This window comes from Rhizobium etli 8C-3, assembly GCF_001908375.1.
Classification (GTDB): Bacteria; Pseudomonadota; Alphaproteobacteria; order Rhizobiales; family Rhizobiaceae; genus Rhizobium; species Rhizobium etli_B.
In genome coordinates this window covers 1,657,260-1,770,958 of the sequence record NZ_CP017244.1, presented here as the reverse complement: position 1 = coordinate 1,770,958, position 113,699 = coordinate 1,657,260, and the positions used below count along the sequence as shown (strand labels likewise).

The 113,699-nt window shown below is 60.6% G+C and carries 105 protein-coding genes and 3 pseudogenes (1 of these 108 only partly in view); 57 read left to right on the top strand and 51 right to left on the bottom strand.

Annotated features, from left to right (window positions below; genetic code table 11):
- On the top strand, nt 1–223 hold the end of the coding sequence (locus AM571_RS33325) for a DUF1989 domain-containing protein (RefSeq protein WP_074065728.1). The gene continues 2,147 nt to the left of window position 1, outside the view; 223 of the gene's 2,370 nt are visible here — the last part of the coding sequence; its start codon lies beyond the left edge, outside the window; the stop codon is at nt 221–223.
- Nucleotides 224–353: 130 nt separating this feature from the next.
- Here the strand turns inward: AM571_RS33325 and AM571_RS38595 are convergent.
- From AM571_RS38595 to AM571_RS33270, 10 genes and pseudogenes are all read right to left on the bottom strand, one after another.
- Nucleotides 354–474: pseudogene (locus AM571_RS38595) on the bottom strand (chemotaxis protein); the annotation flags it as partial.
- 66 nt (nt 475–540) lie between these two features.
- The gene (locus tag AM571_RS33315; RefSeq protein ID WP_074065183.1) at nt 541–1,878 is read right to left on the bottom strand and encodes an NAD(P)-binding domain-containing protein; all 1,338 of its coding nucleotides are present in this window, start codon (nt 1,876–1,878) and stop codon (nt 541–543) included.
- A gap of 52 nt (nt 1,879–1,930) precedes the next feature.
- Nucleotides 1,931–2,971 carry a heme-dependent oxidative N-demethylase family protein gene (locus tag AM571_RS33310; protein ID WP_074065182.1) on the bottom strand — a complete coding sequence of 347 codons (1,041 nt, stop codon included), beginning with the start codon at nt 2,969–2,971 and terminating at the stop codon, nt 1,931–1,933.
- Nucleotides 2,972–3,001: 30 nt separating this feature from the next.
- A complete protein-coding gene (locus AM571_RS33305; protein ID WP_074065181.1) occupies nt 3,002–3,967 on the bottom strand; it encodes a PDR/VanB family oxidoreductase in 966 nt (321 codons plus the stop codon).
- On the bottom strand, nt 3,964–4,569 hold the full coding sequence (locus tag AM571_RS33300; RefSeq protein ID WP_074065180.1) for a dimethylamine monooxygenase subunit DmmA family protein: 606 nt from the start codon (nt 4,567–4,569) through the stop codon (nt 3,964–3,966). Before AM571_RS33300 ends, AM571_RS33305 begins: the two co-directional genes overlap by 4 nt.
- 10 nt (nt 4,570–4,579) lie before the next feature.
- Nucleotides 4,580–5,713, bottom strand: coding sequence for an aminomethyltransferase family protein (locus AM571_RS33295; protein ID WP_074065179.1), 1,134 nt, complete (start codon nt 5,711–5,713; stop codon nt 4,580–4,582).
- Nucleotides 5,714–6,122: 409 nt separating this feature from the next.
- Nucleotides 6,123–6,809: a helix-turn-helix domain-containing protein gene (locus tag AM571_RS33290; RefSeq protein ID WP_074065178.1), complete on the bottom strand. Its 687-nt coding sequence runs from the start codon at nt 6,807–6,809 to the stop codon at nt 6,123–6,125.
- 1,083 nt (nt 6,810–7,892) lie between these two features.
- Nucleotides 7,893–10,067 (bottom strand): xanthine dehydrogenase family protein molybdopterin-binding subunit, encoded by a 2,175-nt coding sequence (locus tag AM571_RS33280; RefSeq protein ID WP_074065176.1) that lies wholly within the window; start codon nt 10,065–10,067, stop codon nt 7,893–7,895.
- 10 nt (nt 10,068–10,077) lie between these two features.
- Nucleotides 10,078–10,548, bottom strand: coding sequence for a (2Fe-2S)-binding protein (locus AM571_RS33275; RefSeq protein WP_074065175.1), 471 nt, complete (start codon nt 10,546–10,548; stop codon nt 10,078–10,080).
- Nucleotides 10,549–10,920: 372 nt separating this feature from the next.
- On the bottom strand, nt 10,921–11,286 hold the full coding sequence (locus AM571_RS33270; RefSeq protein ID WP_074065727.1) for a c-type cytochrome: 366 nt from the start codon (nt 11,284–11,286) through the stop codon (nt 10,921–10,923).
- A 386-nt stretch (nt 11,287–11,672) separates the two neighbouring features.
- On the opposite strand from AM571_RS33270, the gene AM571_RS33265 reads away from it, so the two are divergent.
- Nucleotides 11,673–12,395, top strand: a complete 723-nt coding sequence (locus AM571_RS33265) for a response regulator (protein WP_074065174.1) — start codon at nt 11,673–11,675, stop codon at nt 12,393–12,395.
- Nucleotides 12,392–13,840, top strand: a complete 1,449-nt coding sequence (locus tag AM571_RS33260; protein ID WP_081377266.1) for an ATP-binding protein — start codon at nt 12,392–12,394, stop codon at nt 13,838–13,840. The genes AM571_RS33265 and AM571_RS33260 overlap by 4 nt, the downstream gene beginning before the upstream one ends.
- 275 nt (nt 13,841–14,115) lie before the next feature.
- Here the strand turns inward: AM571_RS33260 and AM571_RS33255 are convergent, their stop codons facing one another.
- From AM571_RS33255 to AM571_RS33235, 5 genes are all read right to left on the bottom strand, one after another.
- The gene (locus tag AM571_RS33255; protein WP_074065173.1) at nt 14,116–15,030 is read right to left on the bottom strand and encodes an SMP-30/gluconolactonase/LRE family protein; all 915 of its coding nucleotides are present in this window, start codon (nt 15,028–15,030) and stop codon (nt 14,116–14,118) included.
- 14 nt (nt 15,031–15,044) lie between these two features.
- Nucleotides 15,045–15,995, bottom strand: coding sequence for an ABC transporter permease (locus AM571_RS33250; RefSeq protein ID WP_074065172.1), 951 nt, complete (start codon nt 15,993–15,995; stop codon nt 15,045–15,047).
- Nucleotides 15,992–16,939, bottom strand: a complete 948-nt coding sequence (locus AM571_RS33245) for an ABC transporter permease (protein WP_074065171.1) — start codon at nt 16,937–16,939, stop codon at nt 15,992–15,994. The genes AM571_RS33250 and AM571_RS33245 overlap by 4 nt, the downstream gene beginning before the upstream one ends.
- The gene (locus AM571_RS33240; RefSeq protein ID WP_074065725.1) at nt 16,936–18,387 is read right to left on the bottom strand and encodes a sugar ABC transporter ATP-binding protein; all 1,452 of its coding nucleotides are present in this window, start codon (nt 18,385–18,387) and stop codon (nt 16,936–16,938) included. The genes AM571_RS33245 and AM571_RS33240 overlap by 4 nt, the downstream gene beginning before the upstream one ends.
- 64 nt (nt 18,388–18,451) lie before the next feature.
- Nucleotides 18,452–19,468, bottom strand: a complete 1,017-nt coding sequence (locus tag AM571_RS33235; protein WP_074065170.1) for an ABC transporter substrate-binding protein — start codon at nt 19,466–19,468, stop codon at nt 18,452–18,454.
- A 279-nt stretch (nt 19,469–19,747) separates the two neighbouring features.
- Here AM571_RS33235 and AM571_RS33230 point away from each other — a divergent pair, with 279 nt between their 5' ends.
- Nucleotides 19,748–20,986 carry a GAF domain-containing sensor histidine kinase gene (locus AM571_RS33230; RefSeq protein WP_074065169.1) on the top strand — a complete coding sequence of 413 codons (1,239 nt, stop codon included), beginning with the start codon at nt 19,748–19,750 and terminating at the stop codon, nt 20,984–20,986.
- Between the two features lie 13 nt (nt 20,987–20,999).
- Nucleotides 21,000–21,764: a response regulator transcription factor gene (locus AM571_RS33225; protein ID WP_074065168.1), complete on the top strand. Its 765-nt coding sequence runs from the start codon at nt 21,000–21,002 to the stop codon at nt 21,762–21,764.
- 174 nt (nt 21,765–21,938) lie between these two features.
- Here the strand turns inward: AM571_RS33225 and AM571_RS33220 are convergent, their stop codons facing one another.
- Both AM571_RS33220 and AM571_RS33215 read right to left on the bottom strand, forming a co-directional pair.
- Entirely contained in the window at nt 21,939–22,481 is a 543-nt protein-coding gene (locus tag AM571_RS33220) for an OmpA family protein (protein ID WP_074065167.1), read from the bottom strand.
- Nucleotides 22,482–22,495: 14 nt separating this feature from the next.
- Entirely contained in the window at nt 22,496–23,170 is a 675-nt protein-coding gene (locus tag AM571_RS33215) for a L,D-transpeptidase (RefSeq protein WP_074065166.1), read from the bottom strand.
- A 404-nt stretch (nt 23,171–23,574) separates the two neighbouring features.
- On the opposite strand from AM571_RS33215, the gene AM571_RS38100 reads away from it, so the two are divergent.
- From AM571_RS38100 to AM571_RS33165, 10 genes are all read left to right on the top strand, one after another.
- Complete coding sequence (locus AM571_RS38100) at nt 23,575–23,706, top strand: hypothetical protein (protein ID WP_257788705.1); 132 nt, start codon at nt 23,575–23,577, stop codon at nt 23,704–23,706.
- A gap of 52 nt (nt 23,707–23,758) precedes the next feature.
- The gene (locus AM571_RS33210; RefSeq protein WP_074065165.1) at nt 23,759–24,061 is read left to right on the top strand and encodes a hypothetical protein; all 303 of its coding nucleotides are present in this window, start codon (nt 23,759–23,761) and stop codon (nt 24,059–24,061) included.
- 32 nt (nt 24,062–24,093) lie between these two features.
- Nucleotides 24,094–24,714 (top strand): exopolysaccharide biosynthesis protein, encoded by a 621-nt coding sequence (locus tag AM571_RS33205; RefSeq protein WP_074065724.1) that lies wholly within the window; start codon nt 24,094–24,096, stop codon nt 24,712–24,714.
- 379 nt (nt 24,715–25,093) lie between these two features.
- Nucleotides 25,094–25,750 carry an ABC transporter ATP-binding protein gene (locus tag AM571_RS33200; RefSeq protein WP_074065164.1) on the top strand — a complete coding sequence of 219 codons (657 nt, stop codon included), beginning with the start codon at nt 25,094–25,096 and terminating at the stop codon, nt 25,748–25,750.
- A complete protein-coding gene (locus AM571_RS33195) occupies nt 25,750–28,152 on the top strand; it encodes an ABC transporter permease (RefSeq protein ID WP_074065163.1) in 2,403 nt (800 codons plus the stop codon). The genes AM571_RS33200 and AM571_RS33195 overlap by 1 nt, the downstream gene beginning before the upstream one ends.
- Nucleotides 28,142–29,215, top strand: coding sequence for a lipocalin-like domain-containing protein (locus AM571_RS33190; RefSeq protein ID WP_074065162.1), 1,074 nt, complete (start codon nt 28,142–28,144; stop codon nt 29,213–29,215). Before AM571_RS33195 ends, AM571_RS33190 begins: the two co-directional genes overlap by 11 nt.
- A gap of 351 nt (nt 29,216–29,566) precedes the next feature.
- Nucleotides 29,567–30,013 carry a hypothetical protein gene (locus tag AM571_RS33185; RefSeq protein ID WP_074065161.1) on the top strand — a complete coding sequence of 149 codons (447 nt, stop codon included), beginning with the start codon at nt 29,567–29,569 and terminating at the stop codon, nt 30,011–30,013.
- Between the two features lie 399 nt (nt 30,014–30,412).
- On the top strand, nt 30,413–31,816 hold the full coding sequence (locus AM571_RS33175) for a PLP-dependent aminotransferase family protein (RefSeq protein WP_074065159.1): 1,404 nt from the start codon (nt 30,413–30,415) through the stop codon (nt 31,814–31,816).
- A 148-nt stretch (nt 31,817–31,964) separates the two neighbouring features.
- The gene (locus AM571_RS33170; protein ID WP_074065158.1) at nt 31,965–32,360 is read left to right on the top strand and encodes a DUF983 domain-containing protein; all 396 of its coding nucleotides are present in this window, start codon (nt 31,965–31,967) and stop codon (nt 32,358–32,360) included.
- A gap of 295 nt (nt 32,361–32,655) precedes the next feature.
- Nucleotides 32,656–33,096, top strand: coding sequence for a SyrB-like regulator (locus tag AM571_RS33165; RefSeq protein ID WP_074065157.1), 441 nt, complete (start codon nt 32,656–32,658; stop codon nt 33,094–33,096).
- Nucleotides 33,097–33,939: 843 nt separating this feature from the next.
- Here the strand turns inward: AM571_RS33165 and AM571_RS33155 are convergent.
- From AM571_RS33155 to AM571_RS33140, 4 genes and pseudogenes are all read right to left on the bottom strand, one after another.
- Nucleotides 33,940–34,623: a DUF6064 family protein gene (locus tag AM571_RS33155; protein WP_074065155.1), complete on the bottom strand. Its 684-nt coding sequence runs from the start codon at nt 34,621–34,623 to the stop codon at nt 33,940–33,942.
- The gene (locus AM571_RS33150; protein WP_074065154.1) at nt 34,623–35,546 is read right to left on the bottom strand and encodes an aldo/keto reductase; all 924 of its coding nucleotides are present in this window, start codon (nt 35,544–35,546) and stop codon (nt 34,623–34,625) included. Before AM571_RS33150 ends, AM571_RS33155 begins: the two co-directional genes overlap by 1 nt.
- A gap of 215 nt (nt 35,547–35,761) precedes the next feature.
- Nucleotides 35,762–35,918, bottom strand: a pseudogene (locus tag AM571_RS38590) (phage integrase N-terminal SAM-like domain-containing protein); the annotation flags it as partial.
- Nucleotides 35,919–35,988: 70 nt separating this feature from the next.
- Nucleotides 35,989–36,168, bottom strand: a complete 180-nt coding sequence (locus AM571_RS33140) for a hypothetical protein (protein ID WP_074065153.1) — start codon at nt 36,166–36,168, stop codon at nt 35,989–35,991.
- A 106-nt stretch (nt 36,169–36,274) separates the two neighbouring features.
- Between AM571_RS33140 and AM571_RS33135 the strand changes: the two genes are divergently transcribed.
- Together AM571_RS33135 and AM571_RS33130 are read left to right on the top strand one after the other, a co-directional pair.
- Nucleotides 36,275–37,018, top strand: coding sequence for an SDR family NAD(P)-dependent oxidoreductase (locus tag AM571_RS33135; protein ID WP_074065152.1), 744 nt, complete (start codon nt 36,275–36,277; stop codon nt 37,016–37,018).
- Nucleotides 37,015–37,932, top strand: coding sequence for an RNA polymerase sigma factor (locus tag AM571_RS33130; RefSeq protein ID WP_074065151.1), 918 nt, complete (start codon nt 37,015–37,017; stop codon nt 37,930–37,932). The genes AM571_RS33135 and AM571_RS33130 overlap by 4 nt, the downstream gene beginning before the upstream one ends.
- Nucleotides 37,933–38,105: 173 nt before the next feature.
- Here AM571_RS33130 and AM571_RS33125 read toward each other — a convergent pair whose 3' ends face one another.
- Nucleotides 38,106–38,948, bottom strand: a complete 843-nt coding sequence (locus AM571_RS33125; RefSeq protein ID WP_074065150.1) for a ferredoxin--NADP reductase — start codon at nt 38,946–38,948, stop codon at nt 38,106–38,108.
- Nucleotides 38,949–39,153: 205 nt separating this feature from the next.
- Between AM571_RS33125 and AM571_RS33120 the strand changes: the two genes are divergently transcribed.
- Nucleotides 39,154–40,371: an amidohydrolase family protein gene (locus AM571_RS33120; RefSeq protein ID WP_074065149.1), complete on the top strand. Its 1,218-nt coding sequence runs from the start codon at nt 39,154–39,156 to the stop codon at nt 40,369–40,371.
- A 300-nt stretch (nt 40,372–40,671) separates the two neighbouring features.
- On the opposite strand, the gene AM571_RS33115 is transcribed toward AM571_RS33120, so the two are convergent.
- The 6 genes from AM571_RS33115 to AM571_RS33090 are packed head-to-tail and all read right to left on the bottom strand — an operon-like array spanning nt 40,672 to nt 47,931.
- On the bottom strand, nt 40,672–41,256 hold the full coding sequence (locus AM571_RS33115) for an amino acid synthesis family protein (RefSeq protein ID WP_074065148.1): 585 nt from the start codon (nt 41,254–41,256) through the stop codon (nt 40,672–40,674).
- Nucleotides 41,253–41,837 (bottom strand): amino acid synthesis family protein, encoded by a 585-nt coding sequence (locus tag AM571_RS33110; protein WP_074065147.1) that lies wholly within the window; start codon nt 41,835–41,837, stop codon nt 41,253–41,255. Before AM571_RS33110 ends, AM571_RS33115 begins: the two co-directional genes overlap by 4 nt.
- Nucleotides 41,782–42,741, bottom strand: a complete 960-nt coding sequence (locus AM571_RS33105; protein WP_074065146.1) for a UPF0280 family protein — start codon at nt 42,739–42,741, stop codon at nt 41,782–41,784. The genes AM571_RS33110 and AM571_RS33105 overlap by 56 nt, the downstream gene beginning before the upstream one ends.
- 46 nt (nt 42,742–42,787) lie before the next feature.
- Nucleotides 42,788–44,281, bottom strand: a complete 1,494-nt coding sequence (locus tag AM571_RS33100) for a 6-hydroxynicotinate reductase (RefSeq protein ID WP_074065145.1) — start codon at nt 44,279–44,281, stop codon at nt 42,788–42,790.
- A gap of 12 nt (nt 44,282–44,293) precedes the next feature.
- Nucleotides 44,294–47,083, bottom strand: a complete 2,790-nt coding sequence (locus tag AM571_RS33095; protein ID WP_074065144.1) for a molybdopterin-dependent oxidoreductase — start codon at nt 47,081–47,083, stop codon at nt 44,294–44,296.
- Nucleotides 47,080–47,931: an FAD binding domain-containing protein gene (locus tag AM571_RS33090; RefSeq protein WP_074065143.1), complete on the bottom strand. Its 852-nt coding sequence runs from the start codon at nt 47,929–47,931 to the stop codon at nt 47,080–47,082. Before AM571_RS33090 ends, AM571_RS33095 begins: the two co-directional genes overlap by 4 nt.
- 298 nt (nt 47,932–48,229) lie before the next feature.
- Between AM571_RS33090 and AM571_RS33085 the strand changes: the two genes are divergently transcribed.
- Nucleotides 48,230–48,709 (top strand): MarR family winged helix-turn-helix transcriptional regulator, encoded by a 480-nt coding sequence (locus tag AM571_RS33085; protein WP_081377262.1) that lies wholly within the window; start codon nt 48,230–48,232, stop codon nt 48,707–48,709.
- Between the two features lie 2 nt (nt 48,710–48,711).
- On the opposite strand, the gene AM571_RS33080 is transcribed toward AM571_RS33085, so the two are convergent.
- From AM571_RS33080 to AM571_RS33060, 5 genes are all read right to left on the bottom strand, one after another.
- Nucleotides 48,712–49,410, bottom strand: coding sequence for an ABC transporter ATP-binding protein (locus tag AM571_RS33080; protein ID WP_074065142.1), 699 nt, complete (start codon nt 49,408–49,410; stop codon nt 48,712–48,714).
- 3 nt (nt 49,411–49,413) lie between these two features.
- Nucleotides 49,414–50,157 (bottom strand): ABC transporter ATP-binding protein, encoded by a 744-nt coding sequence (locus tag AM571_RS33075; RefSeq protein ID WP_074065141.1) that lies wholly within the window; start codon nt 50,155–50,157, stop codon nt 49,414–49,416.
- Nucleotides 50,145–51,107 carry a branched-chain amino acid ABC transporter permease gene (locus AM571_RS33070; protein ID WP_074065140.1) on the bottom strand — a complete coding sequence of 321 codons (963 nt, stop codon included), beginning with the start codon at nt 51,105–51,107 and terminating at the stop codon, nt 50,145–50,147. The genes AM571_RS33075 and AM571_RS33070 overlap by 13 nt, the downstream gene beginning before the upstream one ends.
- On the bottom strand, nt 51,104–51,985 hold the full coding sequence (locus tag AM571_RS33065) for a branched-chain amino acid ABC transporter permease (protein ID WP_074065139.1): 882 nt from the start codon (nt 51,983–51,985) through the stop codon (nt 51,104–51,106). The genes AM571_RS33070 and AM571_RS33065 overlap by 4 nt, the downstream gene beginning before the upstream one ends.
- A 177-nt stretch (nt 51,986–52,162) precedes the next feature.
- A complete protein-coding gene (locus tag AM571_RS33060; RefSeq protein WP_074065138.1) occupies nt 52,163–53,476 on the bottom strand; it encodes an ABC transporter substrate-binding protein in 1,314 nt (437 codons plus the stop codon).
- Between the two features lie 358 nt (nt 53,477–53,834).
- Between AM571_RS33060 and AM571_RS33055 the strand changes: the two genes are divergently transcribed.
- Both AM571_RS33055 and AM571_RS33050 read left to right on the top strand, forming a co-directional pair.
- Nucleotides 53,835–54,110 carry a hypothetical protein gene (locus tag AM571_RS33055; protein WP_132551812.1) on the top strand — a complete coding sequence of 92 codons (276 nt, stop codon included), beginning with the start codon at nt 53,835–53,837 and terminating at the stop codon, nt 54,108–54,110.
- A 257-nt stretch (nt 54,111–54,367) separates the two neighbouring features.
- Nucleotides 54,368–55,759, top strand: a complete 1,392-nt coding sequence (locus AM571_RS33050) for a hypothetical protein (RefSeq protein WP_081377315.1) — start codon at nt 54,368–54,370, stop codon at nt 55,757–55,759.
- A gap of 689 nt (nt 55,760–56,448) precedes the next feature.
- Here the strand turns inward: AM571_RS33050 and AM571_RS33045 are convergent.
- The 3 genes and pseudogenes from AM571_RS33045 to AM571_RS33035 all read right to left on the bottom strand — a co-directional run.
- Nucleotides 56,449–56,798: pseudogene (locus AM571_RS33045) on the bottom strand (winged helix-turn-helix transcriptional regulator); the annotation flags it as partial.
- A gap of 94 nt (nt 56,799–56,892) precedes the next feature.
- A complete protein-coding gene (locus AM571_RS33040) occupies nt 56,893–58,359 on the bottom strand; it encodes an MDR family MFS transporter (protein ID WP_074065136.1) in 1,467 nt (488 codons plus the stop codon).
- A gap of 288 nt (nt 58,360–58,647) precedes the next feature.
- Nucleotides 58,648–59,151, bottom strand: coding sequence for a cupin domain-containing protein (locus AM571_RS33035; RefSeq protein ID WP_074065721.1), 504 nt, complete (start codon nt 59,149–59,151; stop codon nt 58,648–58,650).
- A gap of 911 nt (nt 59,152–60,062) precedes the next feature.
- Between AM571_RS33035 and AM571_RS33030 the strand changes: the two genes are divergently transcribed.
- The 3 genes from AM571_RS33030 (at nt 60,063) to AM571_RS33020 (ending at nt 61,037) form a co-directional block, all read left to right on the top strand.
- Nucleotides 60,063–60,272 (top strand): cold-shock protein, encoded by a 210-nt coding sequence (locus tag AM571_RS33030; RefSeq protein ID WP_011650239.1) that lies wholly within the window; start codon nt 60,063–60,065, stop codon nt 60,270–60,272.
- 131 nt (nt 60,273–60,403) lie between these two features.
- Nucleotides 60,404–60,628: a hypothetical protein gene (locus AM571_RS33025; protein WP_074065135.1), complete on the top strand. Its 225-nt coding sequence runs from the start codon at nt 60,404–60,406 to the stop codon at nt 60,626–60,628.
- A 133-nt stretch (nt 60,629–60,761) separates the two neighbouring features.
- The gene (locus tag AM571_RS33020) at nt 60,762–61,037 is read left to right on the top strand and encodes a hypothetical protein (protein ID WP_074065134.1); all 276 of its coding nucleotides are present in this window, start codon (nt 60,762–60,764) and stop codon (nt 61,035–61,037) included.
- A 252-nt stretch (nt 61,038–61,289) separates the two neighbouring features.
- Here AM571_RS33020 and AM571_RS33015 read toward each other — a convergent pair whose 3' ends face one another.
- The 7 genes from AM571_RS33015 to AM571_RS32985 form a co-directional block, all read right to left on the bottom strand.
- Nucleotides 61,290–61,745: an RpiB/LacA/LacB family sugar-phosphate isomerase gene (locus AM571_RS33015; protein ID WP_074065133.1), complete on the bottom strand. Its 456-nt coding sequence runs from the start codon at nt 61,743–61,745 to the stop codon at nt 61,290–61,292.
- 10 nt (nt 61,746–61,755) lie between these two features.
- Nucleotides 61,756–62,526: a triose-phosphate isomerase gene (locus tag AM571_RS33010; protein WP_074065132.1), complete on the bottom strand. Its 771-nt coding sequence runs from the start codon at nt 62,524–62,526 to the stop codon at nt 61,756–61,758.
- Nucleotides 62,523–63,299, bottom strand: coding sequence for a DeoR/GlpR family DNA-binding transcription regulator (locus AM571_RS33005; protein WP_074065131.1), 777 nt, complete (start codon nt 63,297–63,299; stop codon nt 62,523–62,525). Before AM571_RS33005 ends, AM571_RS33010 begins: the two co-directional genes overlap by 4 nt.
- Before the next feature lie 100 nt (nt 63,300–63,399).
- Nucleotides 63,400–64,335, bottom strand: coding sequence for a sugar-binding transcriptional regulator (locus AM571_RS33000; RefSeq protein WP_074065130.1), 936 nt, complete (start codon nt 64,333–64,335; stop codon nt 63,400–63,402).
- Nucleotides 64,336–64,404: 69 nt separating this feature from the next.
- Entirely contained in the window at nt 64,405–65,337 is a 933-nt protein-coding gene (locus tag AM571_RS32995; protein WP_074065720.1) for a sugar phosphate isomerase/epimerase family protein, read from the bottom strand.
- Between the two features lie 10 nt (nt 65,338–65,347).
- On the bottom strand, nt 65,348–66,859 hold the full coding sequence (locus AM571_RS32990) for a glycerol-3-phosphate dehydrogenase (RefSeq protein ID WP_074065719.1): 1,512 nt from the start codon (nt 66,857–66,859) through the stop codon (nt 65,348–65,350).
- Nucleotides 66,860–66,897: 38 nt separating this feature from the next.
- On the bottom strand, nt 66,898–68,472 hold the full coding sequence (locus tag AM571_RS32985) for an FGGY-family carbohydrate kinase (protein WP_074065129.1): 1,575 nt from the start codon (nt 68,470–68,472) through the stop codon (nt 66,898–66,900).
- A 773-nt stretch (nt 68,473–69,245) separates the two neighbouring features.
- Here AM571_RS32985 and AM571_RS32980 point away from each other — a divergent pair.
- The 7 genes from AM571_RS32980 (at nt 69,246) to AM571_RS32950 (ending at nt 77,960) form a co-directional block, all read left to right on the top strand.
- Complete coding sequence (locus AM571_RS32980) at nt 69,246–69,902, top strand: DUF2291 family protein (RefSeq protein ID WP_074065128.1); 657 nt, start codon at nt 69,246–69,248, stop codon at nt 69,900–69,902.
- Nucleotides 69,899–71,443 carry a sugar ABC transporter ATP-binding protein gene (locus AM571_RS32975; RefSeq protein ID WP_074065127.1) on the top strand — a complete coding sequence of 515 codons (1,545 nt, stop codon included), beginning with the start codon at nt 69,899–69,901 and terminating at the stop codon, nt 71,441–71,443. Before AM571_RS32980 ends, AM571_RS32975 begins: the two co-directional genes overlap by 4 nt.
- A 23-nt stretch (nt 71,444–71,466) precedes the next feature.
- Nucleotides 71,467–72,519 (top strand): ABC transporter permease, encoded by a 1,053-nt coding sequence (locus AM571_RS32970; RefSeq protein ID WP_074065126.1) that lies wholly within the window; start codon nt 71,467–71,469, stop codon nt 72,517–72,519.
- A gap of 110 nt (nt 72,520–72,629) precedes the next feature.
- Nucleotides 72,630–73,577 carry a D-ribose ABC transporter substrate-binding protein gene (locus tag AM571_RS32965; RefSeq protein WP_074065125.1) on the top strand — a complete coding sequence of 316 codons (948 nt, stop codon included), beginning with the start codon at nt 72,630–72,632 and terminating at the stop codon, nt 73,575–73,577.
- Nucleotides 73,578–73,761: 184 nt separating this feature from the next.
- Nucleotides 73,762–74,604 (top strand): DeoR/GlpR family DNA-binding transcription regulator, encoded by an 843-nt coding sequence (locus AM571_RS32960; RefSeq protein ID WP_074065124.1) that lies wholly within the window; start codon nt 73,762–73,764, stop codon nt 74,602–74,604.
- A gap of 37 nt (nt 74,605–74,641) precedes the next feature.
- Nucleotides 74,642–76,192, top strand: a complete 1,551-nt coding sequence (locus tag AM571_RS32955) for an FGGY-family carbohydrate kinase (RefSeq protein ID WP_074065123.1) — start codon at nt 74,642–74,644, stop codon at nt 76,190–76,192.
- Between the two features lie 22 nt (nt 76,193–76,214).
- Entirely contained in the window at nt 76,215–77,960 is a 1,746-nt protein-coding gene (locus AM571_RS32950; protein ID WP_074065122.1) for a glycerol-3-phosphate dehydrogenase/oxidase, read from the top strand.
- Between the two features lie 7 nt (nt 77,961–77,967).
- On the opposite strand, the gene fba is transcribed toward AM571_RS32950, so the two are convergent.
- Nucleotides 77,968–79,032: a class II fructose-bisphosphate aldolase gene (fba, locus tag AM571_RS32945; protein ID WP_074065121.1), complete on the bottom strand. Its 1,065-nt coding sequence runs from the start codon at nt 79,030–79,032 to the stop codon at nt 77,968–77,970.
- A 421-nt stretch (nt 79,033–79,453) separates the two neighbouring features.
- Between fba and AM571_RS32935 the strand changes: the two genes are divergently transcribed.
- Together AM571_RS32935 and AM571_RS32930 are read left to right on the top strand one after the other, a co-directional pair.
- Nucleotides 79,454–80,230, top strand: coding sequence for a transporter substrate-binding domain-containing protein (locus AM571_RS32935; protein WP_074065119.1), 777 nt, complete (start codon nt 79,454–79,456; stop codon nt 80,228–80,230).
- Nucleotides 80,231–80,510: 280 nt separating this feature from the next.
- Nucleotides 80,511–80,921 (top strand): low affinity iron permease family protein, encoded by a 411-nt coding sequence (locus AM571_RS32930; protein WP_074065118.1) that lies wholly within the window; start codon nt 80,511–80,513, stop codon nt 80,919–80,921.
- A gap of 53 nt (nt 80,922–80,974) precedes the next feature.
- Here AM571_RS32930 and AM571_RS32925 read toward each other — a convergent pair whose 3' ends face one another.
- A complete protein-coding gene (locus AM571_RS32925) occupies nt 80,975–81,460 on the bottom strand; it encodes an Lrp/AsnC family transcriptional regulator (protein ID WP_074065117.1) in 486 nt (161 codons plus the stop codon).
- Between the two features lie 170 nt (nt 81,461–81,630).
- Between AM571_RS32925 and AM571_RS32920 the strand changes: the two genes are divergently transcribed.
- The 10 genes from AM571_RS32920 to AM571_RS32870 all read left to right on the top strand — a co-directional run bounded on the left by AM571_RS32920 (nt 81,631) and on the right by AM571_RS32870 (nt 91,942).
- Nucleotides 81,631–82,413: an ABC transporter ATP-binding protein gene (locus tag AM571_RS32920; RefSeq protein WP_074065116.1), complete on the top strand. Its 783-nt coding sequence runs from the start codon at nt 81,631–81,633 to the stop codon at nt 82,411–82,413.
- Between the two features lie 45 nt (nt 82,414–82,458).
- A complete protein-coding gene (locus AM571_RS32915; RefSeq protein ID WP_074065115.1) occupies nt 82,459–83,232 on the top strand; it encodes a transporter substrate-binding domain-containing protein in 774 nt (257 codons plus the stop codon).
- A 23-nt stretch (nt 83,233–83,255) separates the two neighbouring features.
- Nucleotides 83,256–83,981: an ABC transporter permease gene (locus tag AM571_RS32910; RefSeq protein WP_074065114.1), complete on the top strand. Its 726-nt coding sequence runs from the start codon at nt 83,256–83,258 to the stop codon at nt 83,979–83,981.
- Nucleotides 83,982–83,993: 12 nt separating this feature from the next.
- Nucleotides 83,994–84,683: an ABC transporter permease gene (locus AM571_RS32905; protein WP_074065113.1), complete on the top strand. Its 690-nt coding sequence runs from the start codon at nt 83,994–83,996 to the stop codon at nt 84,681–84,683.
- Between the two features lie 198 nt (nt 84,684–84,881).
- The gene (locus AM571_RS32900; protein ID WP_074065718.1) at nt 84,882–85,799 is read left to right on the top strand and encodes a homocysteine S-methyltransferase family protein; all 918 of its coding nucleotides are present in this window, start codon (nt 84,882–84,884) and stop codon (nt 85,797–85,799) included.
- Between the two features lie 786 nt (nt 85,800–86,585).
- Nucleotides 86,586–86,711, top strand: a complete 126-nt coding sequence (locus tag AM571_RS38095) for a hypothetical protein (protein ID WP_257788704.1) — start codon at nt 86,586–86,588, stop codon at nt 86,709–86,711.
- 111 nt (nt 86,712–86,822) lie between these two features.
- Nucleotides 86,823–88,202 carry a group II intron reverse transcriptase/maturase gene (gene ltrA, locus AM571_RS32885; RefSeq protein WP_081377260.1) on the top strand — a complete coding sequence of 460 codons (1,380 nt, stop codon included), beginning with the start codon at nt 86,823–86,825 and terminating at the stop codon, nt 88,200–88,202.
- Between the two features lie 769 nt (nt 88,203–88,971).
- Nucleotides 88,972–90,147 (top strand): alpha-hydroxy acid oxidase, encoded by a 1,176-nt coding sequence (locus AM571_RS32880; RefSeq protein ID WP_074065111.1) that lies wholly within the window; start codon nt 88,972–88,974, stop codon nt 90,145–90,147.
- Between the two features lie 148 nt (nt 90,148–90,295).
- The gene (locus AM571_RS32875; protein ID WP_074065110.1) at nt 90,296–90,826 is read left to right on the top strand and encodes a dihydrofolate reductase family protein; all 531 of its coding nucleotides are present in this window, start codon (nt 90,296–90,298) and stop codon (nt 90,824–90,826) included.
- Between the two features lie 108 nt (nt 90,827–90,934).
- Nucleotides 90,935–91,942, top strand: a complete 1,008-nt coding sequence (locus AM571_RS32870) for a L,D-transpeptidase family protein (RefSeq protein WP_196776371.1) — start codon at nt 90,935–90,937, stop codon at nt 91,940–91,942.
- A gap of 47 nt (nt 91,943–91,989) precedes the next feature.
- Here the strand turns inward: AM571_RS32870 and AM571_RS32865 are convergent, their stop codons facing one another.
- Both AM571_RS32865 and AM571_RS32860 read right to left on the bottom strand, forming a co-directional pair.
- Nucleotides 91,990–92,301 (bottom strand): hypothetical protein, encoded by a 312-nt coding sequence (locus AM571_RS32865; protein WP_132551794.1) that lies wholly within the window; start codon nt 92,299–92,301, stop codon nt 91,990–91,992.
- A gap of 4 nt (nt 92,302–92,305) precedes the next feature.
- Nucleotides 92,306–92,548 carry a hypothetical protein gene (locus AM571_RS32860; protein WP_074065107.1) on the bottom strand — a complete coding sequence of 81 codons (243 nt, stop codon included), beginning with the start codon at nt 92,546–92,548 and terminating at the stop codon, nt 92,306–92,308.
- 313 nt (nt 92,549–92,861) lie between these two features.
- Here AM571_RS32860 and AM571_RS32855 point away from each other — a divergent pair, with 313 nt between their 5' ends.
- The 10 genes from AM571_RS32855 (at nt 92,862) to AM571_RS32810 (ending at nt 104,826) form a co-directional block, all read left to right on the top strand.
- Nucleotides 92,862–93,008 (top strand): DUF1127 domain-containing protein, encoded by a 147-nt coding sequence (locus AM571_RS32855; RefSeq protein WP_074065106.1) that lies wholly within the window; start codon nt 92,862–92,864, stop codon nt 93,006–93,008.
- A 429-nt stretch (nt 93,009–93,437) separates the two neighbouring features.
- Complete coding sequence (locus AM571_RS32850; RefSeq protein ID WP_074065105.1) at nt 93,438–94,466, top strand: substrate-binding domain-containing protein; 1,029 nt, start codon at nt 93,438–93,440, stop codon at nt 94,464–94,466.
- Nucleotides 94,467–94,528: 62 nt separating this feature from the next.
- Nucleotides 94,529–96,055: a sugar ABC transporter ATP-binding protein gene (locus tag AM571_RS32845; protein ID WP_074065104.1), complete on the top strand. Its 1,527-nt coding sequence runs from the start codon at nt 94,529–94,531 to the stop codon at nt 96,053–96,055.
- Nucleotides 96,056–96,077: 22 nt separating this feature from the next.
- On the top strand, nt 96,078–97,067 hold the full coding sequence (locus tag AM571_RS32840) for an ABC transporter permease (RefSeq protein WP_074065716.1): 990 nt from the start codon (nt 96,078–96,080) through the stop codon (nt 97,065–97,067).
- Between the two features lies 1 nt (nt 97,068).
- Nucleotides 97,069–98,076, top strand: a complete 1,008-nt coding sequence (locus AM571_RS32835; RefSeq protein WP_074065103.1) for a sugar-binding transcriptional regulator — start codon at nt 97,069–97,071, stop codon at nt 98,074–98,076.
- Nucleotides 98,073–99,068, top strand: a complete 996-nt coding sequence (locus tag AM571_RS32830) for an aldo/keto reductase (protein ID WP_074065102.1) — start codon at nt 98,073–98,075, stop codon at nt 99,066–99,068. Before AM571_RS32835 ends, AM571_RS32830 begins: the two co-directional genes overlap by 4 nt.
- A gap of 12 nt (nt 99,069–99,080) precedes the next feature.
- Nucleotides 99,081–100,829: a glycerol-3-phosphate dehydrogenase/oxidase gene (locus tag AM571_RS32825; protein WP_074065715.1), complete on the top strand. Its 1,749-nt coding sequence runs from the start codon at nt 99,081–99,083 to the stop codon at nt 100,827–100,829.
- Nucleotides 100,802–101,644 carry a class I fructose-bisphosphate aldolase gene (locus AM571_RS32820; RefSeq protein ID WP_074065101.1) on the top strand — a complete coding sequence of 281 codons (843 nt, stop codon included), beginning with the start codon at nt 100,802–100,804 and terminating at the stop codon, nt 101,642–101,644. The genes AM571_RS32825 and AM571_RS32820 overlap by 28 nt, the downstream gene beginning before the upstream one ends.
- Nucleotides 101,645–101,674: 30 nt before the next feature.
- Nucleotides 101,675–103,204 (top strand): FGGY-family carbohydrate kinase, encoded by a 1,530-nt coding sequence (locus AM571_RS32815; RefSeq protein WP_074065100.1) that lies wholly within the window; start codon nt 101,675–101,677, stop codon nt 103,202–103,204.
- Nucleotides 103,205–103,206: 2 nt separating this feature from the next.
- Nucleotides 103,207–104,826 (top strand): GMC family oxidoreductase, encoded by a 1,620-nt coding sequence (locus tag AM571_RS32810; RefSeq protein ID WP_132659856.1) that lies wholly within the window; start codon nt 103,207–103,209, stop codon nt 104,824–104,826.
- Between the two features lie 128 nt (nt 104,827–104,954).
- Here AM571_RS32810 and AM571_RS32805 read toward each other — a convergent pair whose 3' ends face one another.
- A complete protein-coding gene (locus tag AM571_RS32805) occupies nt 104,955–105,428 on the bottom strand; it encodes an Hsp20 family protein (RefSeq protein WP_074065098.1) in 474 nt (157 codons plus the stop codon).
- 998 nt (nt 105,429–106,426) lie between these two features.
- Between AM571_RS32805 and AM571_RS32795 the strand changes: the two genes are divergently transcribed.
- From AM571_RS32795 to ligD (AM571_RS32780), 4 genes are all read left to right on the top strand, one after another.
- Nucleotides 106,427–106,621 carry a hypothetical protein gene (locus AM571_RS32795; RefSeq protein WP_074065096.1) on the top strand — a complete coding sequence of 65 codons (195 nt, stop codon included), beginning with the start codon at nt 106,427–106,429 and terminating at the stop codon, nt 106,619–106,621.
- Between the two features lie 21 nt (nt 106,622–106,642).
- Nucleotides 106,643–107,218 carry an alpha-ketoglutarate-dependent dioxygenase AlkB gene (locus AM571_RS32790; RefSeq protein WP_074065095.1) on the top strand — a complete coding sequence of 192 codons (576 nt, stop codon included), beginning with the start codon at nt 106,643–106,645 and terminating at the stop codon, nt 107,216–107,218.
- Between the two features lie 120 nt (nt 107,219–107,338).
- Nucleotides 107,339–107,650, top strand: coding sequence for a DUF982 domain-containing protein (locus tag AM571_RS32785; RefSeq protein WP_074065094.1), 312 nt, complete (start codon nt 107,339–107,341; stop codon nt 107,648–107,650).
- 122 nt (nt 107,651–107,772) lie between these two features.
- Nucleotides 107,773–110,412: a DNA ligase D gene (gene ligD, locus AM571_RS32780; RefSeq protein ID WP_074065093.1), complete on the top strand. Its 2,640-nt coding sequence runs from the start codon at nt 107,773–107,775 to the stop codon at nt 110,410–110,412.
- A gap of 204 nt (nt 110,413–110,616) precedes the next feature.
- Here ligD (AM571_RS32780) and ligD (AM571_RS32775) read toward each other — a convergent pair whose 3' ends face one another.
- From ligD (AM571_RS32775) to AM571_RS32765, 3 genes are read right to left on the bottom strand one after another with little or no spacing between them, the layout of a single operon-like run.
- On the bottom strand, nt 110,617–111,663 hold the full coding sequence (gene ligD / locus AM571_RS32775) for a non-homologous end-joining DNA ligase (RefSeq protein WP_074065092.1): 1,047 nt from the start codon (nt 111,661–111,663) through the stop codon (nt 110,617–110,619).
- Between the two features lie 4 nt (nt 111,664–111,667).
- On the bottom strand, nt 111,668–112,486 hold the full coding sequence (locus AM571_RS32770; RefSeq protein WP_074065091.1) for a Ku protein: 819 nt from the start codon (nt 112,484–112,486) through the stop codon (nt 111,668–111,670).
- 15 nt (nt 112,487–112,501) lie between these two features.
- Nucleotides 112,502–113,401 (bottom strand): Ku protein, encoded by a 900-nt coding sequence (locus AM571_RS32765; RefSeq protein WP_074065090.1) that lies wholly within the window; start codon nt 113,399–113,401, stop codon nt 112,502–112,504.
- Nucleotides 113,402–113,699 lie beyond the last annotated feature (298 nt).

Sequence of the window (113,699 nt, the reverse complement as noted above, 5' to 3'; positions counted from 1 at the left end):
AGATTGCGTTCACATTGGCCGCGCGCAAGTGGGTGTGATCACCAGCGCTACCCGCTCGCCAATCCTCGGCAAGACCATCGCTCTCGCCCGTATCGACATCACGCACGCCTCTGTTGGAATGGCGGTGGAGATCGGCAAGCTGGACGGCCACCAGAAACGCTTGCCTGCGGTCATCGTGCCGCTGTCGCATTACGATCCTCAAAAGACGCGGCCGCGTGCTTAAGTTCAGCCCGACTTGAGCTGGCCGTTGGAGTGGCGCGGGTAGCCCCAGGGCGTTGGCAAGCAGCCTGACCCTGCCTTACCGGTCGTGCCGCCTCGATGCCAGCATCGTCGGCGAGCAGTTTCAAGTCCCGATTTCGGATCCGGTACTCCATCGTCCAGGCGGCGGGCCCATCGAGCGCCGGGCCCACGACCTGGTCCATGATCGGCACGTCCTCCTCACCCATGGTGGAGGGCGAAGGTCCGTGTCCGGTTAAAAAAGCCGCCAAAGGGCCGCGGTGAACCACCTCCAAGCGGTCGAAGGGCGGACTTGGAATGCTGTCAGTTGCGCAGGTACTCTTCCATCGAATCGTCGAGAGCTTCGACCCAGGGCGTATGGTGCCTCGGCGACATGTTGCCGGTCATGATTGATCGATAGGCGTGATCACGAAAGCCCATGATATTTTCCGCCTTGTGGTGTTCCCATTCCATGAAGGTTCTGTTCGTGCCTTCGATGTCGAAGCTCGGGTAGTCGGTTTCTGCGAGCAGTTCTTTCACGTAGTCTCCCTGATACCAGATCATCTGCTCGGCATCTTCAAGCGCCTCCTCGCGGGCACGCCACATGTCGAAATTCGCCTTCAGTTCGCTTTCCGGTGGCAGTTTTATGCGGCCCATCATGAGGTCGCGAGCCCACCAGGCTTGTACGTCGAACATGTTGAAGGTGTAGAACTGGTCCTGCATGCCGATGTAGAAGAGCTGTGGGTTCTTGTCGAAGACAACGCCCTTGTAGAGACCGTCTGCCCAGAGCCGGTTGGCAGTCCTCAGTCGTAATTCGTCCGGCAGAAACGGAAAGTGATGCTGGTAGCCGGTGCAGAGGATCAGCGCATCGACTTGCTTCATCGAGCCGTCGAGAAAATGCGCAGTCCTGTTTTCGAGCCGGGTCAAGAGCGGCCGCTCCTCGAAATTCTCCGGCCACTTGAAGCCCATCGGCTTCGACCGGTAGCTCGTCGTCACCGATCTGGCGCCGTATTTCCAGCATTGCGAACCAATATCCTCGGCCGAATAGCTGCGGCCCACGATAAGGATGTCCTTGTCCTTGAATTCCAGCGCGTCACGGAAGTCGTGCGCATGTAAAACACGGCCGTTAAAGGTCCTGACACCCTCAAAATAGGGAACATTCGGGGTCGAGAAATGACCGGTCGCAACCACGACATAATCGAACTCCTCGTCATACATGCGGTCCTCGACGCGGTTGTGGGCCGTCACCGTGAATTTCCTCGTCTCCTCGTCGAAGCGCACCATGCGCACGGGCGTGCTGAAGCGCACCCAATGGCGGACATTCGCCTTTTCCACGCGGCCTTTGATGTAGTCCCAAAGCACTGCGCGTGGAGGATACGAGGCGATTGGCTTGCCGAAATGCTCCTCGAAGGAATAATCGGCGAATTCCAGGCATTCCTTCGGACCATTCGACCAGAGGTAACGATACATGCTGCCGTGGACCGGCTCGCCATATTCGTCAAGACCGGTGCGCCAGGTGTAATTCCAAAGCCCGCCCCAATCTGCCTGCTTTTCAAAGCAGACGATCTCCGGGATTTCAGCGCCCTTTTGCGCGGCCGATTGGAAGGCGCGCAACTGTGCCAGTCCGGAGGGACCGGCGCCGATAACGGCAACTCTTGTCATGAAAGCATTCCCCTCTTAATAATATGGCATTGCTTCAGCGCATCGCTGCGCGTTAATCCGGGAAAATGCCGGGGCTGGTGGGCGCCCCGTCATCATATTTCGAAAGCCAATTGATCGTGTCCTCGCGGTAGCGAGTGAGCCCTTTGTAATCGATGAGTTCCGGCGGCAGGGTTCTCAGCACGCGTGGCATGCGTCGCGCCCATTTCGGCACGGTGACCAGCTCGCCCATGTTCATGAGGTAGCAGCGGATGACAAAGAGGATGGCGTTCGAACGCGGCAGGCGCCACAGGCTCTGCAGCTCGACGCGCAGATGTACCTTCTCGGCAACATTCTCTGGCGTCACGGTCGTGCGATCCGGCCCCCATTTGTGGTAGTTTTCCGGGCTGGTATCAAGCCGTGGATTGATCGTCATCGTCCAGTTGAACCGGCGCGTCGGCTTGCCCTGCTGCAGGTTCAGGAGGAATTTTAATGCGCGGTCGAAGACGCCGGCCTGGTGGGCGAGAGGCACGGGCCCGTGCCACTCCATGAAATTCATGCCGATGTCGAAATCGAGCGACCAGTCGGCTTGGGTCGTCACCATCCCAGCATCCATCCAAAGATTTCCGTCGCGCTGGTCAACGATGCAGAAGTCACCCTGCGCCTGCCGCGTGATATATTCGAAGGGCTCGCAAGGCAGCGTCGAGACATCGCCGAAGGTGAAGGTGTCGTCGATGCCGAGCGGCCGGTTGACCCAGCGCCACTCGTCGCCATTCCTCGTGAGGGTGAAGTGTTCGGGATAGCCAGTTGCCTGCTCTTCCATCAGAAGCTCGAGTGTATCCCACTGCGCGTTCATCATATGGGGGAGAGCCTGATAGCGGAGCGGATCCTCCTTCAGCACCAGCATCCGGTCATGCATCTCAGCGACATAGTGCTCATCGACGTCGATCAGGTTTTCGAAGACGGTACCCGGTCTGCCGCGCACGTGCGGCTCCATGTTGACCGAATACATGTACTCGTCGCGATCGAAGGGAAACGGGAAACGGCTGATGTTCTCGGGGCTGTTCCGATAGCTGAAATCGTCGCGGAAACTTTCCTGCTTAAAGGCGATTGCCATGTCGTTCTCCTTGTTCCGCCTTTAGAGCCGCTAGAGGTCGAGATGCAGCGTCTTGCCCTCGAAGCGGGAGACGCAGATCATCACCTTGCGGCCAGCCGCTTTTTCCTCATCGTTCAGATACACGTCGTGATGCAGCAGTTTGCCATCGCAGTTGACGACCTCCGTCTCGCACTGACCGCAGGCACCACCTCGACATAGGAAGGACGCATCGACGCCTGCCGCTTCGATGGCCTCCAGCATGCTTTCGTGATGGCCAACCCTCACGGTTTTGCCGGAGCGCACCAGCTCGACGGTGAAGGGCTTGCCCGGCAACGAGGAAAGGAAGCGTTCCGAATGCAAGTTCTGCTCCGGCCAGCCGGCTTCCATCCCGGCCCTTAAGACGCCGTCGATCATCCCCGATGGGCCGCAGACATAAAGATGCGTGCCGAGCAGCTGACTGTCGAGCAGACGGTCGAGCGGCATCGTCATGCCTTCAGCGTCGCAGTAGATCTTGATCCGTTGAGAGCCGTAGCGCTCGGCCAGTTCCTTCCAATAGGCACTGCGATCGCGCGTGCGCATGGCATAATGCAGCTCGAAATTGGCGCCTTCGCGGGTGAACTGTTCCATCATGGCCATAAAGGGGGTTATGCCGATACCGCCGGCGATCAGCAGATGCTTGCGGGCCCGCCAATCCGGCTGGAAAAGGTTGACCGGATAGCTGACGTTCATCTCGTCACCTTCCTTGACCCTCTCATGCATGAAGGTGGAGCCGCCGCGCGAGCCTTCGACATGCAGCACACTGATCTCATAGGCCGCGCAATCATGCGGCGGCGACATCAGCGAATAGGCATTGCGGCGTATATGGCCAAAATCATTCATCGAGACAATGACATGGGCCCCGCCTGAGAAATATGGCAAAGGCTTGCCGTCGAGCCGCTCGAAACGGAAGCGCTTGATGCGCTCTGCAACCGGCGTCACCTTCGTCACGCGGACGGGAATTTCACGACCACCGCTCAAAGGAACAACTCCTCAGGATCGGGCGCGCTGCCAGGGTCTTCCGCATCGATGTTGACGCCCTGGAAGGCACCGAGCCGTCGCGAATAGTGATCACGCACGAGGAGCGTCAGTCCGCAATGGCTGCAGGTGAAGGGGCTCGCAGTCACCTCCTCATTGATCCCTTTGCAATGCACGCACTGGACACGCCGCGCCAGCGAGCCGCGATGTTCGGTGATGATCGAGGCGGAATCCATGCCGTGATCGAGCCCCACCATCATTGCCTGTCCGATGAAACCCTCCGTCCCGGCGACATAGAGGCGAACGCCCATGTGAGCGGTTGCCAGCAATGCCTTCAGCCGCGACAAAAGGGTTGCAATCGTTGGCGCCGTCCAGAAGACATCTGTGCCCAGGCCGAGCAGCGTCGTGTCATGGCCTTTGCCCTTCGACCCGCGCGCGACATAGAGGATTTCGCTGCGTGAAAGGATCGTTAAGTCGAGGGCGGCTTTCTGGTCGATGAGCGCGAGCGCACCCTCACCCTCGAGCGCGAAGATATGCCGCTTGGCATGCGGCTCGATTGTCAAACCTTTGTAGAGCGGACGGCTCTTGATGCCTGCAACAAGCATGGCGTGCTCCCTAACCTAAAGCGGTCCGCTTCTTCTTTTGCGGATCGTCAAAGGGAAGCACATGCGCGCTGGCCGTGCTCTGTACGCTCTTGCCACGCACTTCGAGCTTCGTGTCATGAACAGCCTTGTCGACATCAAGCCTGGCGATTGCCATGGATTTCTTCGTTAGCGACGAATAGCTCGGGCATGTGATGACGCCGACCTTTTTGCCATCGGCCCAGACCTCATCGCCAAGATCGGCCGGGCCATCGGCATCGATCAGCATACCGAAGATCTTGAAGCGCTCCTTGCCTTTGAGGCGCGCATGCTCCTCGGCACCCCGAAAGCCGGTCTTGCCGGGACTGACGGTGAAATCGAGGCCAAGTTCCCAGAGGCTGTCGCCGGGCGGTTGATCGGCAAAGGGATACATCTGGGAATTGTCATAGGGATAAAAGAGCAGATAGCTTTCGACCCGCAGCATGTCGAGCACGCTGAAGCAGCAGGGAATAATGCCCATATCTTTGCCCTCTTCGACGACCCGATCCCAGACCATGACGGCATCCTGGCCGCGCACGAAGATCTCGTAGCCACGCTCACCGGTATAGCCGGTGCGCGAGATCATCACCGGAGCGCCGAAGAGCGTCGTCTGAACGTGATGGAAATATTTGAGGTCGCGGATACCGGGCACATAATTGGCGAGATAGTCGATCGCCAAAGGTCCCTGAAGCGAGAGATCATGCAGATCGTCGTCGAAGAGCACCGCGCAATTGCGGCCGGCCGCCTGCTTGACGACCTCCTCGTGGCCGGACCCGGAACCATGCACCAGCATCCAGGAATTCGGACCCGTGCGGTAGACAATGCAATCGTCGGTGAAATGACCGCGACCATTTAGCATCGTGGCATAGACCGAGCGACCGGGATAGATCTTCGTCATGTCGCGGGTGGTGACGTAGTCAAGCACAGCGATCGCATGGGGGCCGACCAGATGCACCTTCTTCAAGCCGGAGACGTCCATGATACCGGCCTTGGTGCGGACGGCGACGTGCTCTTCCGACATGTCCTTGTCATAGGTCCAGGCGGTTCCCATTCCGCTCCAGTCCTCAAGCTTCGATCCGAGAGCGCGATGCCGATCCGCCAAGGCGGAGAAACGCCAAGATAAAGCCATTCTCGTTCCCTTATGTTTCTTCTACGGAATATTTGTTTCCTGACTATATTCGTCTTTCGCGTCGTGGCAAGCCTGCCTGAGCAGGGATTCCCTGAAATATTCAGCGGCGGTTGCCCTTGGCGGGGTCGGCGGAGAAGACGATGCTGGCAATCGGTGGCCGGTTTCGACGCTGCTGGAAGCGGGGTGCTGTGGCATCGTTGAAAGAATTCCCCGACAGCGAGTTCACCGACGAGGCGGGGCCTTCGCTCTGTCTGGCGCGTTGAAATGGGTGATGGCGGCGGCACAGCACCGCGACCGGCTTTACTCGTCGCTGCAAGGGCTTGCCGGGAAGAGGGGGACTTCGCTCACATCCGAAAAAGGACCAGCGGGTCTTTCAGGGTCGACTTTCTGGTTTTTTTTTTAAAGCAACCTATCCCGTTTTGCCACGCTGGGGATAACAGATGATCGAGAGGTAGCGGCTCGGCAGCTCGACCAGCACTTCCGGCCCGTGCGGCGCATCGGCGTCAAAGAACAGGCTGTCTCCCGGCTGCATCGGAAAAAGCTGGTCGCCGTGGCGATAGACGACTTCGCCTTCCAGCATGTAGAGAAACTCCATACCCTCATGCTGAAAGGTCGGGAAGACGTCGGAATCGGCCGTCAGCGTGATGAGATAGGGTTCGACAATGACGCCGCTGGAATTGTTGTCGATATGTCCGAGCAGATTGTATTGATGTCCCGCCCGCGTGCCGCGCCGCTCGAGCTCGATGCCTTGGCCGGCTTTGACGAAGACGGCATTATGAGGCTCTTCGTAACGCCGGAAAAAGGCGGTGAGGGGCACGCCGAGGGCGCGGGAAAGCGCTTGCAACGTCGTGAGCGAAGGCGAGATATTGCCGTTTTCGATCTTCGAGAGCATGCCGAGCGAAATGCCGGTTGCGGCGGCGAGATCGGTGACCGTGATGCCGAGCTTCTTGCGATAGGCGCGAACCTCGTGGCCGATCGCCATTTCGAGATTGTTTTCCTTCGGTTCGCGGACAGCATGCGGGTCCTGAGAAAGAGCGGTCCGGTTCCCGTGCGGCTGTTCCTCTTGGCTCATTTTGTCATCGCGCTTGGCCTTCATGCATCGTCCTTTCGCGTTTCCCTCCCCGGAACCCTATCGCCGTAGTGAAATTTTCTCAATCGTGAAGAAAGTGAGTGATCAGCGCTTATGGCTGGCGCCATACTATGGAGTTTCGGTCTCGCCCACATCGTGCTCGCCGGTCCCCTATAACAGCGGTTAAGGCATGGGCGAGAGGAGAGGACTTTCACCGGTCAGCCAGCTCCGTTAAATCTGTAGATACTGGGCTTGGCGGTGGTAGGTTCGAAGACTGGCTCGCCGCCATGACCTTCTGATTTGTTCAACGGTTCCATTCATTCGCAGGCAAGCTCGAGCTTTGAATTTTATACCGGTGGAAAGGTCTTTCCGCCGGTCTCGCTCTCTTCGACATCGGCAGATAGCTCATCTCATGAGGGACACAAGAAGGGCTGAACAGATCTGACCTACGTCCTGACCCCGCGGATGCCGATGGTTTTCCTGAAGGCACTGCCTCTGATCCATTGTCCCGCAAAGGACCGTTCACCGCCAGAAGGCCGAACCGGATTACCCCCCGAGGCTCAGTTCTTGTGGAGAGCAGATTTTTTGGCTGTTGTCGGGGCCGATCTTCAATACGTCCGGTGAGTCAAACGCTATGCCGAAACATGGCACGCGGGTATCTGCCGTGTTGCCAACGGATTGTGACCGATCTCAACGACACTCTGCGAGGAGCGAGCCTCGTATTGATGTTCCGGTCATGACGCAATCGCGTTGCCTGCGAGACGCCAGCAGCATAGCTATCGTCGATGCAGGGCGTTAACGGCCCCGCGATGACGAATGCCGACAGGGATCGGTCGGGGGCCGGAGCTGTATGCGCCGGCGCAGAGTCCAGGCCAATCGCCATCGCCAGAATGGAGAATGCGAAAAGTGCAAGGCCGACGACATGATCAGATATTGCATGGCGACGGCGCTCCAGATGCTCTTCCAGATAGTTCGGTTGTTGATCTCTTTCGTCGTCGTGCATGACAAACTCGCTTGGTGGATTTCTAGACGATAGGTTCCGCAAAGTTGGTCTTCAGCTATTGGCTGCGGAACCATTTTTTGGCCTTTGAAGGCTGAATCACGGCTTGTTCATGAAGGGCTGTTGTTCTTGAACGGCAGTTGCCGGATCCGCTTGCCGGTAGCGGCGAAGACGGCGTTCAGGACGGCCGGCCCGGCGACGGCGATGGTCGGCTCGCCAACACCGCCCCAAAAGCCGCCGGAGGGCATGATGATTGTCTCGACCGCCGGCATCTGATCCATTCGCATCACCTCATAGGTGTCGAAATTCTCCTGTTCGACGCGGCCGCCTTTGATGGTGCATTCGCCATACAGGCAGGCGGAGAGACCGTAGACGAAGGACCCTTCGACCTGACGTTCGGCCTGGGCGGGATTGACGATATGACCGGGATCCGTCGCGGCGACGATGCGGTGGATCTTCAACTGTCCGTCGGTGATGGAGATCTCGGCTGCAGCGGCGACATAGCTGGCAAAACCCATGATCTGCGCCAGGCCACGGTAAACGCCTTGCGGCGCCGGCCTTTCCCAGCCGATGCGATCGGCCACGGCTTCCAGAACCGCCAGATGCTTCGGATGGTTGGCCATCAGCTTTCGGCGGAAATCGAGGGGATCGATCCCGGCCGCATGGGCAAGCTCGTCCAAGAAGCTCTCTACGTAGAAGGCATTTTGGTTGAGGTTCACGCCACGCCAAAAGCCGGGGGGTATTGGAGGATTTCGCATCGCATGGTCGATGAGGAGATTTTCGACCGTGTAGCCGAAGACACCTTCGCTGCCACTGTCGTTCAGCCCCTGGAACACGATTGGATCGTGACCGTTCTCACGAAACGCCTGGGGACGGAGCGAGGAGAGGATAGACTGACCGCTGATGCGCATGTGAAGCGCCGTCAGGTTGCCGTCGGCATCAAGTGCGGCCCGCATCCTGCACTGCGTTGTAGGGTGATAGGAGCCGTGCAGCATGTCCTCCTCGCGCGACCAGATCAGCTTGACCGGTGTGCCCGGAAACTCCTTGGCGAGCATGACCGCCTGGCGCACGTAGGATTCGTTAGCGCCGCGCCGGCCGAAGCCGCCGCCGAGATGCAGCTTGTAGACCTCGCATTGTCCGATCGGCAGGCCGGAGGCATCAGCCACGTTGACAAGGCTGCTTTCGCCGTTTTGGGTCGGCACCCACACCTCGCATTTGTCTGGCGTATATCGCGCCGTCGCGTTCATCGGCTCCATCGTGGCGTGGGCCTGATAGGGGAAGGAATAGGTTGCCGTGACGACCCGTGCTGCTTTCTCAAGTGCTGCAGGCGCATCGCCGATCGACGTGCCGACGAAGGCATCGTCAGCATCAAGGCCTTCGGCGAGCATTGCGGCGATCGAGGCGGTGGTGACGGCAGTGTTTGGACCATCGTTCCAGACGACCGGCAACGCGGTGAGCGCCGATTGCGCCTGCCACCACGTGTCGGCAACCACCGCCACGGTTGCCTCATCGATCTGCACGACCTTGCGCACGCCCGGCCTCGCCGTGACGGCTGCGGCATCGAAGCTTGCAAGCTTGCCACCGAACACAGGGCAGGCCTTCACCGCGGCGTTCAACATTCCGGCCAGTTGCACATCGGCGCCGTAGATCTGCCTTCCGGTGAGCTTGTCGGCGGTATCGAGCCGCGGAAGCGGCTTGCCGGCGATCTTCCAGTCCTTCGGGTCTTTGAGCGCGAGAGTGCTTGGAACCGGCATCTGTGTGGCAAGCGCCGCCACGGCGCCATAAGACGTCGTCCGTCCGGAAGCGGGATGGGTGATGATGCCGTTTTGAACCGAGCATTCGGAACGCGGGACATTCCAGGTACTGGCCGCGGCTGCAATGAGCATTTCGCGTGCGGCGGCTCCGCCCTGCCTGACATATTCGTGCGAACCGCGAATCCCCTGGCTGCCCCCGGTCGAGAAACTGCCCCAGACGCGCTCGCGTCGAAGGCTCTCCCCGGGCGTCGGATACTCGGTGGTGACCTTGGACCAGTCGCATTCGAGCTCTTCCACGACGAGCTGTGCCAGCCCCGTAAGCGTGCCTTGCCCCATTTCCGAGCGTGCGATCCGGACGACGACGGTGTCGTCCGGATGGATCAGAACCCAGGCGTTGACTTCCGGCAGTATATCCAATGCCGCCTGCTCGGCATTTGCAGACAGCGGAATCTGAAAGCCCAGCGAAAATCCGCCGGCCGCAGCTGCCGTACCGATGAGAAACTTGCGACGTGATAGCGTGACCACATTCATCGTTCTACCCTCAGCCTTTCTGCGCGGCACTGCTGTTTGCAGCGGCGAGCTTGATCGCAGCCCGCACCCGGTTATAGGTGCCGCAGCGGCAGATATTGGTGATTTCGGCGTTGATATCGTCATCCGACGGATCCGGGGTCGTGTTCAGCAAGGCGGTGGCCGCCATGATCATGCCAGCCTGACAGTATCCGCATTGCGGCACGTCGAGCGAAAGCCATGCCTGCTGGACCGGATGGGAGCCATCGGCCGAAAGCCCTTCGATCGTGACGATCTCCTGGTTTGCATCGATAGCGCTGACCGGCATAGCGCAGGAGCGCGTGGCGACGCCGTCGATATGCACTGTGCATGCGCCGCACTGCGCAATGCCACAACCGAACTTCGTGCCGGTCAGGCCGGCCTGTTCTCGCAAGGCCCATAAAAGAGGCGTCTCCGGATCCACGTCGATATCGCGGGTGACGCCGTTGATGGTGAGTTGCACCATGACATGCTCCAATCTCTTGAAAGAAAGTCCCAGATGCGATGGCGGTTTTGTCCGCCATCGCATGCTTGATCAGGATGCACCGGTGGTTACCTGGTCAGCCGGCGTTGCGCTGCGCGTCCGATCTGGACTGGTCGGCCGGAGGAACCGGCTGCGATTGCGAGCTCGCGGACTGGAGCCGTGTGCAACCGGATCCTTGAGCCAGGGAAGTGCCTGCCGCCGCAAGAAGACCGACGCCGGCTGCGAATGCGATGAGAAAACTCTTCATGGATGCCTCGCTTCTGGTTGAAGTTTGAATTGCCTGAGAACGGGAGGACCCATCTCGGGCTGCTACCGGAGCTTCCGCTCCGTCTTTTCCCCGCCCGGCACATGCGCCTAGTTGGCGGCGGAAAGGCTCCTCAGATAGGCAATGATCGCCGATCGCTGCTCCTCGTCACGAACACTGACGGTCATCGTCGTGCCGGGAACAACCTGTCGCGGATTGGCCAGAAAGGCTTGCAGCCTCTCCTCGTCCCAGACGAAGTCGGACCCACCGAGCGCCTTCGAATAGCGTGCGCCTTGGATCGTTCCCGCCAGCCGGCCGAGAAGGCCGGAAAGATGCGGCCCCATCCGGTTTTCGCCGTTGTTGACACTGTGACAGGTGCCGCAGCGGGAGCGGAATAGTCTTTCTCCCTCCGGATCGACCGCCTCCTGCGCCAGTCCATTGCCGGCAGCGGCGAGCGACAGCGAGAACACCAGCATTGAGCCGAGACAGATTGGTTTCATTGAAATCCTCACGTCATTGCCTCTTGCATCGTCGAGACTGCTTGGATGCAGATGAACGGGCTGCTTCGCTGCAGATTTTTTAGACACTTGCAGGCTAGGGGCGGTTTGTCGCAGAGATGTGCCAGAGGGGCAGGAGAATTGTCGCGAAATGTCTCAAGCCGACTGGACATGCTTGCATGCGCGCTTGAGGCGGGATCGAAGAACTCATGCGCCAGTTCAGGCTATTCCTCGGAAGGACCGGCATTTCCCCAGGTAACCGGATCGCCGGTTTTGACAAACTTTGATACACTTTTGGAGATGCCGGGGTTTCTCCGTCATTTTATATTGCGGTTCATGTCTTCTCTCCATGCGCGAGGCGCTCCATGCAGTCGGCACCCCATATCGTCGTCGTAGACGATCACCGGGACATCCGCGACCTTGTCGGCAAGTATCTTTCCCAGCAGGGCTATCACGTCAGCGTCGCCGAAAGCGGCGCGGCGCTGCGGCGCATCGTCGAACGCGGCGCCCCGGACCTGATCGTTCTCGATATTATGATGCCGGGCGAGGATGGTCTGTCCGTCTGTCGCCAGCTGCGTGGCACACTGGAGATACCGATCATATTCTTAACTGCGATGGCGGACGACACCGACCGCATCATCGGGCTGGAGCTCGGCGCCGACGACTATCTCACCAAGCCCTTCAACCCGCGGGAGCTTCTGGCGCGCATCAGGGCCGTGCTGCGCAGGGTCAACAGCCTGCCGCCGCAGCAGCGCGAGACGATCAAGGCGAAAACCGTGACCTTCGATCAATGGCGGCTGGATGTCGGTCGCCGGGAGCTCATCGGCGAAGACGGCGTCGGCATCGCACTCAGCACTGCGGAGTTTCGCCTGCTCAAGGCCTTCCTGGAACATCCGGGTCTCGTCCTCAGCCGTGACCAACTTCTCGATCTGACCGTCGGCCGTACCGCCGATTTCTTCGATCGCAGCATCGACAACCAGGTTAGCCGCTTGCGCAAGAAGATAGAGTTCGACCCGAAAAATCCCGCCATCATCAAGACCCATTGGGGTGGCGGTTACAGCTTTTCTGCGGAGGTGGCATCCCGATGATGCGATGGTGGAAAAGGAGTCTTGCTGCGCAGTTCATCGGCTTCTTGCTGCTTGCGCTCGTCATATCGCAAGCCCTTGCATTCCTGATCTCATGGGACGAGCGCGACAAGGCTCTGCGGGCGGCTGCCAAGGGCGAGTTCTTCAGCCGCACCGCATCGCTTGCAAGGCTGCTCGAATCCCTGCCTGTTCCTCTTCGCCAGGACGTCCTGCTTGCCAGTGGAACAGGCTACTCGCGCTTCTGGATCTCCGCCGGCGATCCGGCCGATGCGGACCATTGGCGCACGGTGGCAGTAGCACAGCTTGCAGAACCATTGCCGAACTTGCCCGACTCGCGACGGAACTCGCAGACGCAGTCGAGGCACCTGCCGGCGAAGCTCGGCTATGAACGGGGCCTCTTTGCGGCTGCAAACGCTTCCGATGACTGGACCACCCTGGCGTCTGGACCATGGTCCCTGCCGCATGCGGCCAAGTTCCTCTATTTCGATCAAACGAACGGAATGGGGCTTGCCGTACGGCTCAGCGACGGCAGCTGGTTGAATTCCGCTTATCACAAAGTGATGCCGAGCACGCTCTGGAACACGCAATCGCTATTCTCGCTCGGCATAACGGCGATCGTTCTTTCGATCATCGGTGTCTTCACTGCCAATCGCATTACCCGGCCGCTGCGGGGTCTTGCTTCGGCCGCCGAGGCTCTTGGGCGGGGCGAGACGGTGGAGAAGCTGCCCGAATCCGGGCCTGACGACATCCGCCAGACAGCAGAAGCGTTCAATCGGATGCAGTCGCGGCTGCACCGCTTCGTTGAGGATCGGATGCGCATGCTTGCGGCGATCAGCCATGACCTGCGTACGCCGCTCACATCCTTGCGTCTGCGCGCCGAATTCGTTTCGGATCCCGACGTACAGCAACGGATGCTGGCGACGATCGACGAAATCCAGACGATGACCGAGGCGACACTTGCCTTTGCACGGGGGGAGGCGACCGTCGAGGAAACCAGGACGATCGAGCTCAACGCCCTTGTCGGCAGCCTTTGCGACGACCTTGCGGAGCTCGGGCAGAGCGTCGAATTTTCCGAGGGCGCGAAGATCAACTATCGATGCCGCCCCGAAGGCCTGCGCCGCGCCATCCGCAACCTGGTCGAAAACGCGGTGCGTTACGGTGGCCAGGCCAGGGTCCATCTCTTTCACACGCCGACGACGATCGACATTGTCGTCGAGGACGACGGTCCCGGCATTCCCGAAAACGCAACCGAACAGGTGTTCGCGCCGTTCTTTCGCCTCGAGCAGTCGCGCAGCCGCGAGACTGGCGGCGTCGGCCTGGGGCTTTCGATCGCCCGAGCCATCGTCCGCCATCACGGCGGAGATATCGTTCTTTCTAAGAATCGGCCGGCGCAGAAGTTGCCGGGGCTGCGGGCGTCGGTGTCTCTGCCCAAGGTGATGTCTGGTTGAGGCCGATGGTGAGGTAAAAGTTGCTGCCGAAGTCTTGGCCGGCCAAACACTGCATCTGATGTTGAGGTGTTGCTGGCCGCCGGCCCGCGTCGTCTTCTAGCTCGCTGATCTGCTTCTCGTCCTTGCCCTGAAAGCATGCACTTTCCGAGATCAGTTTAAGCGTTGATATCGCCTGCTCGCAGGTCAAGCCGCTCTCGCACGGTTGCGACAAGCTGTGCCTCAACCGTCCCCCATTACAACTTTCCGGGCCATCGTCGTCGGAAATGACCGTGTCTTTAAGGCAGCTGAGAACCGGTCACAGCGACGTAAATTGCATAGAGCGAGCGGGTTGCCGCGATGAACAGCCGGTTGCGTTTGGGCCCGCCGAAGGTGAGGTTCGCGACGGTTTGCGGCACGCGGATCTTGCCGATCAGCTTGCCCGTCGGATCGAAGCAATGCACGCCATCACCGGCACTCGACCAGAGGTTCCCGTTCACGTCTGTGCGGATGCCGTCTGGAATGCCGTTGTCGATGAGGCAAAAGACACGGCCGTTGGCGAGCAGACTGCCATCGACCACATCGAAAGCGCGGATGTGACGCGGCTGGCTTTCGTCATGGCTTGCTGCCGAATCCGCCACGTAGAGCGTTGTCTCGTTGGGCGAGAAGGCAAGGCCGTTTGGCTGGATGAAATCGGTGACGACCGCCGCAAGCTCGCCGGTCGTCGGGTCGAGCCGGTAGACGTTGCGGGTCGGTTGTTCCGGCTCGGCGCGATAGCCTTCGTAGTCCGACATGATGCCGTAGGTGGGATCGGTGAACCAGACCGTGCCGTCGGACTTCACCACCACGTCGTTCGGAGAATTGAGCCGCGCGCCCCCGAAACGGTCGGCGAGCACCGTGATCGAGCCGTCGACCTCGGTGCGCGTGAGACGACGCATACCGTGTTCACAGGAGATGAGCCTTCCCTGCCTGTCGCGCGTATGGCCGTTGGTGAAGTTGGACGGTTGCCGGTAGACGGAGACGCCGCCCTCGGGTGTCCATCGCATCATGCGCTGGTTGGGAATGTCGCTCCACAGAAGCTGGTTCGCGTCGTTGAACCAGACGGGACCCTCAGCCCAGCGGCAGCCGGAATAGAGTTCGTCGAGACGGGCGCTCGTCACGATCATCTGCCGGAAGCGCGCGTCGTGGATTTCATAGATGTCGGCCTCGACCATGGAGCTCTTTCCGTTTATCGCATGCCGGACCGGCGACCGCCGGCGAGCATGATGACGCTGATGATGATGAGGCCGGTCATGATGAGGCGGATGCCCGCGCCGAGCCCGTAAGTGTTGAGCATGGAAACGACCAGGAACATGAAAAGCGATGCGCCCCAGATGCCTGGCACGTTGGAATCTCCGCCGGCGACCGCCGTGCCGCCGATGACGACGACGGCGATCGACATCAGGAGATATTCCGAACCCATGTTGAGCGCTGCGCCGCCGGAGAAGCAGGCGAGCAGAAAACCTGCGACCGATGCGAGCACGGCGCAGAAAAGGTAGGTGACGAAGCGGGTGCCGTCGACCGGTATCCCCGCCATGCGCGCGGCCGGCATGCTCTGGCCGATCGCCGAGATCCAGCGCCCGTAGATCGTCTTCTCGAGCAGGAACCAGGCAAGGATCGAGATGAGGAATGCGACGATCGCCACGTTCGGCGCGCCGAGCGTGTTCGACGTGGTGAACTCGGCAAGCATGCTTGGAGGCTTGATGCGCAATCCCCGGTTCGTCCAGATTGCGGCGGACTGCACGATGAAGCTTATGGATAGAGTCGCGATGATCGGCGGAATGCGCAGCGCCTTGATGAGCGCGTAATTGCACAGGCCGACGACAAGGCCGATCAAGATGACGACAAGAAAGCCGGGCAGGATCATGCCGTTTTCGACATTCATGAGTTTCAGCGCTACCGTACCGGCAAGCGTCATGGTGGCCGGAACCGAGAGATCGATGTTGCCGGGACCGAGCGTGATGACGAACATCTGGCCGATCCCGACGATGACCGAGAAGGCCGCGAAGGTGAGCGCGGCTTGCGACAGGCCGAGCGTGCTGGCACCAAGCGTTACCATGATTGTCAAGAACCACACGATAAAGGCGGCAAGCCATGACCATATCCAGGGTTTGCTGAAGGGCCGCAGGAGCAGGATCATCGGCGCCTCTCCCGCTTTTCGAGACGGTTGAGCATCAGGCGAAGCGCGAGCACGATGATCAGGATCGCGCCCTGAGCCCCGATCTGCCAGTCCGGCGAGATGCGTAGGAACGAAAGGAACGAGCCGGCGAGCGTCAGCGTCAGCGCGCCGATCACGGCGCCGATAGGAGAGACGCGGCCGCCGATAAACTCGCCGCCGCCGAGGATCACGCCGGCGATCGAAAGCAGCGTGTAGCGCAGCGCGATGTTAGCATCGGCTGCGGTGGTCAGGCCGACGAGGGCGATGCCAGCGAGAACCGCGAAGAAGCCGGCAAGGCCATAGGCGGTGGCGCGCGCCCGGACAATCGACCAGCCGGCGCGCTCGACAGAGCGCTGGTTGCCGCCGATGCCGCGGATCAGCACGCCGAGCGAGGACCGCATGATGACGAGATGGGCGACGGCAGCGATGACGATACTGGCGACGATAGCCATCGGCGCCAACGGGGGCTTGACAGTCATCAGCCAACGCACCCAGTCCGGCGCCTGCCCGCCCGGTGACGGCAACAGCAGTACGGCAAGGCCACCCCAGACGAAGCTCATGCCGAGAGTCACGACAATGGACGGCAGGTTGCGCAGATGGATGACGATGCCGAGCGCCGCATAGGTGACGATCGCCCCGGCGAGGATCAGAACGCCGGTCACGGGGGCGTCCCGCAGAAAGGTCGCGGTTACGCAGGCGATGAAGCTGACAAAGGTGCCCATCGAGAGATCGAGGTCATTCACGGCCATCACGAGCATCTGGGCGATCGTCGCAAGCGCGATGGGTACGGCAAGGTTGAACAGTAGATTGAGCCCGACATAGCTCATGGCGCGCGGTTGCAGCCAGAAGACAGCCGCGAGCAGCAGCGTCAGCGACAGGGCGGGAATGGCAAGACGCATGGCGTCGGACGAGAGCCGGAACGTCATGCGGCGACACCCTCGAAGGAGGCGGCGATGATGTTCGTCTCGTTGACGGCGTCGCCGGCGAGTTCGGCCGCGATACGACCCTCGCGGAAGACGTAGACGCGGTCGCAGAGGCTGACCTCGTCCATCTCCGTCGAATACCAGATGAAAGTCCGGCCGTGCGCGGCTTCCTCGCGAATGATCGCGTAGACTTCCTGCTTGGTTCCGATGTCGACGCCGCGCATCGGATCGTCCATCAGGACAATCGGAGCACGCGTCGCAAGCGCGCGCGCAAAGAGGACCTTCTGCTGATTGCCGCCTGAAAGCGACAGGATGCGGTTGTCCATATCGGGGGTACGGATCTCGATCCGCCGCTTCCAGTCGGCGCCTTTCGTCGCCTCTTTGCCTGGGAGGATGAGGCCGCGCCGGGACAGGTCGCCGAGCGAGGCGATGGAGAAGTTGCGCAGGATGCTCCACAGCTCGAAGACGCCGTTGAGGCGGCGGTCGCCGGCGACGAAGGTGACGAGTGGATCACGCTCAGGCAGCCAGTTGCCGGCCTGGGAGGCATGCAGGGCGAGCAGGAGCTCGGTCTGCCCGTGGCCTGCCAGACCCGCCAGTCCAATGATCTCACCCTTGCGCGCCATGAAGGAAAGACCTGCTGCCTGATGGGACAGGACGAGCGGAGCGGTGGACTGTTCGCGCGCCGAGCGCTGCCCTGTCTCGTCTTTCGCAACGGTGCCCATGGCTTCCACGACGCCATGATGGTCGAAGTCGTGCGCGGGGCGTTCGGCGACAACGCGGCCATCCTTCATGACGACGATGCGGTCGGAGGTTTCGAGGATCTCGTGCAGGATATGAGAAATGAAGATGACGGACCCACCCGCGCCAACGAAGCGGCGGACATGGTCGAGCATCTGGCGAGCAAGGCTTGCATCGAGCGACGAGGTCGGTTCGTCGAGGATCACCAGCCGCGGCGGAACGCCGGCGTCGGAAAAGGCCATGGCGATCTCGACCATCTGCCGCTCGGCAATCGAAAGATCTCCCACGGTCCGAGTGCTGTCGATGCCATGGCCGGGAAAGACAGTGTCGAGGCTCTTGCCAATGATCTGTGCGGCGCGCTTGCGCCAGCCAAAGCCACCGAGATCGCGATGCATGATGCGCGCATTCTCGACGATGGAGAGGTTAGGGCAGAGCGAAAGTTCCTGGAAGACGCAGCGCACACCGCGGGCACGTGCGACGTTGATGCCATAGCGTTCCAGCCGCTCGCCGTCGCTCGCGACGCTTCCTTCGTGCGGGGTGAGCCCGCCGTTGATCACGCTGACGATCGTCGACTTGCCGGCTCCATTGTGTCCGACGAGCCCGACGCATTCGCCCGGCATGACATGGAGCGTCACGCCGTCGAGTGCCCTGACCGCGCCGAAGCTGACCTTGGCGCCATCGACCGCGATCACGGCCTTCAAAACGTCATTCATGCTGCCCGCCACATCTGCTCGCAAAGGATGCCACGCAGCCATTCGCGGCCTTGGCCGGAAAAAATTACTTCGCCGACTCGATGACCTTGACGGCATCTTCCTGCGTGTACTCGACGTTGGCAACGCCGCCGGCCTGCGTATTGGCAAGGTTCGTCTCGAGATTGTCCTGGTCGATGCGCAGGAAGGGCACGACGAGGTCCTTCTTGACCTCCTTGCCATCGAGGATCTGCTGGGCGACCCAGAAGGCCAGCGTGGAGACGCCCGGCGCAATGGACACGGACATGGTCTCGTAGCCCTTCGCGTCCTTCTGCTGCTTCCACCACTTCAGTTCGTCCTCGCGGTTGCCCATCACAATGATCGGCATTTTCCGGTCGGTCGCGGCAATCGCCTGTGCCGCGCCATAACCGTCTCCACCCTGCGTCACCACGCCGACGATGTCGGGCAGGCTTGGCAGAATGCCGGCAACAGCCTTCTGCGCCACGTCCTGCGCCCAGTCCCCGTGAACGGAGCCGACGATCTTGAATTGCGGAAACTGCTTGACGCCCTCGTGGATGCCAGCCGAGATCTCGTCGTCGACGAAGACACCGGCAAGGCCGCGGATCTCAAGCAAGTTGCCGCCGGCCGGGAGTTTCTTCGACAAATACTCCACCTGGCTGCGGCCCATTTCCTTGAAGTCGACGGCGATGCGCCAGGCGCAGGGTTCGGTCACGATGCCGTCGAAGGAAACCACGGTGATGCCGGCGTCGCAGGCTTCCTTGACCGCGCCGTTCAGCGCCGTCGGCGAGGCGGCATTCAGCACGATCGCGTCATAGCCTTGCAGGATCATGTTCTGGATCTGCGCGGCCTGTTCCGTCGCCTGGTTCTCGGCGGTGGTGAACGCGTCGGCTGCGGCAACGACGCCAGTCTTCACGGCTTCGCCCGTTACCTTTCCCCAGCTTGTCAGCATGGCCTGGCGCCAGGAGTTGCCGGCATAATTGTTGGACAGGGCGATCTTCTTTGCCGACGTCTCGGCAAAGGCGGAAACGGGCAGCGCGGCGCAAGCTATTGCGGCCGATACCAGAAGCATCTTGCGGATTTTCATATCTCTCTCCCTCATGATCACGCCGATTAGCGGATCGCTTCACTGCCTGCCCAAAATGGGTTCGAGTGAAAATTGTTCTTGCACTGAGCATCCTCCTCTCAGTAAGGGCAGGATGCGGGAGATCGACCGGCCTGTATAGGGGCAAGGCGGCAAGTCGTTTGCGGGTTTTGCGCAACAAGCTGCGGGTTTACGCAAGACGGCGGCGCTTCCGCGGGCGCTTACTGCGAAGCGATCGCGGCAGGTTGAGGAGCCTGCTGCCGTCTCGGGGAGGAACTGACGATGCTGCATCTGGCACCCGCAGCCATGTTCGACCACTATCTCGGCATTTCCCGGCTGCTGGCGGGCCAGCTCGACTTCCGCTCGGCCATCCGTTCGGTCGCCGCCGAGGTTGCCCACATCATCCCGCACGATCATCTCGATGTCTGTGTGCTGCTTGAGGGCGGCAACTACCACACGGCCTACGAGACAGGGATCGAGACCGCCTGGGGCGACCTTGCCGGCGCGCCGGTGGTCAACAGCCCCATCCGCTCGCTGCTCTGGGGCGAGGTGGACTTTCTTCTGGCGAACGATGCTATGACGGACCCGCGTTTCCACTTCGAGGGCGCATTCAAGCGGCCGATCGTGGAACAGTCGCTGAGGAGCCGCTTGCATGTACCGATGAAGGTGCAGGGTACGATCATCGCAGCGCTTTCCTGCTCGTCGCAAAAGCCGGACGTCTATACGATGGAGGATATCGAACGCGCCCGCATCATCGCAGATCTGCTGACGCCCTATTTTTTCGCCCTGCAGGCGGCCGAGCAGGCGCAGCGCTCGGCCATCGTGGAGGCGGAGGCGCGTGCGCGCGAGGAGGGGTTGCGACAAGGCGCGCTGAAATTGACCGAAGCGCTGGAGCAGGAGCGCCAGCGGATCGGCATGGACCTGCACGACCAGACGCTGGCTGACCTGACGCGGCTCGCCCGCCGGATCGATCGGCTGTCGGCCAACGCCGAGATGGCGCCAGAGGCGCTGGAGCCCATTTCCCGTTCGCTCCAGCATTGCATGCAGGACCTGCGCCAGATCATCGAGCAGGCAAAACCCTCCGTGCTCCAACTCTTCGGCCTCGCCCAAGCGATCGAGCATCATCTGGACCGATCGACCCGCGACACGGGATCGGGCATCGAATGGGGGCTCGCCGACGAGACGCATGGCGCACTGGAGCGACTGGAACCGAGTGTCAGTGTCGCGCTGTTCCGTATCGCGCAGGAGGCGATCAACAATGCGGTGCGCCATGCCGCCCCGCTGGCCGTCATGGTTCGGCTCGAGGCTGACGACGACCGGCTGTCGATCGAGATCTCCGACGACGGGACCGGGCTCGCCAAGACGCGGGGACGGATCGGCGGAGGCATAGACAACATGAAGACCCGTGCGCGGCTCATCTCGGCGCGCTTCACCACCGGGCCTGGCCACAACAACCGCGGCACTGTGGTGCGCGTCGTGCTGCCGCTCGTGCCGCACGAGCCTGCGAGCGGGTCAAACTGAGGAAGAGGCTACGATGAAGGTTCTGATCGTCGAGGACGACCCGTTGCATCGGTCCTATCTGCACGAGGCGGTCAACGCCGCCCTGCCGGAATGCGACACAGTTATCGAGGCGGAAAACGGAACCGTCGGCGAAAAGCTCGCCCGCGATCACAAATCCGCGCATATCGTCATGGACCTGCAGATGGCGAGCCGCAACGGCATCGAGGCGGCGCGCACGATCTGGAAGGAGCGGCCGGAGACCCGCATCCTGTTCTGGTCGAATTACTCGGACGAGGCCTATGTGCGCGGCGTTTCCCGCATCGTGCCGGACGGTGCCGCCTATGGCTATGTGCTCAAATCCGCCTCCGACGAGCGACTGAAGCTTGCGCTACGCTCGATCTTCATCGAGAGCCAGTGCGTCATTGACCGCGAGGTGCGGGGCCTGCAGCAGAAGAGCCTCGGCCAGACAAACGGCTTTACCGATTCCGAATACGAGATCCTGGTCGACATCGCGCTGGGCCTCACGGACCGGGCCATCGCCAGGCGTCGGGGCCTCTCGTTGCGAAGCGTCCAGAACCGCTTGCAGCAGCTCTACGACAAGCTCGACGTCTACCAGACCAACGGCGACGACCACGAAGACGGCCGCTTCAATCTCCGCGCCCGCGCCGTTGCGGTCGCTTTCCTGCGCAAACTCCTGAACTACAGCGCTCTGGAGCGGGCTGAGGCAGAGTTGCAGGAGTGGCTTGATGGATTCCATGAAAGCCCGCGCGAAGGGCATCCCCGGCGGGCTCGAACCTGAACTTGCCGCAGCTATCGATGTGTTCTTTGCCGTTACGGCCATTTGCGTTTCGAGAAGAATTCCAAGCGATCGCCGCTCCGGTCCGCCGGACGAGCGCCCATCCACAACGGCAGGCACGGCTGCTCACTCTTTTGCGATCACAGCAGCTGGGAAGCCGAAACGCCCGGTCCGGTCTCAAGCGCCTTCATCATCTCGCTGGACACGCAGATTGGAGACGACGCGCCGGTTCTGCACCTTGCACGAGCGCTCGGCGCAATCGCGGACTTCGCGGTCGTTGCCGTAGCCCTTTGCCCACATGCGCCTGGCGTCCACGCCCTTCGAGGCGAGATAGGCCATTGCCGCCTCGGCGCGCTTCTGCGACAGCGCCACCATCTTGGACGGGGAGCCGGAATCGTCGGCAAATCCCTGCAGCTTGACCAGCCAATTCGGATTCCTGTTCAGCCAAACGGCCTGGTTATCCAACGTCGCCATGGCGACGGAATCGAGCGTGGCAGAGTCCTGGCTGAAGTAGATCCGTCGGCCGGCGTTGAGGATAAAATCCTCTTCGCTGCCAGCCGCGATGTTCTCGAAACCTGGCGCGGGATCGTTGGTCTGGCCGGTCATCGGCGCCGCGGCAGGTTCTTCCAGGGAGGCAACTTCGCTGGTGGTGCAGGCGGCGAGCGCCACCAGCATGGCCGCGGCCACAACGCTCCTCGTGTATCCGAGCATAGTATACATCTGGATGATATTCCTTATTGGACCGGGGCTATCTTGCCAACCTGAGCGGCGTTTTCAGCCTGGTCGGCGATATGCGGCAGAACCTGCACAGCGGTGCCGATCGGGCAACGCTGGTAAAGATCGATGGCGTCTTCATTGAACATGCGGATACAGCCGCTGGAAGCATCCTTGCCGATGCTCCCCGGCTCCAACGTGCCGTGGAAGCGATAACCGGTGTCGACGCCGTCGCGAAGCAGATACATGGCGCGGGGGCCGAGTGGATTCTTCGGTGAGCCTCCCGCCACGAATTCGGGCAATTCTGGATGGCGCTTGCGCATCTCCGGCGGCGGCGTCCAGCGCGGCCAAAGCGATTTCCGATCGATCGTGGCGCGGCCAAACCATTTGAAGCCCTCGCGGCCGACGCCGACGCCGTAGCGGATGGCTGTCTTGTTCTCCATGATGACGTAGAGAAAATGATGCCTTGTATCGACAACAACGGTGCCGATCGGCTCGCTGCTGAAATACTTGACGACCTGGCGGTGCCACCGCCTGTCGATCTTGGCGAAGTTGGTCCTTTGGAACACCACGCCATTGTCGACGGCGGTGCCGGCAAAATAGGAAGACGCCTGCGCAAATGTCGGTTTCTGAACCGCGCCGGTGCCAAGTAAAGCCAAACCACCCAGTAACACGTCCCTGCGGGTCCACACCATCGGCAATATCCCCCTCAAAGCCAAACAGCGAAGTGCCAGTAAATCAGATTTTGAATTGGCCACAACAGAAAACTCCGCTCCTGTCCAAAAGACCGAGATCGAGTTGGGGCTGCGCGTGGCCCTTTAAAATCTCCTGTAACCGATTTTCGCGGTCATCTTATTGCCCCCGATCCCTGCGCCTTGCAGCTGCTCGGACCTTCGGTAAGCAGTTTCAGTTCCAGATTTTCGGATCGGCCCGACGTCGCATTCCGATGGAGAGGGCGAGTTCGGACCGCCCTTGACGAGCGAAAGGCCAATCCCCATCTGCGGGCTAACCCGCTGGTCCGGGCCCCTCTGGCGAGAGCCTCGGCACTCTTGCGATGTCGGACCGTTTTCCGACAGCCCGTGCCGATAGGGGATTATCTTTGAATCTTTCTTTGTTGTTTTTCGAGTGGCTGGAAACGCCGCTATCGATGTGGTCGAGCTTCTTCGCCCTCGTCGTCGCCGGGGTGGTCTGGAGCTCCCTCAAGACACAGGATCAGCAGCAGCGTGCATGATCAGCACTGCTCATAGGAACACTGTCAGCTACCGAACAGGAAGGAAATAGATATGTTTTCGGATTTTATCGGCTGGATTTTTGCCGTGCTCGTCGTTGATCCGCTGCAGGCTCAGATAGTGGAACAAGTCGAGCGCGCGCGGCTTCCCATGGAGATCGCTCGTCAGTCCCAGGCCTGCCTCGCGTCCCAGAGCCCGCAGTTGATCGAACGTGCCGCGGGCGACTATGGCTGGGCTGCGGCTACTGTCGTCAACATTGCAATCGGCCGCACTGGGCCGGCGGAGCTGCTCGATAATCAAGATCCGCAATGTGCAGCCCTCCTGCGGGTTCTTGGCGGTGCCGGCGAGGATGCGTAACAGGCGGTTCGGTTTGAGATGGGTTGAATAAGTTGTTCGAACAAGACGGGCACAAACAGTCGCGCGGAGTGGCCCGCGCGCAACTGAGGGAGATGGTGGAACTCGCCCGGGCAAAAGGCGGCCTCTCCATTGGCGAGGCTTTGGAGTGCATGGGTCCGGCCGGCATTGCTTTCACGGTCCTGTTTCTGGCAATCCCGGCCCTGACGCCGATACCCGGCCCGTTCGGCATGGTGTTCGGCACGACGCTTGCTCTGGTCTCGCTCCAGATCAGCGCGGGCCGCCGGACGGTGTGGTTGCCTGCCATCGTCCGAAACCGTCACCTTTCGTTCGCGACGCTTGATCTTATCTTCCGTCACTCGGTTCCGATGATCGAAAGGGTGGAGAAAATCGTGCGCGCCGATCGGATGGCGGTGCTGACCGGGCGACATGCGCAGGCCTTGCTCGGCCTCCCCATCTTCCTGCTCGCCGTGGTGATTGCCCTGCCGATCCCCTTTGGCAACGTGCTGCCGGTGTTGTCGCTGGTGGTCCTGGCAGTTGCCATGATGGAGGGTGACGGCCTCGTCACTCTGATTGGGCTTCTGCTCTCCTCGGCGACGATCGCCATAACCGCGGTTTTGCTCAACCTGATGGGGTCAATGATCTTTGCAGCGTAGAGACGCACAGTTTGACGCCTTCAAGAGTCGTGGTCGTCCCAGCCAGCCCCTTCTTAATCTACTCTGGTGGCGGCGACGCCCGAACACGGTCTCTGCATCGTTCCGGTGCCGATAGGATGGGCGTTTTCGGAACCTGGCCTGATTGTGCTGGCGGCCATGGTGGCGACGCAGCGAACGAACCCGGCCAGTTCGCCATGAAATGTCCTCTCAAACTTGCCACCAACAAGCTTGCGCAGGTCCCTGGGCGTCCCGGCGACATCAAGAACACAGGCGCTGGCGGAGTATTGATGCCGCGTGGTCGAAATCGCCATGCAAGAATGGTTACAAAGCCGACGGTTGTGCCTAAATACTCTGACATCGTCATCGATCCCGAACTCAGATGCTGCTCTCGCTCCGCAATGTCAGAAAATCCTATTTGATCGCCGAAGGACCTCTTGAGATCCTGAAAGGCGTGGATTTCGATATCGATGCCGGCGAAAGCGTCGCGTTGACCGGCGAGTCGGGAAGCGGAAAAAGTACCCTGCTTCACCTGGTCGGCGGGCTTGACTATCCAGATGCCGGACAGATCCTGTCAGCGGGCGTGGATATTGCAGCTTTGGACGATCGGGGAAGGGCCCAGTATCGACGTTCGCAGGTCGGGTTGGTGTTTCAGCAGTTCAACCTGATTCCGTCGCTCGATGTCGCAGCCAACATTTCCTTCCATGCAAGGCTTGCTGGCCGGCACAATCCTGACTGGGAGCGGCAGCTCGTGGAAAATCTTGGCATCGAGGCGCTTCTCGCCCGATACCCAGAGCAGCTTTCCGGCGGCCAGCAGCAGAGGGTGGCGATCGGCAGAACGCTTGCTGCGCGGCCGCCCCTTGTTCTCGCCGACGAACCGACCGGCAACCTCGACGAAGCGACCGGGGACGCTGTGCTCGCCATCATGCTGTCGCTGACGAAGAGTGCAGGGGCTGCGCTTTTGATGGTGACGCATTCCTCGAGGCTGGCACAGATGCTCGACCGCAGCGTTCATCTCAGCGGCGGAAAGATCGCCTGATGCTCTGGACCGCCGCAACGGCTCTCGTTTCGCATTGGCGGCGTCGGCCCCTTCAATTTTTTACGCTTATCCTCGGCCTTTCATTAGCGACTGCGCTTTGGTCGGGTGTCCAGGCGATCAACGCAGAGGCGCGGGCGAGTTACGCGCGGGCAGCTTCTGTGCTCGAGCAGAACGAATTGACGCAACTCGTACCGAGAAACGGCAATTCCGTTCCCCTAAGCACGTATTCCAAATTGCGAAGGGCAGGCTGGAACGTCTCGCCCATTATCGAAGGCGACCATCGCTTCGGAAATGTCCGTGTGCGGCTTATCGGCAGTGATCCGTTGACGATGCCGGCGCAGGGGCGTGGCTTGAACACTGCAGAATGGAACGGCCTGGCGGCCTTGACGGGTACCCTTGTGGTTTCAAAGGCGACGGCCCTGAGGCTCCAGGGGCACACCCAGATGCAGCTCGAGGTGTCGCCAGACCTGCCGGACGGAGCCGCGTTCACCGATATCGCCGTCGCCGAGCAGCTTCTCGACAGACACGGCGAGGTAAGCCGTCTCGTCGTTTCGCCGGAACAACGGGCGAATCTGACTTCGCTCGACATTCTCGCACCCGAGGTCGCAATAAAGCCACCGGGCGACCGTCCGGATGTCGCACAGCTCACCGACAGCTTCCACCTCAACCTCACAGCGTTCGGTTTCCTGGCGTTTGCCGTCGGTCTGTTCATCGTATACGCGACGATCGGCCTGGCGTTTGAGCAGCGCAGAGCCACTTTCCGGACCTTGCGCTCTCTCGGGCTTTCCCTGTCGTCGCTGAACATCCTGCTGATGACGGAGCTTCTGACGCTGGCCTTCTTTTCAGGGCTTGTCGGCGTGGTGATCGGTTATTTCGTGGCGTCCCTGTTGCTCCCGGATGTGGCTGCAACCCTTAAGGGGCTCTATGGAGCGAGCGTCCCGGCTACACTGACGATCCGGCCGGAATGGTGGGCAACGGGGCTCGGAATAGCGGTCGGCGGAACGATCGTGTCGTCGGCCCAAAGCCTCTGGCGGGTCCGGTGCATGCCGTTGCTGGCTGCAGCCCAGCCTCGCGCCTGGGCCCGAGCGACGGCAATCGGTATCCGACTGCAGTTTTTGGGTGGGCTTGCGCTGCTGATTGCGTCGGTCACTTTGGCGAATGTCGGACACGGGCTGGTCGCAGGCTTCGCAGTGCTGGCCTGCCTCTTGCTCGGAGCGGCCCTGATGCTACCGGGCATGCTATCGGCGTGTCTTGCCGTCATGCAGAGAAACTCTTCACGCGTACTCGTCACGTGGTTCTGGGCCGATACGCGGCAACAGCTGCCTGGACTAAGCCTTGCCCTGATGGCGCTGTTGCTGGCGCTCGCCGCCAATGTCGGTGTCGGCACGATGGTCTCCAGTTTCCGCCTGACTTTCATCGGCTGGCTCGACCAGCGGCTGGCGGCAGAGCTTTACGTCACTGCGCGAGAGGAGAACGAAGCGATGCGCTTGCGGACATGGCTGTTGGACCATTCGACGTCGGTCCTTCCCATCTGGAGCATCGAGGGTGAGGTGCTCGGAGACAGGCTGCAGATTTTCGGCGCAGCTGCAGGCGACCCGACCTATCGGGACAACTGGCCGCTCTTGTCAGGCACGACCAATGTCTGGGACCAGGTCGCAGCAGGGCAAGGAGCGCTCATCAACGAGCAGTTTTGGCGTCGCAAGGGGCTCGAAATTGGCGATCGCCTGGTCCTGCCCGGCAATTGGACAGTTCCCGTCGTTGGCGTCTATTCTGACTACGGCAATCCAAAAGGACAGGTCATCGTCGGCGTCGAAGCCCTGACGGCACATTACGCGGATGTCCCAAAGCTGAGGTATGGTGTGCGTGTACGGCCGGTCGAGGCTGCGGCGCTGAAGGAACGCCTGACGACTGAATTCGGTCTGCCTTCTGAAAACGTCATCGACCAGGCTTCACTGAAGCGGCAATCCCAGGCGGTCTTCGACCAGACCTTTGCCGTGACCGGAATGCTCAATCTCTTCACCCTCGGCGTTGCAGGTTTTGCGATGTTCTCCAGCCTGCTGACCTTGTCGGGCATTCGACTGCCGCAGCTTGCGCCTGTCTGGGCGATGGGGATCAGGCGACGTGATCTTGGGCTGCTCGAAGTGCTGCGCACTCTGGCGCTGTGGCTCGCGACCTTCGTTGCCGCGGTCCCCGTCGGCCTTGCGCTTTCCTGGGTGCTGCTGTCGATCGTCAATGTCGAGGCTTTCGGCTGGCGGCTGCCGTTGCAGATTTTCCCCATGGACTGGCTCGTCCTCGGGTTGGTGGCGCTGGCTGCGGCGATCCTGTCTGTCTTTATTCCGCTCCGACGGCTGGCGACGGTCGCGCCATCGGATTTGCTGAGGGTGTTTGCCAATGAACGCTAGAGGTCTACTGGCCGCCTTTGTTGCCGTAGCCACGGCAATCTCTGTTCCTGCCGCCGCCATTTCGCAAGGATTTGCCGGCCTGGGCTCGACCGCCGAGGGCTTCGCTGTTCCACGCCCCGGAATACAACTGAGCTTTCCGCAAGATCACGGCCCCCATCCCGAATTCCGCATCGAATGGTGGTACATTACCGCAAACCTGGAGAGCGAGGATCGGACGCAGTACGGCGTACAATGGACACTTTTCCGCGCCGCCCTTGCGCCGAAGACCGAGGGCGGCTGGTCGGATCCTCAAGTCTGGCTGGGCCATGCTGCGATCACCGCGAAAGATCGGCACCTCTTGGCCGAAAAACGCGCCCGCGGAGGGGTCGGCCAAGCAGGTGTCGAGGCCATACCCTTTCTAGCCTGGATCGATGATTGGGAAATGAAAGGCCTGTCCAAACCGGGCGCCGACCAGCTAGACAAGCTTAGCCTCCACGCGACCGGAAAGGATTTCGCGTATAGGCTCGAACTCTCGGCCAGCGGTCCTCTCGTGCTGCAGGGAGATCAAGGCTATTCGGTGAAGTCGGCCGAAGGGCAGGCGAGCTATTATTACTCGCAGCCGTTCTATGAGGTTTCGGGTTCTCTCGACATTGGCGGCAAGACCGTTCGGGTCAGCGGCAAGGCATGGCTTGATCGAGAATGGTCGTCGCAGCCCCTCGCCAAGGATCAAACCGGATGGGAGTGGTTTTCGCTCCACCTGGATTCCGGTGAAAAACTCATGGCGTTCCGTCTTCGCGACAGCCGCGGCGGCTACACATCGGCAAACTGGATTTCGCGTGATGGCAAGCCTGCCCCTGTGCCGCCGGGATCACTGCAGATAACGCCTTTGCGAACAGCACACGTCGGCGAACGGGATGTCCCGGTTGCATGGCGCGTGCGGATTGCCGAGCGTGGCTTCGACGTGACGACGAGCCCCTTGAACGACAAAGCGTGGATGGCAACTACCACCCCCTATTGGGAAGGTCCAATTTCGTTCAAGGGAAGTGCTGCGGGGTATGGCTATTTGGAAATGACGGGATACTGACGATGATCGGAATTGGGCCATTTCCCCAATCCCGACGCGGCTCTCCTTGCTCCTGGCAAAACACAAGATGATTGATTTGGGGCAGCGATCCTCAGCGACGGCATGAGACTTTTAGCCTTCCGCCACTGTTCCACCGCCGGGACGCAAAGATAGGTTGCATTGCTGGACGCCCAGTAGCGACAAAAATTATCTTTTGTTAATTACAGGTCTTGCCGGCAAGCTTCTATCCTGTCGCATTGCAGGTCGAGAACCGCCGGCGATGAGTGACCACCGCGACACGACGGAACTGGACGACACTGCGGACGGGAGGATGAAAAAAGACAATCGTCCTCCACATTCGGGAGATGCAAAATGCGCTCTTTGATCGTTAAGGCGGCGCTCACCGCCATCCTCATAACTGTCCCGCTAGCAACCGCTTTCGCTGCGTCCCATCCTTCCCGCTATTCCCACGGTGCGCGCGCCGGCGAGAATGATCATCGCACTCATTGGGCTCGGAGCGAGCCTGGCGACGATGACCCACTTGTGGATCCAATGCCGATGTTCATCACAGACAGCCGGATGGACACCATACTTGCCGAGATCAGTGCCGCAGACGGCCGTATCGCCGCCGATAGCGGGCGAATGATGCTCAGTGCCGCTGAAGTTCGTGATCTCCGTTCGCAAGAAGCCGCGATCCGCAGACAAGCCATCCAGGTGGCGCTCAGCGACGGTATGATATCCAGGTTTCATTATCACGTGATAGAGCATCAGATTGCCGATCTCGACAGAGCGATATCGCGCAAGGTCCGCCACGCCTGACTTTATCATCGCGACATGAGGCCGCTCGTCCGGGCGGCTTTGTCCTTGTTGAACTGGCAAGATCAGGTGTGGCCGGCACCGATCGTGGCTGCGCTATTTATCTCTGGTTCTGCCGAACTTCAGATCGTTGTTTCGATCTCGGTTGGGGACCGAGCGACCTGTTCGGCCCCGAGAAGCAGCGGAAAAGTCGAGGCTGAATGCCTGTGGCAGAAGCTTGAGGGATGGCTGAGCAGCTCACTGCTTTACGCAGCAGGCGGCCATCTCGTAAGCCGTGGCGGCCATTGCCTGAAAGGCTGCACTGGCGACCATTCGCGTCGCGGTTTGAGACATTCTTCGTGACAGAAAGAGGTTGCAACAATATACAGTCAATATCGATGAAGAAGGACATATGATATCCCGATGAAAGACTGGCGACCCGACCTCAGCCGCAGCAACAGCCCCCGCTACATGGCCATCGCCGACCTTATCGAGATGGATATGCGCAGCGGTCATCTGGCCATCGGTGATCGTCTGCCGCCGCAGCGCGAGTTGGCGAAACACCTGGGAATCGATTTCACCACCGTCGCGCGTGGTTATGCCGAGGCGCAGAAGCGCGGACTGGTGGATTCGCACGTTGGCCGCGGCACGTTCGTCACCGGTGGGGCCGACAAGGAGCGGCGGGGCTTTGCGTCAGACACCGCCCCCGATCCGCGCCGGTCGTCTGCGATCGACCTTTCGATGAACATGCCGCCGGAGCCCAACGATCCGGAACTGATCGAGCGGATGCGCGAGGGCATCTCGGCGGTGGCCTCCAGCCTTATCCCGCTTCTGCGCTATCAAGGATTTGGCGGCTCGGGCATGGACAAGGAGGCCGCCGCCACCTGGCTCGGCCGTCGCGGCCTTGTCCCTTCGCAGGAGCGCATCTTCGTGACACCCGGCGCTCACCCGGCGCTGCTTTCGATTTGCGGCCTGCTGGCAAGGCCCTCCGAAACCATCCTGTCAGAAAGCATCACCTATCCCGGCATCCGCTCGATTGCAGCGCAGTTGCGTCTCAATCTCTCGGGTTTGCCGATGGACGCTCAAGGCATCTTGCCGGACGCCTTTGGCGAAGCCTGCGAGCGATTGAAGCCCAAGGGAATCTATCTCAACCCGACCCTGCAGAACCCGCTTACCCTGACGATCCCAGAGCAGCGGCGCCAAGAGATCTGCACGGTGGCGCGCAAATATCACGTCCCGATCATCGAGGATGACGCCTATGGCTTCATTCCGCTGGATGCACCGCCGCCGTTTGCCGCAATGGCCCCGGACCTCACCTGGCATATCGGCGGCTTGGCAAAGTGCATCGGCGCCGGGCTCCGGCTAGCCTATGTCGTTGCACCAGATACCAAGGCGATCTGGCCGTTCGTCAGCGCCATGCGTGCCAATAATGTCATGGCCTCTCCGCTCACCATGGCCCTTGCCACGCGGTGGATCGAAGATGGCACGGCCGATACGATCCTGCGGTTCATCCGCAAGGAGGCAGCGGCACGCCAGGAAATGGTCGCAGCCATTCTTGCGCCTGGTAGCTATCGTGGCGATCCGATCAGCTTCAATATCTGGCTGCCGCTGACGAACGGCTGGACGCGGTCGATCTTCGGCAGCCACATGCGCGCCTCCGGCATTGGCGTCGTCGCCAGCGATGCATTTACGGTCGAAGGTCAGGTGCAGGAGGCGGTGCGCGTCTGCCTTGGAGGCCCCATTGACCGCAAAAGGCTGCGGAGCGCTCTTGAATTCATGGGCCACGCACTCGAAGGCTCACCTGAACTGGCGGCGTCCTTCTTCTAGTTTGGCGCGCCCTGTCAATGATCCGGAATGAGAGTTCTGCGGCAATATGCCATATCGCATCAAACCAAGATATGAACCTATATTGAATGCATACAACTCCACAGATGAATGCATGCATTTGCGCGTGCATGGACGAGGATCGACCTTCATGCAAACCGAGTGGCCACCAATTCCGCCGACGGCAACAGGGCTCAAGGGACGATGCCCGCGCTGCGGCCAGGGGCATATGTTCAACGGCTTCCTGAAGATCAGGCCCGAATGCGAGGTCTGCGGCCTCGACTACAACTTCGCAGATCCGGCGGATGGTCCCGCATTCTTCGTCATCTGCTTTGCTTGCGTGCCAAGTGTGCTGCTCGGCGTGTGGCTCGAGGTCCAGTACAGCGCGCCCTTGTGGGTCCACCTGCTGGTCACCGGTCCCTTTATGCTGGCGACATGCATCCCGCCCCTGCGGCCGCTGAAGGGATGGTTGGTGGCCAGCCAATATTTCTACAAGGCAGAAGAGGGCAAGCTCGCGCGTATCTCTCCTGCGTCGAAAGAGGTTTAAGTCCTGCTGCCGACGCAAACCGGCTCAAGCTATCGGCACCGGGCAACGCCGACTTCGGATCCTCGACGAGGCCAGTTGAATCAACGCACGCATTTCATAAAACAGCCGAGCTCATTCGGATCGCTGCCCGCAGTTCGAACAGGCTCGTGGCGAGCGAGGAGCGTCAGCCGCTTCGCCGATCTTCAAATACCGGCGTTGGCGCCGTGTCTCAGCGTGAGCTATCCATAGGGCGCTCGTGTTGACTCCGTCTTTCACTCAGCTCAAAAGAACACTTACCTACAGAGGGAGAAAACTGATGGCTGACGAGAACAATACGGGCTCCACTACCGAAGTCGCAGGGACGGATGCAGCCGAAAAGATGCCGGCGACTAAAAAGCCGCGCGCACCGCGGGGCCAGAAGGCATCTGCCGGAGCAACCGTGGCTGCATCACCTGCCAAGACGGCACAGCTGCCGGGTGGTCGCAGGAAGAGTGGTGATCAGGCCGGGCAGGCAAAGCTGGCGCCCCAGGAAACGCAAATCACTGGCAAGAGCGCGAGCAAGGATCCAATCAAGGATATCGGTAGAAAGCGGACGCCAAAGCAAACCGTGCAGACAGCCAAGGCGCCGTTAGCGGCTCTTGATGAGGTTGCAGAGCTTACTCAGCTTGAAGAAGAGAATAAAAGGCTTCGAAAAACCCTCGCAGATAAGCTTCGCGCGGAAAATACCGATCTGCGCAAGCGGCTCGGGCTCGTCTGATCGACAAGCATGGGGCTCGGCCGGGAGATCGACAGTAGAGATCCGGCCAGCCTCAGTCGGGGGCCGGATCTAAAGCTGCGGCAACGCCCTGCTGCGGATTGCTCGAGGTTGAAGCACTATGAAAACACCATGGAAATTCCTTGCTCAGTTGGCTTCGCGAAGGCGGCCGATAGAAACACCAGAGAGCTCCGTTGGAGATGATGCCGATAGGGTGGCAGGCGAAAGCGGCATACGACAGACCTCGGCTCTTTCGTCAAACTCAACGGAAGTATCCGGTGGTGCTGACCACGATGACAATCCCGCCGTTGATCCACTGGCAAGGCCGACTTCAGCTGAACCCGACAGCGATCTTAATGGCCCTCCGTCAGTCTCGCGGCCAAGGGATGGTGAAGGGGTCCAGAGCCCTGCTCGTCATGAAACTAGCCGATCCCTTGGCGACACGTTGATGCAGGAAGGCCGGCCAAGTGGAAAGTCTCCACGAACACCGCGGACAAAGCGGCTGGGCCGCACGAAGACGCCCCGCGCCGACTTGGTTTCGAAGAGCACTGCTGTCGCAAGGAGCGACCAGGGCGCGCAATCCTCCTCCCGTCGAGATGGTTTCTTCGATGAGGTGGCAAGCCTGGACGAGGAGATCAGGCAACTGAGAAGCCAGTTGGCGCACAAGCTGCGTTTACAGAATGTTCAGCTTGAGAAAATGCTTGAACGATTCGATGGATCGTGAGCCTGCAAATCTCGGTCGGTTGCCCGGACAAAATTGATACGCTGTCGCGATGGCCTACTCACGGCGCTCTCCACTGGCGGGCGGCGCTGGAGAGTGCCATCCTTCACGCAACGGCATCGCAATCATCTCGCGGTCGGTCGTCGCTCGTTGATGATCGCTCCAATGCAGGCTGCGAGGGCGAGCGCTACGGCCGCAAAAGATGCCCATGCCTCCGGCGCTCCCATGCTCATAAGTGTCAGGCCGCTCAAGGAACACCAGAGAAGGGGGATAGGAAGGAGCAGCGGCAAGAACTTGCTGCGGGCAAGAAGCAGGAAGCCCAACGTTCCGATCGATGTCGGATCGGGCGCGACGCCAAAGATTTCGGACGAGGTCCAGGCCCGTCCCTGCAGCGGCGCAAGCAGCGGCTGCCCGGCGAGCGCGAGGGCGAGAAGCGCATATCCCGTCCACGCGGCGGGTCCGCGCCGGCAAAAGACAAGGCCGTCAATCAGCGTGCCGATGACGAAGAGCAGCAGTGCCTCACCGGCAAATGCGGGTGCAAGGTAAGCGGCGGCCCAGTTTATTGTCGCGTAGCGGTTCCATAGAAAAGACCATCCGACAAAGGCCCAAAGGATAGCAAGTACGAGCGCGACGAAGCGTCTAGAGGCAGGAGACCGTCGCACGATAAGGGCAAGCATGACAAGGCCGCAAACCAGTGTGAGCGCCTGTAGTGGACAGACCATCGCATTGTGCAACTCGAACATCCGCCAGTAGACGCGTGGCGAAAAGAGCAGAAAATCCTCAAGGCTGTAGGTCCACCATTCCGACATCAAAGTTCCTGCACATGGGCCGCCATGCGCTCGCGAGTGACAGCGTCGGGCAACAAGCCCGCCGCTGCCGCGACGTTCTCACGCACATGGTCAACACGTGTCGTGGCTGGGATCGCGACGGTGACGGCCGGGTGGGAGAGAATGAACTTCAGCAGGAACTGAGCCCAACTCGATGCACCAATTTCGGCTGCCCATGCGGGCATCGGTTCGCCGTCGAGCCGGCTCGTCAGCGCGCCTTGCCGGAAGGGCCGGTTGATGATCACAGCAATTCCACGTTCGGCCGCCAGCGGCAGGATCCGCTCTTCCGCCTCGCGATCGATGATATTATAGGTAAGTTGTACAAAATCGACGGCCTCATGCCGCATGATCTGTTCAAGAAGATCATGACGGCGCCCTTCGGAGGTCGTAATCCCGACATAGCGCACCAAGCCAGCTGCCTTCATTGCGAACAGCGTTTGCAGATGCGCCTCCCAGGCAAGCAGGTTGTGAACCTGAATGAGGTCGAAGCGCGGCACATTCCAGAAACGGCGGGATCGCTCGATCTGGTTTGGACCGTCGGCCCCCGAGGACGTCCAGACCTTCTCCGCCGAAAACAGCCCCGGCGGCTGACCGAGCTTTTGCAGGCCATAGCCGACGACGGGCTGCGATGATCCGTACATGGGCGAGGAGTCGATCATGCGCCCGCCGGCCTCGAAGAAGGCTGCCATGACCTGCGCGCATTCGTCCCTGAGCGTCGGATCGTCTCCGACATTGAAGGTGATCCAGGTCCCAAGTCCGACGGCCGGAATCGCCTCGCCCGTCGAAGGAATACGGCGGGTGACCGGCCGCTGGTCCTGGGCATGTGCCAAGAGCGGCGGCACATTCTTCAGTGCGGCCATCACACCCAAGGAGGCCTGCACCAGCATTCGACGTGTCGTCAGCATCCGCTCTCCGTGATATCGGTGGCAACTGGCGAACCCATGAGGCGATGGCCGATCACGATCGTCTCGGGCTTCCACCGGGATTTTAGAACGTTGCCGAGGGTCTGCAAAGCGTCGGCCGCAGCCGCCGGCACCGAGAGCTGGGCAAGGCTTCAGCCGGGGTCGCATTGCCGGGCATGGGCCGAAGGTTCGCCGAACTGGCCCCTTCGTGGAAGGCAGGCGCGCAGGTCATCGGGTGTCGCCGTATCTGGTGATCGCTTGAAAAATCCGGCGAAATCCTTGATTGTCCGAATATGGGCCTGCCGCGCCTGTCGCCGAGCCCACGGATACGCATGTCTTCGATCATCCGCTCGGGGTCGTCCTCTCCTGCCTCAAGGCAGCCTCCTGTCTGAGGTTAAACACCCCGATCGCCAGCCAGGACCGCACATCTGCAAATTCACGTCGTTCAAATCATTGCTGCACCTTCACCACGGGCGCCAGTGCCGCGCGAGCGGCTTCGTCCATGGGTCGACTGAAGACGGTTCTCGGCCAGATTGCGGACAAAGCGGATTTTGCCTGCGCCTGGCGGCGCTTCGGACCGCAAGTGAAGGCCGTCCACCTTCAGCTGTTCAAACGGCCCGGACATGGTCTCCACCGGACTGGGGCCGGCAGTGACTCCTTTTGCCTCGTTGGAACGTCCTTGCTGCGGCCGTCTTCGAGCGGCCGGATCAGAACATTGCTAGGACTGGATCATGGATGTGAACGGAAAGCGAATCGTGGTCGTCGGCGGAAGTCGCGGCCTGGGGTTGGGGCTGGTCGAGGCCTTCGTGGCACGCGCGGCGGGGGTTACCGTGGTGGCCCGCAACGCAACGGCTTTGCAGGAGGTGGGCGAGCGGCTGGCCGTCGCCACGATATCGGCCGACGCGACCGACGCCGGCGTGGCGAAGCAGATCATGGCCGACACCCGGCCCGACATTGCGATCGTGAATGTCGGGGCGAAACCGCCCATGGATCGGATCGACCGGATCGGCTGGGAGGCCTTCGCAACCAACTGGAACGTGGACGTCAAGGCCGCGCTGCACTGGGCCCAGGCCGCCCTGACGTTGCCAATGGCGCCGGGCGGACTGGTCATCTTCGTCTCCAGTGGAGCTGCCGTGCAGGGTTCACCGCTGTCGGGTGGCTATGCCGGAGCGAAGAGGGCCCAGTGGTTCATCGCCAAATATGCCGAGGCACTATCCACGCAGCTCGAAATGGATCTGCGGTTCCGGGTCATCATTCCCCGGCAGATGTTCGCCGGAACCGGCGTCGGCGACACCGGCATTGCCGCCTACGCCGCGGCGTCGGGGCGGACATTCGCTGAACAGGCCGCCACCTGGCCGGACATGACACAGCGGGCCTTTGGCGATATGGTTGCCGACCTGATCGGCAAGACGGGGCTGGCCGAGGCCATGTTCTATGCTGTGCGTGGGGATACCGGCGTGACGGTCATCGAATGACGGATGAAGTGACCATCGGGGCCGAGGCGGGAGACGACGCCCGGCGCGCGGCTCTGGCAGCCGAGGCGGATGCGCTTCGCCCCGAACTGCACCGCTATGCCGCCCGTCTGGTGGGTTCGGTGATCGACGGCGAGGATGTGGTTCAGGACGCCTTTGCCCGCGCCTTCACGCGGATCGGCGCGGTTTCGCCGGGAACGCCGCTGCGACCCTGGCTGTTCCGCATCGTCCACAATCGCGCCATCGACGCGCTGCGCCAACGCCGCACCCGCCGAGAACCGCTGGAAACGGCCTTCGCCCTGGCCGACGCCGGCACGGTCGATCCGGAAGACGCCGTGATGCGTCAGGAAGCGGTGCGGTTTGCAGTGGCGCGCTTTGCCGAATTGCCCGTGCCGCAGCGCAGCACCGTGATCCTCAAGGATGTACTGGACGAGTCGCTTGCAGATATCGCGGCGCTGCTGGAGCTGAGCGTCGATGCCGTCAAGGCCCATCTGGCACGCGGCCGCGCGAGGCTGCGGTCCATGTCTGAAACACAGTCCGAGGTTCCTCGCCCGGCGAGTGCTGAGGCCTTGAACTTCGCGGCATTGTTCAACGCCCAAGACTGGGCCGCGCTGCGCCGACTGCTGGCCGAGGACGTCCGGCTTCGCCAGGCGCGACGGCCGGAGATCTCTGGCGCCGCGCAAGTCGGCCGGTTTTTCACTTACTATGCAGAATATCCGCGCGTCGGGGTCGAACCGGCTCGGCTGGAGGGTCGGGAGATACTGCTGGTGTCGGACGAACCGGCGAGCGTTCCTGCGTACTTCATGCTGCTCGAATGGCGGGATGGCCGGATCATCATGATCCGCGACCATCGCTATGCGACCTATGTCATGGACGGAGCAGTCGTGACGCACGCCGCGCGACCAGCTGAACCATAGGCCGTGGCGGCGTTGAAAGGCTGCGGGCCGACACATTTTGGGGACCTTTCGGTGCCGCGCGAGCTGATATCGAAAGTGTTCCAAGATCGTCCTGCCTCCTCCGGATGGGCCACCGGGGCCGTCCAGTTTCGGCCTGCAGGCGACGATGACCGCGGCCAGGTAGCGCTTTGAAGTCAACCGACGAATGCCCGTTCGACGACATAAGTGGCCGGCGCGTGGTTGCTACCTTCGACGAGGCCGAAGGATTCAAGAACCGTCTTGCTGTCCTTCAGCATCTGCATCGAGCCGCAGATCATGGCGCGGTCCTGCGTCGGATCGAAGAGCGGCAACCCGGTTTCGCTAAAGAAGGCTCCGCTGCGGATGAGATCGGTGACGCGGCCCATACGCGGGAAGGCTTCGCGTGTCGTCGTCGTGTGGAGGCGTAGTTTTTCGCTTGCTGTTTCGCCAACCAGCGGATCGTGCTTAAGTCCGTCTACCAGTTCGGTGATGTAGGTGAGCTCGGCGACTTCTCGGCAGGTCTGCACGAGGATCACTTCCTCGAATTTCTCATAGATTTCCGGATCGCGGATAAGGCTCGCGAATGGCGCCACGCCGGTTCCGGTCGAAAAGAGGTAGAGCCGCTTGCCCGGCAGCAGGGCATCGAGCACCAGCGTGCCGGTCGGTTTCTTGCGCATCAGCACCGTGTCCCCGGGAACGATCTTCTGCAGGTGTTCGGTGAACGGCCCGCCCCGCACCTTGATCGAAAGGAATTCGATCTCCTCGTCCCACGAGGGGCTGGCCATCGAATATGCGCGAAACACCGGCTTTGGCGCATTCGGCAGGCCGATCATGACGAATTCGCCGGAGCGGAAGCGAAAGCTTGCGGGCCTGGTGATGCGGAAATGGAACAGCCGGTCGGTGTAGTGCTTTACTGCCGTCACGGTCTGCGCAAAGACGTCTGCCGGGGCTGGAGACTTCGGCCAATCGGCGTCGTGCGTCTCTCCTGCACCGGTTTTGCCGCTCGATTGCGTGGTCATCCCCGTTTTCCCGTTCCATCGGCGATAATTTGTTTGTGTACGAATGAAATGGAAATCCCAAACCGCGCTTTTGTCAATAAAGGATTTGGGCTCGACAGAAATTTCCGGCAAAGTTAGCATTCGTGTGCAAATTGGATCGCCGAACCGTGCCGCAGATAAATTTCGCCCGGATCCGGCGTGCAACAAACAGGGGAAGGGGACGAATATGGCTGATGTAGCGGGCGGAAACGAAAAGGCTGGCAGGCTGGTCATCAAGAATATCGGCCTGATTCTTTCCGGTAAAATCGAGCAGCCGATCCTCGACGGCGACTGCATCGTTTGCGACGACGGAATTATCACCGCCGTAGGTTATGAGAAGGACATCGACACGGAAGGCGCCAAGACGGTCGTCGACGCCAGGGCGACGACGGTCGCCCCGGGGCTCATCGACAGCCACGTGCATCCGGTAATCGGCGACTATACACCGCGCCAGCAGCAGCTGAACTGGATCGACTCGACGCTCAACGGCGGCGTGACGACGATGATCTCGGCTGGCGAAGTGCATGCACCCGGCCGTCCGCGCGACATCGTCGGCCTCAAAGCGCATGCGATTGCCTCGCAGCGGTTCTACGAAAATTTCCGCCCCTCGGGGGTCAAGGTCCATGCCGGTGCGCCAGTCATCGAGACGGGCATGGTCGAGCAGGATTTCAAGGATCTGGCGGAGGCCGGCGTCAAGCTGCTTGGCGAGGTCGGTCTTGGCGGCGTCAAGGACGCGGCCAATGCCAAGCAGATGGTGGCCTGGGCGCGCAAATACGGCATCCAGAGCACAATCCACACCGGTGGCCCTTCGATTCCCGGCTCGGGCCTGATCGACAAGGATGTGGTGCTGGAGGCGGACACCGATGTGGTCGGCCATCTGAACGGCGGGCATACGGCGCTGCCGGATGACCAGATCGTCTGCATCTGCGAGCGCTGCATGCGGGGTCTTGAGATCGTCCACAACGGCAACGAGCGTGCAGCGCTGCTGACGGTCAACACGGCGCGTGAACTCAAGAAGCTCGATCAGGTCATCCTCGGCACCGATGGACCAGCAGGTTCTGGCGTTCAGCCGCTCGGCATCCTGCGCATGGTGTCGCTGGTCGCTAGCCTTTCCGACACGCCGGCGGAGGTGGCCTTCTGTTTTGCCACCGGCAATACGGCCCGCCAGCGCAATCTCGACTGCGGCATCATCGAGCCCGGCAGGACGGCCGACTTCGTCATTATGGACCGGGCCCAGCATGCGCCAGGCGCGACCCTCCTAGAGTCCGTGAAGCTCGGCAACCTGCCCGGGATCGGCATGACAGTCATCGACGGCGTGATCCGGACGCAACGAAGCCGCAACACGCCGCCGGCCACGGCGGTACCGGAGATCGTCTTCGGCCGCTATGCCCAGTATGGGGGCTGACGCAGCACCCGTCCGGCTTTGAGGCGCGCTAAGCTTGCCGTAGCGATTTGACCTGCCGACTGGATCATGAAAAGTGACAAGACATCGATATTGTCGCGTCGTCAGGCATGCGTGCATCTTGTCCATAACCGGCGCTTGAGCCCGGGCGCTCTCCCATACCAGCTTCTCCGCACGTTGCGATCAGACCAGGCTTCGCACGGCGTCGAGGCCTTGGGGAGGAAACGTGGGGGCGCACGTCCGCCCGCACCACACCTTAACCTTTTAGAATCGTTCACATGATTGAACCAAAACCATCGTGATCTAGCGCAGTCCGTCCTTGCCTTCGATCTCGTCCACCTTCAGGCCGCCGATGCGGGCAAAAGGCCTTCCGCTGTCTGTTACGGCAACGGCGACCATGATCTCGTCGGCGCGCGGAGAATCATTGAGGCTTACCTCCATGCCGTCGAAGTGTGAGCGGACGAAGGCTGCATCCTTGTGGCCGAGGGGTATGTCGAGAGCCTGGCCGGGCCCTCCACGCTTCTTCGAAGACGGGACCAGGGCGGCGCCTTTCTCCACGGCGGCGCGAAGCGGCTTGCCCATGGCAGGATGCAGCAAGGCGGCGGCATGTTCCAGCTCGCCGTTCTCGCCGACCATGGCTGCCTTGCCGTAGCTCTGCGCCTCGGAGGGCTCAATGCCCAGTGCCGCAACGCATTTTTCCCCCAGCAGGCCGCCGAGTTCGGCGCCGATATCGATCAGCGGCGTCAGGTCTTCGACATAGCGTCCGGCAAAGGGGTTGCGGATAACCGCGACCGCGGCCGCCTTGCGGGTCGGCGGCGAAACCGTCCGGCCCATTTCAGAATGGGTTTCCTCGAGAAAAACGGCGAGTTTGCGGATTTCGGCTTTCATCTCAGTCCATCCTCTCCCTTGACATCTTCTGCTTTCAGTCCGCCGAGGCGGGCGTGAATGCGTCCGCCGGTGGTCATGACCAGCGCGAGCACGATCTCGTTAGCGCGCGGTGCGTCGGCAAGGCCGACCTCCATCGCGTCGAAATGACTGCGCACATAGGACGCGTTGATATGGGTTACCGGAACGTCCAGGCGCGCGCCGGCGGCGCCGACTTTCTTCGTCGACGGCACGATCGCCTTGGCGTTGCCCAATGCCTCGCGCATGGCATAGCCGCCCGGCACATGCCACAGGGCGCCATGCTCCAGTTCGCCGGCCTGACCGACAATCGCGCCCTTGCCATAGCCCTCGATGGCACCCGCTTCGCCACCGAGCGCTTCTATCAGCCGCCTCGCCATGTCGAGGCCGAGAGGCTCCAGATCCTTCATGAAGCCCTGAATATCCTCGTGATAGGCGCCCGCGAACGGATTTTCGATAACCGCAAGAACGGCGCCGCGCTTCAGCGGCTTTGCAGGTGGCGTGCCGCCTTCATGGCGAATTTCCTCCACCGCTGTAAGGATTTTCCTGATCTTTGGTTCGGCCATGGTTGACGTGCTCCGTTGCGTTGATTGTGGTTCGGGTGGAGTCCTGATCGCACGCCATTGCCAGGCGCCCCTGATCCTGAAGAAAAAGCGCGGCTCTTTCGATGAAACCGAGCGCTATGAAACGTTCAGCTTCCGCGACCCCGCGTGACAGGGCTTCCTCGACCTCGTTGGATGCCAGCCTGCCGCAATTGCGCACTACGAGCCTTGTTCCGAGGTCGCTGTCGTCGCGGACATCGACGGCGCGGACGCGTTCGATTGCCGGATGGCCGGGGAGATCGACGGCATTGGCGATGAGCGTCGCGGCGGCATCGGCCTCTGCCGCGGTGCGGGCGATGACAGTGACGGATTCGGCAATGCCGAGCGAAAGGCTGCGGCCCCCCCTGCCGCTGGTGGCGATACCGCGGCTCTGCGAGGCCGCCTTCAGCTCGAAATGGCCAAGCGAAACATTGTCTAGTCGCGCGATGCGGACGCGGAAGGAGGCGTCGCCGTGGAGATGCACCGCGATGTCGCCGCCATTGTTGACGTAGATCCGGGCCGGTCTTTCGACCGGTGAAAAAGCGGCAACCATTGACTCGAGAGTCTCCTCCGCGACGGCGCCGGCAACGGCTGCCATCGGGGTGATGAAGCGGTATCGCGAAAGCGGCTTCACTGCCGCGACCATCCGTCTGGCGACGCTTCCGCGCGGATCGGACATGTCCGGATCCGCTTCGGCGCGAAGCAGCGGCAGTTCCGACATCAGCTCCTCGAGCACCGTTTCGAACCTCGCCCTTGCGACGTCGAAGGCACGGGCGCGCATTTCTGCCGCGTCGCAGCGCAGGCGAGGACCGTCATCGGCGCCGATGACGAGGTCGATCGGGCCGTGCTGCAGATGCAGCCTGCCACCCGATCCGTCCTGATCCGGCAAGTAACTCGCCTGAGGACCCAACCTCGTCACTCCGTCGCTATCCGTGTCATGCCTGCCACTTGAAGTTCTGGCTTTCGGTTGGCCAGGGAGCGTCCTGGCGCTTCGCGACCTTGCGTTCTGCCACCTTCAGCGCCTCCTCAATCGGTACGACCGCTTCCATGTGGCCGCCGAGCCTACGGTAGTCGTCAAGCCGCATGGTGAATTCGATCGGCGCAACGAGTGCGGGGGTCGGCACGTAGCCGAAGGAATTGGCCGGCATCTGCGTCACGTCTGCCATTACGGTAATGCCGCCCCCGGGCCAGACATAAGCCGGCGCGCCGCCGCACGATACGTAGGTCAGCGCCTCCTTGACCGAGCGGGTGAGTTGCACCGGATTGCGCGTGACCCCTGCGCGCAGGCTGCCTCCGGCGCCGCCCATGAACAGCACCGAGCAGACGGCCGGCTCGCAATTTTCGGCGATCTGCTCGACCGACAAGCGGATATCCTCCGGCAGGCTCGTCTGGAGCGCGGGCACGAGGTTTTCATCGAGAATGTAATAGCCGTATTGCTCGCCTGTGGTCGAGACCATCAGAAGGCGCAGGCCGGGATAGGCGGTCTTGGGGTCGAACGCGCCGAGGATTGATAGCGGATCGGATATGTTGGTGCCGCCCCAGCCGGTGCCCGGCTCTGCCACCTGGAAATAGCGACCCGGGGTTGAACGGCGGCCCTTGATCCTGATGCCGGTTGCCGGGACGTTCAGCACGCGGCCCGCCTGGTGTTCGGAAAGAACTCCTGTGATGTGGTCGTCGACCACCACGACCTCGTCCACGTGCTGGGCCCATTGCTTGGCAAACATGCCGATGGTCGCCGAGCCGCAGCCGACACGCATTCGCTGTTCCTCGACACCGTTGATGATCGGTGCCGTACCCGCCTTGACGACGATTTCCGCGCCGCCGTCGATCGTCATTTCCACGGCCTCGCCATTGCAGAGCCGCATCAGTGCGTCGCAGGTGAGGCGGCCCTCCTTCTTTGTCCCGCCGGTCAGATGATGGACGCCGCCGAGGGAGAGCATCTGCGAGCCATATTCGCCGGTCGTGACATGGCCAACCGGCTCGCCTTCAACGCGCACGGCAGAGGTTTCAGGGCCGAGATAGCGGTCGGTGTCGATCTTCACCTTGGCGCCGCAATAGCTGAAGATGCCCTCGGTCACGACCGTCACCATGTCGACGCCGCGTTCCTGCTGCGAGACGATGAAAGGGGCGGGCTTGTAGTCCGGGTAGGTGGTGCCGGCGCCGACGGCGGTGACGAAGGAGCGCTTCGCCTGAACGAGATCGCCGTCCCACTCCTTGTCTTCGGCGCCCGGCAGGAAGGAAACGAGCTGGCCGCCATTGTCCTTCCGGCTCTCGATGATCGTCAGGGGATCGACGCGAACGAGGTCGCCGCCGACATTGGCGTAGCGGTCGCAGGCGCCGGATCTGCCCTCTGAGATGTAGCACATCACGGGGCAGGCATCGCAGCGGATCTTGCCGTCTATGGTGCTTTCGATCGTTTGTTTGACCATTGGGGCTTCCCGTCAGTTCTTCATCATCACGGCGCGGATCGCCGCCATCACCTTCGCCGGCGTCGCTGGCAGGTGGTGGAGGCGCACGCCCGCAGCATCGCGGATTGCGTTGAGGATCGCCGGCGCGGTCGGGATCAGCACATGCTCCCCGAGCCCCTTGGCGCCATAGGGCCCATGGCCGTCCTCGACCTCTACGATCAGGGTCTCGACGGGCGGAATGTCGCCGAAGGTCGGGATGAGGTAATCGTGCAGGTTCTCGGTACGTCCGGGAACGAATTCCTCCATCAGCGCAAACCCTACACCCTGAGCGATGCCGCCCTGGATCTGCCCCTCGATCAGCAGCGGGTTGATCGCCTTGCCGACGTCATGGGCTGCGGTGAACTTCCGCAGCTTGACGGTGCCGAGCGCCATGTCGACACTGAGTTCGACGAGTTGGGCGGCATAGCCGAAGACCGCGTAGGGATGGCCCTGGCCGTTCTCGTCGAGCGGTCTTGTCGGCGGATCGTAACTTTCCTCGGCCATGAGGACATAGCCGTCCGTGTTGGCAGGCAGGGCTTCTCCAAGATGAACCGTGCGGCGCACCTCGCCGTCGACGAGGCGCACGACGCCGTCGCCGATCTTAATCTCGGCATCGTCGGAGACATTGCCGAGCCGCAGGATCTGCTTTCTCAGCGCTTCGCCACAAAGCCTGGCGGCATTGCCGGAAACATAGGTCTGGCGGGAGGCGGAGGTTTTGCCGGCATCGGGCGTCAGGTCGGTATCCGGGCCGACGAGCCTGCACGCAGAGACGGGCACGCCGAGCGCGGTTGCGAAAATCTGGGCGATGACGGTGTTCGAACCCTGGCCGATATCGGTTGCGCCCTGGTGCAGGACGACGGTGCCATCGGCGCGAATGCCGGCCTTGATGATCGAGGGGTTGGGCAGCGAGGTGTTGCCGCAGCCGTACCAGCCGGACGCGATGCCGGTGCCCCAGCGCAGCGGGCTGCCGGAGCGCGCGGCTTCGGCGTTGAGAGCCTTTGCTTGCGCGCAGGCGCGATCCCAGGCCGGTCGTAGCGCCTCCAGACAGGCGCTGATGCCCACGCCCTTGTCGAAGATCTGGCCCGTTACCGTCGGCTGCCCGTTGTCGAGCGCGTTTAGCTGACGCAGTTCCAGGCGGTCCATGCCAAGCTTCAGCGCCAGTTCGTCGAGCATGGACTCCTGTGCCACTGCCGCCTGCGGCACGCCGAATCCGCGGAAGGCGCCGGATGGCGGACAGTGCGTGTGAATCGCTCTGCTCCGCGCGCGATAGTTCTCGATGAAGTAGGGGCCGGAGGCGTGTACCGGCACGCGATTGGCGACCGTCGGCCCCCAGGAGGCATAGGCGCCGGTGTTGAAATCGCCGTTGAACTCAAGGGCAGTGATCTTTCCGTCTTGCGTCGCACCGATGCGGATCGTGATCTCGCTGGGGTGGCGCTTTGTGGTGGACTGCATGGATTCGGTGCGCGAATAGGCCATGCGCGCCGGCCGGTTGGTGAGCCAGGCGGCAAGACCGATATAGGGCTGTATGGAAAGATCAAGCTTGGAGCCGAAGCCACCGCCGCAGGCTGAAGGCACCACGCGCACGTCCTCGGGCGACAGCCCCATGATCTCGGCCATGCTGTCGCGGTCCATGAACGGTGCCTGCGTGCAGCCATAGATTTCCAGCCGATTGCCGGTGCGCATAGCATAGCCGGCTTCTGGCTCGATATAGGCGTGCTCGACGAAACCGGTTGAAAAATCACCCTCGACGACGATGTCGGCGGCGGCGAATCCGGCTTCGACATCTCCGCGCTGGACGAAACCGCCGCACATCACGTTACCCGCGCGGTTCCCGTGGAGGACGGCTGCGTCGGGTAAAAGCGCTTCTGCGACAGTCATTGCCGGCTTGCGCTCTTCCCAGGCAATCGGGAAACGATCGAGGTCGAGTGCGGCAATCGCATTCGCCTCACCGACGACGGCCGCGACCGCCTCGCCCCGGAAGCGCGCGACACTCTCGGCAAAGACTGGCTGGTCGGCAAAGGGCGGGATGACGCCGAAGCAGTTCTTGCCGGGAATGTCCTTGGCCGTCAGCACCAGCTCGACGCCGGGATGGGCCGCGCGCCAGGCCTTAAGATCGCCGAAGGCGAAAGCCGCATGCGCATAAGGCGAGCGGATGACGCGAAGTGCCAGCGCATCATCGGGCGCAACGTCATCGCCGAAGGCCTCGCGACCCGTGACCTTTGCAAGCCCGTCGATGCGGGCAATGGCCGCGCCGACGCCGCCCTCGGTTAGCGTCTTGGGTTTTTCGAGCGCGCCGCCGGCATCGAGGATCGCGTCGATGATCTTGCGGTAACCTGTGCATCGGCACAGCACGCCGCCAAGCGCATCTTGAACGACGGTCTCGTCCAGCGGCGTACGGGAACGCAGCAGCGCGGTTGCCGTAACGATCACGCCCGGCGTGCAGATGCCGCACTGGGCGGCGCCGTGCCGCTGGAAGGCTTCGGCGAGACCTTTTGCAACCGCGTCGGTGTCCACAAGCCCGCGCAGCGTCTCGACCGCGCGGCCATTGGCCTGCGCTGATGCTGTGGTGCATGAGCAGACGGGCTCGCCGTCGAGGAGTATGGTGCAGGCGCCGCAGTCGCCGGCGTTGCAGCCGACCTTGACGTCCTTGCAGCCGAATTCCTCGCGCAGCGTTTCGCAAAGCCGGCGCGCGGGATGCACATGGGCAGCGACAGCTTCGCCGTCGAGGGTGAAATTAACGGCAAAGGCATCCGCTGCGATCTTGGCTTCAGCGATCTGGTTCATGCCGCACGCTCCCCGGCTGTCGCAAGCGCTGCGCGCAAGGCGCGGCGGATCAGCTCTGCTGCGGCTTCGAGCCGATAGGCGCGATCGGCGCGCACGTCGTCGATCGGCGAAAGGAGGCAAAGGTGGCGAAGTTCCACGACAGACGCCAGGATCTCGCCGTTCATCGGCTGGCCCGCAAGCTCGCTCTCCAATGCCTCTATGCGGCGGGCGACCGCAGAGCAGGCACCGACAGCGATTCTCGCCTGCGCGACGCGGCCCGAGCCGTCGGCTTCGAGCAGAACGGCAACCATGGCGATGGAGATCACCAAATATCTGCGGGCACCGAGCTTCAGGAAGGCGGAAGCGGCATCCCGGTGCGGCACGAGGATCGCAGTCACCAGTTCGCCAGGGCGCAAAACAGTCCTGCGAACGCCCGTTATGAAGGCAGACAATGGAACAGTGCGGCGCCCCTCGCATGAGGCAATTTCGACCTCGGCGTCGAGTGTCAAAAGCGGTGGCACGCCGTCGGCGGCCGGCGAAGCGTTGCAGATATTGCCGGCGATCGTACCAGCGTTTTGAACCTGCAGCGCACCCACTTCGCGCGCAGCAGCCTGCAGGCCATGGAAGAGCGGGGGAAGGTTTGTGCGTGCCACATCGCTCCAGGTGGTGGCCGCACCGAGGCGCCAGCCGTCGCCTTGCCTTCGGATCGTGCGAAGCTCGTCAATACGGGAAATATCGATCAGGTCGCGCGTCGCCGGGCGATCGCGAAGGGCAGGGTAATAATCGGTGCCGCCGGCCAGTACGTCATGCGGGCCGGATGCGAGAATCGCGACGGCCTCCTCGCAGCTCCGCGGAGTGTAATAGCGCATCTCTGTTCCCAATTTTTATTTGTATACGAATAAGTATCGGATGACATCCCCACGCTGTCAAGCGCGCTTTTGAGGTGGTGCCCGCGAGCTTGGCGGGACGAATATGGGCGTTACTACAATGATTTACGCCCTCAGTTGCAGCGGACTTTCCGATGGGGCTTTCCTTTGTCACCACGTTGTCGCATAAAGTCTAAACGGGCAATTCGGCGAAGCGCGGAAGATCAGGTGCCGACGAGGCGGTCAATCGCATCGAACCTTGTCCGTAGTTCATTTGTATACAGGCAAAATTCAAGAGAAAATGCGAGAAGACCGAGCCGTGGCGGAGAAGAGCGAGAAGAAAGCAGCGTCGATTGCACAAGAGGCGCCGCGCGACTACGTGCTGCACGAACAGATCGGTTTTTTTCTCCGCCAGGCGAACCAGCGCCACGTGGCGATCTTCGCGAGCCTTATCAACGACAAGCTGACGACGACGCAATGGGCGGCGCTGACCAAGCTCAAGGAAATCCAGCCTTGCTCGCAAAACAGGCTTGGCCGGGAAACGGCGATGGACGCGGCGACCATCAAGGGAGTTGTCGACAGGCTGGTCAAGCGTGGCTTCGTCAGCACCCTGCCGGACAGCAACGACGCGCGCCGGCTCGTCCTGTCGCTGACCGGAGACGGGCTCGAAGCGATCTCGCACAATGTCGTCGCAGCACTTACGGTTTCGGAAAAGACGCTGAGCCCGCTTACGGCGGGCGAGCGGCTGATGCTGCTCGAGCTGTTGCGCAAGATCTGCTGAGGTCATGCGATCCCGACATATCTGTCGAGCAGATGCGGGTTACCGCGAAGTTCATCGACCGGAACCGTCGCCTGAACACGGCCGTTTTCCACGAAGGACACGCGATCGGCGACCGACAGCACGGCATCGACGCGCTGCTCGACCAGCAGGATCGCCTTGCCCTGGTCGCGCAGTCTGAGGACCACATCGCGGATGGCGGCGATCATCGAGGGCATCAACCCCTCGGTCGGCTCGTCAAGCATGATCACAGACGGATCGATGCAAAGGGCGCGTGCGGTGGCCAGCATCTGCTGCTCGCCACCAGAAAGCGTTCCGGAGACCTGGTTGAGCCGCTCGCGCAAGCGGGGAAAAAGGGTCAGTGCCTGTTCGAGAATATCGCGCGAGGTGTTACGCGTCATCAGCCCGATCTCCAGATTATCCCGCACGGTAAGCTCCGAAAACAGCCGCCGGCCCTGCGGCACGTAACCGATGCCGTGCCTTGGCACTTCATGCGCGGGAAGGGCGGTCAGTTCCGTTCCGGCAAGGCTGATGCTGCCGGAACGCGCCGGCAGGAGGCCCATGATCGCCTTCAGAGCGGTCGTCTTGCCAGCGCCATTGCGGCCGAGCAGGCAGAGCACCTCGCCGGCACCGACCGATATCGAGAAATCCTTCAGCGTCTGGCTGGTGCCGTGATAGACGTTCAGCCCGGTAACAGTCAGCATGGGTCAGGATCCCAGATAGGCCGCCTGCACGGCGGGATTGGCACGGATGACTTCCGGGGTGCCGCTGGCGAGGATCTCGCCGGCGTTGAACACGGTGATCGTATCGGCAAGCTGCATGACGACGGGCATGTTGTGCTCGATCAGGAGGATCGTCGCAGTTTCGGCGATCTCGCGGACGAGGGCGCAGAAATTTTCGATCTCGCCGTCGGAGAGTCCTTGGGTAGGCTCGTCGAGTATCAGCAGTTTCGGCTCGAGGGCAAGGCCCATGGCGACCTCCAGGAGCCGTTGATGGCCGTAGGAAAGTTCGCCGGCCCTGGCGGCTGCACGATCCTGCAGTCCGACGCGCCGCAGCGCGAAATCGACCCGCTCGGCAATCTGTTCGCTGTGTAGCCGCCCGAACGGCTCTTTCGCGCGGCTGAGTGCGCTCTGGGCGGAGAGCGCGACGTTTTCGTAAGCACTGAGTTTCGAGTAGACGCTGGTGATCTGAAACGTATAGGCAATACCCTGGCGCACGCGCTTGAAGGCAGGCTCGCGCGTGATGTCGCGGCCGAGGAATTCAACACTGCCTTTGCTCGGGGCAATGCGGCCGGAGAGCAGCGAGACGAAGGTCGTCTTGCCGGCGCCGTTCGGACCGATGATCGCGCGGATCTCGCCGGCTTCCAGCTCGAAATCGACATTCTGGACCGCTTTCAGCCCACCGAAATTGCGACACAGGCCCCTGGTACTGAGTAGCGTCACGGCAGCCATGATACCCACCTTTCGCGGATGGTCCCGACAATGCCCTTCGGGAAGAACAGCACGAGTGCGATGAGCGCCAGACCGGTTATCAGCAGGTAGGCGGCGGTGTATTCGCTGGCGATATCGATCATGTAGAACATGGCGAAGGTGCCGAGCAGCGGTCCGAGAACCGTGCCTGCGCCGCCGAGCAGGGTGAAGAGCAGCGCGTCGATCGAATATTGGATCGAGGCGAAGGACGAGCCGACATAGGCAAACAGTAGTGCATAGGCCGAGCCTGCCATCGCAGAGAGCGTGCCGGAGATCACCAGCGCCTTCAGCTTGATCCGGAAGGTGTCGTAGCCGAGCATCAGCGTGCGCGGCTCGTTTTCGCGGATCGCGACCAGTGTGCGGCCGGTCGTTCCGCGAACAATGGCGAAGATGACGACGGTCGTCAGCGTCAGCAGCGCCAGCGCGATATTGTAACGGACGGTCGGATCGGTGAGATCGAAGTTTGCGCCGAAAAGCTCGAAGCGGCGGGCTGCTTGCGGCATCACCAGACCCTCGTCGCCGCGGGTGTAGGTGGTAAAATAAAGGCTTGCGAGATAGGAGACCTGCGCAAACATCATGGTTACGATCATGAAGGCGACGCCGCTTGTTCTCAACGAGATCAGCCCGATCAGCAGCGATGCGAGGAAGCCCGAGCCAGTGCCGGCAACAAATGCCGCCGGTACGCTCCATCCCAGGTGATAGGCCGTGAGCCCCGCACCGTAGAGCCCGGCAGCGAAGAACAGCGCATGACCGAGGCTGAGCAGCCCAGCATAGCCGAAGAGCAGGTTATAGCCCATGGCAAAGACTGCGAGCACCATTATGCGGGTGATTGCCAGGTGGTGGTAAGCCGGCAGGACGAACTGCAGAACGAACAGCGACATGATGACGAGGAGGTGGAGCCCGGCGGCCTTGGTGAAGCTCGGTGCGGTCATCGTGCCCTCGCTCCGAAAAGGCCCTGGGGTTTGAAGACGAGAACGAGCGCGACCAGCAGCGTCGAGATCATCTTGGCGAGCGTCGGTGAGAAGAAGACGGAGATGATGCCGTCACTGAGGCCGATGATCAGCGCGGCGATGACCGTACCGCGCAGGCTCCCGAGGCCGCCGATGATGACGACGATGAAGGAAAGCAGCAAAGGATCGAGTCCCATCAGGTAATGCGCCTGCCGGATCGGCACGATCAGCACCGCCGCGATCGCCGCGAGCATGGCGCCGGCGGCGAAGACATAGCCGTAGACCTTGCCGATCGGGATCCCGAAGGCTTGCGCCGTTTCGCGATCGAACTGGGTCGCCCGCATGATGAGGCCAAGCCGCGTTTTCGTAAGGATGTACCAGCAGAGGCCGAGCAGCGCGATCGCGGCGGCTATGACAAAGAGATTGTAGCCGGAATAGCCGAACCACGGAAACTGGACGCGGAAGAAGAAGGGCGCCTCGACCGGGTGGGCATCCGGGCCGTAGGCGATCAGCACTGTCTGCTGAATGACATAGAGCATGCCGATGGTGGCCACGATGGTCGCTTCCGGATCATATTCCAGGCGCTTCAGGATCAGCCGCTCGCAGGCATAGGCGATTGCGCCCACCAAAAGCGGACTGATAACCAGCGCCAGAAAGAAACCCGCAGCCGGATTGGACGACAACAGCGATGCAGTCCACCAGGCAATGACTGCGCCCAGCATGTAGAATTCGCCATGCGCGACGTTGACGATGCGCATGACGCCGAAAACCAGGCTCAAGCCGAGAGCCGTCAGCGTCAGCACCGCCGCCTGTAGCAGGCCTTCGAGTGTTGCCAGCAGCAAAAAAGGGCCGAGATCCACGACAATATCCTCTGAAAGGGGTTATGCCAGAGCCTCGCTCAGGAGTGCACAAATCCCGCACCCCGCGCAACGCCGCACGTATGGCCCTCCCGGTCGCGTTGCGGCCGGACCGGACCGAGCACAATCGGCCGCGACGGGATTGCTTTCAAGCTGCCGCGGCGCTTCAGCCTTTGGAGGCTAGAGGGACATTGTCGTGTAGTCGGCACTAACCTCGTAAAGACCGTCCTCGATCGCCGTCCTGTGGACGACTTCAAGGCGCCCGCCGGTCACCTTGGAAATGTTCTGGTGACCGTAGCACTGGTGGTTCTTGCCGTTGAAGATCTTGTCACCCTGCGGATGTTCGCGGCCCTCATCGAACTTCTGGATCGCCTCCATAGCCTCGATGAAGCCCTGCTTGTCCTTAGGCGTCTGGCCCTCATAGCCGCTGGCTTCCATCGCCTGCTTGATGGCAAAGAGCGACTCCCAGCAGCCGAACATGTGGGAATAGGTCGAGATGTCCTTTTGATCCGAGGTGCTGGCGCCATTGGCATCCACGCCAACCATCTCGCGGTAGAATTTGTCGTACTCTGTCTGGTCCTTCTGGGCGTAGCGCGGGTTGCCTTCCCAGAAATAAGTGTCTTCCAGGAATTCGAGCTGCGGCGTCGCAAGGTCAACCGCCTCAAGGCTGTCGATGAAGCCGAAGATCTGCGGCCGGCTGGAGCCGAAGAATTGACCGAGCTCCTTGACGAAGGTGAGCACAGCCGGGCCGACCATGACGTGGTAGAGCACTTCGGTATCGGAGGAGATCTGCGGCAGATAGCGGGTGAAGGAGGATTCAGTCGGAGGGATGGCGATGAGCCCCGCGACCTGGCCGCCCTGCGCCTTGATCGCCTCGGAGAAATAATCGCGGTGATCGTGGCCGAAGGCAAAGTCAGGGAAGATCATTGTGACCTTCTTGCCGAGATTCTTGGAAATCCACGGCGCCATTGCGATGACCTGCGAACGTACATCGGTAATGCCCGGCTGGAAGACATAGCGATTGAGCTTGCCGGAGGCCACGTGATGGCCCTCCGAGACGACGACGTAGGGCAGCTTCAGTTCGCCGGCGCGCGGCGCAGATCCGATGACCACATGCGAAAAGAGCGTGCCGTAGGCCACGTCGACCTTGTGCTGCGTCGCGAATTTCTCAACGACTTCGGCGCCGCGCTTGGGATCGGTGCCGTCATCCTCGACGATGACCTCGACCGGCCGACCGTTGATGCCGCCGCCGTCATTGATGACCTTCACGGCGGCAGCCGTCACGCGCTCGTACCAGCGCCCGTAGGAGGCGCCGATGCCGGTACGGTGGAGCTGGAGGCCGATCTTCACCGGCTCCGACGTGGCCGCCTGACTGTAGCGGACGAAGCCGGGCATCGCCTGCAGGGCCAGGCCCGTACCGGCGGCAGCACCCATTCCCTGCAAGACCGAACGTCTGGAAATGCCCTTTTGGGGCTTTATAATGCTGTTGGACATTGTTGGTTCCCCTGTGCTGAAAGCGGACGTCTGCCGTCTGTTTATACCGTGTCAGATCGTTCGTTTGCCAACAAATCACGAGAAAATGTAATTGACAAGGGTCAGGCATCTGCGATCCCTCGTGGAGGTTGAACAGCCCGTTCGCATCGCTGACTTCGAGCTCTCGACGATCGTTATGCCCGCCTCGCGCATGGCTGCAACTTGGCGCTCGCCCGAGCCGCAAATGCCAATACCCCGCAAGCCGACAACATGACGCTGGGCTTGCCAGCCCTACAGGCGGTATCGAGCAAGCGGGAATCAGTCGCAAGCTTGGACAACACGGCCTTGCGGGATGCCGCGTTCGGCAAAGAAAACCGCCATGCCCGCGCCGTGTCTCGCAGTCGTCCTGGAAGAAGGCGAAATGGTTGCCGATCACCTGCGCGCAAGCTCTTGCGGATCACGATTTGCTCCTCCTGTCATGCGTGCCCGCGTGGATTGTCGCGCAGTCAAGGGCGGCAATGATCCGGCCAGGGGCCCTGCTCGCCATAAAGCGCTGCTCATGGCAGGCGCCACCGTCGTGGTTGCTGGCAAAGGACGAATGACGCGCAGGCTGCAGTTGCTCGGCGAGAACCACGCTTTGGCGTGGCGCCGCTAGCTCTTCGAGCTTGGAAACGACCTCATCGCCACCGCTACGGCAAGATTGCCGCCGAGGCAGATACCATCTTAAAGTCGATGACGAGGTTCGGCATGGACATTCGCCTTTAATTTGTGTTCGTATGCAAACGATAATCTGCGAGGGCAGGGATGACGATCAGCGTTCGTTGGTACACTGGATCTGCCGCGCGCGGGGGCAATGCGTCCATCCTTGCGGTCTTGCAAAAAAGCGCGGCTCTTGCCGCCGGCAGTGTGGCCATGGCTGTCTCAATTGCTTGCCCCGCTTTTGCCCATGGCAGCGAACGCGGTTTCGTCATGCTGCTGCCGACCGGCTATTACCGAACGGGCGGGGCGCTGGCGGTCACTGCCTCCTTCGTGACGCTCGCCATCCTGCCCGCGGCCTGGGCCAAAGCGCTCATGCGCGCTGAACTGACCTGCGCGCGGCTGCCTCGCATACCTCGCAATGCCGCCAGTCTCTTCAGTTTCTTGCTGTTCGCGATCCTTATTGCCGCTGGCCTTTTCGCCACGCCGGATCCGCTGGAAAACCTCCTGCCGCTGACGGTCTGGACAGTCCTGTGGGTCGGGTTCACGCTTCTGCAGGCGTTTTTCGGCAATCTGTGGCCATGGCTCAATCCCTGGACGGGGCTGCTTGCGGTGCTGAGGAGCATGACGGGCAGCCATCTGGCACGAACGGCGCTCGTCACCTTGCCCAAGACCGCAGGCTACCTGCCGGCATCTCTGATGTTCCTATTGATTGCCTGGTACGAACTCGTTTCCCTGGCGCCTGACAATCCGCCGGAACTGGCGGTCGCGGCTGCAATCTATTTCCTTTTCAATCTCGTTGCGATCATCGTTTTCGGGCAAGGCGAATGGATGCGGCGAGGAGAGGCGCTGTCGGTCTTCTTCCACTTTGTCGGTAGGGTCGCTCCGTTCTCGGGGCGACGAAGACAAGGCCGCCGTTGGCTCGTGCTCACATGTCCTGGCCGGCGCTCTGTCACCGGGCGTCCGCTCTCCGTCAGCGCCACGCTATTCGTGCTTCTGACGCTTGCCACTGTCTCTTTCGACGGATTTTCGAAGACCTTCACATGGCTCGGATTGATTGGCGTCAACCCGCTCGAATTTCCCGGCCGCAGCGCGGTGATGACGGTCAATACCTTCGGGCTTCTGGCCGCATTTGCCGCGCTTGCCTTCGTCTTCTATCTCACCGTCTATCTGGGAAACCGCGCTGCAGCTGAGGCCCGTCCGGCGGCGCTTGCGGCTTCGGCCGGGCTGTTCGTCGTCTCCATCATTCCAATCTCGATCGCCTTTCACGCTGCCCATTACCTGACGGTGCTGCTTGTTAATGGCCAGTATTTTGCCGCCGCGATATCCGATCCCTTTTCGCTCGGATGGAATTTGTTCGGGACGGCGCATCTGCATCCGACGACATCCTTTCTCACCTATCTGGAAAGGGTTTCGATCCTCTGGACCGTCCAAACCGTCATCGTGGTGGCGGGACATATCGCCGGCATCATGCTCGCCCACATGGTCGCAATCGAGCATTTCGGCACGACCAAGCGCGCCGTCTGCAGCCAACTTCTTCTCGCAGCAGGGATGGTCATTTATACCGTCTTCGGCTTATGGCTGCTGTCAACGCCAGTGGCAGGATAGAAATGACAGTGTACCGTCTCCATCGGCCTTGTTGAACGCCGGCCGGGCGTCGTCGTCGGCGAAGTCCAAGGTGAACATCTCCAACAACACCAGACAATCCTCGGGCGTCAAACCGTTGCGGAATTGGCCGTATGACGACCGCGAGCTTCACGACCTCGGTATCGACCGCAGCTAAATTTGCTCCGTCGCCCGGGCTGCTGTGGTCCCGCTAACGGCCGCTTGTCGCTCCAATCATTGATGTCTGAAGCGCCTGTCTCTTCAAGAGCGGGCGCTTTGTCTTGCGGTTCGGGCAAGGCACGGGCGATTAAGAGCCTCCCGCTTTTCGCATGGCGCATGGCTGGTCTGCAAGGAAATGCCTAGGAACTAATCAGCGCCTGAGGTATTTCTCCCCTTGTCGAAGCGATGTACCTCCTCCCATGTCGCTTCGAGGAAAAGGCGCCCTTATCCTCCTCCCGAGGGCGTGTCATGAGAACAGCGGCACTCCTCCCGTTCAAGCTGCTGTTCGGTTATTCTTAGAAAGCCTGCCGCACCTCCTCCCGCGGCAGGTTTTTTTGTTTTGGAGGGGCTCATTGAGGAAGGACAAGCCGCGGCGGCTGGTGATATGCCTCGAGATAAAGCGATGTCCATCAGGCTTTGCCCGACGAACGGACTACCACCGGCACCGGCAACTATGCGCTGGAAGCGCGCTTTCAACAGAAGTCGCCAGGAACCGCTCCATCGGCCGTTAGGCAGCTCATTGGGGTGCGGCGATACGGATAGGACGTGGTCCGAGCGGAGCGCCGGTCGCGCGGTCGACGGTGGCGGGATCGATCTTCGTCCCGGTCTTCGCGTCGAAGAACGGGTCACCTCGCCTCCGCCGCGATCATTGCGCCCCACACGGCGATCGCAAACAGAACCGGCAGAAAGTCGCGTCCGGATTTCGTCAGCACATACTCGTCCCGTGGCGGATGATCAAAATGGCGGCGTTTTTCCAGCAACCCCTCCTCGGTCAGTGATGTGAGCCGCCCGTCAGCATCGTCGGCGCGATACCGAGGCTCTTGCAGGTTGGTCGCCATTCCGCTGGATTCGAACGCACCGGTCACCAAGCGCGGCACCTCCGCACTCCAACGGGGCTGACGACGCACAATGCTGCCTCAGGTCTCTTGCTGCACCTCCCGATGTGCCAAGGGTCGCGGAACAAACAGACAGGCGGGAACGATCATGACTGCAGCCACCAGCATGACCAAGAAGGTGGAATGCAGGGCATGCTGAAGGACGAGCCGGAGTTCTTCTGCACCAGTGACGGCCGCCCCCGTGCCATTCAAGAGAGCCCGCAGCTGCTCCGGCGTGATAGCCTGGCCGCTGGCGCTGTGCGCCAGTCCATATGTCAATACTGCACCGAGTACGGCTGCACCAAGCGTGCTGCCAAGATTGCGCGAAAAGACGTTCGAGGCGGTCGCACTGCCGCGTTCAGACCAGTTCACGCTTTCCTGCGTAAGGATCAAGGCACAGATGTTGAGCAATCCCATACCGAAACCCATCACTAACGATCCGGCGCCAGCCAGGACAGCCGAACTCGAGGGCGTCAGCATAACCAGCAGGCACGTGCCCGCCGGAATGCAGAGGCTGCCGGCGATCATGATCGGTCGCAATCCGAAACGGGCAAATTGGCGGGATGCGATCGTTGCACCGCAGGGCCAACCCAGGAGCAACATGGTCAATGCGAAACCCGCCACAAGGGGCGAGCGGTCGAGAACCGTCTGCACATACATCGGAAGAAAGGTCGTCAGGCCCATGATTGACATACTTGCAAAAAACACAGCCAGGTTTGCGAACGCTATCGGCCGTTTCAGCCAGAGGTCAGGAGCGACCATGGGCGCTTCGGCACGGCGTTCCTGCCAGATGAAAACAGCCAAAGTGACGATAAAGACGATGAGGGCAGCGACGGCCTGACCGGAAACGGCATCTTCCATTTCGGTCAAGGCAATCATCAGCGAGGAAATCGAAATGGCGAACAGTACAGCGCCGAGCACATCGACAGAGACTATTCGGCTTGGCTTCTCCTCGTGCAAAAACAGCATGAAACCCAATGCGGCGAGCAGTCCGACCGGCACATTGATCCAGAATACCCAGGCCCATGGAAGATTGTGGATGATCAGGCTGCCGAGGAGTGGACCGACGACGGCCGACAGAGCCCAAACGCTTGCGAGGTAGCCTTGGACCTTGCCGCGTTGGTTTCCGGGGAAAAGATCGGCAACGATGGTCATGGCGACAGGCTGAATCGATCCTGCACCGATACCCTGGAGCAGCCGAAAGGCAATCATCGACGGCATTGACCATGCAAAGCCGGCAAGCACGGATGCGAACAGGAACAATCCGATACCCAGGAGGATCATCGGCTTGCGGCCATAAATATCCGCGAGCTTTCCGAAGACGACGGTTGTCGCCGTCTGCGTCAGCAGGAATGACGAGAAAACCCAGGAATAGAGGTTGATCTGTCCCAGTTGGGCGGCAATTTGCGGCATCGCCGTCGAAACGATCGTCGCTTCAATGGCAATCATCGCCATGCTTGCCATGATCGCGACCACAACGAGCCCGCGATGGGAAGTTTTTTCAGACATAGATGGCTCTTCAGAAAAGGGGCGGTGAGGGGGGCGGCGATGACGGGCTATTGCATGAGGAGCTAACTATTCCTCAGGTCTCTTGCGTCAAGCGACGATTTGACTGCCATCGACCCAGCCTGGCTGATCCGACATCTCATTGTCAGCCGCAGGACAAGGATCCGGGCCGATCCCCTGGTGGCGTTCAACACTGAGCACCGGGCGCGAGATGTTGAAGATAAATCGTGATGGAATCAGATTTTCTGACCAGATCTATCCATCTGTTCCGTCCTTCGCGTTACCGCTCAATTACTCGCGGTGGATTGGATCAATCCAGCGGATCTCTTCAGGCTTTTCGACCGGTTCGATATCAAGGTTGACGACCACCGGTTCCTGACCAGAACGGACGACGACGCATTCCAAGGTCTCGTCGCGACTGGCGTTGATTTCTCGATGGGGAACGAATGGCGGCACGTAGATGAAATCGCCAGGACCAGCTTCGGCCGTGTATTGAAGCTTTTCGCCCCAACGCATGCGGGCCTTGCCCTTGACCACGTAGATGATGCTTTCGAGATCGCCATGATGGTGGGCGCCGGTCTTGGCATTGGCGTGGATCGTTACCGTGCCGGCCCAGATCTTTTCCGCTCCGGCACGCGCCTTGCTGATGGCGGTGGCGCGGTTCATTCCAGGTGTTTGAGCCGTGTTCGGGTCGAGCGAATTGCCGGCAATGACCTTGACGCCATTCTCGCGCCAATGATCCTGCACAGGATGGTGATGTTCGTCGTGGTCGTCTCGATTGTGGTCGTGGGTCACTCTGTTCTCGATTCTTGTCTGCTTGGGGCTCTGGTTTGCTCGGATCAGGCGGCCGACGCGCATGCGCTGAGGCTGTGAACCGCGTCAACGATATCGACGGGCGTGCGGACCGGCCGGCCGGGATTGACATCGGCAGTGTCAACATGCCCCCTGGTCCCATGTGCAGGTGCCGGTCACTTCGCCAATCGGCAATCGCTGGCGATCGAAGGCTCTTTCGGTGGTTCGTCTAGTGTAGAGGATACCGAAGCAATGACCAAGTTGTTGTCAGGATCGATCGCCCTGCCGATCGATCCGCCGATCGTCACCCTCGCCTTGCGACGACCTCGATCCAGACATCACTCGCCGGCAAATTTCCTCGCCCGCATCCGCTCGTGCTGCTTCATCGGGAGCTTGAAGCAGGGGACTGCCGCTCCTATCTCAATTGCGGGAGCACAAGAGGAGCGAAAGAATGGCCCCGTCATCGGTTAAACCGTCCTGTTTTGACATCGAGATATTGCCGCCGCTACACCGTGGTCCGTCTCAAAGCTCCTTTGTCTGTGTGTGTTGCCAGCGCAGCCGCCGAAGCCAGCTTATGGACCCTGATGGCTGCGGAATCTGCGACGATTGCTTAAGCCCTGGCTTTGTTCCTGAAGTCCCTTCAGCAGTTCACGGCACGCCGTTCGTTGAGATGGGCGCGCAATTGCGTGTAAGGGGAACGAGAACAACCAAAAGATGACGGGCATATCAACGGAAAACTAATAGTTGACGACCCGGCGTAGGTCAGCTATATGACTGATTGTCGAATTTTGCTTGCTAGCTTGGTTATCGCGCGATTGGCACCGCGCCTGAACGAACTTCCTTTCAAAAATCGCTATCTCGTCCGCATCGCGTTGGCGCTGCGGTTTTTCAATATTGCTATGAAAGGGTTCATCATGACCACTGGCACAGTTAAATGGTTCAATTCCACCAAGGGCTTCGGCTTCATTCAGCCGGACAACGGCGGCGCTGACGCCTTCGTTCACATCTCTGCCGTCGAGCGTGCCGGAATGCGCGATCTCGTCGAGGGCCAGAAGATTGGCTTTGATCTCGAGCGCGACAACAAGTCGGGCAAGATGTCGGCCTGCAACCTGCAGAACGCTTAAATCGATATCTGCTTTCCTTTGACCACGGATGTACTGGCACTGTCGGATGCAGATCATCAATTCGGGGCCAGGCGATCTGCCTGGCCCTTTTTGCTTTCGCTCGTTCCTCGAGCCTGCCTATCGGAGCCAAGATGACAGAGACCTACAGCAAATCTCGCCAACAGGCGGAGATCGCCTTCGGTAATATTCAGACGCAGTTCTTCGCAAAGAACAAGGCGGCCGAAGAGCTCGAATCGGTTGCCCAGTCCCGGGAGGCGAAGACCTTACGGCTTCGGGAGGCGCGCCTTGCAAGGGAGCTCGATGACCGCGCGTCGTCAACGTCCGCCCTGCTGGTAAAACGCGCCAAGGCCAGCTGACCGCGATCTCACCCGCTCTGGATGAAGATATTCACAACGCCAGAAATAATGAGCGTTCAAAGTGGCGCGCCGCGACTGCGGGCGCAACAGACGGGGGCGTGCTGACAGTTCACTCACACCAAAGGAAGCCTCAATGGCACCGGATACGAAGGAACTTCAGTCGATCAATACGGCCTGGCAAATTGCCATCCAGGAAATTCTGCGCATGGTGATCAGGGACATGTATCACGGTAGCGGCGAGGCTTCATTCAAGACACATCTCAAGCGTATCGAAGCGGCAGCCGTGGACAGCATTTATACGGATCTGAGGCTGCGTGGGACAGATGAGTGGACGGAAGTCCTGGTCAAGGAAAGGGCGAGTAATTTCGTCACGACCCTGCTGACCTCGTTTACATATGATCGGGCATGACAACAGCTGCTGGCATTTTTCAGCCAGCGCTGACGTGAGCAGTCGGGGCACAAACGAGCCAACGACCTCATCGTCGGTCGCGCGGGGTCGTTGAGCTTCTTCTGGAGCTGACAGCAACGATCGTCGATCAGGCGGGTGTTAAAGTGGAAGTCACGACATTGCGATCGCATCCATACCCACGGCCACAGCCCTTCCGCTCTGGCGTTTAAGACATTGGGCAATGTCGGTACCTGCCTTCATCGCCAGCATGGGTTACCGGGATTTGTACTTTGCGTCGAGATCATCCATGGCTTTGACATTACCGGCAGACCGACCGTTTTCATCAAAGGTATGGGAAAGAAATGCATCAGCGATCGACTTTGCAAGCTCGGTTCCGATGACGCGCGCTCCCATGGTGATGATCTGCGCATTATTAGAAAGCGCTGCGCGCTCGGCAGAATAGGTGTCGTGGGTCAGGGCAGCGCGGATGCCCGGAACCTTGTTGGCCGAGATGCAGACGCCGATGCCGGTACCGCAAACGAGGATCGCTTTGTTGTAGGTGCCATCAATGACAGCCGAGGCGACGCGGTCCGAGATGTTGGCGTAGAAAGGGTCGGCGCCGGCGCTCGTGCGCGAGACTTCGTGCACTTCGAAGCGGTCTTTTAGATGCTCAGCCAGAATTTTGGCGAGGCCTTCGCCGACGCTGTCTCCTGCAATGGCAAGCTTCATATTTTTCTCCTTAGGGTTTGGCGGCGCATTTTGCCAGGATGTCGAGGTAACCTTCGACATCCCAGGCGGAGCGGCCGATGAAGAGCCCGTCGATATGGGGGCGCGCGATCAGTTCTTCGCAGTTTTGTGGGTTGACTGACCCGCCATAAAGGCAGGGGATCTTGCGGCCGAGCACCGCTTCGGCAACGGCGATTATTTCAGACTGGCGGGCATCTGCGTAATCCGCAGTCGCCGGAATACCCTTCTCGCCGATCGCCCAGACGGGCTCGTAGGCCAGCAGGATCTCGGCGTCTTTCTGGCCGTTCGAAAGTTTCGAAAGTGCGCCGCGCACCTGGGCTGCCAGGATGTCGACAGCCTTGCCGCTTTCACGGTCGAAGAGCGTCTCGCCAATGCAGATCAACGGAATGAGGCCGTGGCGAACGGCCGCTTCGGCCTTCAGGCCAACTGTCTCGTCGGTCTCTCCAAAGTGCTCGCGCCGCTCGGAATGACCGAGTTCGACGAGATCGAGATCGCAGTCTTTCAGCATCACCGGCGAGACTTCGCCCGTCCACGCTCCGTGGTCAGCCCAATGCATGTTCTGCGCGCCGACCTTCACGGACGTCTTGGCAAGCATTGCCTTGACCTCGCGTACCGCCGTGAAGGACGGAATCACGAAGCGCTGGATGCGCGGGTCGCGCGCGCCATCGGCGGCTTCGAGTGCGCGCGCGAAATGCTGGGCTTGCGCAAGCGTCTTGTTCATCTTCCAGCTGGTGCCAATCCAGAAGCGCGGTTTTTCGGTCATGCCGGATCCTGCGTTGATGCGATGGTGAGCGTAATGCCCGCCTGCTCGAATTCCTCCAGGAAGGCAGCATCCGGTGCGATGTCGGTTATAACAGCGTCGAAATCGGTGAGATCCGCCATGACATGCAGCGCGGTATGGCCAATGCGCTGGTGATTGACTAGGAGGCACGCCCTGGCCGAGGAAGCGATCATCGCCCGCTTGGCGCGCACGACGTTGTCGTCCATGTGATAGGCAAGCCTGCCGCTGACGGCCGGCGTCGAGATGAAGGCGATGTCGGCCCTCAGTCGCGCCAGAGCCTCTTCGGTGACGACGCCGAGATAGGCGTTGAACTTCGCCGAATAGCTGCCGCCGAGCGCGATCAGCGTGATGCCGCTTTCGCCTTTCAGCCGCTCCATGATCGCTGCGTTGTTGGTAATCAAGGTCAGCGGACGCTTCTGCAGCAACATTTCCCCAAGCACGGCCGCCATCGAGCCATCGTTTACCATCACGGTCATTCCCGGCTCGACCAGATCGAGCGCAGTCCGTGCCATTGCAAGCTTGGCCTTGCTGCCCTGGCGCGCGCGAATGCGGAAGTCGCTTTCGAACTGCATTCCTGCATCAATGGTCGCGCCCCCCCGAACCTTGCGCAGGACACCCGCCTGCTCGAGATCGTCGAGATCGCGATGGATCGTCATCTTCGAAACCGCGAAGCGATCGGCAAGCTCATCAAGATCGACGGTCTTGTTTTCGACGAGCAGGTTCACGATCAACTGCTGCCGCTCTTCCCGCCTCATCCCGGTCTCCACCGTTGTCTGAAAACAAAATAACGATCTCGCCGTGATAATCAACCTTTATTGTTGTTATTTTGAGATAAAATCCTGTTGTTTTGAGAGGCTAACTTAGCAATGCCTGCGCGGTTCGCTCGTCCGTTATAAGCCCGAAGAGACGACGGCTGTTCAAAATTGCCCGGATGGCTGGCAATTTCGACTGTCCACCCGCCAGCGCGACGAGCCGTTCGTTCGAACTCTTGGGGAAAGATGCAGAGAGCGTGCGCGCTGTTAGCGTCGTCTCAAGGATGTGGCCATCGGCGTCAAAAAAGTGCCCGAGGATTTCGCCGACACCGCCTGCGGCGGCAATCTCCTCCATTTCACCGGGCTCAACCACACCGGACAAAACAAGCTGCGCCTCTGCATCGACAGTTCCCAGACCAACGAGCTTCAGATCGGCATTGTTGGCCAGATCGAAAACCTCCTTGACGGCGCGCTGCGCCTTCAGCACTTCGCGGTCCTCGCCGGTATTGGCAAAGAAGGGAACAGGCATGACATAGGCATGGGTGCCGGTCTTTTCGGCGATGCGGTGCATCACGTCATAGGGATTGGCCCCGTAGTTTCGTGTCAGGCCGCCAAGCAACGAAACGAAGCGCAGGCCCTTTGCGCTCACCCTCGGCATATACTGGACGGCGGCCGAAAGCGTGCGGCCGTGACCAAGGCCGATGACCCTATTGTCGCCGCGCTCGATCTCGCGCTTGAGATAGCCGGCGCCCGCATGGCCGAGTGCGCGAAGCGGCAGGCCTTCCTCGCCGAGATCGGGTGCGACCTCGCAATACTGAAGCCGGAAGCGTTCCGAAAGCCGCATCTCCAGCTCGACGCATTCGACGATATCCCCATCGATGGTGACTTTGACTACGCCATCTGCAACCGCTCTCGCAATCAGGCGATGCGCCTTTACCGACGGCACGCCGAGGCGCCGGGCGACGTCGGACTGCGTCAGTCCACCCGCATAGTGAAGCCAGGCTGCACGCACAGCCAGCGTTTCATCGGCGTCCGTCATCACGGTTTCCTTTCGAATGTCACGGGCGGCATTCCGCCATTCCGGTGCTGCCTTTTAAGGACGCCCGCCTTAGATGTTCAAGTCGGCTACTCCAGTGTCGATATGTGGTGCCCAGAAGGCGACGCTTTCGGCGATCTGGGGGATGACCTGGCGATCGTTGGGCTCGCGTTCCTTGAAGGAGAGCTCCAGGCAGATTTCATTGTCCTTCGCCCCACCTTCGGCCAGTGCCTGGAGTAGAGGCGCGGGCTGCACGCGGCCCTTGGCGTTGAATTCTGCAGTAAAGGGCCTGTGCCCGCCCTTGTCCATCAGGCTCTGCTTGATGTGGATGATCGGCGATACCGGCGGGATGGCGCGTGCCCAGGCATAGGGATCGTAGTCGTCGGGGTTGGCGGAGGTGATGTCGCCATGATCGATATCGGCCATCATCCACATTGGGATGGCCAATCCGGCGACTGTCAGCCGCTTGTGCAGTGACAGGGATGCGGCGATCGTCTCGCCGAATTCGCGACCGATGCTCATCGGCTCCCAGAAGATGTAGGAAAGGCCTGCGGCGCGTGCGTGGTCGGCGATCTCGGCCCAGCAGTCGATCGCGATCTTGACCAGTTCCTCGCGTCTGGCCGGATCGTCGAAGTCCTTGTAGGTAAAGATTGCAAACTGTGTTCCCACGGAGTGACCGCCGAGATCAGCGGTGATGTCGGCAAAAGTCTTGAACCAGTCGATGTAATAGCGGCGCACATCCGCATCTGGGTGTCCGAAGTGGTTCAGGCGGCCATATGGCCCCGTCATTGCTGACGTGATCCGCACACCCGTGCGCTTCAGCGCGGCGTTCATCGTGCGCGCCAGGCGGCGGATCACGGGCGCTTGCCAGCTCGGATTGATGAATTCGTGGGTCAGCTGGAGATCGCGGATCCTCAGGTCTCGCGCAACCGTGTCGATGAGGTCGTCGGGGTCGGCGAAGCGATTTACAAGTGGATTGGTATTGAGCGAAAGGGTCAGCGGCATGGCAATATCCTCAAGCTGCGGCAAGGCGAATTGAAGCAAACCACTCGCCAAAGGCTGCAATTTCCGCTTCGCTCAGATGCAGATAATGCTTGGTGCGGCGGTAGAGGATGTCCTCGGCCGTGGCGGCCCATTCCGTCGCAACGAGATAACGGGCCTCGGCCTCATAAAGCTGCCCGCCGAAATGCCGCCCGAGCCCTTGGATGCAAGTGGCACCCGCAATCACGTTCCTCGTGCGAGCGCCATAGAGACGGCCGTAGTGATGCACGAGCTTGCGCGGCATCCATGGATAGGCATCGCGCAGGCTGTTGGCGAAGGTCTCGTAGTCGGTATTCGGAATCTCGCCACCGGGCAGCGGCGCCTTCTCAGTCCAGTCTGCGCCCATGTGCGGAAAAACATGCTTGAGACGTTGCATGCCCCGCTCGGCAAGCTCACGGAATGTGGTGATCTTACCACCGAAGACGTTGAGAAGGGGAGCACCCCCCGTCTCGTCAAGGTCGAAGACATAGTCGCGGGTAACGGCGGACGGATTGCCCTTGCCGTCGTCGAAAAGTGGACGAACGCCTGAGAAGCTGTACAGCACATCCTCCCGGCGCAGCTTTTCCTTGAAGTAGCGATTGACGGCCTTCAGCAGATAATCGATTTCCGCCTCGTCGGCGGACACATCCTCGGCGCGGCCCTCATAGGCGATATCGGTCGTCCCAATCAGCGCCTTGTCGCCCTCATAGGGGTTGATGAAAATGACGCGCTTGTCGTGGTTCTGGATCAAATAGGCATTGGAGCCGGCCCAGAACTTCGGCACGATGATGTGGCTACCCTTCACGAGGCGCACGTTGCGGCTGGAATTCGAGCCGGTGACGCGATTGATGATATCCATCACCCAGGGGCCGGCGCAGTTGACGAGACATTTTGCGCGGAAGGTTCGTGTCTCTCCCGTGAGGCTGCTTTTCGTCGTAACGATCCAGCTGCCGCTCTCACGACGCGCCGAGACTGCTGCCGATCGAGTGAGAATCGTCGCGCCTTTTTCGGCCGCGCTGACCGCGTTCAGGACTACCAGGCGGGCGTCGTCGACCCAGCAATCGGAATACTCGAAGCCGCGTGTGTACTGGTCGAGGATCGCGGTTCCTTCCGGATCGCGCAGCAGATCGAGCGTACGTGTCCCCGGCAGCTTCTTGCGGCCGCCAAGGTGATCGTAAAGGAACAGGCCGAGCCGCACGAGCCATGCCGGACGATCCTGCGGGCTGTGTGGCAGGACGAAGCGCATCGGCCATATGATATGCGGGGCGGCATTGAGCAAGACTTCACGCTCGATCAGCGCCTCGCGCACCAGGCGGAATTCGTAATATTCGAGATACCGCAGACCGCCATGCACCAGTTTGCCCGAGCGAGACGAGGTTCCCTGTGCCAAATCATCCTTATCGCACAGCGCGACTTTCAAGCCGCGGCCCGCAGCATCGCGTGCGATACCCGCGCCATTGATGCCTCCGCCGATGACGAAGAGATCCAGGAGTTCGGGTTCAGTCATGTCATGCTCCTTCGATGCCTGCTGCATCAGAACTTGATTTACGTGCCAATCGGCGACGTCGTTTCGGCTCGGGCGAGCTTGCCCCAGGCCGGTGCCATTGCCTGGCGCACATCGGTGTAGGCGCAAAATAGCCGGTCGAGCCTGGCAGCCTCCTTCGCATCCGGAGCCTCCTCCTCGCCGAGAAGCGGCGTCACCCAGTCGGCAATGCATTCGTCCATGCCGGAATAGACGCCGACGGCCACGGCGGCCATCATCGCCGCGCCGGCGGCCCCGGTCTCATCGCGGCGCGACTGGCGGATCGGCGCGTTAATGGCGGCCGAGAGTGAACGGCGAAGGGCGAGCGAGCGCGTTGCGCCGCCCGTGACGCGCAGCTCTTCTGGCATAGCGCCCATTGCCGCGTAGCAATCGCGGGTGGCAAGCGCCAACCCTTCGACCACGCCGCGCAAGAGGTCGGGAAAGCCGTGGCGCGTGGAAAGGCCGGTGAAGCCTGCGCGCGCATCGGCATTGACGAAGGGTCCACGTTCCCCAGCTTCGGAGATATAGGGATGGTAAAGCACCGAACCCGGCCGGCTTTCGGCAAACCAGCCGTCGATGCGTGCAATCAGGTCTGCATGCGAAGCAGGTTGGCCCGCCTCTGCCATCAGATAGGCGGCGAGCTTGAGGATCCAGTCGATGTTGATCGTAGCGCCCATATTGGTCTGGACCTGTGTGACGATGCCGGGGACGGGCAGGGCAATCACATAGCCCGTTCCCTCAGGATTGAGCTGAACGTCAGCAACAGCCTTGGCACGCATGTGCACGCCCGTCGAACCGATCGTCGAGCAGGCGGCGTTGCGGGCGTCGCTGCGCACGCCTGCACCGAGCGCCGTCATCGCCATGTCGACATATCCAAGGCACACCGGCGTACCGGCAAGAAGTCCGCAGGACCTCGCCGCCTCGCACGTCAGCGGGTGACTGATCTCGGTGCCGTCGATGATTTCCGGCAGAAGCGCCCGTCTGTGGTTCAGGCCGAGCGCATCGATCACCACCGCATCATATTGCCGCGTCCTGAAGTTGCCAAAGGTAAAGCTCGCTTCCGACGGATCGGTCGCCCTCACGGTTGTCAGGTTGAGATACAGCCAGTCCTTGCAGTGCAGCGCCGTCTCCGCTTTATCGAGAAGGTCCGGTGTGATGCGATCCATATGCGCCAGTTGCGCGCCCTGCTGGCAAGTGTTGAGGCCGGTGCCTGTTGCCTCGAAGCGGGCACGATCCTCAGTTTTACCGGCAAGCGACGTGACGGTCGGTGCGGCGCGCGCATCCAGCCATAGCCAGGCATCAGCGACCGGCGTATTGCCGCGGCCGACAAGCCAGGTGCCGTCGCCCTGGCCGGTGACTGCGACGGCTGCGGTGCGTAACGCGAGATCGGGGACTTTTTCTCCGAGGCCCCGTAGCGCGCTGACGCAATCGAGCCAGGTCTGAGTGAGCGACTGCGTTGCGGAGCCGTCGTCTCCGGTCGTGTACTTGTTGCGCACGGAGGCCGTGGCGATTTGCCGTCCCGACAGAGCAAAGGCAACCGCCTTGATGACGGAGGTACCTGCATCTATCCCGATGATGATCTTCTCAGTCGATGTCATCGCAGGGCCATCTCGCCACCATTGTGAACCGCTCGCCGGGTACTTCGCGCATCCAAATTCATCTGAGGTCCTCCCAATCCCCGGTCCGTTGGGATCCGGCTGCCGACTAGTTCGCTCCTTCTGTGGCCTGCGGCAAGTGCTCTGCCTTTTGCAATTCCTGGATGAAAGGAGCCGAACGTCCCACAGGCTTCGCTGCGAATATAACATAAAGATACCATAAGATAGTAAGATTTTGCTGGCAATGAAAATTTTTTCAGATAGAATAAATTGCATGACAATGTAGGAGACTGCTTGCGAAATGATCGGCCGCAACGCCTGTCGTCGCCAGTTCCCGCTGCGGTGAATGTCACAAAGTCACAATCCATACAGTAACTTATGAATCTCTGCAGGGGAGGAAGCGGAGGGCAGAGTTTGTGCGGTTGCGTCCAGTCAGTTTGCACTGCAGCGTGAGAAATTCACCGTAAAATCACCCGCTTTTGCTAAAGTTGAGATCAAGTTGTCGTTGACATGAGTTTAAAAATATAACACTCTTTGCGACGTAAATAACATATTTCTATCACGGAAGCGCGCTTCCGGATCGATAGTTGCAGGTCAGGCGGTTGGAGGAGACAGTCGCCGGTCTTGTTGAGGAGGCTTCCAAATGAGATTTCTGCCGTTTGCGGTCCTGCCGGTGATCGGCCGATTTGCCCTGGTGCGGCACAATCGGACCGGTCTGCGCTTGCTGCCGCGCTCGCCCTTCTTGCTTCGCCGTTCAAGTCAAAGGCCGTCCGGACATGAGCACACAGCCTGATCATTCAGCACCAAGGTCGAGCAGTGGTAATTTCAAGCTGATTGCAAGCAGCGTGCTTGCCGTCGTCGTTGTCGGGGCGATTGGGCTCGATACCACGGTCGTCAAGATCGGCTCCGCCGACGATGTCCGCCAACGGGCATTTTCTGCGGAGACTTTTGGCGCAGAGCAGTTCCCGAAGATTAAGGCGAATGTCGAGGATCGGGCTGTTGCCGCCGCCGAGCTTGCCGTCGCAATCGCCGCCGACAAGAAGGCAGCCGCCGAAAAATACGGGACTGCGACGAGCACTGGACCGGTGATCCCTGTTGCACTGACAGGTGTGTTCGGCGCCCGCAAGGCGAACACGAGCGAAATGAAAGTCGACGGGTTGCCTCCCGAGACGGTGGTCCGTGTCCAGACCGGTCCTGCGGTCAACGGCACGGACCTCCGTGACGCCACCGGCACCATCGAATTCGGGCAGTTTACCAACCAGATACAATATCAGGATGCCGGTTCGGCCATCAACAACGAGATGAAGAAGGCGGTCTTTGCAGGCCTTGCTCCTGAATTGCTGAACGGAAAGGCGGCGACCGTGGTGGGCGTCTTCAAGCTGATCAACCCGAAGAACTGGCTCGTCACGCCGGTGAAGGTCGAGGTCAAATGAGCCAGCCGCCATGCAACTCCGCAAGCCGGGGCCAGGTTGTCCTTGCCGCTCGCAATATCGCCAAGTCCTATGGAAATGTTCACGCCCTGAAAGGCGTGAACTTCGACATCCATCGCGGCCAGGTCACGACCTTGTTCGGAGAGAACGGCGCGGGCAAGTCGACGTTGATGAAAATCCTTTCGGGGGTCGTGCAGCCTAGCTCCGGCGAGATCATCCTCGACGGCTCGCCTATCAGCTTTGCATCGTCGACCCATGCGCGCGGGTGCGGGATTTCTATCATTCATCAGGAGCTTAGCCTGGCACCCAATCTCAGCGTCCGTGACAACATCTTCATGGGTCGAGAGATCATCAATGGTGGCGTTGTCGACTTCGCCGAGGAAGAGCGCCAGACACGTGCGCTGATGGAAGAACTCGAGGAAGACATCGATCCGCTGACGCCCATCGAGGATCTGCGCCTCGGCCAGCAGCAGATCGTCGAGATCGCGCGCGCCCTTTCGGTCAATTCGCGTATCCTCATCATGGATGAACCGACCTCGGCGCTAAGCGCCACCGAAGTCGAAGTGCTTTTCAAAGTCATCCACGACCTGACCAGCCGGGGCGTTTCGATCGTCTACATCTCGCATCACCTGGAAGAGGCGCTGCAGATTACCCACCACGCCGTTGTCCTTCGCGACGGGACCATGACGGCCTATGCTGAGCGCAAGGATATCGACCTCGAATGGATCGTCCGCAACATGGTCGGCGAGAACTTCGACCTCGGCAATCCACCGCAAGGCCATCAGTTCGGCGCAGTCGCACTTTCCATTGAAACCCTGAGCGTTCCCGGTCCTTCCGGCGCTGTCTACAATGCGGTTGACCGTCTATCGATGCAGGTGCGCACTGGCGAGGTCGTCTGCATATACGGGCTGATGGGGGCCGGGCGGACGGAACTGCTTGAATGCATCGCCGGTCGGCTGCGTTCGAGCGGCGGCAAGATCCTGCTCGAGGGCCAGGACGTCGGCGGGCTCAGCATCGCCGGGCGCATCGCCAGCGGTCTCGTCCTTGTACCCGAAGATCGTCAGCGCGATGGCCTGGTCCAGACGATGACGGTCGGATCCAATCTGTCGCTTGCAAGCATCGGCGCCTTTACGAAGGGGGTGTTCACCTCCCGCCAACGGGAACGCGATCTCGTCGACGATGCTATCCGCCGGGTGCATGTAAAGACCGATGGCGGCGCGGCGGCGATCGGCTCGCTGTCCGGCGGCAATCAGCAGAAGGTTGTGATCGGCAAGATGCTGGCAACCCAACCGAAGGTGATCCTGCTCGACGAGCCAAGCCGCGGGATCGATATCGGCGCCAAGGCCGAAGTGTTCAAGCTGCTCGCGGAGCGCGCCAGGCAGGGACTGGCGGTCATCTATTCGACGTCCGAAGTCAATGAGTGCCTGAGCATCGCCCACCGCATCATCGTCATGCACCGCGGCAGGATATCGGCCGAGTTTGGCTCGGAGGTCACCAAGGAAAAGATCATGGCCGCCTCCGGCGAAGCTGTGGTCGCGCACTAGCCTGGAACTATGGAGCACTGAGTATGTCAGTCACAAACATCGCCGAGAAAAAGTCAGTATCCTCCGGGCCGTCGCGCAATACCAACGTGGTGCGTCTCATCCTGGAAGGCCGGGCATTCTTTGCGCTGATCGTCATCATCACAGTCTTCTCGTTCCTGTCGCCCTATTATTTCACGCTGAACAACTTCCTGATCATGGCCTCGCACGTGGCGATCTTTGGCATTTTGGCAATCGGCATGCTGCTGGTGATCCTGAACGGCGGCATCGACCTGTCGGTGGGCTCGACGCTGGGGCTTGCAGGCTGCATCGCCGGCTTCATGATGCAAGGCGTCACCCTCAGCTATTTTGGTGTCATCCTCTATCCGCCGGTCTGGGCCGTCGTCGTCATCACATGTGCGCTTGGTGCGTTGGTGGGTGCCGTCAACGGCGTGCTGATCGCTTACCTCAAGGTGCCGGCCTTCGTCGCTTCGCTGGGTGTGCTCTATGTCGCGCGCGGTATTGCGCTTCTGATGACCAATGGACTGACCTACAACAATCTCGGCGGCCGGCCGGAGCTCGGCAATACCGGGTTCGATTGGCTCGGCTTCAACCGGCTCGGAGGTATTCCGATCGGCGTGATCGTGCTTGCGGTTCTGGCAATCATCTGCGGCATCGTGCTGAGCCGCACGGCCTTCGGCCGTTGGCTCTATGCCTCGGGTGGTAACGAACGTGCGGCCGACCTTTCGGGTGTTCCGGTCAAGCGCGTCAAGATCGTCGTCTATGTGCTGTCAGGTGCCTGTGCCGCGATCGCCGGCCTGGTGCTGTCGTCGCAACTGACCTCCGCCGGTCCAACTGCCGGCACCACGTACGAACTGACGGCTATCGCAGCCGTCGTCATCGGTGGTGCGGCGCTGACGGGCGGCCGCGGTACGGTTCGCGGCACCATGCTCGGGGCCTTCGTCATAGGCTTCCTTTCGGACGGCCTCGTCATCATCGGCGTCTCGGCCTACTGGCAGACCGTCTTCACCGGGGCGGTGATCGTTCTTGCCGTCCTCATGAACAGCATCCAATACGGCCGCCGGGTCAAATCGTCTTGATGGCCGCGACTGAACTTATCCGCGACGGCAGGCTGAATTCCATGAAGGCCGATTGGGGAAAGCACCGCCGGTCTCCGGCAATAACTGAGCTCACTAATGGGAGAGAGACTATGTTTAAAAAAGGCATGCGCATTCTTCTCGCCGCCGCCACTGTGGCACCGCTTCTTGCAAGCTCGGCTTGGGCGGCTGGGATGATGACGATCATCGTCAACGACCCGTCGAACCCTTACTGGTTGACCGAAGGCAACGTTGCCAAAGCCGCCGCCGAAAAGCTTGGCTATACCGCCTCCGTCAGCGCACACAAGGGAGATACCAACACCGAAAGCAACCTGATCGATACGGCCATTACCAACAAGTCCGTTGCGATTATCCTCGATCCGGCGAATGCTGACGGTTCCGTCGGTGCGGTGAAGAAGGCCGTTGCCGCAGGCATTCCGGTCATTCTCGTCAATGCGGAAATCAACCAGGAAGGCCTTGCGAAGGCCCAGCTCGTTTCCAACAACGCCCAAGGTGCTGCACTTGGTGCCCAGCAATGGGTCGAAGCTATCGGCGACAAGGGCAACTATGCCGAACTGTTCGGCGCACCGTCCGACAACAATGCCGCGACCCGCTCAAACGGCTACGAGACTGTGCTTTCGCAATATCCGGACCTGAAGAAGGCTGCCAAGGAAGTCGCCAACTGGGATCGTACTCAGGGCCATAACAAGATGCAGTCCATGCTGCAGGCAAACCCTGACATCGTCGGCGTCATCTCTGGCAACGACGAAATGGCGCTGGGCGCAATCGCCGCTCTCAAGGAAGCCGGCAAGCTCGCCAACATCAAGGTCGGCGGCTTTGACGGCTCTCCGGATGCTGTTGCAGCCATCAAGGCGGGTGAACTCCAATACACCGTCCTGCAGCCGGTTGCTGTATTCTCCGAAGAAGCGGTGAAGCAGGCAGACAGCATCATCAAGACCGGCAACACCGGTGCCAAGAGCGAAAAACAGCTCTTCGATTGCCTGCTGATCACCAAGGACAATGTGGACAAGTACACGGGTCCGTTCGTCTTGTCGCAGTAATCGTCGAAGGGGCGCTCGAAAAGGCGCCCCTATTCAGCGCCGGCGGCACAGGCCGCTCGGCGTTCTCATGCCCGGAACTCGGGGCCGGAACCGCCGGGCCGCAACCGCCATGTCGCCTCTTTTGCCTTGGGGCGGCAATCACTGTACGAAGCTGGAATCCAAAGTTCAGCGACAAGGGTGACTTGTGACACAAAAGACGAGCCAGGGCGACGATCTGTTGGACCAGCTTACGAGCGACAGCCGCCAGACGCGCCAGATCGCTCGCCGGCGCATGATTGCCGAGGCCGTAATGAATGAAGGTTCCATGCGGATAGAAGACCTCACCGACCGTTTCGGGATCAGCCTGATGACTGCTCATCGTGACGTGGACGAACTTGTCAGCCGTGGTCTCTTCAGGAAGACACGGGGCATCGTCACTGCGGCTGCCACCAATCTCATCGAATCAAGCGAGGTCTATCGCGCGAACCGCCAATCGGCGGAGAAGAAGCTGATCGCCGAAGCGGCGATGCAGTTCGTTGAGCCGGGCCAGGCCATTTTTTTCGATGATTCGACCACGGTCCTACAGATGGCGGCGCATCTGCCGTCGAAAGTGCCGGTCACGGCGATCACCAATTCGCTGACGCTCATGAATGCGCTGAAGGGCATGCGCGACGTGACGCTGCTTGCGCTCGGCGGACAGTATTACAACTGGTGTAACGCCTTCATGGGTCGCATGACCATCAACGAGATCAGGGGTCTCAGGGCCGATGTCGCGTTCATCTCCATGTCGGCGATCAGCGACGGCACCGTGCTGCACCAATCGCCGGAGACGGTCGACACCAAGCGTGCGATGTTCGACTGTTCCGTCAAGCGCATCCTGCTTGCCGATCACACGAAGTTCGAGCAGCGGGCGCTTCACAGTTTCGCGGCACTGGACGAGTTCGACGTCGTCATCGTCGACGAGAAGACGCAGCCGGTGCACATCGACCGCATGCGGTCGCGAGATATCAACGTCGTCATCGCCAAGGGCGCCGGAGGGCGCTCGTGAGCGGACAAGCCCGTTGCTGGTAGCGAGGTAAAAGCGAATGCCGAGTCTGCTCGGGATCGATAGTGGCCTGACGGTCACCAAGGCTGTCATCTTCGATATCGACGGAACGCCGCTCGCAGTCGCCCGGCGCCGCGTCACGCAGTTTATCCCAAAGGCCCGCCATATCGAGCGGGACATGGACGAATTGTGGAGCGCGACGGCAGACGCGGTTCGGGAGGCGATCACCCTCAGCAATCGGCCGGCAAGCGACATCCAGGGCATCGCCGCAACGGCCCATGGGGATGGCATCTATCTGCTCGACCATGATCGGATGCCTTTGGGCCGGGCCATCCTGTCTCTGGATAGCCGGGCAGGCACCATCGTCGATCAATGGATGGAAGCCAATGTCGCCGACCAAGCCATCGAGCTCACCGGGCAGATCCCGCATGTCTCCGCACCATCGACACTTCTTGCCTGGATCCGCGATATGGAACCCGACCGGTTCAAACGCATGGGTCATTTCCTGAGCTGCAAGGACTGGCTGCGATATTGCCTGACCGGCATCCTCGGTACGGACCGCACCGAGGCAAGTACCTCCTTTACCGATGTAAAGACGCAGGAATACAGCCACGAGGCGCTGAGGCTTTTTGGGCTGCAGGGGCTTGTCCATGCTCTGCCGCCGGCCGCTCGTTCTGATCAGATCGTCGGGCGGGTGACACGTGAGGCGGCGCATTTGACCGGCCTTGCAAAGGGAACGCCGGTCGTTGCCGGGCTGCATGACGTCACGGCCTCGGCGCTCGGAGCGGGCGGCTATGCCAAGGGCGTCGTCGCCGTCATTGCCGGAACCTATTCGATCAATGAGACGCTATCGTCGGTGCCGCGGGTCGACCGGCGTTGGTTCTGCCGCAATGGCATTGCGCCCGGCATCTGGAACAACATGTCGATCTCGCCGGCATCGACGGCGAACTACGACTGGTTTCTCGACAAGCTGTGCGCCGGCGAGCGGACGAAGGGCGAGGCGCAAGGCAGGTCCATTCACGCTTTGCTCGCGTCGGAAATCGACGCGGCTTTTGATCGGCCATCGACGGCGCTCTTCCATCCTTACCTGTTCGGTTCGCCTTATGGTGCTTCGGCAAGTGCCGGCTTCTTCGGTCTCGGCGGCTGGCACGATCGAGGCGACATGCTGCGGGCCGTGCTTGAAGGTATCGCTTTCAATCATCGCATTCATGTCGACGCACTCGGCGACGGCTTTGCATTGAAAGAGGCAAGGCTTGCCGGTGGTGTCTCGCGCAACCCGCTGGTCGTCCAGATGTTTGCCGATGTGCTCGGTTTACCGGTGACCGTGACCGAAACGGATGAGGCTGCCGCCTGGGGTGCTGCTCTTTGCGCCGGATCGGGCGCCGGCGTTTATGCTGATCCGCAAAGCGATCCCAGCGATTTTACCCGCTTGGCGAAGACCTGCCGGCCCGATGCGGCACGCAGCGCGGACTACGACAAACGCTACCGGGTCTTCCGCCAGATCGCCGAGGCCATGATGCCCCTTTGGCCGAAAATTGCCGGCCTTGCGGCGGAGCAATCGGTACGAGACAGACCTCCGGCACAGATGTAGTGCCATTTAGGACGACAAGATCATGACACCCGACATGCAGCAGCGCTTCTCGAACCTTGGAGAGGGCGATATTGACGTTTTGATCATCGGAGCGGGCATCAACGGTGCCGGACTGTTTCGCGACCTTTCGGCCCAGGGCGTCAATTGCATGATCGTCGACAAGGCCGATTTCGGCTCCGGGACGAGTGCTGCGCCATCGCGGCTTATTCACGGCGGGCTCAAATATCTCGAGACGGGCGAGTTCGGCTTGGTCGCCCAGTCGACGTTGGAGCGCAATTTGCTGCTGAAGAACGCTCCCCATTGTGTCGAGCCGGTGCCTACTTTCATACCTGTCTTTTCCTGGACACGGGGTATTTGGGCGGCGCTGCGCACGCTGTTTGGCTCCAAGACCGCGCCGCGCAGCCGGGGGGCTATTCTCGTCAAGATCGGGCTTAGGCTCTATGATTTCTTTGGGTCACGCGACCAGGTCATGCCGCGCCATCGGCTGATCCTGAAAAAGAAGGCGCGCAAGGAAATGCCGCATCTCACTCCGGCAATCGTGGCCGGCGGAATTTATTACGACGCCAAGATCAGCAGGCCCGAGCGGCTCGTGTGCGAATTGGTCATGGATGGGCTGGAGGCAAATGCGAGGTGCCTTGCCGCCAATTTCACGACGCTTACGGCAGTCTCCGGCGGGCGCTTGACATTCAGGCGGCCGGATGGCGGCGAGTTTGCAATCTCTCCCAAACTGGTTGTGAACGCCGCCGGTCCCTGGATCGATCAGGTCAATGGAGCACTCGGCGCTCCCTCTCGCTTGATCGGCGGTACCAAGGGTTCCCACATTCTCATGGATCATCCCGAGCTGGTTCGCAGCCTGAACGGCCACATGATCTATTTCGAGGCTGACGATGGGCGCATCTGCCTCGTCTACAGCTATCTCGGGATGGCGCTCGTCGGTTCCACCGATATCCCTGCCGACGACCCGGACAATGTCCGTTGTGAGGAACCGGAGACCGAATACTTCCTCGATAGCCTCCGCTCGCTGCTGCCGACGCTTCGCTTCGATCGTGATCAGATCGTCTACAGTTATAGCGGCATCCGCCCGCTGCCGGCCTCGAACGCGACCGCCCCGGGGCTGATCAGTCGCGATCATTCCGCCCCGGCGAAGGAGCCGGAAGAAGGTAGACCTTTTCCGATCATCTCGCTGGTCGGCGGAAAGTGGACCACGTTCCGCGGCTTTGCCGAGGAAGTCGCCGACGCGCTTCTCGCGCGCCTGCAGCATGGTCGCAAGCAATCGACCCGCTACATGCCGATCGGAGGTGGAAAGGCCTTCCCAACGGATGTGCAGCAACGAAGCGTCTGGATCAGGGATATCGCGGCGCGGACAGGCGCATCTTTTGAGCGCGTGGAGGAACTGCTTGGCCGCTACGGAACGACGGCTGCGGCCGTTCTTTTTTTCTCGTCGGCATATTCGGATGAACAGCGGCTGACGGGCGCGGAGCACTACAGCGTCAAGGAAGTCGACTGGATTGCTCGAAACGAACTCGTTGTACACCTTTCAGATATCGTCCTTCGGCGCACGACGCTTGCTATCGAAGGCCGATTGCAGCTCGAAGGATTGCGGGAAATCGCCGGCATCGCCGGGGCTGCGCTCGGCTGGAACGGCGAACGCATTGCAAGTGAAATCGACGACGTCGTCGACCAGCTTGAAAGATTTCACGGCCAGAGGCTGGCAAGCAGGATGCCTGCCGCCGGGCCCAAGCAGGCACAGCGCCCCGCGTCAATATAGGCTCAGCTCAAGAAAAGACCGGATCGAGCGAACCGGATTTGTAGCGCTTGGCCATTTCCGACACAGGAAGTGGCGAAATCCGGCTTGCCATTCCGGCCGCGCCGAACTGTTCGAAGCGCTCCTTGCAGAGCTTGCTGAGCGCAGCCATCGCCGGCTTAAGATACTTGCGCGGGTCGAATTCGCTTGGATCCTCATGCAGCACTCGTCGGATCTGGCCGGTCATCGCCATCCTGCCATCGGTATCGATGTTCACCTTGCGCACGCCATTCTTGATGCCGCGCTGGATTTCCTCGACCGGCACGCCCCATGTCGGCTTCATCTGGCCGCCGTACTTGTTGATGATCTCCTGCAGCTCGATCGGAACTGACGACGAGCCGTGCATGACGAGATGCGTATTCGGCAGTTTGCGGTGGATCTCTTCGATGACGCTCATCGCCAGCACGGATCCGTCCGGCTGGCGGGTAAATTTGTAGGCACCATGCGATGTTCCCATGGCGATCGCCAGTGCGTCGACCTTGGTTTCTCGCACGAAGTTGACGGCCTCGTCGGGGTTTGTCAGCAGCTGGTCATGCGACAGCTTGCCTTCAGCGCCATGGCCGTCCTCGGCCTCGCCCATGCCGGTTTCCAGCGAGCCGAGCACGCCGAGTTCGCCCTCGACCGAGATGCCGCCGAGATGCGCCATGTCCGTCACCGTCCTGGTGACGCCGACATTGTATGCCCAGTCAGCGGGCGTCTTGGCATCCGCTTTCAGCGAACCGTCCATCATCACCGAGGTAAAGCCTGCCTGGATCGCCGTCATGCAGCTCGACGGATCGTTGCCGTGATCGAGATGTACGCAGACCGGAATATGCGGATAGATCTCGACGACGGCATCCATCATGTGCTTCAGCATGATGTCGTTGGCGTAGGCGCGCGCTCCGCGCGACGCCTGCATGATAACCGGTGCATGAGACGCGTCCGCCGCCTCCATGATGGCGAGTGCCTGCTCCATGTTGTTGATGTTGAAAGCGGGAACGCCGTAGCCCTCCTCCGCAGCATGATCGAGCAGCTGCCTCAGCGTGATGCGTGCCATCTAAGATTTTCCCCATATCGATGGTCGTACGGAACGCCATCTGTCGAAAGTAGACCCGGGCGCGCCGGCTGTTGGCGCGCCCGATCGGTTAAGGGCAGAATGACATAGGAGGAGGAATGTAACAAGCGGTAACAACAATATCACAGACAGTATGATATTTGGGGCACATTTGCATGCGCTCGAATGTCAGCAGCAGTGACCAGCAGGCGGTCGTCCTAAAAGTGCTTGCCCGGTTCTTCGTCCAGCGAAGAATTGGCGGGCAGAAAGACGGCCGCGCTCTCTCACTGAAACTGCAGCCGTTGGTCGTCGAGCCAACGCGTGCAGGCGAGGGAGTGACAAATCCTGGCTGCGCCAGTAATCTCACGCCAAAGTAGTTGGGAATCCCGCCGCAACAACAGACACAACCCGATAACGAGGAACCATGAAGCGAACCTGTCTTGCGGCTACCTTGGTGGTGGCGTGGAGCCTGACATCGGCGATGACCTTCGCGGCAGATGAGGCTCTATCGGAAATCAAAAAGTCTGGCGTGATCAAGATCGGCACGACGGGTGACTACAAGCCCTTCAGCTACAAGGCTGCTGACGGCACCCTCACTGGTGCCGACATCGCCATGGCCAAGGATCTTGCCGCCGATCTCGGCGTCAAGCCGAGCTTCGTTATCACTACCTGGAAAACCATGCTGGACGATTTCAAGGCCGGCAAGTTCGACATGGCACTCGGCGGCATTACCGTAAACGCCGCGCGTGACGAAGTGGGCGACTTTTCGGTGCCCAACGTGACCGACGGCAAGCGACCGATTGCCCGCTGCGAGGACAAGGAGAAATACACCACGCTTGATGCGATCGACCGGCCTTCCGTACGGGTGATCGTCAACCCGGGCGGGACCAACGACAAATTCGCCCACGAGCATTTTGACGAGGCGACGATCGAGGTGTTTCCCGACAACAAGACAATTTTTGACCAGATTGCGTCGGGCAGGGCCGATGTCATGGTCACCGACGGCGTGGAGGTCGACCTGCAGTCCAAGCTGCATGCCAGCGTCTTGTGCCCGGTCGCCGTCAAAGAGCCGTTCACGCATTTCCAGAATGCCTATCTGCTGCGCGAAGATCCCGCCTTGAAGGCGGCGGTGGACGCATTCATTCGCAACCAACTGGAAAGCGGTGGCTGGAAAGACAAGCTCGACGCGGCAATGCAGTAGGGTTTTCTGCTGCATAACGGCGGATGCGGGCACGTGGCGCTGCATCGGTGACGACATCTATCGGCTGGCCCCGCATGGCTGGATTGCCTGACGCAGCCTGGGGCTGGACGGTTTGTGCAATCGTCTCGACGTCGATGTGCTGGCGGCTTGGTGCTTGTAACAATAGGTGACCTGGAGCTGCCGCATCAATGCGTAGTGGGTTGATTTCGTTGGCTTCCTATGGAAAATTTTCGTCACTGCATCATCTTCCACATAAGATGCTCTTATCGAAAGCTCTACGATGGATCGACTTTTTGCTAGGTTCGCCAATGCGACCGCAAGGGCGGCTGGAAGTCCAATAGCCTTTATCCTCTGTGTGACTGTCGTGCTTGTGTGGGCTGTGTCAGGGCCGTTCTTCCAGTTTTCCGAGACGTGGCAATTGGTGATCAATACCGGCACAACCATCGTCACCTTCCTGATGGTGTTCGTGATTCAGAACACTCAAAATAGAGATGGTGCTGCGCTTCAGACGAAGCTCGACGAAATCATCCGCTCATCGGATGCCGGTGATGAATTCATGGGCATCGAGAAGCTGACTGACAAGGAGCTCGAAGCCCTGCATGCCAAATGCGAAAGAGCGGCAAAGCAGTCACAAGCCATGCTGGACAAAACGCGTGCCGAGAGAAAGATGCGCAAGGGGCGGGCGAAATGAGCGGCTGCTTTCGCGCCGCCTGAAAGGCCTGCGAAGACTTTCCAAGGCACGATTCATCTGCCGGGATCATCGCAAGCGCTCAGCGGAACCAGCAGGCCCAACTTGATGTCCCTCAGCACGACATTGGTGTGCATGCGCCGGATCTGCGGGTTTTCTTTCATGATCAGCGCCGCGATGTCGTCATAATGTTCGACGTCGCGGGCCGTGACTATGGTGATCAAGTCCACCGCTCCGGTAACATAGTAGATTTGTTGGATATGATCCTGCTTTTCCGCCCAAAGGCGGAACTTCGCTAGCGCATCGTAGTTGTCACGCTCGATCTCCAATCCGGCGATGAACACCATCGGTGTGCCTGTCGCCTTGCGATCGACGACGGCTACTTCTGCCTTGATGATGCCGTCCTCTCGCAGGCGTTTCAGGCGCCGCTGCACCGCAGAAGTCGAAAGCCCCACCTTTTCAGCGATAGTTTCCGCTGTCAGCTGACAATTGCGCTGAATGATGTAGAGAATGTCGCGGTCAAAGCCGTCCAATCTTTCCATGCTGCTCCTCCGCCACTTCGGCAAAATTACCCGGCGACACCGGCGTTCTGTCTTATTTAAAGCGGAAGAAATGAATTTCTGCATATTATAGGCAAAACAATCATTATTTGCGCGCAAAAACCGCAGCTGTCCGCGATATTCTGCGAACATTATCTGAACCGGTACAGCGCATGACAAAACCGTCCTTTCAGGCACTTCGTGTGGTTGACCTCCACAAGAGCTTTGGCCTGCATGAAGTCCTCAAGGGCATCTCGACAACGGCCTCTAAAGGCGACGTGATTTCGATCATAGGTTCGTCTGGCTCTGGCAAGAGCACATTTCTGCGCTGCATCAATTTTCTCGAGATGCCCGATCGGGGCCGCATTGTCCTGAACGGCGAGGAAATCGCCTTGAAACGCAGCCGCAGCGGGCGGATGCAGCCGGTAAACTGGCGGCAGATCGAGCGGTTGCGCACCGGTCTTGGCATGGTTTTCCAGAACTTCAATCTCTGGGCACATCGAACAGTGCTCGAGAACGTCATCGAAGCACCGGTCCAGGTGATGGGACTTAATCGCCACGAGGCCATCGAGAAGGCGGACGCCCTCCTCAACAAGGTTGGCCTCTTTGAAAAGCGCGATGCTTATCCCGCCTTTCTTTCTGGCGGCCAGCAGCAACGGGCCGCCATTGCTCGGGCGCTTTGTGTCGATCCGGCCGTCTTGCTGTTCGATGAGCCGACCTCGGCACTCGACCCCGAGCTGGTGGGAGAAGTGCTCAAGGTGATCCGCGAGCTCGCGGAGGAGGGCCGTACCATGCTGATTGTCACCCATGAGATGCGCTTTGCCCGCGATGTCTCGAGCCACGTTCTCTTCCTGCATCAGGGCCTGATCGAGGAGGAGGGACCGCCTAGACAGATCTTCGACGCCCCACTCAGTGCCCGTTGCCGGGAATTCACCGGAATGCTCGCCCATCATTGATCCGCCGATCGGCCAAAGATATCCCCAAACAGGAGAATTCAACGAATGAAACTGCTCCCTCTGCTTCTTGCCGGCGCCGCGTTTGCCGTTTCTGCCATCACGGCTCAGGCTGAAGTCCGTTTCGGCGTCATGAACGAATCGTATCCCCCTTTTTTCGCCAAGGATGCCTCCGGTGAGTGGCAGGGCTGGGAAATCGACCTGATGAACGCCGTGTGTGAGCAGATGAAGGAGAAATGCTCAGTTGTCGAGGTCTCCTGGGATGGGCTCATTCCGGCGCTGCAGAGCAAGAAGTTCGACGTCATCTGGTCGTCGATGTCAAACACTGAAGAGCGCTCGAAGGTCATCGACTTCACCGACAAATATTACAACACGCCGAGCACCTTGATCGGGCCAAAGGACCAGAAGCCGGGCGCTGCGGCCGGCGACGTGAAGGACAAGACAATCGGCATTCAGGTCTCGACCATCCAATCGGAATATTACAAGAAGTATTTCGCCGATGTCGCTGACGAGAAGACCTATCAGACCCTGGACGAGGCATTCCAGGACCTTGCAGCCGGCCGCATCGAGTATGTGTTCGGAGATTCGCTTGCTCTCGATGCATTCCTGAAGAGCGATGCGGGCAAGGATTGCTGCGCCAAGATGGGTGACGTCGCGAACGACCAAAAAATTCTCGGAGCCGGCGTTGCCGGCGGTCTGCGAAAGGAAGATCTTCAGCTCAAGGCAAAGCTGAACGCGGCGATCGCAGCCGTGCGCGCCAGTGGCAAGTACGGTGAGATAACCAAGGAATATTTCGCGCTGGATATCTACGGTACGAACTGACCGGATCGCCGACCACCCGGACGATGGCAACTGAACCACTTGGCATTTTGGACCTGCTATCCCCCTATCCGCCCGGATGGGGTGGAACCCTGCTTGTCGGTGCCGCCTCCACGATTGCCATCTCCGCCGGCGCCTTTCTTATCGGCATCCTGCTTGGGACGGCAGGCGCCCTTGGCAAGCTCTCCGGCAACAGGCTGCTTGGTCTGCTGCTCAATGTCTATACGACAGCTATCCGCGCCATTCCGGAACTGATTTTGATCGTCGGGCTCTATTATGCGGGAATGGACGGCCTTAACGCGCTTTTGGCCGGGCTCAATCTGCCCGCGATCGAAGTGAACGGCTTCGTCGTCGCCGTCGCCGTGCTCGGCTTCGTGCAGGGTGCCTACATGACGGAAGTGCTTCGAGGCGCAATTCTTGCCATCCCCGTTGGGCAGATCGACGCCGCGAAAGCCTTCGGCATGGGACCGATGCTGCGTTTGCGCCGAGTCATTCTGCCGGCATTATTACCAAATGCCCTGCCGGGCCTTGCCAATCTGTGGATGTCGGTCACCAAGGACAGCGCGCTGGTTGCCGTCGTCGGCTATCAGGAACTGGCGCTCGCCACTCGCCTGGCCGGCGCAAGCACCAAACATTATTTCATCTTCTTCCTCGCATCTGCCCTTCTCTATCTCGCCCTCACGCTCGTCTCCAATATCGTCTTCGACCTGATCGAGCGCCATGTGCGGCGCGGACAGCCGAAGCTTGGCTAGGAAGCACACGGCATGACGTTTTCGTGGATAGCCTCTTACTGGTCTCTGCTATCGGCAGGCGCCGTGCAGACGTTGCTGCTTTTGGTGATCTCGGTCATCTTCGGGTTCGTCCTCGCAATCGGCCTTGCCTTCGCGCAGGTGAGCGGCGGCACGATGGCACGATGTCTCGCTCGCGGCTACTGCACCTTCTTCCGCGGCACGCCGCTGCTCATCCAGCTCTGGCTCTTCTATTACGGCATCGGTTCCCTGCTGCCGTTGATCCCCGGTCTGCGGCAGAGCCTGTTCTGGCCCATCCTGCGTGAGGGCTTCTTCTTCGCAGCCGTGAGCTTTACGCTAAACTATGCTGCCTACGAGGCAGAAGTGCTGCGCGGTGCGCTGCTCGCGGTGCCGAAGGGAGAGTTGGAAGCGGGCCGAGCCTTCGGCATGCGACCCTTCACGCTAGTCCGGCGCATATGGCTGCCCCGGGCGATCCGCATCGCATTGCCGACAATCGCCGGCGAAATCGTCATGCAACTCAAAGCGACACCGCTCGCGTTCACCGTTACGGTGATGGATCTCTACGCCGTGGCGAGCAAGGTGCGTCAGGACACGCTGCTCGTTTATGAGCCGCTCATCGTCGTTACCATCTTCTATCTCATTCTCACGGCAATCATCGCTTTCGCCTTCCGCCTTCTCGAGGCGCAGGTGCCATCGCGACGCTGAGGTCAAGAGGAAAAACGAACGGTCATGGTTCCACCCCTTGCGGACCGTTGGCCGTGCTGGCGGAAATGAATGCCAAAAGACCATCGGCCACAGACGCTTCCGGTTTTCGATCGGCTCGAAACCGCAGACGACATCATCGCCCACTGCGGCCAGGCTTGCGGGCTTGTACCGGATCATTACCCTTACGGAGACCTATCCATGAGCAGACTGTGCATTCTCGACGGCGGCATGAGCCGCGAACTCCTGCGCTTCGGTGCCGAACTCAAGCAGCCGGAATGGTCGGCACTTGCGCTCGTCAATTCGCCAGACATTGTCCGAAAGGTCCACGAGGAGTTCATCGCCGCCGGCTCGGACGTTGTCACCACCAACAGCTATGCTCTGGTGCCTTTCCACATCGGCGAGGAACGATTTCACAAGGAAGGGCCGGCGTTGATCGCGCTCTCAGGCCTATTGGCACGCAAAGCCGCCAATGCTGTCAAGGGACGGAAAGTTCGGGTTGCGGGTTCGCTGCCGCCAATCTTCGGCTCCTATGAACCGCAGAACTTTGATCCTTTGCGGGTCCAGGACTATCTCACGGTGCTAGTTGAACACCTCAGTCCCTTTGTGGACGTGTGGCTCGGGGAAACTCTCAGCCTCATCGCCGAGGGCGAAGCTGTGCGCACAGCAGTTGCTGCAAACGGAAAGCCGTTCTGGATCTCGTTCACGCTGGCCGATGACGAGGCACAGGTAAGAGGAGGTGAGCCGAAGCTGCGTTCTGGCGAGCGGGTCGAGGATGCGGCGAATTGGGCAGCCTCGTCTGGCGCGCAGGCGCTCATGTTCAACTGCAGCAAGCCGGAAGTCATGCGGGCGGCGGTCGAAACAGCATCTCGTGCATTCAAGAACACAGGCTCCACGTTGGAGATAGGTGTCTATGCCAATGCCTTCGAAGGCGAACAGGATGATCATGCCGCCAATGAAGGCCTCCATACGACCCGCAACGACCTGAACGATGATAGCTATTCGCGCTTTGCCTGCTCTTGGGCGGAGGCCGGTGCAACAATCATCGGTGGCTGCTGCGGCATCGGTGCCAGACATATCCATCGCCTTAAGCAAACCCTGCGCGGTGAAGCGGTATGAGCGACGCGTGAAAGTCGCGGTGGTGTCGCCGCTTTCGAGCTTGACGCAGGTGAAGACGGGGCAGAGTTCGATCTCTGCCCTGCGCTTTGTCGGAGGTTTGCCGTGGCCCATGGGTTTGATCGATGGAGAGAGCTGAAAGGCAAAGGAGCCCCCACGTGATCAGGCCGATCCAGGCAAGGGCGCACTCGGTTGAAAAGAAGGCGGCGGGCCCTCGTGTCTGCCCACCGCCCTCCGCCTCCGAGCGTCCGCCGCCACGCGCTCAAGAGTAAGGCTAAATCTATCTCACCGCGGCACCTGATTGTATCAATGCCGACAAACAAACGCAGAGTGTCATCCAACGATCACACAGCAATTATGTGTTGTGGTGACCTTTACGCAAATGTCATTGAAGTTGCTGCGGTCGTAGCCGCCGTTGCTGTGGACAAGCTGTGGATGAGCAGTGGATGACGCAGTCAGATAGCGCATGACATGGTCGGCAAATCCAATCCCATGTTGCCTATCCGTTCCGAATCTCTTCATGTTGTCGGTGCCTGCTGTCGACCTCCGCCGCAAACGTCGTCGACCCGCATGCTACGGGCGCTCCTTCGTGGAGCGCCCTTTTTCTGTGTGCCGAGCATGATCGACAGCTTGGAGGTGTAAGTCCTTTACCCAGCCTGATGGCGGCGAAGGGTTAGCGAAGCGCAAGGGCGTCGTCGTGAGGCGGGGTCTGAAGGAAGCGTGGAGCAAACCCGCGACCCGATGGACAAGAACCGGATACGAGGCCTACCCGGCCGGACGAGCGGGCAGATGACCGCGAAGTCCATGGTCATCAAGGACCGGGGTGGTAAATCCGGCGGGTGTGCGGGGAAGGCGGTCGATCTTACCTCGGGAGATCTGCGCCGTGTCCGGAAATCCGGACTGAGCCCGCCGTGAGGCGCGCTGATCGCGGTGCAGAGGTCAGCAGAGGGCATAGTAGGGAGGTGTCTGCCAAACGAAGGCCCGAACGGTTGGAAGGACGAGTAGGACGGAGTTCTCGCATTGGCCATGCGGCAGAAAAATCAGCTTGAGCTGGCCTTGCCTGTGGAGGGAGCGGGTGAATCCCGCAATCGCCTTGGGGCAGGGACCGAAGCCTGTGCGGCGAACGCCGCCCCCGAAAGTCCGGCGGCAATGGCCGGACCGTGCATGGAAGCGATTGTCGATCGCGACAATCTGAGGAAGGCGCTGGCGCAGGTCCGGCGCAACAAGGGAGCGCCGGGGGTCGACGGTATGAGTGTCGATGCCTTGGCGCTGCATCTGAAAGACCACTGGCCCGAACTTCGCGCCCAACTGCTCGAAGGCGCCTACAAACCACAGCCGGTGCGACGTGTCGACATCCCGAAGGCGTCCGGCGGCACCCGTCCGCTCGGCATCCCCACGGTGCTCGACCGCTTCATCCAGCAGGCGGTGATGCAGGTGCTGCAGACTGCATGGGACGGCGGATTCAGCGCGTCGAGCTACGGGTTCAGGCCCGCACGCTCGGCTCATCAGGCGGTTGCCGCGGCGCAAGCGTTCATCGCGTCGGGTCATCGCATTGTAGTGGACATCGACCTGGAGAAGTTCTTCGACCGGGTCAACCACGACATCTTGATGGGGCTGGTGGTCAAGCGGGTGTCCGATCCGCGTATCCTTCGCCTGATCCGTGACTTTCTGACCGCGGGTGTGCTCGAAGGCGGGCTGATCGGTCCAATCGACGAAGGAACGCCGCAGGGTGGCCCGCTCTCGCCGCTGCTGTCCAACCTGATGCTGGACGAACTCGACAAGGAACTGGAGCGACGCAACCATCGCTTCGTGCGCTACGCCGACGACTGCAACATCTATGTGCGCAGTGCGCGGGCAGGCGAACGGGTGATGGCAAGTATCGAACGCTTCCTCGACAGGCGTCTGAAGCTGAAGGTCAACACGCAGAAGAGCGCAGTCGCCCCGCCGCACCGGCGCAAATTCCTCGGCTTCAGCTTCACGAACGAGAAGATGCCAAGGCGTCGGATCGCACCGCAGGCTGTGGTCCGGTTCAAGGAGCGCGTGCGTGTGCTGACGATGCGGACGCGGGGCGCGAGCCTCGCGCAGATAGCCAAGGAGCTGTCGCTCTATCTGAAAGGGTGGCGCGGTTACTTCGGCTTTTGCGAAACCCCGTCGGTGTTGCACAGCCTCGACCAGTGGATCAGGCGAAGGCTGCGATCCATCGTATGGAAACAGTGGAAGCGCGGGCACACCCGCTTTGCGGAATTGCGGCGCCGTGGTGTCAGTCACGATCTAGCGGCACAAACCGCCGGCAGTGCACGCGGCCCATGGCGCATCAGCAACAGCCCCGCGCTCGCCATTGCCCTGCCGAACGCTTTCCTCGCAAGCATAGGCCTCGCTTCCGTTGTGCCCGCCAAGGCCGCATAACCAGCCGAACCGCCCTGTACGGACCCGTACGCAGGGTGGTGTGGGAGGGGCGGAACCGCAAGGCTCCCCCCTATCCCGATTCCGGCAAGATCACCCCAAGCTGCTGGTGAGCCGGAACCCGGCAGTTTTCATCGTGAACATCGCAGGCCCGGTATCCATGCCGGGGAACGCGAGAGCGACCTTGGGCCGGTTGCCCTTCCGGTCCTGACAAGCCGTCCCTTGCTTTGGATAGCCACATGCGTGTACTCCGAGCTTGTCGTTACGACCACGAAAGGGGATTGCGTGGACATGTGCGGATAACGAAAGCACGACAAGGCGGCTACCGTCTCCCAATCGCAAAGGTGATCAATTGAAGGATTTCAGACCCCGCGCAAAGCGCACTCTTCAGTCGATAGCGGCTTCAATTGGGCATCTTTACCTGCACGAAGGAACTGACGAGGAGGCTTTCATACGATTCAGCAGGCAGCACCGTAGTTAGTCGGCGGAGATTCCACGATTGTCGAGAACTTTGAGTGTCGGATACCGATAAGAACGACCAATCTTTCCGCCGCAGGTAACGGCGCGTCATATACCGGTATCCGACCTGTGCAGGAACTTGCCATCTGACGCGTCACCCTCTACCCCTTGCATCAAGACGAGTATGCCAGCTCCCGGCAATGGGATCGTCCCGGGCTTGGCGGTGCATTGAACCGGGACCTCCCGAAGACGGTTGAATGGGCGAAAATCAAGGCTGGGTCTTCTGTGTAATTCAAAAATTAGAGCACCAAATATGGATGTGAAGAACTGCCACAATTTCCATGATTTCCGCCAATTGGCCAAGCGGCGCCTCCCTGGTCCGATCTTCAATTATATCGACGGCGCGGCTGACGACGAAGTCACCTATCGTCGCAATACGACATCCTTCGGCGACTGCGATCTGGTGCCCAGCGTATTGCGCGGCGTCAGCGATGTAGACATGTCGGTGACGATCATGGGCCAAAAACTAGCAATGCCGGTCTATTGCTCGCCCACGGCGCTGCAGCGGCTGTTTCATCATCAAGGCGAGAGGGCGGTGGCTGCAGCAGCAGGCAAATACGGCACCATGTTCGGGGTGTCGTCACTGGGAACCATCAGTTTGGAAGAAGCTCGTCAAATCAGCGACGGGCCGCAAGCCTATCAGTTCTACTTCCACAAGGATCGTGGCCTGAACCGGGAAATGATGGCACGCTCCAAGCAGGCCGGCGTAAACGTGATGATGCTGACTGTCGACAGCATCACCGGCGGAAATCGCGAACGCGACAAGCGCACGGGCTTTTCGATTCCGTTCAAGCTGAACCTCGCAGGCCTTACCCAGTTTGCAGTCAGACCGGCTTGGGCAATCAGCTATCTTATGCATGAACGCTTCCGCCTGCCGCAACTCGACAGCCACGTCGACATGAGTGGCGGCGCCATGTCGATCAGCCGCTATTTCACCGAAATGCTCGATCCTGCGATGTCATGGGCCGATGTCGCCGAAATGGTGCAGCACTGGGACGGACAGTTCTGCTTGAAAGGCATCATGTCGGTTCAGGACGCGCAGCGAGCAGCAGAGATTGGATGTACCGGCATCGTGATCTCCAACCATGGCGGCCGCCAGCTCGACGGCTCGCGCAGCGCATTCGACCAACTCGCCGAAATCGTCGATGCGGTTGGCCACAAGATCGATGTGATGATGGATGGCGGCGTTCAGCGTGGCACCCATGTGCTCAAAGCATTGTCATTGGGCGCGAAAGCCGTCGGTCTAGGTCGATACTACCTGTTTCCGCTCGCGGCCGCAGGGCAAGCGGGCGTCGAGCGCGCACTGGATTTGATGCGTGCCGAAATCGCCCGAGATATGAAACTCATGGGATGCACTTCCGTTGATCAGCTCACAAGACAGAACCTGCGCTTCCGTCAAAACGCCCCGCATCCGGCCGTGAACCGATAGATCGGAAATTACCGAGAGTGGGAAGTGTGCGTAGAGGCTGGCGAGCGGAGCTCTGCTATTGGTCTCACCAACGAAACGGCGAGATTGTAACCTACTTCATTTTGTGCGCAGCATCGGCTGAAGCCTTCTTGAGGAGGGAGAGGAGAAAATGGCGAAGCTTGTGTTCGCTTTGAACCAGTCCCTGGATGGATATGTGGACCACACGGAATTTGCGCCCGATCCGGCGCTCTTTCGTCATTTCATCGACGACGTGCGAGGTCTTGCCGGCAGCGTGTACGGTCGCTGTATGTACGAGGTGATGCGTTATTGGGACGAGGACCATTCCGAGTGGGACGAGGAGCAACGCGACTATGCAGCGGCGTGGCGGAGTCAACCGAAATGGGTCGTCTCGCGCTCGCTGAAGTCCGTCGGCCCGAATGCCACTCTCATCGTGGATGACATCGAGGCGGCGATACGCGGACTGAAGGCCAAACTGGATGGGGAGATTGAAGTTTCCGGACCTGAGCTAGCGCGAAGTCTGACCGATCTTGGGCTGGTTGATGAATATCGACTGTACCTCCATCCCGTCGTGCTAGGTCATGGCAAGCCGTTCTTCGCCGGCCCGCGTCCGCCGCTGCGCCTCGTGGCGAGCGATCGAATTGGCGGGGACGTGATCAGGTTGACATACGTTCCTGCATAGTCGCCGACTAACCCGGCGCACCGCCAGGAGTGACAACTCAAAGCCGTTCGGCATTTACCTTGTTGGCACAAGGTACCGGGCGGTGGAACAAGTTCCCGATCCGGCCATTTGTTGTCCATGAAAACAGCCCTGCCGATGTCGCTGCTTGCTCTGGTCTTCATCGCTGGTGGCGTTTGCGCGCAGGAACTCCGGCGCGAAGCCATCGATGGCGCTTCGATTGCCGCAATCATTGCAGAAAGACCGGCCATGGCGCCCGCCGATCGAGATCCAGCGGTTATCCGTCTTCAGGTCCTGCTCGACCGCGCGGGTTCGTCTCCAGGTGTGATCGACGGCTTTTACGGCGAAAATGTCAGCAAAGCCGTGGCCGGGTTCGAGATGATGAACGGGCTTGTTGTCGATGGGAAGCTGGATCCCGAGGTGATCGCCCGCTTGGAAGCCAATTCTCCCATCGTTGAGAGTTACGTCATCTCGGCAGAGGATGCCACGGGCCTCGTCGACAAGATCCCTGAAGACTACGACGAGAAGGCGAAGATGCAAAGCCTTGGATACACGAGCGTGGCCGAAAAGCTTTCCGAACGGTTCCACATGGACGTCGGCCTTATGCAAGTGCTCAATCCGTCTTCGCGGTTCGCTCCTGGTGACACGGTCTGGGTCGTGACGCCTGGTCCTGCGAAAGAAGGAAAGGTCGAAAGGATCGAGGCGAGCAAGAAGACAGGGCAGATCCTGGCCTATGCCGAGAACAAATCGCTGCTGGCAGTCTATCCTGCTACCATCGGAAGCCAAGACAATCCGGCCCCCTCGGGCAAGCATAAGGTGAAAGGCGTAGCGAGGATGCCAGTGTACAGATATGACCCAAGACGCAACTTCAAGCAGGGGAAGAATAACAAGGTTTTAACGATACCAAAGGGGCCGAACGGTCCGGTCGGCAGCGTCTGGATCGACCTGACTGAGCCGACTTATGGAATACATGGGACGCCTGAACCGACGCTTATCGACAAGGTTGGATCGCACGGTTGCGTGCGTCTGACGAACTGGGATGCCGAAGAGCTGGCCGGCATGGTCAGGCCAGGCGTCGTGGTGGAGTTCATCAATCAAGCCCCCGGCGCTCCTAGGTGAGCCGTATGGCATTTCGGCCGGGACATCTCACTTTTTCTGTCATTTGTTCAGGGTTGCTCGCGGGTGCCGGGCGCCGCCTCACGCTGATCAGCATCTTCGAGGTCGGTTGCAACCACGAACGCGTCGGTATGTTCGCGTGCGGCTTCTCTCAGGGCTTCCAGCCTTGGAATGTCGTCGCCTTCGATCTCACCGGCCTGCTCTTCGATCTCTCCCGTCGCCTGGATTGAGTGGTCTGCCTGACGGACTTCAGGTCGTCCTTCTCTCTCCCGAATGGTATGGGCTCGTCTCCGCACTTCGTCTTCCTGCAGGAGACGGCGATCATTCGTCTGGAAGGGAGCGTGTTTTTGTTCTCCTGCCATGTCATTACCTCCAATACCGACTTCTGGTGGAGACGGACGATCTGCCGAGCAGGTAGCCAAGGCCGAAAGCTGCCGCTCCAATACCGAGAACGAGCGAGCCTGCGGCCTGGGGATGGTCACTCACGCCGATTGCGACAGCGTTGGCCTCTCGCTTGATTGCCGAGGCCGTGTCGGATGCGACTTTGCGCATGCCCTCCGGTTTTTCAACTGGCGATCCGGTGAAGCCGGCTTCGAGTTCTTTTGCCATTGAGTTTTCCTTTCGTAGAGAGAGAAACTGGCGGAGAGGGGTGTCGGTTCCTCAGTATTTTTTACCAGGCGCTACGGATCGGGCCGAGGTGATTCGGATAAGAAGTTCCTGATCGTCCAATGAGGCGATGGCACGATGCGGTGATCGCCGGATGTCGTTGCAAGGATCGAGGCCACATGCGCCAAGCGCATAGCTGCGGTGACGGATTGTAGCTGTTTTGAAACGATTGAATCGCCTATATCCGGGTCATCGAACGACGCCAGAGCCGAGGACCGGTTGCTGACGTCAGAAAGCCTCGGGAAAGGTGATTATCATGAACGTCGCACGCTCTTTCAACAACTGGCGCAAGTATCGTCAGACGGTTTCCGAACTTGGCCGGATGTCCAGCCGAGAATTGCAGGATCTCGGCATCAACCGCGCCGATATCCGAAGCATCGCCCGGGCATCGATCGTCCGTTAAGGCTACAAACTCGCTGACGTTGACGCCCGCTCATGCGGGCGTTTTCGTGTCGACCTTTACCTATTCGCTCCGCCTTTTGCCCTGGATGCATGCGTTTCCTGCATGGCTGAAGTCCATAAAGCCTGGGCACCGTCGAGGGATCGACGGACGATCGTCGGCGGCACTCCACTACCCAGTCGCTGTTCGGCTACTTCAAGAACGCCTGCCGCACCTCCCGGCAGGTTTTCGTCGTTTCGGGGATCTGCTTGAGCATCCGTAAGGCCTGCGCGTGAATTATAATTCATGCGATGAATTATATTGACAGTCACGACGCATTGCGTTTAGCTGCACTTACCGGATTTCGAGGAGGATATCCGGTCGCCACTGCCATCCGCGCCGGTTGGCGCATTTCGGGCTTTTTGGGAGGGGCCTTGGCCCCGAGGAGGAAACTTGCGCACTTTTTTCAGCACGACCGCGATGGCGGTCCTTGGGTCAACGCTCTTTGCCGGTTCGGCGGCCGCCGAAACGGAAAACCCGTTCCGCTGCAAGCCTGGCGAAAAATACGTCATGAACGTCATGGTGTCGGGCGTGGAATACTGGTTCCCTGTTTATGAGATGTTCAAGCAGGCCGGCCAGCAACTCGGCTGTGAGACGGAATATACCGGCACCCCCGAATATGACGTCAACAAGCAAATCGCCACCTTCGACCAGGCGTTGGCACAGAACCCGGCCGGCATTCTCGTTCATCCGATGAACTCAGATCCCTTCATCGAGCCAATCAATCGCGCGATCGATCAAGGTACGGCGGTCGTCACGTTTGCGGCCGACTCGCCGCTTTCCAAACGCGTCTCCTTCATCACCTCGGACAATACCCGCGAAGGCACCTATGCCGCCGACGCGATCGCCGAGAAGATGGGCGGCAAGGGTGAATATGCGGTTCTCGAAAATCCGGGCCAGGACAACCACGACAAGCGTATCGCTGCCTTCATAGCCCGCATGGAAGAGAAGTGGCCAGACATGAAGCTCGTGGGCCGCGCTGCTTCAAACCAGGATCCGACCAAGGCCTACCAGGGACTTTCCAGCCTTATCCAGGCCAATCCGAACCTCGGCGCGGTCTTCATGCCCGAAGCCAACTCGGCAATCGGCGCGGCGCAAGCTAACAAGGAAAGCGGCGGCAAGGTCCTCGTCATGTGCGCAGACGTCAACGCCAACATCCTCGACATGATCAAGGCTGGTGAAGTCTTCGGCTCGATCAATCCGAACCAGGGCATGCAGGGCTATATGGGCTTCATGCTGCTGTGGTTTGCCGAGCATCCGGAACTGATCGACCCGATGAACGACGCCAAGCGCTCCGGGTTCAACCCAATGAGCATCCCGGTCGTCGATAACGGCCTGTCTATTGTGACGGCGAAAAATGCCGACGATTTCTACTGGGACAAGTACCTGAAGCGGCGCGGCACAAAGGGCATCGAGGAATAAGCTTTGAGGATCGCCATCCGCACCCTTGAGTGCGGATGGTCGTTGCGGAGGGGAGGAAGACAATGGCAGAGCCGGTGCTCACCATTCATGGCGTGACCAAGCATTTTGGGGCGGTGAAGGCGTTGACCGAGGTCGATTTCACGCTGGAGCGCGGCGAAGTCCATGCGCTCTGCGGCGAAAACGGCGCCGGCAAATCGACGCTGATGAACATTATCGCCGGCGTGCTGCAGCCGACCGAAGGCCAAATCCGCCTGGACGGCAAGCTCGTGCGCATATCCTCGCCTGCCGCCGCCCAATCGCTCGGCATCGGGCTCGTGCATCAGGAAATCGCCCTCTGCCCGGATGCGACCGTGGCCGAAAATATGTTTATGGCGGCGACCAACCGCCGCCGTGCACCCTTCATGAACTATCGCACGCTGGAGCGCGATGCACAGGCCGTAATGCATCGTCTCGCTGCAATCGACGTCCGCCGCAAGGTCGCAGACCTGCCGATTTCCAGCCAGCAACTCGTCGAGATCGCCAAGGCTCTGACGCTCGACTGCCGCGTGCTGATCCTGGACGAGCCTACCGCGGCGCTGACAGACACGGAGGCGCGGCAGCTCTTTGCAATCATTCGCGACCTTAAGCAGAACGGCATTTCGATCATCTATATCAGCCACCGCATGGCCGAGATTTTCAGCCTTTGCGACCGGGTTACCGTGTTCCGCGACGGCCGCTACGTATGTACCGACCACATCGCCGACATCACCCCGGACGACGTGGTGCGCCGCATGGTGGGACGCGAGATCACGCAGCTCTATCCGGACAAGCTCGGTGCGGACGACGCGTGCGGGGAGGCGATCCTCGAGATCGACAATATTGGTGACGGCGAGCGGTTCCATGATGTGAGCTTCGCGCTGCGCAAAGGCGAGATCCTCGGGATCGGCGGCCTTATCGGCTCCGGCCGTACGGAAATCGCCGAAGGCATCTGCGGGCTCAAGTCGCGCACGGCGGGCACGGTGCGCCTGCATGGCAAGGCGCAGTCGATCCGCGCCTATTGCGATGCCGTTAAGGCGGGGATCGTGTATCTCTCAGAAGACCGCAAGGGCTCGGGCGTCTTTTTGGAAATGTCCATCGCAAAGAACATATCCGTGCTGGACCTTACGTCTTTGACCAATCCGATCGGCCTGTTGAATCGTCGTGCGGAAGCCGCACTGGCAGAGAATTTCGCGCGACGGCTTGCGGTGCGCATGGGCGACATTGAGGCGCCGGTCAAATCGCTGTCAGGTGGCAACCAGCAGAAGGTTGCACTCGCCAAGCAGCTTGCGGTGAAGCCGAAGGTCATCCTGATGGACGAGCCAACGCGCGGCATCGATGTCGGCGCGAAAACCGAAATCCACCGCCTGCTACGCGAGCTCGCGCGGTCGGGCATCGGCATCATCGTTATCTCTTCGGAAATGCCGGAGCTCCTCGGGCTATGTGACCGCGTGCTTGTCGTTCGGGAGGGACGCATCGCCGGCGAGCTTGGTGGAGACGAGATGACGGAGGAGGCCGTGATTCGCCTCGCTTCGGGTGTGGGCACGGCAAAGGCGGCCAGCCATGCCGCGTGAGGACAATCTGGGAGAGACGGGAATGGCAATCGACACGTTGGCGACAGGGGCGCCGAAGGCGGCGTCCATCAAGCGCATCGGCACAATGCGCGAGGCAGGGCTGATCGCGATCATCCTCGCGCTCTGCGTGATCATGAGTTTTGCTTCGCCGCACTTCCTGACGTTTGGCAATTTCCGCGCCATGTTAATGAGCTTCTCCGTTGAAGGCATCGTCGTCGTGGGCATGACGATCCTGCTCATCGTCGGCGGCATCGACCTGGCGGTAGGCTCGGTGGTCTGCTTCGCGATGGTGCTCTCGGGCTCTCTCTTCCTCGCCGGACTCGACCCTTGGACCGCATCGCTCATCGGCATCCTCGCGAGCAGCGCGATCGGTGGCATAATGGGTTTCTTTGTGACGGTCGTGGGTCTCAACCACTTCATCACCTCGCTTGCGGCAATGGTGATCGTGCGCGGCCTTTGCCTCATCATCACAAAGGGCACACCGCTCTCGCTCTTCACGCTGCCTGCAAGCTTCAAGGCGGTGGGGCAGGGTACGTTTTACGGCGTACCCTACGTCATCTTGATCTTCGTCGCCGTCGTCATCCTGTTCGATTTTCTGCTGCGCCGGGCCACAGCCTTCCGCAAAGTCTTCTATACAGGCAGCAACGAGAAGGCCGCGCTCTATTCCGGCATCAAGACCCATCAGGTGAAATTCTGGGTGACGGTGCTGTGCTCCACGCTCGCCGGTGTCGCAGGTGTCATCTACATGTCTCGCTTCGGCGCGGCGACCCCGACCTTCGGCGTTGGCATGGAACTCAACATCATCGCTGCGGCGGTGATCGGCGGCGCCTCGCTCAACGGCGGCTCAGGCACGATATTCGGCGCCATCCTCGGCATCGCGCTTCTCTCTGTCGTGACCAGCTCTCTAATCCTGCTCGATGTTTCAGTCTATTGGCAGGATATGATCAAGGGGTGCATTCTGCTCGCTGCCGTTTCCATCGACCATTTCCTGCACAAGCAGAAGGCTGCCTGACATGCCAATTGTGAAATTGAAACCCAAGACGACGATGCCGCGCGAGGAGATTGTCATCGCCCGCCAGATGCACCAGGCGCTCGTCCTTCACTTCATGGAGGGCCTGACGCAGGCACAGATCGCCGGCCAACTCGGCATCTCGCAAGCCACCGTCAACCGACTCATCAAGCGCGGCCGTCAGCTCGGCCTCGTCGAGATCAAGATCAAGTCCCCGGTCGAGCCCTTGGTCGACATGGAGGAACGGCTTCTTGCACTCGGCGGCATCAGCCGCGCGATCGTGGTCCCGACCGTCTCCGAAAATCCGCAGACCGCCCTCCAGGCGGTCGGAGAGGCGGCGGCCCGCCTGCTGATGGAGGAGATCGGCGATGGCGACACAATCTGCATCACTGGCGGTAAAGGGGTGAGCGCCGTCGTCGCCGGTCTGCAGCCGCCGCGCCGTTTCGATGTCGAGGTCATTCCGGCAACTGGCTGCGTACAGGGCAAGCACTACACCGACGTCAACCATGTCTCGACCCTTATGGCCGACCGGCTCGGGGGCCGCTCCTATCAGATCCACGCGCCTCTTTTTGCCGACGATGCCGAGCAGCGCGCGATGCTGATCAACATGCGCTCTGTCGCCGACGTCTTCAAACGTGCGCGTGAGGCGAAGGTGGCGGTCGTCGGCATCGGCTCGATCCTGACGGACGACTCCAGCTATTACGACCTGCATCCTTCTTCTAGCACTGATCGGGTGGCGATCGAGCGCTCGGGCGCAAGGTGCGAATTGCTTGCCCACCTGCTTGATGACCGGGGCCGGGTTTGCGACTACAGCCTCAATCGTTCGCTGGTGTCGCTGACGCTGGCTGAATTCGCCTCGATCCCGATGAAGATCGGCGTCGCCAGCGGCCCCAACAAGGCTGGCCCGATCCTCAGCGTCCTGCGCGGCAACCATCTCGACACGCTCGTCACCGACGAGGCGACCGGGGCACGCCTTCTTGAAATCGCCTCCGAAGAGGGAGTTTCTGCATGAGCGGCGAACAACTGATCCGGGAGATCGGGCGCTCCGGCGTCACTGCGTCTGCTGTTGGGCTCGGAACCTGGGCGATTGGTGGCTGGATGTGGGGGGGAACCGACGAGGCGCAATCCATCGCCGCCATCCAGGCCTCGCTCGAAGCGGGCGTGACCCTCATCGACACGGCGCCCGCCTACGGGCTCGGCCGCTCGGAGGAAATCGTCGGCAAGGCGCTTGCCGGCCGGCGTGACAAGGCAGTGATCGCCACGAAATGTGGCCTTGTCTGGCACACGCAGAAGGGCAGTCACTTCTTCGATCAGGACGGTCAGCCGGTTCACCGCTATCTCGGCGGGGAATCGATCGTCCATGAAGTCGAGGACAGCCTTCGCCGGCTCGGCACGGATTATATCGACCTCTACATCACCCATTGGCAGGACGCGACGACGCCGGTGGAGGAGACGGTCGCGGCGTTGGAAAAACTGCAGCGAGCCGGCAAGATCCGCGCCATCGGCGCCAGCAATGTCAATCGATCCACGCTTGAGCAGTACATAGCCACTGGCTCGCTTGACGCCATCCAGGAGCGGTACAGCATGATCGATCGAGAGATCGAGACGGACCTCTTGCCGCTCAGCGTAGCAAAAGGCGTATCGACGCTCAGCTATTCCTCTTTGGCCCTCGGGCTGCTTTCGGGCAGCATCGGGCCAGATCGGATATTCTCCGGCGACGATCAGCGTAGGGACCATCCGCGTTTTTCCGTCGCCAACCGGCAGAAGGCCCATGATTTCTCCGAGGCGATCCGACCTGTTGCGCAGCGTCACGATGCAAGCATCGCCCAGACGGTGATCGCCTGGACACTGGCCCAGCCCGGTGTGACCTTCGCCCTTTGCGGCGCGCGCAATCCGGCACAGGCACTCGACAATGCCCGGGCCGGCACGCTTCGGCTTTCACCCGAAGATCTCGCGGCCATCGACGCGGCCTTGTCGGCAAAGCTGGCCAACATGGACGGATAACGGATTATCATGATGAACCGCGAACAGACATTGGACGGGCTTCGCCGAAGCCCGAAGGTGGACGTGTGCGTCCTTGGCGGCGGCATCAACGGTCTCAGCGTGTTCCGCGAGCTGGCGCTGCAGGGCGTCAACGTGCTCATCGTGGAAAAGGGCGACTATTGCTCAGGGGCCAGCGCCGCACTCTCGCGCATGGTGCATGGCGGTCTGCGCTACCTGGAAAACGGCGAGTTCAACCTCGTGCAGGAATCGCTCGCCGAGCGCGACCGATTGCTGCGCAATGCGCCGCACTATGTCGCCCCACTGCCGACCATGGTGCCGATCTTCGATATCTTTTCGGGGCTCGCAAACGGCATCGTGCGCTTTGTGGGGCTCACCCGCCGGCCGAGCCGCCGCGGCGCCGTTGCCATCAAGGCCGGCCTGAGCATCTACGATTTCCTGACGCGCAAGCGCGCCCTGATGCCGCGCCATCAGTTTCGCGGTCGCAGAAACACGCTTTCGAAATGGCCGGCGCTCAACCCGGCCATCCGCAACTCCGCCACCTATTATGATGCGTGGGTTAGTCACCCCGAGCGCATCGGTATCGAGCTCCTGCATGATGGTCTCTTGGCCGGCCCGGGCGCCAGCGCCTTGAACCATGCGACGATCGAACATGTACGGACTGGGGAATTTCTGCTGCACTGTGGGATCTCGGGCGAAGCCCTGGCAATCAGGCCGTCACTCGTCGTCAATGCGACCGGCGGCTGGATTGACATCGCCAATGGCGCCCTTTTTCCTGAGGCGGCTCGTCCCGCACCGTTGATCGGCGGCACGAAGGGCTCGCACCTCATCATCGACAATGCGGGCCTTCGCGACATGCTCGACGGCCACATGATTTACTACGAGAATGAGGACGGGCGCATCTGCATCCTCTTTCCTTATCTCGGCAAGGTGCTTGTCGGCTCGACGGATATCCGCGTGGACGACCCGGGACAGGTGCGCTGCGAGGCCGACGAGCGGGACTATATCCTGCAATCGCTCGCCTTCGTGTTGCCGGGTGTGCGCATCCGCCAGGAAGAGATCGTCTTCCAGTTCGCAGGCGTGCGCCCGCTGCCGGCAAGCAGTGACAGCTTTACCGGCCGCATCCCGCGTGACCATTATTGCACCGTTCTCGAAAGCCGCGACGGCGGGCCGCCGGTGTTGTGCATGATCGGCGGCAAGTGGACGACCTTCCGCTCCTTCGGCGAGCTCGCCGCCGATATGGCGTTGGAACGGCTCGACCGGAGCCGCCGCCTCGATACGGCCGAGCGCACTTTCGGCGGCGGACGCGGGTTTCCGATAGATCGTCGCGGCTGGATTGGCGACCTCTCGGGTTCGACGGGCCTTTCGCTCGAACGAGCCGCAACGCTCTTTGAGCGCTATGGCACCGATGCAAAGGACGTTGCCCAATTCATCGCCGCGGGAGCGGATACCCTCTTGCCTCATGCCGGCTACAGCGCCCGCGAACTGCTGTATCTCATCCGCACGGAGGCGGTCGAGTATCTGGACGACCTGCTCCTCCGGCGAACGACACTTGCCATCACCGGTGAGCTTTGCCTCGACATGACCGAGGTCGCGCTCGACCTCCTGGCCGAGGAGAAAGGCTGGCCGGCGCAGCGCAAGGACGAAGAGCGTACCCGTTTTCTCACCCTCATGCGCGAGCGCCACGGCGTCGCGGAGGCAACCCTTTCGGCAAGGAACAAACAAAGGAGTGAACCATGCGAGACAACCGCAAGATCCGGATGAACCGGCTGTTCGGCAACGGCCGCTGCCTGGACGTGGCGATCGATCACGGCGTGTGCAACGAACCGTCCTTCCTCGATGGACTGGAGAACATGCCGGCGATCGTGAAGGCGCTGGTCGATGCGAAGCCGGATGCGATCCAGATGAACTACGGCCAAGCCGACCTGCTGCAGGACGTTGCCGGCAAGGAGAAGCCGGCGCTCGTCATGCGCATCGATATGGGCAACCCCTATAACCGGATCCGCCATCGCCACATGTGGGCGGTGTTGCAGAACGAGGCGGAGCCGCTGATCGGCGCGTTGCAGATGGATGCCGCCTGCGTGGTGGTCAACCTGTTCATGCTGCCGGACGAGCCGGATCTCTTGCGCCAGTGCGTGCACAACATTTCTCGCGTGCGGGCAGACTGCGAAAAATACGGCATGCCGCTGATGATCGAGCCGCTCGTCATGCAGCCGGTCACCGAACGCGGCGGCTACATGGTCGATGGCGATGCCGACAAGATCGTCACGCTGACGCGGCTTGCCCGTGAGATGGGCGCAGACATCGTCAAGGCGGATCCGACGATGAATACGGACGATTTTCACCGCGTGGTCGAGGCGGCGCGCTGCCCGGTCCTGGTGCGCGGCGGCGGCAAGGAAGACCTGCGCGCCGTGTTCGCCAAGTCCGCCGCCTTGATGCGGCAAGGGGCGGTGGGGATGGTCTATGGGCGCAACATCTATCAACATGCCAACCCGAGCGCCGTGGTGCGCGGGCTCATGGCGATCGTGCACGAGGATGCGAGCAGCGAGGACGCCTTGGCGCTCTATCAGCAGGGGTGAAGGCGTAACCGAAACCTGGGAGGGTTGCGAATGGGAGACTATCTTTTGGGGATCGACGCCGGCAACACCGTCATCAAGGCGGTGATCTTCGACCGGACGGGGCAGGAACTGGCGCATGGCGCGCAGGAGGGCCACAGCAGCATGCCATATCCCGGCCATGTCGAGCGCGATCTCGACGAACTCTGGGCCAATGCCAAGCGCGTCATCCGCACCTGCCTGGACAAGGCGGGCATCGCCGCGACCGATATCGCCGCAATCGGTTGTGCCGGCCATGGCAACGGGCTTTATGCGCTCGACAGGAACGGCGAACCGCTCCTTGGCATCCAGTCGCTCGACACGCGGGCGACAAGCCTCGTCGAAGAATGGGCGATCGAAGGCGTCGGCGACCGGACCTATGAGATCGGCCGCCAACGCCCCTGGCCCTCGCAGACGCCAACGCTTCTTGCCTGGCTGAAGCGCCACAGGCCGGAGCTCTTCGAACGTATCGGCACGGTGTTCTTCTCCAAGGATTTCGTCGTCAACCGTCTGACGGGCCGTCGTGTCAGCGAGGTCTCGGACATGTCGGGCGCCGGCCTCCTCGATCTCGCCGCCCGCCGTTACGACCGTGCATTGATGGCTGCCTATGGGCTGGCAGACTGCATGAACCTCTTGCCGCCGCTCATCGAAAGCGCTGACATCGCTGGCAGCGTGACGGAAGAGGTCGCAGCGCAGACCGGGCTTGCAGCCGGCACGCCAGTCATCGGCGGGTTGTTCGACGTCATCGCCTCAGCGCTCGGTTCGGGCGTCTCGCGCACCGGCAGTGCCTCGATCATCGCAGGCACGTGGAGCATCAACCAGGTGATCATCGATCGCCCCGCCCTCGACGGCCCGGTCTTCATGTCCTCGACCTTCGACCGCAGTCGTTACATGGCGATGGAAAACAGCGCGACCTCGGCCGCCAATCTCGAATGGCTGGTGCGCGAGTTCTTCGTGGGGGAATATCAGGATGGCCTATCGCCCTTCGACGGCTGCTGCGCTTTGGCGGCTGCGATCGAGCCGGCGCCCGACGATCCACTCTATCACCCCTATCTTTACGGTGCCCAGCAGGACGGACATGCGCGGGCGGGCTTTTATGGAGTTGCTGGCTGGCATGGCAAGGGGCACCTGGTTCGCGCCCTACTGGAAGGCGTCGCCTTCGGACATCGCCAGCACATCGAGACGATCCGCAAGGCGGGCGCCATCTTCGACGAGGCCGTCCTGTCGGGCGGCGGATCGCGCAGCCGCCTGTGGCCGCAGGTATTCGCCGACGTGCTGGATATGCCGGTTTCTGTCGCTGTCTCCAGGGAAACGGGCGCATTGGGCGCGGCGATTGCGGCAGGAACGGGCGTCGGCCTCTTTGCCAATTTCACGGAAGGGGCGAATGCCATGGTGCGGGTGGAACGGCACTACAGGCCGAACGATGCGCTGACGGCGCATTACAACAGGCGCTATGGGCTTTACAGGGACATAGCAGAAGCGATGACCCCACTCTGGCGGCGGCTTTCGGTAACCAAAGGCCAGGTGGCGGGAGCTGCGGCATGACCATGCATAGCACCGAAATGCCGGTGGACGAAGGCAGCTACGATTTCATCGTCGTCGGTGCCGGCTCGGCCGGATGCGTCCTGGCAAACCGCCTGTCGGCTGACCCGAAGAACCGGGTCCTGCTGCTCGAAGCCGGCGGCTCGGATCGCTACCACTGGGTTCATGTGCCGATAGGCTATCTCTATTGCATGGGCAACCCGCGCACCGACTGGATGATGAAGACGGCCGCGGAAGCCGGCCTCAACGGCCGCGCACTGAACTATCCGCGCGGCAAGCTGCTCGGGGGCTGCTCGTCGATCAACGGCATGATCTATATGCGCGGGCAAGCCGCAGACTACGACGGTTGGCGGCAGGCCGGCAATGTCGGGTGGGGCTGGGACGACGTCCTGCCCTATTTCTTGAAGTCAGAAGACAATTATCGTGGCAAGTCCGCGACGCACGGGGCCGGTGGTGAATGGCGCGTCGAGCGCCAGCGCCTCTCCTGGCCGATTCTTGACGCCTTTCGCGACGCGGCGGAAGAACTCGGCATTCCCAAGACCGGCGACTTCAACGGCGGTGACAACGAAGGCTCGGGTTATTTCGAGGTCAACCAACGCGGCGGCCTACGCTGGAACACAACAAAAGCCTTCTTGCGGCCGGCGATGAAACGCACGAATCTGCGCCTGCTCACAGGGGCCGAAACCGAGCGACTTGAATTCGACGGAAAGACAGTCACCGGCGTGCGCTTCCGGCATCGCGGCCGCCACTGCGTCGCTCGCGCATCCCGAGAAGTCGTGCTGTCGGCTGGCGCGATCAACTCTCCGAAGATCCTGGAATTGTCGGGCGTCGGCCGGCCGCAGGTGCTCTGCGCCAACGCCATTCCCGTCCATCACGACCTTCCGGGTGTAGGAGAGAACCTTCAGGACCATCTTCAGATCCGCACGGTCTTCAAGATTGAAGGCGCGCGCACACTGAACCAGCTCTATCACAGTCTCTTCAGCCGCGCCGGCATGGGCTTGCGATATGCCATCAGCCGGTCCGGTCCACTCTCCATGGCGCCGAGCCAGCTCGGTATCTTTGCCAAGAGTGATCCGGCCGTCGCGACGGCCGATCTCGAGTACCATGTCCAACCGCTTAGCACCGATCGGCTCGGCGAGCCGCTGCATCGCTATCCAGCCGTAACGGTGTCGGTCTGCAACCTGCGGCCCGAAAGCCGCGGCACGGTGCATGTGACGACGCGCGACGCGGCGCTGCCGCCGGAAATCCGCCCGAATTATCTTTCCACTGCCGGCGACCGGATTTTGGCGGCACGGTCCATCCGCCACGCGCGCAACCTTATGAAAGCGAAGGCGCTTGCGCGCTTCCGGCCGCAGGAAATGCTTCCCGGTGGGGAACACGACAGCGACGAGGATTTGATCCGCAGGGCAGGCGACATCGCGACGACCATCTTTCACCCGGTCGGCACGTGCAAGATGGGGCATGACACTTTGGCAGTGGTGGATCCGACGCTGAAGGTGCGCGGGATCGACAGGTTGCGCATCGCCGACGCTTCTGTCATGCCGACGATTGTCTCCGGCAACACGAACTCGCCAGTGATTATGATCGCGGAGAAGGCATCGGAAACCATTCTGAAGCAGCTTTGAGTCTTGAAGACGTGCTTGAGATGGCGCTTGGTGATCTCGCTTATCACCGGTGAGGTCACCGCGCTCGGTCCGCAGATCCAGGTGCCGGACGCTTGTCCGGCACCTGCCCCACAATGGTGAGATCGGGCTTAAGCGGCTGCCTCGGCCTCGATCTGATGCATATTGCCCTGACGAGGAGCCGTCTCGTCTGTGATTTCGATGCGGTGGGGCTTCATCTCCTCGGGGATTTCGCGTTTCAGATCGATCGTCAGCAGACCGTCGACAAGCTTAGCCGCCGTGACCTTGACATAGTCGGCAAGCTCGAAGCGTCGCTCGAACGCTTGGCTTGGAATGCCGCGGTGCAGGTACTGCTTCTCGTCTTCGTCAGCCTTCTCACTCGTCACGATCAGCATGTTCTGCTCGTGCGTTATGGTCAGCTCTTTTTCCGAGAATCCGGCCACCGCCATGACGATGCGATAGTCGTCCTCGCCGGACTTCACGATATCGTATGGAGGCCAGTTTTCGGCCGGCGCCATACGGTTCGCAGCCTCAAGCGCGTTCAGCATTCGGTCGAAGCCGACGCTCGACCGGAAGAGCGGAGAGAAATCAAACGTGCTTCTCATAGCCATATCCTCCTTCGAAGCAACATGGATACAAGGAAGCGCCAAGTCCACGACGTTCTTGACGCCTGCTTGACTCAGCCGGCCCCATCATTGGGCGACCGGGCTCTATGAATCTAATTCAAAGACGGTGGCATACAAGAGGAGGTGTGATTAATGTGTCGCAGAATTTATGGCGAGCTAGCTTGGTCGAAATCGAGCCGGCGGATATGACCTTGCCGCGCTGGCGGACCTCTTTTCCTTCGAGGTTCAGAGCCTGATCAGCCACCATGACTGATTACCGAACCCGCTCGTCGATGAGCTTAAACCCGAGAGTTGCCTCGTGCTTTTCTGGCCGCAGACCCGATGTCATGCACGCCGCAAGCTGCCCTGCCGGCGGTGATCCTGCAATCGCCAATGCGATGGCTCCGCGTTTTTCAAAAAGCGCCTGAAATACCGACTATGAGCGACTCTTTCATTGTGGAATATCGTCAACGCTGCACTTTCCGGTCGTTGTCGCACCACAAGAGGACATTGCCCGAAAGAGGGTCCGGCATTGCATTGCAAACGGCCACCTCTTATCTTTTGGCCATCAACCAGATAATCGCGCAGCGCGCGGCTTGCGTCATGATGACGTCGATAATCCGCGAGTTAAGGGTCTGGCGAGATTTTTCGCCCCTGTGCTGCCAGGGTACTCGATTGAATAAGACAAGCATTGCTGCGGCGCCTGCGGCCATGAAGCCGCGCGAGCGCGGTGAGGTCGTCGCTCGGGGGCAACAACTGGAAGCCGCAGCCCTGCCTTCTCACGCGCAGTTAACTGGAACTCGGGCCTGAGATTGACCACAATGATAAGGAAAGAAGGAGATGCAGGTGATCGTCAGAGACAACAATGTCCACCAGCATCTTCGCAGGTGGAAAAAGAAGATGCACCTCGGCTATCGCCATATACCGATCGTCGTCCGTAGATGATCTTGGCCCCGGCGGCATATGGAGCCGGCAGCCCGCACCGTGAAAGGTCGAAGATGGAAGAACTGCGCAGCATAACAATCTCCAACGAGCGGCTGGACGATTGCCGCGATGTTGTCGAGCCTGATCTGCAGGATCTGATCCGCACCACCATTGCTTCCGGCTTCTCGGCCGAGGAGGTCCTGATTGCGATCAGCGAACTGGTGGCGGAAGATTTCGCCGCAGTCGTCAAAACGCCGTGTGTCCACTGACACGCCGGCGAGGAACTGATCATGAGCATTTCGCAGCAAGCGGACTTGTTTGGCCAAGCGCAGCCGCGACTGCCTGAGGGCTTTGGCTACCAACCAGCCGTCGTTCCGGAGACGATCCAGTCGGATCTGCTTCGCGAGATAAGGGAATTGCCGTTAAAACCCTTTGATTTTCATGGGTTTGAGGGCAAGCGAAGGATCATTTCCTATGGCTGGAAGTATGACTTCGATACCGAACGGGTGAGGCGTATTGGCGAGGTCCCGTCGTTCCTTTTGCCCGTGCGCTCCCTTGCGGCAGCTTCCGCCGCTATCGAACCCGATCAATTGCAACAGGCGCTGATCACCGAATATGCGCCGGGCGCGCCGATCGGTTGGCATAGAGACAAAAAGGTGTTCGGCAGGGTCATCGGTGTCTCATTGCTGTCGCCATGTACTTTCAGGCTGCGGCGCCGCGCCGGCTCGAACTGGGAGCGTGTCTCGGTGATCGCCGAGCCGGGTTCTGTCTATCTGCTGTCGGGTGCCGCCCGGAGCGAATGGGAGCATTCCATCCCGCCTGTCGAGCAGCTTCGCTATTCCGTTACCTTCCGGGAGATCGGCTGACGAAATCGTGCAGGTTGCCGGTACGGTCGATGTTCTGGTTGGCCTTGCAATCTTGAACAGTCGCAGACGACTCCCAATATCAATTCGTCAGGATCATTGGTGGCATGAAAGGAGGAAAAGATGCCGCTCAACGATGTTCCATGGACTCGGCCGGTAAGGATCCGGCTGCAATGCGGTTTGGAGCGGACATTTACAGGCGCTTACGACGCGTTGGATTTTCTCGAGAACGAATGGCCACTGCGCCACGGAGAGCGCCATGAACGGGCCGTGAAGACATGCCGGGGTGCGCTCAACGGCACTATTGCCGCTGTGATCGCGCGCGAAGCATTTCTGGCCGCCTGTCACGAAGCGGGCATGCCTGCCGTCATGGTTCCGTTGAACAGAAAGCCGGCCATCCATCCGGTTCGGCCAGCACGTGTAGCCGTTGTCTAGGACATGGGCCAGCCTCGTCTTTGAAGAGGCGAGGCCTCCCGTGGCCCGATGATGAGCGCTACCATGGAACTTCCAGCTGCCAATCGGCATTCCGCTGTCGGACGCTGTTTTCGGGACCAACCATGGCCAATGACAAACTATCGACCTATCGGTCGAAGCGCGATTTTCAAAGGACGGCTGAGCCAAGCGGCGAAAAGCGCATTGCCGGCAGCAATCGTCCTCGTTTCGTCATCCAGAAGCACGACGCAACCCGTCTTCACTACGATCTGAGGCTTGAGCTCGATGGGGTTTTCAAGTCCTGGGCGGTCACCAAAGGCCCGTCTCTCGACCCTCATGACAAGCGGCTGGCGGTCGAGGTGGAGGACCATCCACTGGATTATGGCGATTTCGAAGGCACGATCCCGAAAGGCCAGTATGGCGGCGGTACTGTCATGCTGTGGGACCGCGGCTATTGGAAACCTGAAGGAAAGAACAGCCCGAAGCAAGCTCTGGCAAAGGGCGACTTCAAATTCACCCTGGACGGCAAACGCCTGCATGGCGGCTTCGTGCTGGTGCGCATGGGTAACGATCGCGAACGTGGTAAGCGAACCAACTGGCTGCTGATCAAGCACCATGACGCGTTTTCGGTCGAGGACAATGGCGCGGCTATCCTGGAGGAGAATGACACCTCGGTCGCCTCCGGCCGAACAATGGAGATGATCGCAGCTGGCAAGGGGCGCAAGCCAAAACCATTCATGGTCGCAGGAGGCGACGTCCAGGCTGATGCAGTCTGGGACAGCCATCGAGGGCTGGCCGCCGAAGAGCGAAAATCAGATGTACGGGCCGGCAAGGGGTCGGTCACGCCTGTCGACCTGCCTGATTTCATCGCTCCACAGCTCTGTCAGACCCTGGAGCGCCCCCCCGTGGGCAAGGGCTGGATCCACGAAATCAAGTTCGACGGTTATCGGATCCAGATGCGGGTGCTGGACGGCGAGGCGACATTGAAGACCCGCAAGGGCCTCGACTGGACGGACAAGTATCGCGAAATAGGCAAGGCGGCATCTTCTCTGCCCGATTCGATTATCGATGGTGAGATCTGCGCCCTTGACGCGAATGGTGCGCCCGATTTCGCCGCTCTCCAAGCGGCGCTTTCGCAAGGCAGAACAGGCGATCTCGTCTATTTCGCATTCGATCTTCTCTATGACGGCGGTGAGGATTTGCGATCTCTTTCGGTTGTGGATCGAAAGGCGCGGTTGCAGAGCCTGCTGACTGAGGCAGGAGACAGTTCCCGCATCCGGTTTGTCGAGCATTTCGAAACGGACGGCGACGCGGTCCTCAGGTCCGCCTGCAAGCTGTCGCTGGAAGGCATCATCTCGAAACAGGTGGACGCTCCGTACCAATCCGGCCGGACCGAAACCTGGGCCAAATCCAAATGTAGGGCCGGCCATGAGGTCGTCCTGGGGGCTTATGCCAAGGCGAATGGCAAGTTCAAATCCTTGCTGGTCGGCGTCTACCACGGCGACCATTTCGTCTATGTCGGCCGTGTCGGTACCGGATACGGCGCCAAGCAACTGGAAACGCTGCTTCCGAAGTTGAAGGCGCTCGAGACGACGAAATCGCCCTTTACTGGCATCGGCGCGCCGAAGAAGGCGGCGGAGGTCACTTGGCTGAAGCCCGAGCTGGTGGCGGAAATCGAATTCGCAGGCTGGACTGCCGACGGTCTTGTCCGCCAGGCTGCCTTTAAGGGGCTGCGCGACGACAAACCGGCCAAGGAAATCGAAGCCGAACGGCCGGCCAAGCCTTCAAAAGCCGAGGTGCCTCGGCCGGCGTTGGCTCCGGAGTCGAGGTCGACGCGGCGCAAGGGCGTCAAGGCCGATGTGATGGGCGTGCTGATTTCCAACCCGGACAAGCCGCTATGGCCGGATGCAGATGACGGGGGCCCCATCACAAAGGAAGAGCTGGCCCGCTATTACGAAGCCGTCGGCTCCTGGATGATCGACCATCTCAAGGGACGGCCCTGCTCCATTATCCGCGCACCCGACGGGATCGGTGGCGAGCAATTTTTCCAGCGACATGCCATGCCGGGCACCTCGAGCCTCCTCGAACTGGTCAAGGTCTTCGGTGACAAGAAGCCTTATCTGCAGATCGACCGGATCGAGGGTTTGGCCGCCGTCGCTCAGATTGGTGCTGTCGAACTGCATCCTTGGAATTGCGAGCCGCATCAGCCGGAAGTGCCGGGGCGGCTCGTCTTCGACCTCGATCCTGGTCCTAACGTCCCCTTTTCCACAGTCGTTTCAGCAGCCCGAGACATGCGCGACAGGCTTGAGGAACTCGGCTTGATCAGTTTCTGTAAGACAACTGGCGGCAAGGGCCTTCATGTGGTCACTCCGCTTGCCATCAACAAACGCAAGCCGCTCTCTTGGCCGGAGGCGAAAGGGTTTGCACATGCCGTGTGCCAGCAGATGGCGCGCGATAATCCCGAGCTCTACCTGATCAAGATGACCAAGAGCTTGAGGAACGGCCGGATATTCCTCGACTATCTGCGCAATGACCGCATGGCGACGGCGGTTGCACCATTGTCACCACGAGCCCGGCCGGGCGCCACCGTATCGATGCCGCTGACATGGACGCAGGTTAAATCCGACCTCGATCCGAAGCGATTCACGGTCAGGACCGTGCCGGTTCTTCTAGCAAAGACATCGGCTTGGCAGGGCTATTGTGATGGTCAGCGGCCCCTGGAGCAGGCGATAAAACGTTTGGGCAAGACAAGAGCCGCCGCTTGAGCGGCATCTGGTCACTCTGCCAAAGATCGCATAGACGGCATGCTTGAGTTGCCGTCATGTTAAAGCGCACGACGGCTGGCTTACGCCATAGCAGATGCATGCTGGCGCGCCGTGCAAGCCAATATTCCAGCTCGCGCTCGAGAAGGGACTTTTCCACATCACTGACATGCCCAAGCCGGTCATCTCGGCGCCGACGGTGGCAGGTCAATCCATCACATCGAAAACGGCCGCGTTGTCCTGAACCTCCCGAAGCCCCTTGTAGGAAGCGTGGCGCAGATAGCGGTCATCTGTCCAGCCGCGAAACTCGATTTCGGCGATCAGTGTCGGCTGCACGAAGACGAAGCGCTTGCCTTTAAGCGGAACCACCGGCTTGTCCGTTTTCAGCTGATCGAGGGTCTTTTTCAAATCCTCGGCACCGCTCCTGGTGAAACCGGTCCCGACCGAGCCGACATAAACCCATTGGAAGCCCTTCTTGCCGGCCAATAGAAGACTGCCAATGCCGCCGCGGGCCGATCCCGATTGTTCGTAGCCGACAATCATGAAGCTCTCACTCTGGACGCACTTGATCTTCAGCCAGTCGCCGGTCCGGCCGCTGCGGTAGGGCCGATTGCGATGCTTTGCTATGATCCCTTCCAGGCCGACCTGGCATGCGTGCGCAAGGAGATCGTCGGCCGGCAGTTCTATCGCTTTTGAAAGGCGGATCGTCCCATTGCCGCTTTGTGGTACCAGGTCCTCAAGAACCTGCCGGCGCACGGAAAGCTCGGTGCGGGTTAGATCGTGTCCGTCGAGGTAGAGAAGATCGAAGGCGTAGAGGACGGACTCGCTTGAGATCCGTTTGCCGCCCCGACCTCCGAGCGAACGCTGCAAGGCGCCGAAGTCCGACCGGCCCTCGGCGTCGAGAACAACGGCCTCGCCATCGAGAATGGCCGTCGTCACCCCAAGGCGCTTTGCCGCCGCGGCGATCGAGGGAAATCGCAGGGTCCAGTCATGGCCGCCGCGGGTAACGATGCTTACGCTCTCTTGTTCGATATGGATCGCGAGCCGGTAACCATCCCACTTCACTTCGTAAAGCCAATCGGGTCCCAGCGGAACAGTTGTCTTCAGCAGCGCCAGACAGGGTTCCACGCGCTGCGGCATCGGATCGAAAGGCAGGTTCGGCTGCTCAGGGTCGCGTTTGCGGATCGGACGCGACTGGAGAGTCGAATGCGACACGTCGAGCAATGGCAACGAGGACCGGCGGGGGCTCCTCATGAGGCTAATGCCTCCCTGAGCGATTTTCCGCTTCGACCGACTTTCTCAAGGCATCCATGATATTGATGACGTTGTTGGGCGCCGGCTCTTCCTTGTTCTTGCCTTTCGCCTTTGTCCTGGCGGGCGCCTTCATCAACTTCTTCTTCGCCTCGATGATGTCGAGGAGCCTGTTCTGGACAGGGTCGGAGGCCATCTTCGGGTTCCAGTGTTGTGTCTGCTTTTTGATGAGTTGCTGGACAAGGGGCATCAATTCATTGTCGGCCGTCTCGTCGTCAATCCTTTCGAAATAGGGTTGGGGGTCGCGCACCTCATCCCCATAACGCAATGTCCAGAGCACGATGCCCTTGCCGCGCGGCTCAAGCATGACAGCGCGTTCCCGCCGGGAGATCACAAGTCTGGAAATACCGACCATGTTCTCGGCCGCCATGGCATCGCGAATGACAGAGAACGCTTCCTGCCCGACAGGATCGTCGGGAGACAGGTAGTAAGGCGTATCGAGCCAGATCCAGTCAACGCTATCGCGCGGCGTGAATACCTCGATGTCTATCGTTTTTGTACTTTCGAGTGCAACATTTTCGAGCTCCTCGTCTTCGAGGATGAGATAGTCGTGCTCGCCTGTTTGGTAACCTTTGACTTCGTCTTCGTCGTTCACCTCTTTGCCAGTGACGGCATCGACATAGTGGCTCACGACACGATTTTGGGTTTGCCGGTTCAGCGTGTGGAAGCGCACCTTTTCATTTTCCGACGTAGCCGGCATCATCTGTACCGGGCAGGTAACCAGCGAAAGCTTCAGATAGCCTTTCCAGTGGGGGCGGAGAGCCATGGTGTTCCTCTTCAATCAGCCAGCGCGGCGCTGGTGGCCGCCACCAGTGCTGGGAGCTTTGGATGCGGCGGCCGGATTGGCTTTTTGTCGGCCTTTACCGGCGTTGGCGTTGGCCGCGGTGCGTTTGCTCTTGGCGGGAGTGGACATTCCGGCACTTTCACGTAGGGCCTGCAGAAGATCGCTCGGTCTGGATGCTGTGGGTGCCTTCTTCTTCGGCAGCGTTCGGCCCTCCATCTTTGCTTTGACGAGCTCGGCCACCGCCTCCTCGTAGCGGTCGTCGAACCGTTTCGGGTCGAACTCGCCCTTCTTGGTGTTGATGATGTGCTTTGCCAGCTCCAGCATCTCGCCTTCAATCTTCAGGTCGGGCATTTCCTCGAACGCTTTTTCCGATGAACGCACCTCGTAGTCGTAATTCAACGTCGATCCAATCAGACCCTTGCCGTGTGGTCGGATAAGGAGAGTGCGAAGGCGCCGGAACAGGACGGTGCGCGCGATCGCGGCGACTTTGGCCCTCTTCATGCCGTCGCGCAGGAGCTTGTAGGCGTCGCTGCCTGTCTTGTCGGGCGCGAGATAATACGGTTTGTCGAAATAGACGTCGTCGACCTCGGTGCAAGGAACGAATGCCTCGACCTTGAGAGTCTTGTCGCTATCTGGAACGGCCGCCGCGACCTCTTCGGGTTCGAGGACAACAAAACGCCCATCCTCGATCTCGAAACCCTTCACCTGCGCCTCGCGCTCCACCGGGTCGCCGGTTTCGCTATCCACGAATTCGCGGCGGACGCGATTGCCCGTCTTGCGGTTCAAGGTATTGAAGGCGATCCGCTCGGAGGACGAGGCAGCCGTGTAAAGCGCCACTGGAAACGCAACTTCACCGAACTTGATGTAGCCCTTCCAATTCGCTCGCGGGGTAACCATTTACGCGGACTCCTGACTCCAATCATCGCGAATCAACTGAATCACTGATCGATTGTTCCGATTCGAATTGAATCGAATTTCAATGACTTAGCCTTGCGCCGCCGCTCGTTTTCCGAACCGGTGCCATGGTCTTGATTCGATGCCTCTTTTTGTCCCGGCGTGCAGTCGAACTGACGGATGAACGCCATGACCAAGCCCGAACCAGTCGGCGCAGGCAGCGACGAACGCTATGTCCGCCGCAATGAAATGGCGTAGTTCAGGAAAGCCACGGCGTCGCCGGCTCGTCCTGCCGATCGCC

What these genes read in the sequence shown, in the direction of transcription:
- AM571_RS32810 (WP_132659856.1), top strand. Translation starts at nt 103,207, where the DNA reads ATGCATAGCACCGAAATGCCGGTGGACGAAGGCAGCTACGATTTCATC.
- AM571_RS32900 (WP_074065718.1), top strand. Translation starts at nt 84,882, where the DNA reads ATGAGCAGACTGTGCATTCTCGACGGCGGCATGAGCCGCGAACTCCTG.
- AM571_RS33055 (WP_132551812.1), top strand. Translation starts at nt 53,835, where the DNA reads ATGCCCGCGCCGTGTCTCGCAGTCGTCCTGGAAGAAGGCGAAATGGTT.
- AM571_RS32865 (WP_132551794.1), bottom strand. Translation starts at nt 92,301, where the DNA reads ATGGCAGGAGAACAAAAACACGCTCCCTTCCAGACGAATGATCGCCGT.
- AM571_RS33300 (WP_074065180.1), bottom strand. Translation starts at nt 4,569, where the DNA reads ATGCTTGTTGCAGGCATCAAGAGCCGTCCGCTCTACAAAGGTTTGACA.
- AM571_RS32835 (WP_074065103.1), top strand. Translation starts at nt 97,069, where the DNA reads ATGCCAATTGTGAAATTGAAACCCAAGACGACGATGCCGCGCGAGGAG.
- AM571_RS32805 (WP_074065098.1), bottom strand. Translation starts at nt 105,428, where the DNA reads ATGAGAAGCACGTTTGATTTCTCTCCGCTCTTCCGGTCGAGCGTCGGC.
- AM571_RS33290 (WP_074065178.1), bottom strand. Translation starts at nt 6,809, where the DNA reads ATGAAGGCCAAGCGCGATGACAAAATGAGCCAAGAGGAACAGCCGCAC.
- AM571_RS33010 (WP_074065132.1), bottom strand. Translation starts at nt 62,526, where the DNA reads ATGACCGAAAAACCGCGCTTCTGGATTGGCACCAGCTGGAAGATGAAC.
- AM571_RS33235 (WP_074065170.1), bottom strand. Translation starts at nt 19,468, where the DNA reads ATGAAAATCCGCAAGATGCTTCTGGTATCGGCCGCAATAGCTTGCGCC.
- AM571_RS32815 (WP_074065100.1), top strand. Translation starts at nt 101,675, where the DNA reads ATGGGAGACTATCTTTTGGGGATCGACGCCGGCAACACCGTCATCAAG.
- ligD (WP_074065093.1), top strand. Translation starts at nt 107,773, where the DNA reads ATGGCCAATGACAAACTATCGACCTATCGGTCGAAGCGCGATTTTCAA.
- AM571_RS33255 (WP_074065173.1), bottom strand. Translation starts at nt 15,030, where the DNA reads ATGGTCGAGGCCGACATCTATGAAATCCACGACGCGCGCTTCCGGCAG.
- AM571_RS33120 (WP_074065149.1), top strand. Translation starts at nt 39,154, where the DNA reads ATGGCTGATGTAGCGGGCGGAAACGAAAAGGCTGGCAGGCTGGTCATC.
- AM571_RS33230 (WP_074065169.1), top strand. Translation starts at nt 19,748, where the DNA reads ATGCTGCATCTGGCACCCGCAGCCATGTTCGACCACTATCTCGGCATT.
- AM571_RS32955 (WP_074065123.1), top strand. Translation starts at nt 74,642, where the DNA reads ATGCCGAGTCTGCTCGGGATCGATAGTGGCCTGACGGTCACCAAGGCT.
- AM571_RS33210 (WP_074065165.1), top strand. Translation starts at nt 23,759, where the DNA reads ATGTTTTCGGATTTTATCGGCTGGATTTTTGCCGTGCTCGTCGTTGAT.
- AM571_RS32975 (WP_074065127.1), top strand. Translation starts at nt 69,899, where the DNA reads ATGAGCCAGCCGCCATGCAACTCCGCAAGCCGGGGCCAGGTTGTCCTT.
- AM571_RS33295 (WP_074065179.1), bottom strand. Translation starts at nt 5,713, where the DNA reads ATGGCTTTATCTTGGCGTTTCTCCGCCTTGGCGGATCGGCATCGCGCT.
- AM571_RS32935 (WP_074065119.1), top strand. Translation starts at nt 79,454, where the DNA reads ATGAAGCGAACCTGTCTTGCGGCTACCTTGGTGGTGGCGTGGAGCCTG.
- AM571_RS33150 (WP_074065154.1), bottom strand. Translation starts at nt 35,546, where the DNA reads ATGCTGACGACACGTCGAATGCTGGTGCAGGCCTCCTTGGGTGTGATG.
- AM571_RS33165 (WP_074065157.1), top strand. Translation starts at nt 32,656, where the DNA reads ATGGCTGACGAGAACAATACGGGCTCCACTACCGAAGTCGCAGGGACG.
- AM571_RS33225 (WP_074065168.1), top strand. Translation starts at nt 21,000, where the DNA reads ATGAAGGTTCTGATCGTCGAGGACGACCCGTTGCATCGGTCCTATCTG.
- AM571_RS33060 (WP_074065138.1), bottom strand. Translation starts at nt 53,476, where the DNA reads ATGTCCAACAGCATTATAAAGCCCCAAAAGGGCATTTCCAGACGTTCG.
- AM571_RS33090 (WP_074065143.1), bottom strand. Translation starts at nt 47,931, where the DNA reads ATGCGCTATTACACTCCGCGGAGCTGCGAGGAGGCCGTCGCGATTCTC.
- AM571_RS32880 (WP_074065111.1), top strand. Translation starts at nt 88,972, where the DNA reads ATGGATGTGAAGAACTGCCACAATTTCCATGATTTCCGCCAATTGGCC.
- AM571_RS33075 (WP_074065141.1), bottom strand. Translation starts at nt 50,157, where the DNA reads ATGGCTGCCGTGACGCTACTCAGTACCAGGGGCCTGTGTCGCAATTTC.
- AM571_RS32915 (WP_074065115.1), top strand. Translation starts at nt 82,459, where the DNA reads ATGAAACTGCTCCCTCTGCTTCTTGCCGGCGCCGCGTTTGCCGTTTCT.
- AM571_RS33095 (WP_074065144.1), bottom strand. Translation starts at nt 47,083, where the DNA reads ATGAACCAGATCGCTGAAGCCAAGATCGCAGCGGATGCCTTTGCCGTT.
- AM571_RS32920 (WP_074065116.1), top strand. Translation starts at nt 81,631, where the DNA reads ATGACAAAACCGTCCTTTCAGGCACTTCGTGTGGTTGACCTCCACAAG.
- AM571_RS33190 (WP_074065162.1), top strand. Translation starts at nt 28,142, where the DNA reads ATGAACGCTAGAGGTCTACTGGCCGCCTTTGTTGCCGTAGCCACGGCA.
- AM571_RS33030 (WP_011650239.1), top strand. Translation starts at nt 60,063, where the DNA reads ATGACCACTGGCACAGTTAAATGGTTCAATTCCACCAAGGGCTTCGGC.
- AM571_RS33250 (WP_074065172.1), bottom strand. Translation starts at nt 15,995, where the DNA reads ATGATCCTGCTCCTGCGGCCCTTCAGCAAACCCTGGATATGGTCATGG.
- AM571_RS33140 (WP_074065153.1), bottom strand. Translation starts at nt 36,168, where the DNA reads ATGTCCGGGCCGTTTGAACAGCTGAAGGTGGACGGCCTTCACTTGCGG.
- AM571_RS32830 (WP_074065102.1), top strand. Translation starts at nt 98,073, where the DNA reads ATGAGCGGCGAACAACTGATCCGGGAGATCGGGCGCTCCGGCGTCACT.
- AM571_RS32980 (WP_074065128.1), top strand. Translation starts at nt 69,246, where the DNA reads ATGAGCACACAGCCTGATCATTCAGCACCAAGGTCGAGCAGTGGTAAT.
- AM571_RS32925 (WP_074065117.1), bottom strand. Translation starts at nt 81,460, where the DNA reads ATGGAAAGATTGGACGGCTTTGACCGCGACATTCTCTACATCATTCAG.
- AM571_RS33015 (WP_074065133.1), bottom strand. Translation starts at nt 61,745, where the DNA reads ATGAAGCTTGCCATTGCAGGAGACAGCGTCGGCGAAGGCCTCGCCAAA.
- AM571_RS33315 (WP_074065183.1), bottom strand. Translation starts at nt 1,878, where the DNA reads ATGACAAGAGTTGCCGTTATCGGCGCCGGTCCCTCCGGACTGGCACAG.
- AM571_RS33130 (WP_074065151.1), top strand. Translation starts at nt 37,015, where the DNA reads ATGACGGATGAAGTGACCATCGGGGCCGAGGCGGGAGACGACGCCCGG.
- AM571_RS32990 (WP_074065719.1), bottom strand. Translation starts at nt 66,859, where the DNA reads ATGACTGAACCCGAACTCCTGGATCTCTTCGTCATCGGCGGAGGCATC.
- AM571_RS33020 (WP_074065134.1), top strand. Translation starts at nt 60,762, where the DNA reads ATGGCACCGGATACGAAGGAACTTCAGTCGATCAATACGGCCTGGCAA.
- AM571_RS32875 (WP_074065110.1), top strand. Translation starts at nt 90,296, where the DNA reads ATGGCGAAGCTTGTGTTCGCTTTGAACCAGTCCCTGGATGGATATGTG.
- AM571_RS32985 (WP_074065129.1), bottom strand. Translation starts at nt 68,472, where the DNA reads ATGACATCGACTGAGAAGATCATCATCGGGATAGATGCAGGTACCTCC.
- AM571_RS32965 (WP_074065125.1), top strand. Translation starts at nt 72,630, where the DNA reads ATGTTTAAAAAAGGCATGCGCATTCTTCTCGCCGCCGCCACTGTGGCA.
- AM571_RS33185 (WP_074065161.1), top strand. Translation starts at nt 29,567, where the DNA reads ATGCGCTCTTTGATCGTTAAGGCGGCGCTCACCGCCATCCTCATAACT.
- AM571_RS32930 (WP_074065118.1), top strand. Translation starts at nt 80,511, where the DNA reads ATGGATCGACTTTTTGCTAGGTTCGCCAATGCGACCGCAAGGGCGGCT.
- AM571_RS32820 (WP_074065101.1), top strand. Translation starts at nt 100,802, where the DNA reads ATGCGAGACAACCGCAAGATCCGGATGAACCGGCTGTTCGGCAACGGC.
- AM571_RS33050 (WP_081377315.1), top strand. Translation starts at nt 54,368, where the DNA reads ATGGCTGTCTCAATTGCTTGCCCCGCTTTTGCCCATGGCAGCGAACGC.
- AM571_RS32950 (WP_074065122.1), top strand. Translation starts at nt 76,215, where the DNA reads ATGACACCCGACATGCAGCAGCGCTTCTCGAACCTTGGAGAGGGCGAT.
- AM571_RS32995 (WP_074065720.1), bottom strand. Translation starts at nt 65,337, where the DNA reads ATGCCGCTGACCCTTTCGCTCAATACCAATCCACTTGTAAATCGCTTC.
- AM571_RS33110 (WP_074065147.1), bottom strand. Translation starts at nt 41,837, where the DNA reads ATGGCCGAACCAAAGATCAGGAAAATCCTTACAGCGGTGGAGGAAATT.
- AM571_RS33100 (WP_074065145.1), bottom strand. Translation starts at nt 44,281, where the DNA reads ATGGTCAAACAAACGATCGAAAGCACCATAGACGGCAAGATCCGCTGC.
- AM571_RS32825 (WP_074065715.1), top strand. Translation starts at nt 99,081, where the DNA reads ATGAACCGCGAACAGACATTGGACGGGCTTCGCCGAAGCCCGAAGGTG.
- AM571_RS32765 (WP_074065090.1), bottom strand. Translation starts at nt 113,401, where the DNA reads ATGGTTACCCCGCGAGCGAATTGGAAGGGCTACATCAAGTTCGGTGAA.
- AM571_RS33125 (WP_074065150.1), bottom strand. Translation starts at nt 38,948, where the DNA reads ATGACCACGCAATCGAGCGGCAAAACCGGTGCAGGAGAGACGCACGAC.
- AM571_RS33005 (WP_074065131.1), bottom strand. Translation starts at nt 63,299, where the DNA reads ATGAGGCGGGAAGAGCGGCAGCAGTTGATCGTGAACCTGCTCGTCGAA.
- AM571_RS33275 (WP_074065175.1), bottom strand. Translation starts at nt 10,548, where the DNA reads ATGGTGCAACTCACCATCAACGGCGTCACCCGCGATATCGACGTGGAT.
- AM571_RS32795 (WP_074065096.1), top strand. Translation starts at nt 106,427, where the DNA reads ATGGAAGAACTGCGCAGCATAACAATCTCCAACGAGCGGCTGGACGAT.
- AM571_RS33215 (WP_074065166.1), bottom strand. Translation starts at nt 23,170, where the DNA reads ATGGTGTGGACCCGCAGGGACGTGTTACTGGGTGGTTTGGCTTTACTT.
- AM571_RS33040 (WP_074065136.1), bottom strand. Translation starts at nt 58,359, where the DNA reads ATGTCTGAAAAAACTTCCCATCGCGGGCTCGTTGTGGTCGCGATCATG.
- AM571_RS33265 (WP_074065174.1), top strand. Translation starts at nt 11,673, where the DNA reads ATGCAGTCGGCACCCCATATCGTCGTCGTAGACGATCACCGGGACATC.
- AM571_RS32785 (WP_074065094.1), top strand. Translation starts at nt 107,339, where the DNA reads ATGCCGCTCAACGATGTTCCATGGACTCGGCCGGTAAGGATCCGGCTG.
- AM571_RS33170 (WP_074065158.1), top strand. Translation starts at nt 31,965, where the DNA reads ATGCAAACCGAGTGGCCACCAATTCCGCCGACGGCAACAGGGCTCAAG.
- AM571_RS33135 (WP_074065152.1), top strand. Translation starts at nt 36,275, where the DNA reads ATGGATGTGAACGGAAAGCGAATCGTGGTCGTCGGCGGAAGTCGCGGC.
- AM571_RS33115 (WP_074065148.1), bottom strand. Translation starts at nt 41,256, where the DNA reads ATGAAAGCCGAAATCCGCAAACTCGCCGTTTTTCTCGAGGAAACCCAT.
- AM571_RS32845 (WP_074065104.1), top strand. Translation starts at nt 94,529, where the DNA reads ATGGCAGAGCCGGTGCTCACCATTCATGGCGTGACCAAGCATTTTGGG.
- AM571_RS38095 (WP_257788704.1), top strand. Translation starts at nt 86,586, where the DNA reads ATGACCGCGAAGTCCATGGTCATCAAGGACCGGGGTGGTAAATCCGGC.
- AM571_RS33025 (WP_074065135.1), top strand. Translation starts at nt 60,404, where the DNA reads ATGACAGAGACCTACAGCAAATCTCGCCAACAGGCGGAGATCGCCTTC.
- AM571_RS33080 (WP_074065142.1), bottom strand. Translation starts at nt 49,410, where the DNA reads ATGCTGACTGTTACCGGGCTGAACGTCTATCACGGCACCAGCCAGACG.
- AM571_RS32905 (WP_074065113.1), top strand. Translation starts at nt 83,994, where the DNA reads ATGACGTTTTCGTGGATAGCCTCTTACTGGTCTCTGCTATCGGCAGGC.
- AM571_RS32790 (WP_074065095.1), top strand. Translation starts at nt 106,643, where the DNA reads ATGAGCATTTCGCAGCAAGCGGACTTGTTTGGCCAAGCGCAGCCGCGA.
- AM571_RS32770 (WP_074065091.1), bottom strand. Translation starts at nt 112,486, where the DNA reads ATGGCTCTCCGCCCCCACTGGAAAGGCTATCTGAAGCTTTCGCTGGTT.
- AM571_RS33220 (WP_074065167.1), bottom strand. Translation starts at nt 22,481, where the DNA reads ATGTATACTATGCTCGGATACACGAGGAGCGTTGTGGCCGCGGCCATG.
- AM571_RS33200 (WP_074065164.1), top strand. Translation starts at nt 25,094, where the DNA reads ATGCTGCTCTCGCTCCGCAATGTCAGAAAATCCTATTTGATCGCCGAA.
- AM571_RS33240 (WP_074065725.1), bottom strand. Translation starts at nt 18,387, where the DNA reads ATGAATGACGTTTTGAAGGCCGTGATCGCGGTCGATGGCGCCAAGGTC.
- AM571_RS33000 (WP_074065130.1), bottom strand. Translation starts at nt 64,335, where the DNA reads ATGACGGACGCCGATGAAACGCTGGCTGTGCGTGCAGCCTGGCTTCAC.
- AM571_RS33070 (WP_074065140.1), bottom strand. Translation starts at nt 51,107, where the DNA reads ATGACCGCACCGAGCTTCACCAAGGCCGCCGGGCTCCACCTCCTCGTC.
- fba (WP_074065121.1), bottom strand. Translation starts at nt 79,032, where the DNA reads ATGGCACGCATCACGCTGAGGCAGCTGCTCGATCATGCTGCGGAGGAG.
- AM571_RS32860 (WP_074065107.1), bottom strand. Translation starts at nt 92,548, where the DNA reads ATGGCAAAAGAACTCGAAGCCGGCTTCACCGGATCGCCAGTTGAAAAA.
- AM571_RS32840 (WP_074065716.1), top strand. Translation starts at nt 96,078, where the DNA reads ATGGCAATCGACACGTTGGCGACAGGGGCGCCGAAGGCGGCGTCCATC.
- AM571_RS33195 (WP_074065163.1), top strand. Translation starts at nt 25,750, where the DNA reads ATGCTCTGGACCGCCGCAACGGCTCTCGTTTCGCATTGGCGGCGTCGG.
- AM571_RS33280 (WP_074065176.1), bottom strand. Translation starts at nt 10,067, where the DNA reads ATGAATGTGGTCACGCTATCACGTCGCAAGTTTCTCATCGGTACGGCA.
- AM571_RS32970 (WP_074065126.1), top strand. Translation starts at nt 71,467, where the DNA reads ATGTCAGTCACAAACATCGCCGAGAAAAAGTCAGTATCCTCCGGGCCG.
- AM571_RS33085 (WP_081377262.1), top strand. Translation starts at nt 48,230, where the DNA reads ATGCGAGAAGACCGAGCCGTGGCGGAGAAGAGCGAGAAGAAAGCAGCG.
- ltrA (WP_081377260.1), top strand. Translation starts at nt 86,823, where the DNA reads ATGCGGCAGAAAAATCAGCTTGAGCTGGCCTTGCCTGTGGAGGGAGCG.
- AM571_RS32855 (WP_074065106.1), top strand. Translation starts at nt 92,862, where the DNA reads ATGAACGTCGCACGCTCTTTCAACAACTGGCGCAAGTATCGTCAGACG.
- ligD (WP_074065092.1), bottom strand. Translation starts at nt 111,663, where the DNA reads ATGAGGAGCCCCCGCCGGTCCTCGTTGCCATTGCTCGACGTGTCGCAT.
- AM571_RS33155 (WP_074065155.1), bottom strand. Translation starts at nt 34,623, where the DNA reads ATGTCGGAATGGTGGACCTACAGCCTTGAGGATTTTCTGCTCTTTTCG.
- AM571_RS33260 (WP_081377266.1), top strand. Translation starts at nt 12,392, where the DNA reads ATGATGCGATGGTGGAAAAGGAGTCTTGCTGCGCAGTTCATCGGCTTC.
- AM571_RS33245 (WP_074065171.1), bottom strand. Translation starts at nt 16,939, where the DNA reads ATGACGTTCCGGCTCTCGTCCGACGCCATGCGTCTTGCCATTCCCGCC.
- AM571_RS33270 (WP_074065727.1), bottom strand. Translation starts at nt 11,286, where the DNA reads ATGCTGGTGTTCTCGCTGTCGCTCGCCGCTGCCGGCAATGGACTGGCG.
- AM571_RS33310 (WP_074065182.1), bottom strand. Translation starts at nt 2,971, where the DNA reads ATGGCAATCGCCTTTAAGCAGGAAAGTTTCCGCGACGATTTCAGCTAT.
- AM571_RS32910 (WP_074065114.1), top strand. Translation starts at nt 83,256, where the DNA reads ATGGCAACTGAACCACTTGGCATTTTGGACCTGCTATCCCCCTATCCG.
- AM571_RS33175 (WP_074065159.1), top strand. Translation starts at nt 30,413, where the DNA reads ATGAAAGACTGGCGACCCGACCTCAGCCGCAGCAACAGCCCCCGCTAC.